Source organism: Dyella humi (assembly GCF_044904605.1).
Taxonomy (GTDB): Bacteria; Pseudomonadota; Gammaproteobacteria; order Xanthomonadales; family Rhodanobacteraceae; genus Dyella_B; species Dyella_B humi.
In genome coordinates this window covers 734,863-850,205 of the sequence record NZ_JADIKI010000023.1, presented here as the reverse complement: position 1 = coordinate 850,205, position 115,343 = coordinate 734,863, and the positions used below count along the sequence as shown (strand labels likewise).

At 59.4% G+C, this 115,343-nt stretch carries 85 protein-coding genes and 1 pseudogene (2 of these 86 only partly in view); 49 read left to right on the top strand and 37 right to left on the bottom strand.

Annotated features, from left to right (window positions below):
* The 10 genes and pseudogenes from ISP18_RS15055 to ISP18_RS15010 form a co-directional block, all read left to right on the top strand.
* On the top strand, positions 1-679 hold the end of the coding sequence (locus ISP18_RS15055) for a sensor histidine kinase (RefSeq protein WP_380013602.1). Its footprint begins 707 nt before the window's first position; only the last 679 of its 1,386 coding nucleotides appear in the window; the start codon falls outside the window, past its left edge; it ends in the stop codon at positions 677-679.
* 202 nt (positions 680-881) lie between these two features.
* Entirely contained in the window at positions 882-4,118 is a 3,237-nt protein-coding gene (locus ISP18_RS15050; protein ID WP_380013599.1) for an efflux RND transporter permease subunit, read from the top strand.
* Positions 4,108-5,319: an efflux RND transporter periplasmic adaptor subunit gene (locus ISP18_RS15045; RefSeq protein ID WP_380013596.1), complete on the top strand. Its 1,212-nt coding sequence runs from the start codon at positions 4,108-4,110 to the stop codon at positions 5,317-5,319. Before ISP18_RS15050 ends, ISP18_RS15045 begins: the two co-directional genes overlap by 11 nt.
* Positions 5,300-6,787 carry an efflux transporter outer membrane subunit gene (locus tag ISP18_RS15040; protein ID WP_380013593.1) on the top strand — a complete coding sequence of 496 codons (1,488 nt, stop codon included), beginning with the start codon at positions 5,300-5,302 and terminating at the stop codon, positions 6,785-6,787. The genes ISP18_RS15045 and ISP18_RS15040 overlap by 20 nt, the downstream gene beginning before the upstream one ends.
* Positions 6,788-6,995: 208 nt before the next feature.
* The gene (locus tag ISP18_RS15035) at positions 6,996-10,232 is read left to right on the top strand and encodes an efflux RND transporter permease subunit (RefSeq protein ID WP_380013590.1); all 3,237 of its coding nucleotides are present in this window, start codon (positions 6,996-6,998) and stop codon (positions 10,230-10,232) included.
* A 217-nt stretch (positions 10,233-10,449) separates the two neighbouring features.
* On the top strand, positions 10,450-11,070 hold the full coding sequence (gene lexA / locus ISP18_RS15030; RefSeq protein ID WP_380013587.1) for a transcriptional repressor LexA: 621 nt from the start codon (positions 10,450-10,452) through the stop codon (positions 11,068-11,070).
* Positions 11,070-11,669 (top strand): annotated as a pseudogene (gene imuA, locus ISP18_RS15025) (translesion DNA synthesis-associated protein ImuA); the annotation flags it as partial. The gene lexA and the pseudogene imuA, both read left to right, overlap by 1 nt.
* A 225-nt stretch (positions 11,670-11,894) precedes the next feature.
* Positions 11,895-13,310: a Y-family DNA polymerase gene (locus tag ISP18_RS15020; protein WP_380013584.1), complete on the top strand. Its 1,416-nt coding sequence runs from the start codon at positions 11,895-11,897 to the stop codon at positions 13,308-13,310.
* Positions 13,307-16,384 carry an error-prone DNA polymerase gene (locus ISP18_RS15015; RefSeq protein ID WP_380013581.1) on the top strand — a complete coding sequence of 1,026 codons (3,078 nt, stop codon included), beginning with the start codon at positions 13,307-13,309 and terminating at the stop codon, positions 16,382-16,384. The genes ISP18_RS15020 and ISP18_RS15015 overlap by 4 nt, the downstream gene beginning before the upstream one ends.
* A 21-nt stretch (positions 16,385-16,405) precedes the next feature.
* A complete protein-coding gene (locus tag ISP18_RS15010) occupies positions 16,406-16,999 on the top strand; it encodes an alpha-ketoglutarate-dependent dioxygenase AlkB (protein WP_380013578.1) in 594 nt (197 codons plus the stop codon).
* 112 nt (positions 17,000-17,111) lie between these two features.
* Here the strand turns inward: ISP18_RS15010 and ISP18_RS15005 are convergent, their stop codons facing one another.
* Complete coding sequence (locus tag ISP18_RS15005; protein WP_380013575.1) at positions 17,112-18,290, bottom strand: phosphoglycerate kinase; 1,179 nt, start codon at positions 18,288-18,290, stop codon at positions 17,112-17,114.
* Between the two features lie 126 nt (positions 18,291-18,416).
* On the opposite strand from ISP18_RS15005, the gene maiA reads away from it, so the two are divergent.
* Positions 18,417-19,076 carry a maleylacetoacetate isomerase gene (gene maiA, locus ISP18_RS15000; protein ID WP_380013572.1) on the top strand — a complete coding sequence of 220 codons (660 nt, stop codon included), beginning with the start codon at positions 18,417-18,419 and terminating at the stop codon, positions 19,074-19,076.
* Between the two features lie 193 nt (positions 19,077-19,269).
* Here maiA and ISP18_RS14995 read toward each other — a convergent pair whose 3' ends face one another.
* Positions 19,270-20,388, bottom strand: a complete 1,119-nt coding sequence (locus ISP18_RS14995; RefSeq protein WP_380013569.1) for a PilT/PilU family type 4a pilus ATPase — start codon at positions 20,386-20,388, stop codon at positions 19,270-19,272.
* A gap of 84 nt (positions 20,389-20,472) precedes the next feature.
* On the opposite strand from ISP18_RS14995, the gene ISP18_RS14990 reads away from it, so the two are divergent.
* The 5 genes from ISP18_RS14990 to glmS all read left to right on the top strand — a co-directional run bounded on the left by ISP18_RS14990 (position 20,473) and on the right by glmS (position 26,027).
* Positions 20,473-21,165, top strand: a complete 693-nt coding sequence (locus tag ISP18_RS14990; RefSeq protein ID WP_380013566.1) for a DUF4398 domain-containing protein — start codon at positions 20,473-20,475, stop codon at positions 21,163-21,165.
* A gap of 11 nt (positions 21,166-21,176) precedes the next feature.
* Complete coding sequence (locus ISP18_RS14985; RefSeq protein WP_380013563.1) at positions 21,177-21,800, top strand: hypothetical protein; 624 nt, start codon at positions 21,177-21,179, stop codon at positions 21,798-21,800.
* Positions 21,801-22,240: 440 nt separating this feature from the next.
* Positions 22,241-22,471 carry a YdcH family protein gene (locus ISP18_RS14980; RefSeq protein ID WP_380013560.1) on the top strand — a complete coding sequence of 77 codons (231 nt, stop codon included), beginning with the start codon at positions 22,241-22,243 and terminating at the stop codon, positions 22,469-22,471.
* Between the two features lie 154 nt (positions 22,472-22,625).
* On the top strand, positions 22,626-23,996 hold the full coding sequence (locus tag ISP18_RS14975) for a pyridoxal-phosphate dependent enzyme (protein WP_380013557.1): 1,371 nt from the start codon (positions 22,626-22,628) through the stop codon (positions 23,994-23,996).
* A gap of 201 nt (positions 23,997-24,197) precedes the next feature.
* Positions 24,198-26,027, top strand: coding sequence for a glutamine--fructose-6-phosphate transaminase (isomerizing) (glmS, locus tag ISP18_RS14970; protein ID WP_380013554.1), 1,830 nt, complete (start codon positions 24,198-24,200; stop codon positions 26,025-26,027).
* Between the two features lie 96 nt (positions 26,028-26,123).
* Here glmS and ISP18_RS14965 read toward each other — a convergent pair whose 3' ends face one another.
* The 4 genes from ISP18_RS14965 to ISP18_RS14950 form a co-directional block, all read right to left on the bottom strand.
* Complete coding sequence (locus tag ISP18_RS14965; RefSeq protein ID WP_380013551.1) at positions 26,124-27,122, bottom strand: YncE family protein; 999 nt, start codon at positions 27,120-27,122, stop codon at positions 26,124-26,126.
* A 76-nt stretch (positions 27,123-27,198) separates the two neighbouring features.
* Complete coding sequence (locus ISP18_RS14960; protein ID WP_380013548.1) at positions 27,199-28,509, bottom strand: sensor histidine kinase; 1,311 nt, start codon at positions 28,507-28,509, stop codon at positions 27,199-27,201.
* A gap of 65 nt (positions 28,510-28,574) precedes the next feature.
* A complete protein-coding gene (locus ISP18_RS14955; protein ID WP_380013545.1) occupies positions 28,575-29,261 on the bottom strand; it encodes a response regulator transcription factor in 687 nt (228 codons plus the stop codon).
* Positions 29,262-29,301: 40 nt separating this feature from the next.
* Entirely contained in the window at positions 29,302-31,914 is a 2,613-nt protein-coding gene (locus ISP18_RS14950; RefSeq protein WP_380013542.1) for a TonB-dependent receptor, read from the bottom strand.
* Positions 31,915-32,659: 745 nt separating this feature from the next.
* On the opposite strand from ISP18_RS14950, the gene ISP18_RS14945 reads away from it, so the two are divergent.
* The 3 genes from ISP18_RS14945 (at position 32,660) to ISP18_RS14935 (ending at position 37,456) form a co-directional block, all read left to right on the top strand.
* Positions 32,660-33,670 carry an efflux RND transporter periplasmic adaptor subunit gene (locus ISP18_RS14945; protein ID WP_380013539.1) on the top strand — a complete coding sequence of 337 codons (1,011 nt, stop codon included), beginning with the start codon at positions 32,660-32,662 and terminating at the stop codon, positions 33,668-33,670.
* 12 nt (positions 33,671-33,682) lie between these two features.
* Complete coding sequence (locus ISP18_RS14940; protein ID WP_380013536.1) at positions 33,683-36,775, top strand: efflux RND transporter permease subunit; 3,093 nt, start codon at positions 33,683-33,685, stop codon at positions 36,773-36,775.
* A gap of 315 nt (positions 36,776-37,090) precedes the next feature.
* A complete protein-coding gene (locus tag ISP18_RS14935) occupies positions 37,091-37,456 on the top strand; it encodes a YciI family protein (protein ID WP_380013533.1) in 366 nt (121 codons plus the stop codon).
* Positions 37,457-37,572: 116 nt separating this feature from the next.
* Here the strand turns inward: ISP18_RS14935 and ISP18_RS14930 are convergent, their stop codons facing one another.
* From ISP18_RS14930 to ISP18_RS14920, 3 genes are read right to left on the bottom strand one after another with little or no spacing between them, the layout of a single operon-like run.
* On the bottom strand, positions 37,573-38,184 hold the full coding sequence (locus ISP18_RS14930; RefSeq protein ID WP_380013530.1) for a glutathione S-transferase N-terminal domain-containing protein: 612 nt from the start codon (positions 38,182-38,184) through the stop codon (positions 37,573-37,575).
* Between the two features lie 40 nt (positions 38,185-38,224).
* Positions 38,225-38,965 carry an SDR family NAD(P)-dependent oxidoreductase gene (locus ISP18_RS14925; protein ID WP_380013527.1) on the bottom strand — a complete coding sequence of 247 codons (741 nt, stop codon included), beginning with the start codon at positions 38,963-38,965 and terminating at the stop codon, positions 38,225-38,227.
* A 14-nt stretch (positions 38,966-38,979) separates the two neighbouring features.
* Positions 38,980-39,258: a DUF1330 domain-containing protein gene (locus ISP18_RS14920; RefSeq protein ID WP_380013524.1), complete on the bottom strand. Its 279-nt coding sequence runs from the start codon at positions 39,256-39,258 to the stop codon at positions 38,980-38,982.
* 106 nt (positions 39,259-39,364) lie between these two features.
* Here ISP18_RS14920 and ISP18_RS14915 point away from each other — a divergent pair, with 106 nt between their 5' ends.
* Entirely contained in the window at positions 39,365-39,919 is a 555-nt protein-coding gene (locus ISP18_RS14915; RefSeq protein ID WP_380013521.1) for a TetR/AcrR family transcriptional regulator, read from the top strand.
* Positions 39,920-39,946: 27 nt separating this feature from the next.
* Here ISP18_RS14915 and ISP18_RS14910 read toward each other — a convergent pair whose 3' ends face one another.
* The 3 genes from ISP18_RS14910 to ISP18_RS14900 are packed head-to-tail and all read right to left on the bottom strand — an operon-like array spanning position 39,947 to position 41,497.
* A complete protein-coding gene (locus tag ISP18_RS14910) occupies positions 39,947-40,402 on the bottom strand; it encodes a GNAT family N-acetyltransferase (protein WP_380013518.1) in 456 nt (151 codons plus the stop codon).
* 8 nt (positions 40,403-40,410) lie between these two features.
* Positions 40,411-40,974 (bottom strand): helix-turn-helix domain-containing protein, encoded by a 564-nt coding sequence (locus ISP18_RS14905; RefSeq protein WP_380013515.1) that lies wholly within the window; start codon positions 40,972-40,974, stop codon positions 40,411-40,413.
* Positions 40,967-41,497: a GNAT family N-acetyltransferase gene (locus ISP18_RS14900; RefSeq protein WP_380013512.1), complete on the bottom strand. Its 531-nt coding sequence runs from the start codon at positions 41,495-41,497 to the stop codon at positions 40,967-40,969. Before ISP18_RS14900 ends, ISP18_RS14905 begins: the two co-directional genes overlap by 8 nt.
* A gap of 366 nt (positions 41,498-41,863) precedes the next feature.
* Here ISP18_RS14900 and ISP18_RS14895 point away from each other — a divergent pair, with 366 nt between their 5' ends.
* From ISP18_RS14895 to ISP18_RS14875, 5 genes are all read left to right on the top strand, one after another.
* Positions 41,864-43,195 carry an MFS transporter gene (locus ISP18_RS14895; protein WP_380013509.1) on the top strand — a complete coding sequence of 444 codons (1,332 nt, stop codon included), beginning with the start codon at positions 41,864-41,866 and terminating at the stop codon, positions 43,193-43,195.
* A gap of 39 nt (positions 43,196-43,234) precedes the next feature.
* Positions 43,235-45,793 carry a nitrite reductase large subunit NirB gene (nirB, locus tag ISP18_RS14890; protein ID WP_380013506.1) on the top strand — a complete coding sequence of 853 codons (2,559 nt, stop codon included), beginning with the start codon at positions 43,235-43,237 and terminating at the stop codon, positions 45,791-45,793.
* A 4-nt stretch (positions 45,794-45,797) separates the two neighbouring features.
* On the top strand, positions 45,798-46,148 hold the full coding sequence (gene nirD, locus ISP18_RS14885; protein ID WP_380013503.1) for a nitrite reductase small subunit NirD: 351 nt from the start codon (positions 45,798-45,800) through the stop codon (positions 46,146-46,148).
* Positions 46,145-47,377, top strand: coding sequence for an NAD(P)/FAD-dependent oxidoreductase (locus ISP18_RS14880; protein ID WP_380013500.1), 1,233 nt, complete (start codon positions 46,145-46,147; stop codon positions 47,375-47,377). Before nirD ends, ISP18_RS14880 begins: the two co-directional genes overlap by 4 nt.
* A gap of 201 nt (positions 47,378-47,578) precedes the next feature.
* The gene (locus ISP18_RS14875; protein WP_380013497.1) at positions 47,579-50,284 is read left to right on the top strand and encodes a molybdopterin-dependent oxidoreductase; all 2,706 of its coding nucleotides are present in this window, start codon (positions 47,579-47,581) and stop codon (positions 50,282-50,284) included.
* Between the two features lie 168 nt (positions 50,285-50,452).
* On the opposite strand, the gene ISP18_RS14870 is transcribed toward ISP18_RS14875, so the two are convergent.
* From ISP18_RS14870 to ISP18_RS14840, 7 genes are all read right to left on the bottom strand, one after another.
* Positions 50,453-51,286: a uroporphyrinogen-III synthase gene (locus ISP18_RS14870; protein ID WP_380013494.1), complete on the bottom strand. Its 834-nt coding sequence runs from the start codon at positions 51,284-51,286 to the stop codon at positions 50,453-50,455.
* Complete coding sequence (gene cysG, locus ISP18_RS14865) at positions 51,283-52,674, bottom strand: siroheme synthase CysG (protein ID WP_380013491.1); 1,392 nt, start codon at positions 52,672-52,674, stop codon at positions 51,283-51,285. The genes ISP18_RS14870 and cysG overlap by 4 nt, the downstream gene beginning before the upstream one ends.
* Before the next feature lie 289 nt (positions 52,675-52,963).
* Positions 52,964-53,461, bottom strand: a complete 498-nt coding sequence (locus ISP18_RS14860) for a RidA family protein (RefSeq protein WP_380013488.1) — start codon at positions 53,459-53,461, stop codon at positions 52,964-52,966.
* Between the two features lie 16 nt (positions 53,462-53,477).
* Positions 53,478-53,921, bottom strand: a complete 444-nt coding sequence (locus tag ISP18_RS14855) for a c-type cytochrome (protein ID WP_380013485.1) — start codon at positions 53,919-53,921, stop codon at positions 53,478-53,480.
* Positions 53,918-55,498: a flavin monoamine oxidase family protein gene (locus tag ISP18_RS14850; protein ID WP_380013482.1), complete on the bottom strand. Its 1,581-nt coding sequence runs from the start codon at positions 55,496-55,498 to the stop codon at positions 53,918-53,920. The genes ISP18_RS14855 and ISP18_RS14850 overlap by 4 nt, the downstream gene beginning before the upstream one ends.
* Positions 55,499-55,743: 245 nt before the next feature.
* The gene (locus tag ISP18_RS14845; RefSeq protein WP_380015863.1) at positions 55,744-58,134 is read right to left on the bottom strand and encodes a TonB-dependent receptor plug domain-containing protein; all 2,391 of its coding nucleotides are present in this window, start codon (positions 58,132-58,134) and stop codon (positions 55,744-55,746) included.
* A gap of 398 nt (positions 58,135-58,532) precedes the next feature.
* Positions 58,533-59,927, bottom strand: a complete 1,395-nt coding sequence (locus ISP18_RS14840) for an aminotransferase-like domain-containing protein (RefSeq protein WP_380015861.1) — start codon at positions 59,925-59,927, stop codon at positions 58,533-58,535.
* Between the two features lie 280 nt (positions 59,928-60,207).
* Between ISP18_RS14840 and ISP18_RS14835 the strand changes: the two genes are divergently transcribed.
* On the top strand, positions 60,208-61,116 hold the full coding sequence (locus tag ISP18_RS14835; RefSeq protein ID WP_380013479.1) for a DMT family transporter: 909 nt from the start codon (positions 60,208-60,210) through the stop codon (positions 61,114-61,116).
* A 51-nt stretch (positions 61,117-61,167) separates the two neighbouring features.
* Here ISP18_RS14835 and ISP18_RS14830 read toward each other — a convergent pair whose 3' ends face one another.
* The 3 genes from ISP18_RS14830 to ahpC all read right to left on the bottom strand — a co-directional run bounded on the left by ISP18_RS14830 (position 61,168) and on the right by ahpC (position 64,082).
* Positions 61,168-61,677, bottom strand: coding sequence for a gluconokinase (locus ISP18_RS14830; protein WP_380013476.1), 510 nt, complete (start codon positions 61,675-61,677; stop codon positions 61,168-61,170).
* A 92-nt stretch (positions 61,678-61,769) separates the two neighbouring features.
* A complete protein-coding gene (gene ahpF, locus ISP18_RS14825) occupies positions 61,770-63,359 on the bottom strand; it encodes an alkyl hydroperoxide reductase subunit F (RefSeq protein ID WP_380013473.1) in 1,590 nt (529 codons plus the stop codon).
* A 159-nt stretch (positions 63,360-63,518) separates the two neighbouring features.
* A complete protein-coding gene (ahpC, locus tag ISP18_RS14820; protein ID WP_380013470.1) occupies positions 63,519-64,082 on the bottom strand; it encodes an alkyl hydroperoxide reductase subunit C in 564 nt (187 codons plus the stop codon).
* 496 nt (positions 64,083-64,578) lie between these two features.
* On the opposite strand from ahpC, the gene ISP18_RS14815 reads away from it, so the two are divergent.
* Together ISP18_RS14815 and ISP18_RS14810 are read left to right on the top strand one after the other, a co-directional pair.
* On the top strand, positions 64,579-64,716 hold the full coding sequence (locus tag ISP18_RS14815) for a hypothetical protein (RefSeq protein WP_380013467.1): 138 nt from the start codon (positions 64,579-64,581) through the stop codon (positions 64,714-64,716).
* A 95-nt stretch (positions 64,717-64,811) separates the two neighbouring features.
* Positions 64,812-65,828 (top strand): terpene synthase family protein, encoded by a 1,017-nt coding sequence (locus ISP18_RS14810; protein WP_380013464.1) that lies wholly within the window; start codon positions 64,812-64,814, stop codon positions 65,826-65,828.
* Positions 65,829-65,998: 170 nt separating this feature from the next.
* Here the strand turns inward: ISP18_RS14810 and ISP18_RS14805 are convergent, their stop codons facing one another.
* Complete coding sequence (locus tag ISP18_RS14805; RefSeq protein WP_380013461.1) at positions 65,999-67,330, bottom strand: MFS transporter; 1,332 nt, start codon at positions 67,328-67,330, stop codon at positions 65,999-66,001.
* A gap of 390 nt (positions 67,331-67,720) precedes the next feature.
* On the opposite strand from ISP18_RS14805, the gene cyoA reads away from it, so the two are divergent.
* From cyoA to ISP18_RS14780, 5 genes are all read left to right on the top strand, one after another.
* Positions 67,721-68,692 carry a ubiquinol oxidase subunit II gene (cyoA, locus tag ISP18_RS14800; protein WP_380013458.1) on the top strand — a complete coding sequence of 324 codons (972 nt, stop codon included), beginning with the start codon at positions 67,721-67,723 and terminating at the stop codon, positions 68,690-68,692.
* A gap of 20 nt (positions 68,693-68,712) precedes the next feature.
* Positions 68,713-70,704 (top strand): cytochrome o ubiquinol oxidase subunit I, encoded by a 1,992-nt coding sequence (gene cyoB / locus ISP18_RS14795; RefSeq protein ID WP_380013455.1) that lies wholly within the window; start codon positions 68,713-68,715, stop codon positions 70,702-70,704.
* A gap of 2 nt (positions 70,705-70,706) precedes the next feature.
* Positions 70,707-71,345, top strand: a complete 639-nt coding sequence (gene cyoC / locus ISP18_RS14790; protein WP_380013452.1) for a cytochrome o ubiquinol oxidase subunit III — start codon at positions 70,707-70,709, stop codon at positions 71,343-71,345.
* Entirely contained in the window at positions 71,342-71,740 is a 399-nt protein-coding gene (cyoD, locus tag ISP18_RS14785; RefSeq protein ID WP_380013449.1) for a cytochrome o ubiquinol oxidase subunit IV, read from the top strand. Before cyoC ends, cyoD begins: the two co-directional genes overlap by 4 nt.
* 134 nt (positions 71,741-71,874) lie before the next feature.
* The gene (locus tag ISP18_RS14780) at positions 71,875-72,642 is read left to right on the top strand and encodes an SURF1 family protein (RefSeq protein WP_380013446.1); all 768 of its coding nucleotides are present in this window, start codon (positions 71,875-71,877) and stop codon (positions 72,640-72,642) included.
* 53 nt (positions 72,643-72,695) lie between these two features.
* Here the strand turns inward: ISP18_RS14780 and ISP18_RS14775 are convergent, their stop codons facing one another.
* Entirely contained in the window at positions 72,696-73,313 is a 618-nt protein-coding gene (locus tag ISP18_RS14775; RefSeq protein ID WP_380013443.1) for a TetR/AcrR family transcriptional regulator, read from the bottom strand.
* A gap of 117 nt (positions 73,314-73,430) precedes the next feature.
* On the opposite strand from ISP18_RS14775, the gene ISP18_RS14770 reads away from it, so the two are divergent.
* The 8 genes from ISP18_RS14770 (at position 73,431) to ISP18_RS14735 (ending at position 87,432) form a co-directional block, all read left to right on the top strand.
* On the top strand, positions 73,431-74,558 hold the full coding sequence (locus tag ISP18_RS14770; protein WP_380013440.1) for an efflux RND transporter periplasmic adaptor subunit: 1,128 nt from the start codon (positions 73,431-73,433) through the stop codon (positions 74,556-74,558).
* A complete protein-coding gene (locus ISP18_RS14765; protein WP_380013437.1) occupies positions 74,555-77,731 on the top strand; it encodes an efflux RND transporter permease subunit in 3,177 nt (1,058 codons plus the stop codon). The genes ISP18_RS14770 and ISP18_RS14765 overlap by 4 nt, the downstream gene beginning before the upstream one ends.
* Positions 77,728-79,203, top strand: coding sequence for an efflux transporter outer membrane subunit (locus ISP18_RS14760; protein WP_380013434.1), 1,476 nt, complete (start codon positions 77,728-77,730; stop codon positions 79,201-79,203). The genes ISP18_RS14765 and ISP18_RS14760 overlap by 4 nt, the downstream gene beginning before the upstream one ends.
* Positions 79,204-79,452: 249 nt before the next feature.
* A complete protein-coding gene (locus ISP18_RS14755) occupies positions 79,453-80,532 on the top strand; it encodes a VirK/YbjX family protein (RefSeq protein ID WP_380013431.1) in 1,080 nt (359 codons plus the stop codon).
* A gap of 3 nt (positions 80,533-80,535) precedes the next feature.
* Positions 80,536-81,060, top strand: coding sequence for an RNA polymerase sigma factor (locus ISP18_RS14750; RefSeq protein ID WP_380013428.1), 525 nt, complete (start codon positions 80,536-80,538; stop codon positions 81,058-81,060).
* The gene (locus ISP18_RS14745) at positions 81,060-82,049 is read left to right on the top strand and encodes a FecR family protein (RefSeq protein WP_380013425.1); all 990 of its coding nucleotides are present in this window, start codon (positions 81,060-81,062) and stop codon (positions 82,047-82,049) included. The genes ISP18_RS14750 and ISP18_RS14745 overlap by 1 nt, the downstream gene beginning before the upstream one ends.
* Before the next feature lie 389 nt (positions 82,050-82,438).
* The gene (locus ISP18_RS14740; protein ID WP_380013422.1) at positions 82,439-84,736 is read left to right on the top strand and encodes a TonB-dependent siderophore receptor; all 2,298 of its coding nucleotides are present in this window, start codon (positions 82,439-82,441) and stop codon (positions 84,734-84,736) included.
* Between the two features lie 548 nt (positions 84,737-85,284).
* Positions 85,285-87,432, top strand: a complete 2,148-nt coding sequence (locus ISP18_RS14735) for a S53 family peptidase (RefSeq protein WP_380013419.1) — start codon at positions 85,285-85,287, stop codon at positions 87,430-87,432.
* Positions 87,433-87,510: 78 nt separating this feature from the next.
* Here ISP18_RS14735 and ISP18_RS14730 read toward each other — a convergent pair whose 3' ends face one another.
* The 6 genes from ISP18_RS14730 to rfbB form a co-directional block, all read right to left on the bottom strand.
* Positions 87,511-88,665, bottom strand: a complete 1,155-nt coding sequence (locus tag ISP18_RS14730; RefSeq protein ID WP_380013416.1) for an alkaline phosphatase family protein — start codon at positions 88,663-88,665, stop codon at positions 87,511-87,513.
* Between the two features lie 123 nt (positions 88,666-88,788).
* On the bottom strand, positions 88,789-90,201 hold the full coding sequence (locus ISP18_RS14725; protein ID WP_380013413.1) for a mannose-1-phosphate guanylyltransferase/mannose-6-phosphate isomerase: 1,413 nt from the start codon (positions 90,199-90,201) through the stop codon (positions 88,789-88,791).
* 3 nt (positions 90,202-90,204) lie between these two features.
* Entirely contained in the window at positions 90,205-91,131 is a 927-nt protein-coding gene (gene rfbD / locus ISP18_RS14720) for a dTDP-4-dehydrorhamnose reductase (protein WP_380013410.1), read from the bottom strand.
* The gene (gene rfbC, locus ISP18_RS14715; RefSeq protein ID WP_380013407.1) at positions 91,128-91,685 is read right to left on the bottom strand and encodes a dTDP-4-dehydrorhamnose 3,5-epimerase; all 558 of its coding nucleotides are present in this window, start codon (positions 91,683-91,685) and stop codon (positions 91,128-91,130) included. The genes rfbD and rfbC overlap by 4 nt, the downstream gene beginning before the upstream one ends.
* Positions 91,682-92,569 carry a glucose-1-phosphate thymidylyltransferase RfbA gene (gene rfbA / locus ISP18_RS14710; protein WP_380013404.1) on the bottom strand — a complete coding sequence of 296 codons (888 nt, stop codon included), beginning with the start codon at positions 92,567-92,569 and terminating at the stop codon, positions 91,682-91,684. Before rfbA ends, rfbC begins: the two co-directional genes overlap by 4 nt.
* Complete coding sequence (gene rfbB / locus ISP18_RS14705) at positions 92,566-93,636, bottom strand: dTDP-glucose 4,6-dehydratase (protein WP_380013401.1); 1,071 nt, start codon at positions 93,634-93,636, stop codon at positions 92,566-92,568. The genes rfbA and rfbB overlap by 4 nt, the downstream gene beginning before the upstream one ends.
* A gap of 384 nt (positions 93,637-94,020) precedes the next feature.
* Here rfbB and ISP18_RS14700 point away from each other — a divergent pair, with 384 nt between their 5' ends.
* The 8 genes from ISP18_RS14700 (at position 94,021) to ISP18_RS14665 (ending at position 105,746) form a co-directional block, all read left to right on the top strand.
* Positions 94,021-95,196: a trans-sulfuration enzyme family protein gene (locus ISP18_RS14700; RefSeq protein WP_380013398.1), complete on the top strand. Its 1,176-nt coding sequence runs from the start codon at positions 94,021-94,023 to the stop codon at positions 95,194-95,196.
* A 214-nt stretch (positions 95,197-95,410) separates the two neighbouring features.
* Positions 95,411-96,205: an ABC transporter permease gene (locus ISP18_RS14695; protein ID WP_380013395.1), complete on the top strand. Its 795-nt coding sequence runs from the start codon at positions 95,411-95,413 to the stop codon at positions 96,203-96,205.
* Positions 96,202-97,428 (top strand): ABC transporter ATP-binding protein, encoded by a 1,227-nt coding sequence (locus tag ISP18_RS14690; RefSeq protein ID WP_380013392.1) that lies wholly within the window; start codon positions 96,202-96,204, stop codon positions 97,426-97,428. Before ISP18_RS14695 ends, ISP18_RS14690 begins: the two co-directional genes overlap by 4 nt.
* Complete coding sequence (locus ISP18_RS14685; protein ID WP_380013389.1) at positions 97,425-98,867, top strand: FkbM family methyltransferase; 1,443 nt, start codon at positions 97,425-97,427, stop codon at positions 98,865-98,867. The genes ISP18_RS14690 and ISP18_RS14685 overlap by 4 nt, the downstream gene beginning before the upstream one ends.
* Positions 98,868-99,020: 153 nt before the next feature.
* Positions 99,021-102,350 carry a glycosyltransferase family 4 protein gene (locus ISP18_RS14680; RefSeq protein ID WP_380013386.1) on the top strand — a complete coding sequence of 1,110 codons (3,330 nt, stop codon included), beginning with the start codon at positions 99,021-99,023 and terminating at the stop codon, positions 102,348-102,350.
* A gap of 98 nt (positions 102,351-102,448) precedes the next feature.
* The gene (gene gmd, locus ISP18_RS14675; protein ID WP_380013383.1) at positions 102,449-103,483 is read left to right on the top strand and encodes a GDP-mannose 4,6-dehydratase; all 1,035 of its coding nucleotides are present in this window, start codon (positions 102,449-102,451) and stop codon (positions 103,481-103,483) included.
* Positions 103,467-104,384, top strand: a complete 918-nt coding sequence (locus ISP18_RS14670; RefSeq protein WP_380013380.1) for an NAD-dependent epimerase/dehydratase family protein — start codon at positions 103,467-103,469, stop codon at positions 104,382-104,384. Before gmd ends, ISP18_RS14670 begins: the two co-directional genes overlap by 17 nt.
* Before the next feature lie 18 nt (positions 104,385-104,402).
* The gene (locus ISP18_RS14665; protein ID WP_380013377.1) at positions 104,403-105,746 is read left to right on the top strand and encodes a phosphohexomutase domain-containing protein; all 1,344 of its coding nucleotides are present in this window, start codon (positions 104,403-104,405) and stop codon (positions 105,744-105,746) included.
* Positions 105,747-105,811: 65 nt separating this feature from the next.
* Here the strand turns inward: ISP18_RS14665 and ISP18_RS14660 are convergent, their stop codons facing one another.
* The 7 genes from ISP18_RS14660 to ISP18_RS14630 all read right to left on the bottom strand — a co-directional run.
* On the bottom strand, positions 105,812-107,479 hold the full coding sequence (locus ISP18_RS14660; protein WP_380013374.1) for a Wzt carbohydrate-binding domain-containing protein: 1,668 nt from the start codon (positions 107,477-107,479) through the stop codon (positions 105,812-105,814).
* A gap of 661 nt (positions 107,480-108,140) precedes the next feature.
* Positions 108,141-109,025 carry a class I SAM-dependent methyltransferase gene (locus ISP18_RS14655; RefSeq protein ID WP_380013371.1) on the bottom strand — a complete coding sequence of 295 codons (885 nt, stop codon included), beginning with the start codon at positions 109,023-109,025 and terminating at the stop codon, positions 108,141-108,143.
* 121 nt (positions 109,026-109,146) lie between these two features.
* Positions 109,147-111,204 carry a hypothetical protein gene (locus tag ISP18_RS14650; protein WP_380013368.1) on the bottom strand — a complete coding sequence of 686 codons (2,058 nt, stop codon included), beginning with the start codon at positions 111,202-111,204 and terminating at the stop codon, positions 109,147-109,149.
* A gap of 169 nt (positions 111,205-111,373) precedes the next feature.
* Positions 111,374-112,705, bottom strand: a complete 1,332-nt coding sequence (locus ISP18_RS14645) for an NAD(P)/FAD-dependent oxidoreductase (protein ID WP_380013365.1) — start codon at positions 112,703-112,705, stop codon at positions 111,374-111,376.
* A 1-nt stretch (position 112,706) separates the two neighbouring features.
* The gene (locus ISP18_RS14640; protein WP_380013362.1) at positions 112,707-113,759 is read right to left on the bottom strand and encodes a lysylphosphatidylglycerol synthase transmembrane domain-containing protein; all 1,053 of its coding nucleotides are present in this window, start codon (positions 113,757-113,759) and stop codon (positions 112,707-112,709) included.
* A 2-nt stretch (positions 113,760-113,761) separates the two neighbouring features.
* Complete coding sequence (rfbF, locus tag ISP18_RS14635) at positions 113,762-114,529, bottom strand: glucose-1-phosphate cytidylyltransferase (RefSeq protein WP_380013359.1); 768 nt, start codon at positions 114,527-114,529, stop codon at positions 113,762-113,764.
* Between the two features lie 9 nt (positions 114,530-114,538).
* On the bottom strand, positions 114,539-115,343 hold the 3' portion of the coding sequence (locus ISP18_RS14630) for a glycosyltransferase family 2 protein (protein WP_380013356.1). Its footprint extends 155 nt past the window's final position; only the last 805 of its 960 coding nucleotides appear in the window; its start codon lies off the right edge, out of view; its stop codon occupies positions 114,539-114,541.

The following is a 115,343-nucleotide window of genomic DNA, read 5'->3' as shown; positions in this document are numbered from 1 at the left end:
CCTGATGGGTGAAGTGAAAGGCGTCTGCGACAACATCGCACACGATCTGCGCACACCGCTGACTCGGTTGCGTTCGCAGCTTTATCGCGTACAGCAGCAATTGCAGGACAATGATCCGCACGAAGGAATGATCGAGCAATGCGTCAGCGACATCGACGAGGTGCTTGCACGCTTCCGGGCCTTGCTGCGTATTTCCGAGCTGGAAGACCGGCGGCGTCGCGAAGGGTTTGTCGCTGTCGATCTTGGACAGACGTTGCAGCACGTGCACGAACTGTATGCGCCGCTGGCCGAAGACCAGCAACTGCAGTTCACATTGCAGATCGAGCCAGAATTGCTTGCACAAGCGGATCCGGATCTGTTGTTCGAGGCTGTGGGCAACCTGGTCGGCAACGCCATCAAGTTTACGCCGCCAGGCGGTCACGTGACGCTGAGCGCGAGGCGTGCTGAGCCGAACCATGCGCATATCGAAGTGGCCGACAACGGGCCTGGCATTCCGCAAGAACAGCGCCATGCGGTGTGGCAGCGTTTCTACCGCGGAGAAGGTGGGCGTGATGCGGCCACCGGGCACGGCCTGGGGCTGAGCATCGTTGCCGCCATTGCGAAGCTTCATGACTTCGATCTGCGCATCGAGGGTGATCACACCGGTACGCGGATGGTGATGGTGTGTCGCCTGCTTTGACTCAGGCAGACTTCGCGTAAAAAATCAAAGATTCCGTCATTCCCGCTTTCGCGGGAATGACGGCAACGATCTACAGCGCCCCCCCGTTGTGCTTCATGAAATTTTTTTCATGAATGAAACAATCTTCATGCCCACGAAAGGCGCTTCCTCGCAGCAATCCCGATAATGAGCGGCATCGTTCTAGCCCGTGGGAAGCTCTGGCATGTTGGGTCTGGTCCGCATCGCACTTGCGCGCCCTTACACGTTCGTCATCCTCGCGCTGTTCATTCTGATCGTTGGTCCGCTGGCGGCGTTACGAACGCCCACCGACATCTTCCCGAATATCGGCATTCCGGTGATCAGCGTGGTGTGGACCTACAACGGCTTGTCGCCCGATGCGATGTCCGGCCGCGTGATCTACTACTACGAGCGCTCGCTTACTTCGACGGTCAGCGACATCGAACACATCGAATCGCAGTCGCTACCCGGTATCGGCGTGGTGAAGATTTTTTTCCAGCCGGGCGTAGACATTCGCACCGCCACCGCGCAGGTCACCTCGATCTCGCAGACCGTGCTCAAGCAGATGCCACCGGGCATCACGCCGCCGCAGATCATCAACTACAACGCCTCCACAGTGCCGATCCTGCAGATGGCGTTGTCCAGCAGCAAACTTTCTGAGCAGAAGATTCTCGACGTCGCACAGAACTTCCTGCGCCCGATGTTGGTATCGGTGCCTGGTGTGGCGATTCCCACGCCCTACGGCGGCAAGAACCGCGAGGTGATGCTCGATCTTGACCCGCAAGCGCTAGCGGCCAAGGGACTATCGGCGCAAGACGTCAGTAATGCGCTGGCGGCGCAGAACCAAATCATACCGGTAGGCACCATCAAGATTGGGCACAACGAATACACCGTCAATCTAAATGACAGCCCTGACGCCATCGAACAGTTGAACAATCTGCCGATCAAGACCGTCAACGGCGCCACCATTACCATCGGCCAGGTCGCGCATGTACGCGACGGTTCGCCGCCGCAGCAGAACGTCGTGCGCGTGGACGGTCACCGCGCAGTACTGATGTCGTTCCTCAAGGGTGGCAACGTGTCGACGCTATCCGTCGTGGCCGGCATCAAGAAGCTGCTGCCTCTGGCGGAAGAAACACTGCCGCCGTCACTGAAGCTCAAGCTGATGGGCGATCAGTCAGTGTTTGTGCGCAGCGCAATCACTTCAGTGGCGCGCGAAGGCATCATCGCCGCGCTGCTGACGTCGGTCATGATCCTGGTGTTCCTTGGCAGCTGGCGCTCTACGGTCATCATCGCGGTGTCCATTCCGCTCGCCGTGCTCTCGGCTATTGCGCTACTGGCGGCGTTCGGGCAAACGCTCAACGTGATGACGCTCGGCGGTCTGGCACTCGCAGTGGGTATTCTGGTGGACGATGCCACCGTGACGATCGAAAACGTCAACTGGCACCTTGAGCAGGGCAAGGACGTGCACGCAGCGATCATGGATGGCGCCAAGCAGATCGTCACGCCGGCTTTCGTGTCGCTGCTGTGCATCTGCATCGTATTCGTGCCGATGTTCATGCTGCAGGGCATTGCAGGCTTCCTGTTTCGGCCGATGGCGCTGGCGGTGATCTTTGCGATGATGTCCTCGTTCGTGCTGTCGCGCACCCTGGTGCCCACGATGGCGATGTACCTGCTCAAGCCGCACGTCATGGAAACGGGGCCGGGCGATCATCCGGAAGATTCCTTCATCAATCATCACGAAGGCGACCAGCATCCGCCGATGAAGCGTGGCGGTCTGCGTCAGGCGCTGGTTTCTTTCCAACAGGGATTCGAGCACCGCTTCTCGAACGTCCGCGACATGTACTACGGCGTGCTCTCGCTGGCGCTGGATAAACGGCGGCCGTTCGTACTCGGGTTTCTCGGCGTGGTGCTCGTGTCGTTCGTGCTGGTGCCATTCCTGGGGCGTGATTTCTTTCCGGCCACGGAAGCGGGTGCTATCGCCATCCACGTGCGTGCGCCAGTGGGCACGCGCATCGAGGACACAGCGGCGGAGTTCGATCGCGTCGAAGCCGCTATTCGCAATGTCGTCCCTCCCGATCAGCTCGACAACATCATCGACAATATCGGCCTGCCGATGAGTGGCACCAACATGGTGTATAGCAACACCGGCACGATCGGGCCGCAGGACGGTGATATCCAGGTGCTTCTCAAACCGGATCATGCGTCTGCCGACGAATACGTGAGGAAGCTGCGCGAAGTGTTGCCGCGCGAATTCCCCGGTACCACGTTTGCTTTCCTGCCGGCGGACATGGCTAGTCAGATTCTCAACTTTGGCGCACCGGCACCGCTGGATGTGAAGATATCGGGCCGCAATTTCGCTGCCAACGAAGCCTACGCCGTTCAGCTGATGCGCAAATTGCGCAGCGTTCCCGGTATCGCTGACGTACGCCTGCAGCAATCCACGGGTGCACCGCAGTTGAATGTTGGCGTGGACCGCGTGCGCGCGGACGAACTGGGGGTAACCGAGCGTGACGTCACCAACAGCATGGTCAGCTCGTTGGCCGGTAGTTCGCAGGTGGCGCCCACCTTCTGGCTCAATCCGACCAATGGTGTGTCGTACGCCATCGTCGCGCAGACGCCGCAATACCGCGTGGATTCGATAGCCGAACTGAATAGCTTGCCGATCACGGCATCGGGCGCCGGTGTGCGGCAGATTCTGGGAGCGCTGGCCACGGTGCAGCGCAGCTCCACGCCGGCGGTGGTTACGCACTACAACATCGCGCCGTCGTTCGACATCTATGCCTCGATGCAGGGGCGCGATCTCGGCTCGGTCGCCAACGCTATCCAGCGTGTGCTGGATGATGCGGCCAAGGATCGCCCGAAAGGATCCACCGTAGGCCTCTATGGCCAGGTCACGGCCATGAATACCGCATTCTCCGGTTTACTGTTCGGTCTGCTGGGCGCGATTGTGTTGATCTACATGCTGATCGTGGTGAACTTCCAATCGTGGCTGGACCCCTTCGTGATCATCACGGCCTTGCCGGCGGCATTGGCGGGCATCGTATGGATGCTGTTCATCACACACACGACGTTGTCCGTACCGGCACTGACGGGCGCGATCATGTGCATGGGTGTGGCGACGGCGAACTCGATTCTGGTGGTGAGCTTTGCGCGCGAGCGTCTGGCTGAGCATGGCGATGCGATGAAGGCGGCGCTGGAAGCGGGCTTCACGCGCTTCCGTCCGGTATGCATGACGGCGCTGGCCATGATCATCGGCATGCTGCCGATGGCGCTAGCGCATGAGCAGAACTCGCCGCTGGGCCGCGCGGTAATCGGCGGTCTCTTGTTCGCCACCTGCGCCACGCTGCTGTTCGTGCCGGTGGTTTTCAGCATCGTGCATGGCCGCGAGCAGCAGGCCATGAATTTGGATTCCATTACGGGACTTCCCCATGTCGCATAATCCTGCCCCTGTACAAGTTGCGCAGAAACCGCCGCATCTGAAGGCCGTCGGCATTGGCGGTGCGGTGCTCGCGGTGTTTGCAGTCGTGCTCGGTTTGGGCATCCGCTATCACCAACAGCACGAACTGGTGCAATGGACGAATGCCCAGCTCATCCCCAGCGTAAGGCTTGCGCCTGCGGGGGATCCCGCCAGTCAGCAAGCGATCACCTTGCCGGGTCATATGGAAGCCTGGAATAGCGCGCCTATCCATGCGCGCGTCAGCGGCTATGTGAAGGCCTGGTACAAGGACATCGGCGATAAAGTGAAAGCGGGTGATGTGCTCGCCACGATCGATACGCCCGAACTAGACCAACAACTGGAACAAGCCAAGGCCGTGCTGGTCAAGGCGCAGGCCGATGCCAACCTCGCCAACATCACGTCGAGGCGCTGGGAGCATTTGCTGAAGTCCGATTCTGTATCCAAACAGGAAGCCGACGAAAAGAGCGGAGAGGCCGCCGCCTCGCAGGCGACCGTGCTCGCGGCGAAAGCTGACGTCGATCGCCTGGACGCGCTGGAGTCGTTCAAGAAAATCGTGGCGCCGTTCGACGGGGTGGTCACCGCACGCCGTACTGACGTGGGTGATCTGATCACCGCCAACAACGAGAGCGGCCCAGAACTATTCACCGTAGCCGACACCAGCCGCATGCGCCTGTACGTGGCAGTGCCGGAAGTGGATGCGGACAGCATCAAGCCAGGCATGAAGGTGACACTCAACGTGCCTGAAATGCCAGGCCGTACGTTCGAGGCCACACTGATCGGCAACTCCAATGCGATCAATCAGAACTCCGGCAGCATGCTCGCGCAATTCGTCGCGGACAATGGTGCTGGTGCACTCAAGCCCGGCGATTACGCCGACGTGAAACTCGATCTGCCGGTGGACCCACACCTGGTCAATGTGCCGGCGAGTGCGTTGATCTTCCGCGATCACGGCCCGCAAGTCGCCGTGCTTGGTCCGGATGGCCGCGCGCATTTGCACGATGTGCACATCGCGGTCGATCTGGGCACCACCTTGCAGATCGGTCAGGGCCTGAGCCCCACTGACCGAGTGATCGAGAATCCGCCTGATTCGTTGATGGACGGCGACAAAGTGCGCGTGGATGCCGATACGGATCAGAACCTGGCTGCACAGGACACGGAGAATCATGGTGAATCGGCACGCTAATCGCTTGGTGTTAGCGCTCGGTATCGTCCTGATGCTGGGCGGCTGCTCGCTCGCGCCCACCTATCACACCCCGACACTGCCTCCGATGCCCGCGAGTTTCAAGGAAGGCGACACCGCGTGGAAAGCCGCTGCACCAGCGGATCAGGCGCCGCGTGGCTATTGGTGGACGGTTTACGGCGACGAAACGTTGAATCGACTGGAAACCAAGCTCGACGCCGATAATCCTAGCCTCGCCGCTGCGTTGGCCAGATATGACGAGGCGAGTGCGTTCGAAAGCCAGCTCAATGCCGGCTTGTTCCCGCAGCTTGGCGCAATGGCGAGTCCGTTGCGCGCGCGCCAGTCGAACAATCGCCCGTTGCGTGGCAGCAACCAGCCGAACGAATACGACAGCCATACAGTCGGCATCGAAGCCGATTACGATTTGGATCTGTGGGGCCGCATTCGCAATGAAGTTGGACAGGGCCATGCCTTGGCGCAGGCCTCGCAGGCCGATCTCGCTTCGGCGAAGCTAAGCCTGGAAGCGCGACTCGCCGACGACTACGTGCGCTTGCGTGGCTACGACATCCAGGTAGGTATTCTGCAGAATGCCTTGGAGGCGTATCAGCGTGCATTGAACCTCACCGAAAACCGTCACGGCGGTGGCGTGGCCTCAGGCCTGGATGTTTCGCGTGCACAAACCCAGCTCGACGATGCTCAGGCGCAGGTGACCGACGTGCTCGCGCAGCGCGCACTGACCGAACATGCCATTGCGGCGCTGGTCGGCGAACCGGCGTCGAGCTTTGCCATCGCGGTGGCGCAGAACCAGCCGCAGGTGCCGGTAACGCCGGTAGGCGTGCCTTCCACACTGCTCGAACGCCGCCCGGATATCGCTGCGGCGGAACGGCGCGTGTTCGCTGCCAATGCAGGCATCGGCGTGGCGCGCGCGGCCTTCTTCCCAGACCTGAGTCTCTCGGGCAGTTTTGGTTTCCAGAATACCGGCATGGACAATCTGCTAGCCGTCGGCAACCGCTTCTGGGCGCTGGGGCCGTTGGCTACGCTGAATATCTTCGATGCCGGCCTGCGCCGTGCGCAGCTACGTGAGGCGCATGCACAGTTCGACGAAGCCTCCGCCGGTTATCGCTTCACCGTGCTCGGCGCCTTCCGAGATGTGGAAGACGATCTCGCGTTGTTGCATCAGCTTGGCATCGAAGCTCAGCAGGAGGATGCGGCTTTTGTGGCCGCCCAGCAAACCTTGAACATCGCCACCAACCGCTACCGCGAAGGGATCGTGAACTATCTCGACGTGGTGACGGCGCAGACGGCTGCGCTGTCGACGCAGCGCAATGCCGAAACCATTCGTACGCGCCGGCTGCAGGCCAGCGTGGATCTGATCCGTGCGCTCGGCGGCGGTTGGACGCGCGATGCCGCAGGTATCGATACCGTCACCACCGCCGAGACGAATACATCCAACAAGACCGTTGCGCAGTAGGTTGGAGTGAGCGTGAGCGAGCCCCGAGTGCCATGAAACTTCAACGTTGCGATAATCAGCTTCGCAAGGCTGGGGTTCGCCTGTGGTCACTCCAATCTGCGAACGCTACGGTTTCCTTGAATGATTCGATACATAGCTGCGTCATAGCGTTACCACGTCACGCGGGTTGCGCGATACTCGCCGCCACGATGTCGTTGGAGGTATCGTCATGTTAGGGCTGGTTCGCATTGCGCTAGCGCGTCCTTATACCTTTATCGTCCTCGCACTCTTCATCTTGATCGTGGGGCCGCTGGCGGCGTTGCGCACACCGACGGACATCTTCCCCAACATCGGCATTCCGGTGATCAGCGTGGTGTGGACCTACAACGGCCTATCGCCCGATGCGATGTCCGGCCGCGTGATCTACTACTACGAGCGGCAGCTCACCTCCACCGTTAGCGACATCGAACACATCGAATCGCAGTCGCTGCCGGGCATCGGCGTAGTAAAGATCTTCTTCCAGCCGGGCGTAGATATCCGTACCGCTACCGCGCAGGTCACGTCGATCTCGCAGACCGTGCTCAAACAGATGCCACCGGGCATCACGCCGCCGCAGATCATCAACTACAACGCCTCGACCGTGCCGATATTGCAGATGGCTTTGTCGGGCACGCAATTGTCCGAGCAGAAAATCCGCGACGTCGCGCAGAACTTCCTGCGTCCGATGCTGGTGTCGGTGGCTGGTGTGGCGATCCCCACGCCTTACGGCGGCAAGCAGCGGCAGGTGATGCTCGATCTTGATCCGCAAGCACTGGCAGCCAAGGGGCTCTCGGCGCAGGACATCGGCAATGCGTTGGCCGCGCAGAACCAGATCGTACCGGTGGGTACGATGAAGATCGGCCAGTACGAATACACCGTGAATCTCAACGACAGCCCGCTGGCGATCGACGAGCTAAACAGACTACCGATCAAGACCGTCGACGGTGCCACCATCACTATGGGTGAAGTGGCGCATGTGCGCGATGGTTCGCCGCCGCAGAACAACGTGGTGCGCGTGGATGGTCATCGCGCCGTGCTGATGCCCTTCCTGAAAGGCGGTAATGTCTCCACGCTGGATGTGGTGGCGGGCATCAAAAAACTCCTGCCGCTGGCCAAGGAGACGTTGCCGCGCAACCTGCACATGAAGCTGATGGGTGACCAGTCGATCTTCGTGCGTGGCGCCATTGCTTCGGTGGCGCGCGAAGGCATCATCGCCGCGCTGCTGACATCGGTCATGATTCTGGTGTTTCTCGGCAGCTGGCGTTCCACCGTTATTATCGCCGTATCGATTCCGCTCGCCGTGCTCTCGGCCATTGCGCTACTGGCGGTGTTTGGACAGACACTCAACGTGATGACCCTGGGCGGCTTGGCACTGGCCGTCGGCATCCTGGTCGACGATGCCACCGTCACCATCGAAAATATCAACTGGCATCTGGAACGCGGCAAGGACGTCGAGACGGCGATCATGGATGGCGCCAAGCAGATCGTCACGCCGGCTTTCGTGTCGCTGCTGTGCATCTGCATCGTGTTCGTGCCGATGTTCATGCTCAACGGCATTCCCGGCTTTTTGTTCCGGCCGATGGCGCTGGCGGTGATCTTTGCGATGGCATCGTCGTTCGTGCTGTCGCGCACTCTAGTGCCTACGATGGCGATGTACCTGCTCAAGCCTCACATTACGGAAACGGGGCAGGGCGATCATCCGGAAGATCCCTTCATCAACCATCATGAAGGCGACCAGCATCCGCCGATCCGGCGCGGACGGTTGCGGCAGGCGTTGGTGCTGTTCCAACAGCGCTTCGAGCAAGGGTTCACTAAGGTGCGCGACGCTTACTACGGCACGCTGGCGCTGGCGTTAGGCACGCGGCGCAAATTCGTGCTCGGCTTTCTCGGAGCGGTGGTCGCGTCGTTCGTGCTGGTGCCATTCCTTGGGCGCGACTTCTTTCCGTCGACGGAAGCGGGCGCCATCGCCATCCACGTGCGTGCACCGGTGGGTACGCGCATTGAAGATACCGCGGCGGAATTCGATCGCATCGAAACCGCGATACGTCGCGTGGTCCCACCCGATCAGCTCGATGGCATCATCGACAACATCGGCCTGCCGTTGAGCGGCATCAATATGGTCTACAACAATAGTGGCACGATCGGTCCGCAGGATGGCGACATCCAGATCCTGTTGCAGCCGGATCACGCTTCGAGCGCCGACTTCGTGAAAACCTTGCGCGAGGTGCTGCCACGCGAATTTCCTGGCACCAGCTTCGCATTTCTGCCGGCCGACATGGTGAGCCAGATTCTCAACTTCGGCGCACCGGCGCCGCTGGATGTGAAGATTTCCGGCGCGAATAAGGCGGCCAATCAGGTTTACGCGATTCACCTGCTACGCGCCATGCGCGCGATCCCCGGCATTGCCGACGTACGTCTGCAGCAATCAACGGGCGCGCCGCAGTTGAATGTCGACGTGGACCGCGTGCGCGCGGACGAACTGGGCATTACCGAGCACGACGTCACCACCAGCATGGTTGCCTCGTTGGCGGGCAGCCTGCAGGTGGCGCCGACGTTCTGGCTCAATCACGCCAATGGCGTTTCCTACGCAGTGGTGGCGCAGACACCGCAATACCGCATGGACACGCTGGCGGATCTACAGAGCTTGCCGATTACTTCTTCGACCAATGGCGCCAAGCAGGTGCTGGGTGCGCTGGCCACCATTCGACGCACGTCGAGCCCCGCCGTCGTCTCTCATTACAACATCGCACCGTCGTTTGATGTGTATGCCTCAGTGCAAGGGCGCGATCTCGGCGCCGTATCCGACGACATCCAGCACGTGCTCGATCAAGCGGCGAAGGATCGGCCACGCGGCTCGATCGTGCGTCTGCTTGGTCAGGTGACGGCGATGAACGCGGCATTTTCCGGTTTACTGTTCGGCTTGCTGGGTGCGATTGTGTTGATCTACATGCTGATCGTGGTGAACTTCCAATCGTGGCTGGATCCCTTCGTGATCATCACGGCCTTGCCGGCGGCATTGGCGGGCATCGTGTGGATGCTTTTCATCACACACACGACCTTGTCCGTGCCGGCACTGACGGGTGCGATCATGTGCATGGGTGTGGCGACGGCGAACTCGATTCTGGTAGTGAGCTTTGCGCGCGAGCGTCTGGCTGAGCATGGCGATGCGATGAAGGCGGCGCTGGAAGCGGGCTTCACGCGCTTTCGCCCGGTATGCATGACGGCGCTGGCCATGATCATCGGCATGCTACCGATGGCGCTGGCGCATGAGCAGAACTCACCGCTGGGCCGCGCGGTAATTGGCGGTCTCCTATTTGCCACCTGCGCCACGTTGCTGTTCGTGCCGGTGGTTTTCAGCATCGTGCACGGCCGCGAGCAGCGCGCCACGCATTTGAACTCCGCTCCAGGATTTCCCCATGTCGCGTAACTACAGGTCTTGCAGAAGCCGCAGCGTTTGAAAGCGACCGCGTCCGCAACGAAGCGGGCACGCTAATGCCTGGCGCGCTGTGTAGATTGAAAGCGAACTCCAATACCGGCGCTAAGCGGGGCTGAAAGCTCATGAAATACGCGTGCAAGCCGTCCGTTGCGTCCTAGAAAGGGCAGGGCACTTCATTTTCACCAAAAAAGGTGAAAAGATGCGCCCCATGACCCTCCAGCTCACCAGTCGCCAATCCAACATCCTCGCCTTCATTCGCGAGCGGGTAGAGCGCGACGGCGAGGCGCCCACGCTGGAGGAAATCGGGCAGGCGATGGGCATCCCGAACGTGAGTGCGGTGCTCAAGCACGTGCGCTCGCTGGAGGCGAAAGGGCGGCTGGTGGTCGAGCCCAACCGCGCGCGCGGTATCCGGCTGGTGCAGGAGCAAGACCCGCTTGCCGCCGATACGCTGGATCTGCCCCTGATCGGTCGCATTGCAGCGGGCGAGCCGATCTTTTCCGAGTCCCGCGTGGAACGCAGCCTGCGCGTATCGCGCTGGCTGTTCCGCCTGCAGCCGGATTACCTGGTGCGGGTGATCGGCGATTCCATGTGCGATGAAGGCATCCTGGATGGCGACCTGGTTGCTGTGCATGCCACGCCAGTGGCGCGACACGGCCAGGTGGTGGCGGCGCGCGTGGCGGGCGAGCGCTTCACCATCAAGCGGCTGTACTGGAAAGGCGAGGTGATCCGCCTGCTGCCGAACAGCCCCGGCTATCAGCCCATCGATCCCGATCCCACTGAAGACTTTGCCATCGAAGGACTGTTCGCAGGTCTGGTAAGGGGCACCTGATGGGCACCGTCGTTGCCTTGTCGAACCTGCTGGAGGCACGGCAGGTTTGGCGCGGTCGGGCATTGCCGCCGGCGGAGGGTGGGCAGCCCACTGGCTGGCCGCTGCTCGATGCTGCCTTACCCACGCTCGGCTGGCCGGAAGCATCGCTCACGGAAATCCTGCTGCCGGCCGACGGCATCGGCGAGCTACGCCTGGTGTTGCCGACATTGGCGCGCCTCACACAAGGCCAGCGTCCGGTCGTGTTGATTGCGCCGCCATATGCGCCATGCGCGATGGGCTGGCGGCAGCAAGGCGTGAATCTGCAGCGCGTGGAAATCGTCGATGCGGACGAAAAGCACGTGCTGTGGGCCGCAGAACAATGCCTGCGTTCCGGCAGTTGCGCGGCCGTGCTGGCGTGGCCGCAACAGGCGGACGATCGCAGCTTGCGCCGTTTGCAAGTCGCCGCGGATACCGGGCGTGCATTGGCATTCGTGTTTCGCGACAGCCGATACCTGGCGAATGCTTCGCCGGCGGCGTTGCGGTTGGAACTCACTGCGCAACCGCAGCCGTCGATCTGGGTGCGCAAATGTCGTGGTGGCAACGTGCCGCTGCATCCCATTCCTTTTGAGCAGCACGCAGCAAACCGTCCTCTCTCCGTGCGTAGCTATCTACACCCATGCGAGGAGCCGCTCCCTCCCCTGCTTGCAGGGGAGGGTTGGGGTGGGGTCAGACACTTGCCGGAGACTTTCCCGCAAGAACTCACCCCCTCCCAACCTCCCCCTGCAAGCAGGGGGAGGGGCTTGTTCGCCGCTTTGGGTGGAGAAGAGGGGTAATGGTGATTGTTTATGCTGTGGGCCTGCATAGCATTGCCGCACTTGGCACTGGATGGTGTCCTCCGCCGTCGCGCCGATGACAGCCCGCTGGTGCTGGTGGATGGTCCCGCGAATGCGCGCTGCGTCGTAGCCGCGAATGCTTCAGCGCATGCCGCAGGCCTGCACGTTGGCCAGCGTCTGACTGCCGCGCAAGCCTTGCTGGCGCAATTCGAAGCGATCCCTTACGACCCTGCAGAAGCGGATCGCTGGCAATGTTTCCTCGCCGGCGTGGCCTATCGCTACAGCTCGCAAGTGGCGTTGCTGCCGCACGCCATCGTGTTGGAAATCAGTCGCAGCCGCAGTCTGCTTGGCGATTGGGCAGAGATCGAACGCAACCTGCGCAGTGATCTCACTAAGCTTAGCTTTCGCCATCGCATCGCCGCCGCACCAACACCACATGCCGCGCACGTGCTCGCAGGTATGAATGATGGGCAGGCCGTGCTTGCGCAGGAAGCCATGCAGCGTGCACTCGATGTAGTGCCGTTGCAGCAAAGCCATTTGCCCGGCCAGGCGGTGGATGCGCTGCCACGTATGGGCATCCGTCGCCTGGGCCAGCTGCTACGCATGCCGCGCGATGGACTGCAGCGGCGTTTCGGCGCTGAACTGCTGCAGGCCATCGATCGTCTGCTGGGCGATGCGCCGGCAGGCCTGGAACTGTATGTGCCGCCCGATGCGGTGGATTGGCGCATCGAGCTATCGCACGAAGTGGAGAACATCGCCGCATTGGTGTTTCCGCTGAAACGCATGACGAGTGATCTTGCGGCCTATCTCTCCGGTCGCGATGGCGGCGTGCAGCGCTTTGCATTGAAACTGGAACATCGCGAAGGCAAGGCGACCGACGTGCCGGTAGGCATGCTCTCGCCCGAACGCGATGCCAACGTGCTGTTCGAAGCCGCACGCGGACGCCTCGAACAGGTGCAACTGCCGGCGCCCGTGTTGTCGCTGCGCTTGATCGCCGACGATCTTCCCGGCTTCGTCCCCACCGGCCGCGATCTGTTCGACGAACGTCCCGCCAATGCGCTGCCGTTCGAGCAGTTGCGCGAACGCCTGCGTGCGCGGCTGGGTGATCGCGCGGTGTATCACTGGGGCACCACGATCGATCCGCGTCCCGAACACTCGCAACGCGTCACCACGCAGGATGAGCGTTTCATCGAACCGCGCCCACGTCCCACTTGGCTGCTGGATAAGCCCATTCCATTGCGTGGCGCGCTGCGTATCCTCGCCGGCCCTGAGCGCATGGAAACCGGCTGGTGGGATGGTGGCGAGATGCGTCGCGACTACTACATTGTGGAAACGGTGCAAGGGCAGCGTGCCTGGGTCTATTGTGTGCCGGGCGAGCATGCGCCAGACGAACGAACGGGCTGGATGCTGCACGGGTGGTTCGCATGAGCGATTACGCGGAACTCCACTGCCTGTCGGATTTCTCGTTTCAGCGCGGCGCATCCAGCGCGCGCGAATTGTTCGAGCGCGCCAACGATTGCGGCTACATCGCGCTGGCGATCACCGACGAATGCTCGCTCGCTGGCATCGTGCGCGCCTGGGAGGCTTCGCGCGATACGAAAGTGCCGTTGATCGTCGGCACGGAAATCCAACTGGCCGACGGCCCCAAGTTGGTGCTGTTGGCGGAAAACAAACAAGGTTATGTCTCGCTATGCCGCCTGATCACGCAAGGGCGTAGGGGTTCCGAAAAAGGCGAATATCGCTTGACCAGGGCGAACATGGCCAGCGGTGCGCCGGGCACGTTGGTGCTTTGGATTCCCGAGCGCGAACCCAGCCGCGAGCATGGCGCATGGGTGAAACACATCTTCGGTGACCGCGCCTGGCTGGCGGTGGAACTGCATCGCGATAGCGACGACGATGCGCGCTTGGCCGAACTCGAAGCACTGGGCGAATCGCTGCAGTTGCCGCGCGTCGCGAGCGGTGACGTGCACATGCACGTGCGCAGATGCTTGCCGTTGCAGCACACGATGACGGCGATTCGTTATCGCATGACTATTGCTGAAGCGGGCTCCGTACTGTTTCGTAACGGTGAACGGCATCTGCGGCGACGCTCCATGTTGGAGCAGATATATCCAAAGGCCATGTTGGATGAGAGTGTGCGCATTGCCAAGCGCTGCACGTTCTCGCTGAAAGAAGACTTGCATTACCAATACCCCAAGGAGCTGGTTCCGGAGGGTTACACAGCCATGCAGTGGTTGCGTCACCTTGTAGCCAAAGGTGCCGCCTGGCGCTGGCCGCAAGGTGTGCCGGAAGAGATTCAGGCCGATATCGAGCATGAGCTGAAACTGATCGAGAAGAAGGAATACGAAGCCTTTTTTCTTACCGTGGACGATATTGTGCGCTATGCGCGAAGCCAGGGCATTCTCTGCCAGGGACGCGGTTCGGCGGCCAATTCCATCGTGTGTTTTGCGCTGGGCGTGACGGATGCCGATCCAGCGAAGGTGAAGCTGCTGGTGGAACGTTTCATTTCCGTGGAGCGCGACGAGCCACCCGATATCGACGTCGACTTCGAACACGAACGGCGCGAGGAAGTCATCCAGTATGTCTACAACAAATACGGTCGCGAACGCGCCGCGATCGCCGCCACAGTCATCACTTACCGCACCAAAAGTGCGGTGCGCGACGTGGTCAAGGCCTTAGGCTTGCCCGAGGATCAGATCGACAAGCTCAGTCGCTGTTTCTTCCGCCTGGGCGATGCTTCTTTGCACGCCCGTCTGCGCGAACAGGGCTTCGATCCCGATGCGCCCGTAATGCGCAAGCTCCTGGCATTGACCGCGCAATTGCTCGACAAGCCACGCCATCTGAGCCAGCACGTTGGTGGCTTCGTGATCCACGACGCGCCGTTGCACGAACTGGTACCGGTGGAAAACGCGGCCATGCCCAACCGCACCATCATCCAGTGGGACAAGGATGATCTGGACACTATGGGCTTGCTCAAGGTCGATTGCCTGGCGCTGGGCATGCTGACTTGCTTGCGCAAATGTTTCGGTCTGGTGGAGCACCATCGCGACAAAACGCTGGATATCGCGACGATCGAACCAAACGATAAAAAGACATACAAAATGATCCAGCGCGCCGACACCATCGGCATATTCCAGATCGAAAGCCGCGCGCAGATGGCGATGCTGCCGCGACTCAAGCCCGCCAATTACTACGATCTGGTGATCCAGATCGCGATCGTGCGGCCCGGCCCGATTCAAGGCGACATGGTGCATCCGTATCTACGGCGCCGGCGTAAGGAGGAGGGCATTACATACCCCTCCGAGGCAGTACGTCCGGTGCTCGAACGCACGTTGGGTGTTCCGCTATTCCAGGAACAGGTGATGAAACTGGCGATGGTGGCGGCCGGTTACTCAGCGGGTGAGGCAGATGAATTGCGTCGTGCCATGGGCGCATGGAAACGCCATGGTGACATGGAGAAACATCACGAAAAGCTTGTTACCGGCATGTTGGCGAGAGGCTACACACAGGAATTCGCCGAGCAGATCTTCAATCAGATAAAAGGCTTCGGCAGCTACGGTTTTCCCGAAAGCCACGCCGCCAGCTTCGCCAATCTCGCCTATACCAGCAGTTGGCTGAAATGCCACGAGCCTGCTGCCTACGCCTGCGCACTGCTCAATGCGCAGCCCATGGGCTTCTATGGCCCCAGCCAGATCGTGCAGGATGCGCAGCGCCACAACGTTCGCGTGCGACCGATGGATGTGCGCTACAGCGAATGGGATTGCACGCTGGAACCAGACGCAGATAGCGAGGGCGGGTTGGCTCTGCGTCTGGGATTGCGCCAGCTGCGTGGCTGCAGCGAGAAAGCGGCGGAGCGCATTGCTGTCGCGCGCAACATGGCCGCTTTTCGTGATGTGGTCGATCTTTGCACACGCGCCGAACTGGATGCACGCCACCAGGGTCTACTCGCCGATGCCGGCGCTTTGCGCGGTTTGGCTGGTCATCGTCACCGAGCGCTATGGCTTACTTCCGGCGTGGAATCTCAACTGCCGCTGTTCGGTCGCGCCAGTCCGCGCGAGCAGGACATCGTGCTGCCGCTGCCCACACCGATCGAAAACATGACGGCCGATTACGCGCACAGCGGATTGAGCCTTGGACCGCACCCGCTGAAGTTGCTGCGCAGTCGCTTGCGTGCGGAACGATATATGGATTCGCGCAGCCTGCAGAAACTGCCGCATGCTTCGCGTGTGCGCACCGTGGGGCTGGTCACACAACGTCAGCAGCCGCAGACGGCAAGCGGCGTCACCTTCATCACCCTCGAAGACGAATTCGGTCACGTGAACGTGGTGGTGTGGAACCACATCGCACAAACCCAGCGTCGCCCCTATCTGGAGGCGCGCCTGCTGGCGATCGAGGGGCGTTGGGAGGCGGTCGATGGCGTAAGTCATCTCATCGCACGGCGTCTGCACGATCTCAGCGGTCTGCTGGCGGAGCTGGACGCGCGCTCGCGCGATTTTCATTAAAACACTTATGTTGAGGCACTTATGCAAACGCTACTTTTCGAACAGGGCGTGCAAAGGATTGCCGACGACATCACAGGACCGATCACTTATTACCCCGATGTCATCGCGCCTGCATTGGCCGCCACCTGGTTCGACGCCTTGCGCGAACAGGGTGATTGGCACGAAAGCTCGCGCATGATGTATGAGCGCCTGGTGGGCGTCCCACGTCTGCACTGCCATTACGACATCGCTCATCCCGCATTGCCGAAGGTGCTGCGTGATGCATTGGTAGTGGTGAAGCAGCATGTCGATGCGCCGTTCAACAGCATCGGCCTTAACTGCTATCGCGACGAACACGACAGCGTGGCGCCGCATAACGACAAATTGCACGAACTGGTGCCGCATCAACCGATCGTGCTTCTATCGCTGGGCGCGTCGCGCACCATGGTGATCCAGCGCAAAAAGCCGCCGCGCCTGAAGACTGAGCTGGAACTGGAAGCCGGCAGCTTGTTGTTGATGGGATGGAATGCGCAGTTGCATTACGACCACAGCATTCCGAAGTTACGGCAGCCGGTGGGGATGAGGATCAGCGTGGCGTTTCGCGTGCGGCCGGGGAGAGTCGATAAAATTTGGTAACCAAACGGCCGTCATTCCCGCGAAAGCGGGAATCCATTTTGTTCTTGGACGAAAGGCGACAATGGATTCCCGCTTTCGCGGGAATGACGGCCATGTGGGTTGCGTAGTGATGTTACTTCGCTGCCCGCGCCCTCAAAGCTGCCACTGCCGGCAACTCCTTACCTTCCAGGAATTCCAAAAACGCACCACCACCGGTGGAGATATAGGAAACCTTGTCCGCAATGCCGTACTTGTCCACGGCCGCCAGCGTGTCGCCGCCGCCGGCAATGGAGAACGCCTTAGAATCGGCCACCGCGTGCGCCAGCACTTCCGTGCCCCTGCCGAACGCATCGAATTCGAACACGCCCACCGGACCGTTCCACACCACCGTACCGGCCTTGGCGATCAGCGCGGCGTACTGCTTCGCAGTTTCCGGGCCGATATCGAGAATCATCTCGTCGTCCTTCACCTGGTCCACGGCTTTTACCGAGGCCGGTGCGTGCGCGGAGAATTCCGGCGCTACCACCACGTCCACCGGCATCGGCACTTCGGCGCCGCGACGCTTGGCGTCGGCCAGTACTTTCTTGGCGGCTTGCAACAGATCGGGTTCGTACAGCGAGTTGCCTACCGTATAACCGGCGGCGGCAATGAAGGTGTTGGCAATGCCGCCACCCACGATAAGTTGATCCACCTTGCCGATCAGGTTTTCCAACAGCGTGAGCTTGGTGGATACCTTGGAGCCGGCCACGATGGCGAGCAGCGGATGCGCGGGGTGCTCCAGCGCCTTGCCGAGTGCATCGAGCTCATCGCACAGCAGCGGGCCCGCTGCGGCGATAGGTGCAAATTTGATCACGCCATGCGTGGAAGCCTGCGCGCGATGTGCGGTGCCGAAGGCATCCATCACGAACACGTCGCACAGCGCGGCATATTTCTTGGCCAGCGTTTCATCGTCCTTGCCTTCGCCGACATTCATGCGGCAGTTTTCCAGTACCACCACTTCGCCGTCGGCAACATCGACGCCGTCGAGGTAATCGGCCACCAGGCGCACTGGCTTGCCGAGGTGTTCGCCCAGCCACTGTGCCACCGGCGCGAGCGAGGATTCGGCATCGAACTGACCTTCCTTCGGGCGACCCAGGTGCGACATCACCAGCACCTTGGCGCCGGCATCGCGTGCGGCCTTGATGGTGGGCAGCGAAGCATCCAGGCGCTGTGTGGAGGTGATGCGACCGTTTTCGATCGGCACGTTCAAGTCTTCGCGGATCAGCACGCGCTTGCCGCGTAGGTCGAGATCGCTCATGCGGGTGATGGTCACGGGAAAACTCCTGGCAGCTTGATGAAAGTCGGCACCGAGGCCGGAACCGCGTATTGTCCCGCCCACCTTGCGGCGATGCAAACGGCGCGGGTTTAAACTGAAAAGGTCATTTCCAGGGAAAGGCCCATGTCTTCCGATCTCGTTCTTTACAGCTACTGGCGATCCAGCGCGGCCTTCCGCGTGCGCATTGCGTTGAATCTAAAGGGCTTGCGTTACGAAACGCGGGCAGTGCACCTGGTGCGCGACGGCGGCGGGCAGCATGCGCCGGATTACGTGGCACTCAATCCGCAGGAACTGGTGCCGACGCTGGTCGATAGTGACAAGGTGATGACGCAGTCGATGGCGATCGTCGAATACCTGGACGAAACCCATTCGCATCCGCCCTTGCTACCAACCGATGCGGCAGGGCGGGCTCGTGTGCGCGCCTTGGCGCAAATCGTCGGCTGCGACATCCATCCGATCGGCAACTTGCGTGTGCTACAGCGGATCGGCGCGCAGTTCAGCGCGGACGACGAACAGAAAGGCATCTGGATGCGACACTGGATCGCCATGGGTTTCCAGGCCATGGAAACGATGTTGGCAAACAGCAGGGACACTGGTCGCTATTGCCATGGCGATACGCCGGGCCTGGCCGATCTATGCCTGGTTCCGCAGGTGTACAACGCGCGGCGTTGGAAGATGTCGTTGGATGAGTATCCGACGATTGTGCGTATCGATGCTGCGTGCGCGGAGTTGGATGCGTTCCATGCCGCGATGCCGGAGCAGCAACCGGACGCACCCAAATAACCCCATGGCCGTCATTCCCGCGGAAGCGGAGGCGCTTTTCAACAGCGAAGCTGGTCAATCCATTTCACCTTTGACCTAAGAGCAACATGGATGATTCGCTTCGCTCACCCCTACGGGGCCGTCCTCCGGACGTTCTCCGCGCTTCGCGCTACGTCCCGCTTTCGCGGGGATGACGACCGGTGAGACTACGGTTTTAGAACCCCAGCCCGTACGGATCGTTACCGGCAAGCTCCGCCGTCTCCGCATTGCCGCCGCCTTCTGCCAAGCGGATCTTCAACGCCAGACCATCGCGCGAATCGGCCTTTGCCAGTGCTTCTTCCAGCTCGATGCGGCCGCTCTTGTACAACTTGTAGAGCGACTGGTCGAACGTCTGCATGCCTTCCTGCAGGCTGCGGTCCATGGCTTCCTTTACTTCGTGGATCTGCCCGCGGCGAATCATGTCGCGGATCAGCGGCGTATTGAGCAGCACTTCCACCGCCGGCAAGCGACGGCCGTCCTTGCCGCTGACCAGGCGCTGGCTGATCACCGCGCGCAGGTTCAGCGCGAGGTTCATCAGCACGTTCTTGTGTGCCGATTCGGGGAAGAAGTTGAGGATGCGTTCCAGCGTCTGGTCGGCGTTGTTAGAGTGCAGCGTCGCCAAGCACAGGTGACCGGTTTCGGAGAAGGAGATCGCCGCTTCCATCGTGTCGGTATCGCGGATCTCGCCGATCATGATCACATCCGGCGCTTCGCGCATCGCATTGCGCAGGGCCTCGTGATAAGTGTGCGTATCCAGGCCCACTTCGCGCTGATTGACGATCGACTTCTTGTGACGGTGCAGGTATTCGATCGGATCCTCGATGGTGAGGATGTGGCCGGACGAATGGCTGTTGCGTTGGTCGAGCATGGCCGCCAGCGTGGTCGACTTACCCGAACCCGTCGCGCCCACCACCAGGATCAGGCCGCGCGGTTCCATGATCAGGTCACGGAAAATCGGCGGCAACTGCAACTGGTCGATGCTGGGAATCTCGCTTTTGATCGCGCGGATCACCATGCCCACTTCGCCGCGCTGCTTGAACACGTTGATGCGGAAGCGGCCGGCCTCTTTCACCGCCAGCGCCATGTTGAGCTCCAGGTCACGTTCGAACTGTGGTACCTGTCCCTCATCCATCAGCGAATAGGCGATCTTTTTCACCATGCCGCTGGGTAGTCCGGTGTTGCCGAGCGGGTAGAGCTTGCCCTCGACCTTGATGTTCACCGGGGCGCCCGTTGTCAGGAACATGTCCGATGCGCCCTTGTCCACCATCAGTTTCAGGAAATAACCGATATCCACCTTAAAGTTCCCAAATTTTTATACGTTGCATTCAAGGATTATGCCTGCCCACAATACGCCTTGACGCTCCGAGAGGAATGAGTGATGGTCCACATATTTTCCCCGTTGGCGGTGCGTAAAACGCGCATCCCTGCGGTGGTGCCGGCAGTATTCCTGGCCGTGTTGCTGAGTCTGGGTGGCTGCGCAAGCGTACCTCCACCCGACAACCTGATGAACCAGGCACAAGCGCAGTTGCAAAGTGCGCGCGATGCGGGTGCCGCCGACTACGATCCCGTCGACTTCGGCTTCGCGCAGGACAAATTCCAGCAGGCCCAAATGGCCATGGCCAACCGCAAGTACGACCAAGCGGCCGACCTGGCCGACGAGTCGCGCGCGGTTGCGACGTTGGCGCGCACCAAGGCGCAGCTCGCGGCGGCACGCGCCCAAATTCAGTCCAAAATGGACGCAAACCGTCGCTTGCGAGCGCAGAACGCTGAGGCGCAGTCGGAAAACGATCAGCATTACCAGCAGCAGAAGGCCCAACTGGCCGCGCAGATGGCTGCCACGCAGCAGCAGGCCGATGGTCAGGACAACGGCGGGAATGGCGAGAACGGCGGCAATCCGGCCTCTTCGTCCAGCGCCCCCATGCCAGACGGCAGTTCGCCGCTGCCGCAGCAGGCGCCCATGCAGCAGGACATGCCGGCGCCGTCGTCCTCGGTGCTGGGCAATCCGCAGAAGGGCCAAGGTTTCCAGACCTTGCCTGACGCTGGCCAGCAGCAGAATCCGGGAGGCCAGTAATGAAAAACGTCATGCTTAAGAAATCCCGTTTGACCGCCATCGCCGTGTCGCTGTTGGCCCTGTTCGTCAGTGCGGCCGTTCAGGCACGTAAGGACGATATGGATGTCGACCGACTTACCAATACCTTGAATCAGCTGGCGGCCGATCCGGACCTCGGCACCTACGCCCAGGCCGACCAGGCGCTGGCGCGCGACGCCATCAGCCAGCTTACCCAGGCCGGTTCGCGCGAACGGCCGCATGCGCTGTACATAGCCGAGCGTCGCGTCGATCAGGCCAAGGCCGAGGCGCAGTTGCAGGCCGCCCAGCGTCAGTTCAACCAGCTCGACCAGGAAAACGCCCAGTTGCAGCTTGAGCGCAGCCGCATCGACGCCACTTCCGCGCAACAGCAGTTGGACATCCAGCGCATGCAGTACCAGCTCTCGCAGCAGGAAACCGTCCGCCTGCAGGCGCAAGGCCAGGCCGCTGCCGATCAGGCCGCCCAGGCCAAGGCCGAGGCCGATCAGGCCCGTAAGCTGGCCGCGGCGCAGAGCAAGGTGGCCGCAGCCGCTAGGCGACAAGCCGAGGCGGCGGCCAAAGCGGCCAAGGCGTTGCGGTCGCAGATGCAGGATCAGCCCCCGTCCGGTGGCGGCAAGTAGAAGTAGAGGACTCCCTCTCCCCTCCGGGGAGAGGGCTGGGGTGAGGGGCCAACCTCGCCCGATGTGTATGCCTCATGGCAAGAGCCTGAAGCACTTTGCGCATTACCAAATGGGCCTTCCTGCAAGCCTTGTCCTTCACCCAATTCTCATCCCCAGAATGAAGGGGGAGAGTTCGGGTTTTACAGGTTTTTGACTACTCCCCGCGCTCCCATGCGCCTTCCCGAGGGGTTCTTGCGCCTCCGTCGAGTGGGGAGTAGGGTCGAAGTTGCCGCGACCCTTCAGCCGTCGCGGCCTACCGACTGAACCATGCGCATACCTGCCCACGCCCTCTCATCCGTTCCCTGCATCAGGGCGGCGGGTTTTGGTCGTGCGCGTGATTTGCATTTGTTCGCGGACGCCTTGCCTGGGCGCCTGCTGTCTTACCGCGAGGAGGTTGGATCATGTTCGAAGATCAGCAGCGTGACGCTGTCGAAGCCCTGATGAAAGCCGACGCCGAGTTTCGTCGGCTCTACCAAAAACACAAAGAGCTCAACAGCAAGGTGGACAATGCCGAGATCGGCGTTCTCCCTGTTGACGACATGACCCTTACTTCGATGAAGAAAGAGAAGTTACATATCAAGGAGCGACTGCAAAGCATGTGGGATCACCGCCAAGGGCAGCCGCTCCACTGAACATCAAAACCAAAAAGCCCCGGAACGGAAACGTTCCGGGGCTTTTTTTGTTTGGATGAAGCACGACATGCGGTCTTCGCGCTCGCTCCTTCCACGCCGCGCCCGTTATGATTGCCCTTCATATCCCATCGAATACCACTCCCACGGAGCCTTCATGAAGGTCCAGCCAAGCGTCCTCGAGCTGATCGGAAACACCCCCATGGTGCGCGCTCAGCGCCTGGATACCGGGCGTTGCGAGCTGTTCCTGAAACTGGAAAGTGCGAACCCGGGTGGCTCGATCAAGGATCGCATTGGCTTGTCGATGATCGAAGGCGCGGAAAAGGCCGGCAAGATCAAGCCCGGCGCCACGCTGGTGGAAGGCACCGCCGGCAACACCGGTCTGGGGCTGGCATTAGTGGCGCAGGCGAAAGGCTATCGCCTCGTGCTGGTAGTGCCCGACAAGATGAGCCGCGAGAAGATTTTCAACCTCAAGGCGATGGGCGCCGAAGTGGTGCTTACCCGCTCGGATGTCGCTAAGGGGCATCCGGAGTACTACCAGGACATGGCCGAGCGCATCGCGCGCGAAACGCCGGGCGCGTACTTCATCAACCAGTTCGGCAACCCGGACAATCCGCGCGCGCACATCGAAACCACCGGCCCGGAAATTCTCGAACAGATGGACGGCAAGGTGGACGCTGTCGTGGTGGGCTGCGGTTCCTCTGGCACCATGACGGGGCTTTCGCAGTATTTCGACAAGACTTCGCCGAATACGGAAATCGTGCTGGCCGATCCGGTTGGCTCCATCCTTGCGCAATACATCAACGAGGGTGTGCTTTCCACCAAGTCCGGCAGTTGGATGGTGGAAGGCATTGGCGAAGATTTCCTGCCGACCATCAGTGATTTCTCGCGCGTGAAAAAAGCCTATGCCATCTCCGACAAAGAGAGCTTCCTCGCTGCGCGCGAACTGCTCGCGAAGGAAGGCATATTGGGTGGCTCATCCACCGGCACGCTGCTATCCGCGGCGTTGAAGTACTGCCGCGAGCAAACTGAGCCCAAGCGCGTGGTGACGCTGGTGTGCGACACCGGCAACAAGTATTTGTCGAAGATGTACAACGACTACTGGATGCTCGACAACGGCTTTATTGAGCGCGAGCAGCACGGTGATCTGCGCGATCTGCTGCTGCGTCCGTTCTCGCGACGCGACACCGTAGTGGTCGGCCCGAACGAACTTCTGATGACCGCATATACGCGCATGAAGTTGTACGACATCTCGCAACTTCCCGTGATGGAAGGCAGTCGCCTCGTCGGTATCCTCGACGAATCCGACGTCTTGATGCATGTACATACCGATGAAGCGCGCTTCCGCGACTCCGTGGCCACGGCGATGATCAGCGATTTGCAGATGCTCGACGTGCGTTCGCCGTTCCAGGCCCTGCTGCCCGTGTTCGAGCGCGGCCACGTCGCCATCGTGATGGATGGCGAGCAGTTTCTCGGCCTCATCACGCGTATCGACTTGCTGAATTATCTGCGCCGCAAGGTGCATTGACGATTTTCTCACTCCCCTTCCGGCAAGGATGGCGGAGGTGATGTTGGTCAAGTTTGCCTCGATGCAAATGCAGACAACGCTTTCCGTCGATAGAAGGCGGGAAGTAGTCTTGCCAACAGGAACCTAAGTGACCGAAAGCCTGTCGAAACGGCTGCTCGTCAAAGTCGCCGTCTTCACGTTGCCTGCAATAGGAAATCGACCATGTGTGGAATCGTTGCCGCCACTGCCCAGCGCGACGTCGCGCCGCTCCTGATCGCCGGCCTCAAGGCGCTGGAATATCGCGGTTACGATTCGGCCGGCCTGGCCGTGCTGGAAGGCGGCGAGCTACACCGCGTGCGCGCCAAGGGCAAAGTGCGCGAGATGGAATCGCTGTATCTCGCCGAGCCGTTCCCCGGCGGCACGGGCATCGCTCACACGCGCTGGGCCACGCACGGCGTACCCAATGAAGTGAACGCGCACCCACACATCATCGGCCGCGTCACGCTCGTGCACAACGGCATCATCGAAAACTACGCGCAGCTGCGCGAAGAACTGCAAGCAAAAGGCTACGTGTTCGCTTCCGAAACCGATACGGAAGTCATGGCAGCACTGATCGATCGGCACATCGTCGAGGGCATGAAGCTACGCGAAGCCGTGCTCGCCACCGTGCGCGAACTCGAAGGTGCCTATGCTATCGCCGTGATGAGCCGCGACGAACCCGGTCGCGTGGTTGGTGCGCGACGTGGCGCACCGCTGCTGGTGGGCGTGGGCATCGGCGAAAACTTCTTAGGTTCCGATGCGCAAGCACTGGTGCAGGTCACCAACAAGATCATCTACCTCGAAGAAGACGACGTCGTCGAGATCACCCGCGAAGGCGCGCAGGTCTATACCCTCGATGGCAAGCCGGCACAGCGCGGCATCCAGGAAAGCGAATTGTCCGCCGACGCCGTGGAGCGCGGCGAATATCGCCACTACATGCAAAAAGAAATCTTCGAGCAGCCGCACGCCGTGGCCAACACGCTCGAAGCCCGTATCGGCGCACACGGCGTACTGCCCAATATCTTCGGCATCAATGGCGATGAAATGCTGGCCAAGGTGAAAGGTCTGCACATCGTCGCCTGCGGCACCAGCTATCACGCCGGCCTGGTCGCGAAATACTGGATCGAAGATTACGCACGCCTGCCCGTCAACGTGGAAGTAGCCAGCGAATACCGCTATCGCGAAACCGTGGTGCCGGAAGGCACCTTGTTCGTCGCCATCTCGCAATCGGGCGAAACCGCCGACACGCTCGCCGCCATGCGCGAATCGCGCCGCCGCGGTTACCTCGGGACACTCGCCATCTGCAACGTGCCCGAGTCATCGGTGGTGCGCGAGGCCGATCTAAAACTGATGACGCGCGCCGGTCCTGAAATCGGCGTTGCTTCCACCAAGGCCTTCACCACCCAGCTCGCTGCGCTGGCCTTGCTGACCTTGCAGCTTGCCAAGCAACAAGGTCTGGATGATGTGCGTTATGCCGACCTCACCCAGCAACTACTCCGCCTGCCACGCACCCTCGACGAAGCGCTGAAGCTTGAACCGCAAGTGATCGAGCTCGCCGAACGTTTCGTCCACCGCCATCACGCACTGTTCCTCGGTCGCGGCGCGCATTACCCCGTAGCGCTGGAAGGCTCGCTCAAGCTCAAGGAAATCTCCTATATCCACGCCGAAGCCTATCCCGCCGGCGAACTGAAACACGGCCCGCTAGCCCTAGTCGACGAAGACATGCCCGTAGTCGCCGTCGCCCCCAACGGCCCGCTACTCGACAAACTCAAATCCAACCTGCAAGAAGTCCGCGCTCGCGGTGGTGAACTGATCGTGTTCGCGGATACCAAAGCGCAATTCGATGGCCATCCCACACGCGGCGCGGTCCTTCGCATCGATGCAGGCGGCGATTTCATCGCGCCGGCGGTATTCACCGTGCCATTGCAATTGCTCGCTTATCACGTTGCGGTGCTGCGAGGCACTGACGTGGATCAGCCGCGTAATTTGGCGAAGTCGGTGACGGTGGAATGATCCGGATGCATAGAACAGAATGCACCAGCGCATAGGCTGGCGCAGTCTGAGAGGATTGCTGCAGTGGAGCTACGCTTCCTCTCTATGCAGAAAGCGTTACTTCCCGCTAACCACAAGTAGCGTGAACCCGCTAACCGGCTTGCCTCTCTCAGCGACCTTCGCACCTACGAGATAGATCGTATTCGATGCGGAATCGAGCGCCATGGTGCGAGCACTCTTCATGGTCGGCACGTCCGCGAGCTTGGAATACTTATCTGCGGAGTCTTGATGGATGATGTTCAGCACACCGGTGCGGCTGGAGCTGAAGACTTCGTGCCGTTGTGCATCGTAGCCGGCTGCATCGGGCTGCTTGTCGACTGGGATTTTTGCCACTTGATGCCCATCGTTGGCGTCGGTAACGATCATCCAACCGTTTGCGCACACGGAGAATAGCCGCTTGTTCGCGGCATCCAGCGCGAGTCCCGTGGGGCCTTCGCAGGGTGCGAGCGACCAGGTCTGCAGTACTTTGCCGGCCTTGATGTCGACGTGCGCCAGTTCGCCTTTGTCTTCGATGTTGAGGTAGACGTTACCTTGGCCGTCGCTCACGGCGAATTCGGGGTTGCCGTCCAGTGGGATAGTTGCCAGCTCTTTCCCCTGTGCGGGATCGATAATGCTGATGTTGTTGCTGTCACCATTCATGGTGAGCACATGCTGTGTCGCGGGCTCGTAGATGATGGCATCGGGGTCTTTCCCGCTGACAGGAATACTGCTAAGTACCTTGAGCGTGTTCAGGTCGACTACGCTGACGTCGTTGCCATGACCGTTGCTGACGTAGGCGCGATGCAGATCGTTCACTAGCGCAACGCCGTGCACATGCTTCATGCCCGGGATTTCCTGCAGAAGCTTTCCGCTGGCCGCATCGACGACCATCACGCGGTCGTCGCGTGCAATGAAAAGGCGATGCGTCGGCGCGTCCAGGCTCAGGTAATCCCAGCCTCCCGTTCCACCGAGTGCATGTTGCTGGGTGAGTTTGTAGGTGCTCGATGCCTGCTCGGCACCCAGGGCGGATGCGCTCAGCAAGCCGGCTACGATCAGAGTCCATGCGAGTTTTTTCATCTTGTTACCCCTTGACGGTCTTAAGTTGTTTTCAAGCTGTCAACATCGAAACAGTTATAGCGATGCGTGAGCACGACTATTCGTTTCGCCCTTCTATAAAATCCAATTGCACACGCAATCCCGGTTTGGCGTCGTCGAGTGTCAGCGCGATCCCATGCAGGTCGGCGATCGCCGCGACCAGCGCCAAGCCCAAGCCGCTTCCTGGCGAAGTGCGTGAAGCTTCCAGACGTACGAATCGTTTCAAAACCCTGGTCCGATCTTCGACCGGAATGCCGGGTCCTGCATCTTCGATGACAACCCGGTAGCCATGATCCGCCATGCTCAGTTTCAACGCTACGGGTGTTCCTCGTGGCGTGTGGTGCAGTGCGTTTTCCAATACATTGACGAACATCTGGGTAAGCAACAGAGCGTCGCCGTGGACATGCGCGTCGGGAGCGATCTCTGCGTTGAGCACACGATGCTCGTTCTCCAGCACTGGGCGGTAGTCGTCGACGAGACTTTCCAGCAGACGGGATAGCCCAACGTACGTGAAGCCAGCGCGTCGCTGGCGGCTTTCGATCTTGGCGATACGCAGCAGCGCGGCGAATGTCTCGAGCACTCTGTCAGCATCTGCCAAGGCCCGCTCGCAGGCCTTGCCGTAATCTTCCATGCTCTTGGCTTCACTCGTCGCCGCCTCCAACCGCTGTCGCATATGCGTCAGCGGCGTGCGTAGGTCGTGAGCGATGTCGTTGGAGACTTGGCGCAAGCCTTCCACCAAGCTCTGGATCCGCTCCAGCATGCTGTTCAGCGCAAACGCCAGGCGATCGAATTCGTCGCTGCGGCCCGTCACCGGAACGCGCGTGCCGAGATCGCCCGCCGCGATGCGCGCCGCAGCCACGGCAATCGCTTCGACACGGCGCAAATAGCCGCCCGCCGTCACCATGCCGCCAGCCAAGGCGAGCAGCACAGCAGCCAGGCCTGCCCAGGTGAAAGCGCTCTTGAATAGGGTGTCCAGGTCATCGACGCTCGCCAGGTCGCGCCCCACCACCAGCATGCTGCCGTCTTCCAGCACCGTCCCTAGTACCAGAATGCGGCGTACGGCATCCGTGTCTTTGCGCGGCTCACGCTGTTCGAGCGTGGTCCAGCCCGCAGCAGGCTCGTTGAGAAGATCCCCGGCAATCAGGTCTCGATGGGCACTGAACAAGCTGTAATCGAAGGGGTTTTTCGGCACCTGATGCAGCGCGCGCTGCACCGATGCCGGGCGCCTGCTTGCAGGGAGGGAGGCCATTTCTCCGGTCTCGTCGGTAATCGCTTGCCGCAGTTGGTTCTCGATGTAGTGGCGAGCCGCCAGCCAGGAAACGAGAAAAAGCATCAGCGCAATCAGTGCAAACAACAGCGCCTGCAGCATCGCTAGGCGAAACGCCGCGCTACGAAGAAGTTGCGCGCTACCGTAAATGCGCAAGCCCGATGGCATCAGCGGCTCTGCTTCGTGGATAACACGTACCCTTCGCCTCTTACCGTGCGGAGCATTTGCGGCCCGAGGAAATCTCTCTCGATTTTGCTGCGGAGTCTACAGACATGGGTATCGACCAGATTTGTGTGAGGCGACGATTGAAAGCCCCAGACATGTTCGAGCAGCATCGCACGCGTCACCACTTCGTCAGCGTGTAGCGCGAGATATTTCAGCAAATCCCATTCGCGTGGTTGCAAATGGATCACCCGCCCAGCCCGGGAGACGCGCTGGGCGATGAGATCAAGCTCCAGATTCCCCACACGAAGGAACGTCGTTGCATTCGTATGCGCGGTGCGGCGCGATATCGCGTTGAGCCGCGCGATCAGCTCGCTCAACGCAAACGGTTTGCCGAGATAATCGTCGGCGCCGGCCTCCATACCTTCGATGCGAGCATCCACGTCGCCCAGGGCGGTAAGCAAGAGCACTCTTGCATGCGTACCCCCCACGCGAAGGCTTCTCAGCACGCTCATGCCATCCAGTACGGGCAGCATCCGGTCGAGCACGATCACGTCGTAATCGTGCTCGCTGGCGCGCAACAGTCCTTCGTTGCCGTCGCCGCTCTCGTCTACCGAATGCCCCCGAACCTTCAGGCCGGCGGAAACATACGATCGGGTGTCAACATCGTCTTCAACCAACAGTATTTTCATACCAGCGTGCTCGACTGCGGCGGGGCTTGTCTGCGTCCGGTCAGAATTGGAAGCGGATCCCTGCCAGATAGGTTACATCGTAAAACTCACGCTGGATGGGGCGATCGGGGGTTCCTTGGTAAAACGCATGCGGCGTATTCAGCAGATTCTTGACGGAAAAGTAAATCGACCAGTTTTCCGGAAATTCATAGCTGGCGCTGAAGTCCATGGAGGTACGGGAGGCGTTGAAGATATCGCTGCTGCGATCGGTACCGATGGCGAACAGGTCCGACGAGACTGAATAAGCGGCCAGATTCACCGAAAAGCCCGCGCGCTTGTAGAACAGCGAGGCGTTCCAGGTGTTCTTGGACGTGGAAGGCAGCAGCGAGTACTCGCCCGGACGGATTTCGAAGCGCGAATCCACCCAAGTGTAGTTGGCGCCTGCGCCCAGGCCCTGCAGCCAATCCGGCAGGCCCTGGAACTGCTGATTCCAGTTGAGCTCTAGGCCGCGCACAAAGGACGAACCAGCGTTCTTGTACGTGAATACGCGCAGAGGCTGCGAGTTGCCCGGGAACAGGCTGTTGTCGAACGCCTGAGTGGTCTGGACCGGAACGATGTAGTTGGAGATTTCCTTGTCGAACACGCCCACTGACACGATGCCTGCGCCCGGCAAGTACTTCTCGAAATCCGCATCGATGCTGTTGGCGGTCGCCGGCTTCAGGTTGGCGTTGCCCGTCTGGACGATGCCTGAGCCCAGGTCGACCGTCAGCGACGGATTAGCCTGGTTGAAGCCGGGGCGCGCGATGGTCGAGGAGTAGGCCACGCGCACCTGCATATCGTCGCCCAAGGCGTAGCGGAACTGCAGGCTGGGGAAGATATTGTGATAGTTGTGCCGAGTGCTGATCGGGTTGGCGAAATTGTTGCCCGCCGCATCCACGCCGGCCGAGAACGCATTGCTCCTGTCGCGCGTCTCTTCGTAGCGCACGCCGCCGAGGATGCCGAGGTTGCCGTAAGTGCCCAAGTATTCGCCGTAGCCGGCGTAGATGTCCTCGTGCGCGTCCAGGAACTGCTCCTCGGCGCTCAGTACTTGATTCGGCCCGATCGTGCCGTAGCCGAAGATCTGCTGCAGCACGCTCGGGGCGATGTCTACGCCGTTCTGGTAAAGGCCACCGTAATACGTCTCGTTCGGTCCGCCCGCCACCTGCGACAGCGGGATCGGCGTGGTGTTGACGTTGTACGGCTGCGCGGTGGTCTGCTTGTGGCGCTGGCGGATGCTGATGCCGAAATTGAGCGACTCGTCCGTCAGGCTGCCCCAGTTGACCGCCGTCTTGGAGTTGACGGCGTAGCTCCACTCACGGTCGAAGTTGTAGGCCGTGCTGTTGTTGATGGACGACAGCGTGTAATTGGCTGGATCCAGGTAACCGGGCAGGCCGGTGATGGTGTACGCCGGCACGTGGCCCGGCCCGGTGTTGTTGTAGGTGATCAGGCCTTGCGATCCGGCCGGCGCATTGTAGGTAAAGGTGGAGTTGTAGTCGTACGGCTTCTTGTAGGTGCCTTCCACGTACGCCACGTGATAGTCGATGTTCGTATCGCCCACCTCGTCCTGGCCGCCCAGCATGTAGAAATGCTCTTTGGAGGTTTCCTGCTCATCGCGCAGCGACTTGGTGATGGCCGTCGAGGAGTTCAGCGTATCTTGCAGCTGGCCATTCGGCAGCACGGTGGTGTTGCCGTCCGGGAATATGTCAGTGAACTGGCGTACGTAGTATTCCGTATAGCCCGCCTCGAACGCGCGGAAGTACCACTGGTTCTCATCGTCGAGCTTGTAGCCCATGTCCACCGCATAGCCGTGGCGCTGGCGATGCAGCTCATAGTCGCGCTGTTCGATGTCGTTCACCGCTTGATACGGGTGGGCGCTGTCGTTGAAGTACGCCGGCTCCACGTCATCGATGCCGCGTCCATCGTTGTGCTTGGAAGCGGTTACGCTGATCCAGAAGTTATTGAAACGGCCGCCGCCGGTGAGCGAAAAGTTGGTTACGCCTGTGCCCCTGAGCGGCTCATAGCCGCCGCCGATATCGCCTTCGAGGAAGCTGCCCTGTTCATCGGGGGCCGTCTTGGGCAGCACTTCGATCGTTCCGCCCAGCGCTTCGGCATCCTGGCTCGGCAGGTTGGACTTGGTGACGTTGATCGCACCGATGAAACCGGTGGGAATGGAATCGAGCGCCACGCCGCGATAGCCGCCGAATGGCGATGCATTGTTGGTGGGCAGCAAGCGCACACCGGCGTACGTGGTGCTGTTCAAGTCGGCATCGAGGCCGCGGATGTTGACATAACGGCCCTCGCCCTCATCCGTTTCCAATGAAATACCCGGAATGCGTCGCACCGCTTCGGCCGTGTTCACATCTGGTAGCGCGTGGATCTCGTCGCCGGTGCGAATGTTGATCAGGTTCGGCGCGTTTTCCTGGGTCAAGCGAGCCATTTCTTCGGTGGTGCGAGGCGCAACCACATGGACGCCCTGCAAGTCTTTGACCTTCTTCTTGCCATCCTTGCTGGGTTCGTCTTCCTTATCGGGCTGCGCCGGGGTGGAGGCGCTATTGTTCGTCGGTCCATGATCGCCTGCTGCTACCGTGCTTTGGGCCCATACACAAGTCGGCACACACAGTGCGCCAAGACTCATCGAAATTGCGTAGTTGAGCAGGGTCTTACGTAACGCTGACGATTGCATTGAAGCGAGCCTCGATTTTGAAAAAAAGCCTCTCGCGACGCATGCAAAGGCATGCGTCGAAGCGGAAGTTCCTAGACTCGTTCAAACTAGGCGTCGGATATGACGTTTTTGTTGCTTACGATTGACGATGCAGTAAGGCTTGTCTCGGAAGACCACGCAGATCACGACATCGTCACGTTTCGGCAGCGGCGGTATCACTCGCATCCCTAGGAGTTTCAGGCATGCGCGCGCTCGGGCTCAGATGCTGTATGGCCTTCCGAATCGGGTAACGCTTTCCTCGCGGCTTGATTAGCGTCGAGTCTCAGCTATGCCTTGTCGTCATTCCGGCGAAGGCCGGAATCCAGTGCAAATATGCGTCCGAAGGACACAAAAGCGGTTTTGAGTGCTTCGCACGTCGTATTCAGACTGGATTCCGGCCTTCGCCGGAATGACGAGCGGCAAGCTTGGAACCCAGCCGAGACTCAACGCTAATCAGGCCGTCGCAGAGGGGCCGGTACTTCTTGCCGACCTAACCTAACGGTAAGTTTTTGCCAGTAGGCTTGATGTCTTAGGTCTGCCTTACTGGGGATGGCGTATTGTGAGAAAACCGTGGGTACTGGTAGCGGTCTGCATCCTGCTATGCATCGGGTGGTACTTCTATCGGTCCAGATCGCCTTCATCATCCGCGTCTGCAACGGCAACGCTCTCAGCGGTACCCGTGATCGTCGCCCCAGTCGAACGGCGAGATGCACCCAGGGTGTTACCCGCCATCGGAACCGTTCAGGCCTTCAACACGGTTTTGGTGCGGCCTCGCGTGGACGGCACGCTCGATCAGGTGGCGTTTGTGGAAGGCCAGCGGGTTCATCGCGGTGATCTCTTGGCGCAAATCGATCCCCGGCCATTCGAGACGCAGTTGCACGCTGCCGTGGCGCAGAAGGCGCACGATGCCGCGCAGCTCGCTAACGTCGAGCGCGACCTCACACGCTTTTCATATCTGGCTAGCCAGAAAATCTATCCGCAGCAGCAGCTCGATAGCGCCCGTGCCCAGGCTGAAGAGCTTAAGGCCACTGTGGCCTTGGATCAGGCAAATATCGACAACGCAAGCGTTCAACTCGGCTACGCCACCATCCGAGCACCGCTGGACGGCCTCACCGGTGCGCGTCTGGTCGATGCGGGCAACATGGTCCACGCTACCGACACGACCGGCCTGGTGATGATCACGCAGATCCATCCTATATTCGTGAGCTTCACCTTGCCGCAGGACGCGTTGCCGGCGCTGCTGGCAGGGCGCAGCCAGGCACCGGTCGAAGTGATCGCGCAAAACCGCGATGGGAGCCAGACGCTGGATAAAGGCGTGTTGAGCCTGATCGACAATCAGATCGATGCGACAACGGGCACGATTCATTGCAAGGCGACCTTCGACAATGCTCATGAGACCTTGTGGCCCGGTCAATTTGTGGCTTTGCGTGTCGTGCTAGGTATAGATCACGGAGCCTTGACGGTCCCGTCCACGGCCGTGCAGCAAGGGTCGAACGGCAACTACGTCTTCGTGCTCATGCCGGACGATACGGTGGCGCTGCGCAATGTCGAGGTCGCATCCACCGCCGACAATCAAAGCGTGATCGCGCGAGGCATCGCCCAAGGCGATCGTGTCGTGGTCGAAGGCCAGTTCAAGCTCGAGGATGGGACGCACGTTCATGTTGTCGACGCCCCCTCTCATGGCCATTGACCGGACCGAGCCATGAGATCGCTCAACATCTCGTCGATCTTCATCCGCCGCCCCGTCGCTACCTCGCTCCTGATGATCGGCATCCTGTTTCTGGGGGCCATCAGCTACACCCAGCTCCCGATTGCCGGCGTGCCGCAGGTAGACATACCCACCATCAGCATCAGTACGGACTTGCCAGGAGCGAGCGCCGAGACGATGGCCACGGCGGTCACTGCACCGCTGGAGCGGGCGCTGTCGATCATGCCAGGCGTCACTGAAATGACGTCGACCAGTTCGCTGGGATCGAGCTCGATCGACGTCCAGTTCGATCTGTCGCGCAGCGTGGATAGTGCGGCTCTGGATGTGCAATCGGCGATCAATGCCGCTGCTGGCGACCTTCCCAAAACCCTGCCTCATCCACCCACCTTCGAGAAGGCCAATCCTGCCGATGCACTGCTGATGACGATCGCGGTGTACTCGGACCTCATCCCCATCGCCAAGGTGGACGACTATGTAGAGAACTATCTGGCGCCCGAGATCGCCCGCGTCCATGGCGTCGGAGTAGTGGACTATCACGGGCAGCAAAAACCAGCGGTGCGGGTGCGGGTTAATCCCGACGCCATCGCAGCGCTTGGCCTGAGCTTGGAGGATGTTCGCGCAGCGATTGGCACGGCTACGTCGAACTCTCCAAAAGGCACCTTGAACGGTGCGCATCAAGCTGTGACGCTCGATGCGAGCGACCAGATCGTCGATGCAGCCAGCTATGCCACGCTCATCGTGGCGTATCGAAACGGTGCCCCGGTTCGTCTGCGCGATATTGCCAGTGTGGTCCCGAGCGTCGAGGACATCCGGCAAAGCGCGTGGTTCAAAGGGCATCAGGCGGTCATGGTCGATGTGCACAAGCAGATCGGCTTCAACATCAACCAGACGGTCGACGCGATCAAGGCGGAACTGCCGCGCCTGACACATGACTTGCCGGCATCGGTCCATCTGCAGGTGCTTGGTGACCGCACGCAAACGATCCGTGCCTCCGTCACCGATCTCCAGTTCACCTTGTTTCTGAGTATTTTTCTGGTTGTCGCCGTGGTGTACGCGTTCTTGCGCGACCTGCGGGCCACGCTCATTCCTGCCATCACCATACCGTTGTCCTTGCTAGGCACCATCGCTGTGATGAATGTGCTCGGCTACAGCCTGGACAACGTCTCGCTAATGGCCTTGACCGTGGTGATTGGCTTCGTCGTCGACGATGCCATCGTCATGCTGGAAAACATTCTCAGGCATATCGAAAACGGTGAGGAGCCGCTGGATGCAGCGCTGAAAGGATCCGGTGAAATTGCCTTCACCATCATGTCCATGACGCTTTCGCTGGTCGCCGTCTTCATCCCGCTGCTGTTCATGGGCGGTCTGGTGGGGCGGCTATTTCGCGAATTCTCGGTCACCGCGGGCGTCGCGATCCTTATCTCGGGAGCGATATCGCTCACCCTCACGCCAACGCTATGCGCGCGCTTCCTCAATCGCCAGACGGCGCACGGACGCGGCCACTTTCATCACGTCGCGGAAGTCTTCTTCAATCACCTGCAGGACATCTACGCCAAGGGCCTCCGACGCGCCCTCGCGCACCCAAGGCTGATGCTCGCGGTTGCCGTCGCGACCATGGCCGGTACCGTCTTCATGTACGTCGTCATTCCGAAGGGCTTCTTTCCGCAGCAGGACAATGGGTTGATTGCGGGCGTCACAGAGGCGTCGCAAGACATCTCCTATCCGGCGATGGTCGAGCGGATGCATGCGCTTGCCGCGGTGGTCGAACGTGATCCGGCGATCGAGCATGTCTACTACTGGGTGGAAGGCGACCCGTCGATCAACATCGGCCGCCTGATGATTGATTTGAAGCCTTTCGGCGAGCGTTCGATCTCGGTGTACGACGTTATCAATCGCCTCCGTCCGCAAGTTGCCAAGGTGCCGGGTATTTCCCTCTCGCTGCAGGCACGCCAGGACCTGCAAATTGGCGCGCGTGTGAGCAAATCGCAGTTTCAGTACACCCTGCGCGACGTCAATCTGGTCGAGTTGCGACAATGGGCACCGATCATGCTCAAGGCACTGCGCGAGGTACCGGTCATTCAAGATGTCGAGGCCGACCTCGAACCGGTCGCCCCTCAACTGAAGGCGGTGTTTGACCGCGACACCATGAGCCGGCTCGGCGTGACGCCGCAGTTGATCGATGACACCTTGAACGACGCCTTCGGTCAGCGCCAGGTTGCTAACTATTACACGCAGCTCAACGTATACCGCGTCGTGCTCGAGGTCGATCCGCGATACCAGCTGGACGAAAACGCCCTGCGTCGACTTTACCTAACCGGGGACGACGCAAAGCAGGTGCCGTTATCGTCATTCATCAGCTTGGAGCACACGTCGGCACCGCTCACGGTCAATCACGACGGCCAGTTTCCTGCTGTGACGCTTTCATTCAACCTCGCAGCGGGGCATTCGTTGAGCGAGGCGGTGGACGCCATTGACGCGAAAGGAACAGAGATTGGAAAGCCTCCCGGCCTCACCGCGACGTTCCAGGGTTCTGCGCAAGCATTCAAAGCATCGCTCGCGAATCAACCGCTGCTCATTGCGGCAGCCATCCTTGCGATCTACATCATTCTTGGCATGCTCTACGAAAGCTATGTGCATCCATTGACGATCTTGTCCACGCTGCCGTCGGCAGGTATCGGCGCGCTCGGAGCGTTGATGCTGTTGCACGACGACTTCTCGCTGATTGCCTTGATTGGCGTGATTCTCTTGATCGGTATCGTCAAGAAGAACGGCATCATGATGGTCGACTTTGCCATCGCCGCAGAGACGGAACGCGGCTTGACGCCCGAGCAGGCAATCTACGAGGCATCGCTGCTGCGTTTTCGGCCCATTATGATGACGACGATGGCCGCCCTGTTGGGTGCGCTGCCACTTGCGTTCGGATCAGGCGCTGGCGCGGAGCTGCGGCGCCCATTGGGCGTCGCCATTGTCGGTGGCTTGCTTATTTCGCAGATACTCACGCTTTACACCACGCCAGTGATCTATCTCTTTCTTGACCGCATACGCATGTACGGGTTACGCCACCGAGATCAGCTCAGGGAAGCCTGAACAAATCGCTTCCTGATTAGTGCCGAACCTCAGCTATCCCGCTTTTTGCTCGTCATCCCAGCGAAAGCTGGGATCCAGCGCCTTTCAAACGACTTACAGTCACTGGATCCCAGCTTTCGCTGGGATGACGGCGAGGCGTAGCTGAGGTTCGACACTAATCAGGAATCACTTTGCACGGCCTTCCACAGCACAACTGTCTAACGGCCCAGGTGTCGATTCGCGCAAACCTGGTTCGTCGTAGGGGCAGGAGTGGGATTTTGACAGCTCGGCATATTGCGGCATCCCAGCTCCGCCACCCACTACGGAGATACGACGATGCGCTTTCTATCGATGGTACGGATCAACGAAAACTCGGGCCAAATGCCGAGTGCACAGCTGATGGCCGACATGGGCAAGCTGATGGAGGAAATGACCAGGGAAGGGAAGTTGATCGACACCGCCGGCCTCACGCCCACCGCCTCCGGCGTACGCGTCCGGTTGGCTGGCGGCAAATTAAGCGTGATCGATGGCCCGTTCGCTGAGGCCAAAGAGGTGATCGGCGGCTATGCCTTGCTGGAAGCGGCATCGAAGGAAGAAGCCATCGAGCTCACAAAGCGCTTCCTGCGCGTGCATGGCGACGAATGGAGTCTCGAATGCGAGGTGCGCCAGCTCATGGTTCCTGGAGAGTCGTGCACGGAGTGATGCCATAGGTCAGTCGATTCGCGGCGGTGGCGGTGGATGGATGGTGCGCAGTCCCCGCCGCTGGCGTAGTCGCATAGGCATATTCGCGCCGTGCGGTCTCTTGATCGGCAGTGACGTCAGAGCAGCGGTACGGTGGATGCGAAGGCCTCGATCTTCATGGCGCGCTCGGTCAACGCGGCCAGGCGAGGAAAGTTCTTCGCGGTGACGTGATCGCGAAGAACAATCATGGACGCCCCTTGGTAGCTGACGACGGTCATGATGTCGGCTTGGCTGAGCGTGTCGTTCACGAGCCAGCCGTCTCCGGCTTCCGCCTCGAGCTGCTTGAGCCCGATGATCGCCTGCTCGGCCAATCGCTCGAACACGGATTGAAGTTGATAGCTTTGCGGGCGGAGGCTTTCTTCGTACAGGGCGGTGAGCTTCGGGTAAATATTGAGGCCGATTCCGATGAGCTGCAACGCCTTCAGACGCGCCGCACCTGAAGGCGGAACGAGCGCCTTGTCTGGTCCAGCCAACTCATACAGCACATCGATGATGCCGGCGCTATCGATCAAGACTTCACCGGTGTCCAGAACGAGCGCTGGTACTTTGCCCATCGGGCTGTAGCGGCGAATCTCCTCTCTGTCGACATAGGCGTCGAGGCTGAGATGCTCGAATGGCATGCCGAGCAATTTCATCGTGATTCCGGTTCGGCGTGTAAATCCAGAAATCCACGGGCCAACGAGTTTCATCGTTTTCTCCATGTTAGTGTCAGAGTTGATGTCAGAAGTCTCAGAACTTTTCTTTGAACGGTCGAACATCCAACTCCTGCGTCCAGGCGGACGGATGCTGGAGATGAAGCTGCCAGTAAGTCTCAGCGATCGCTTTGGTGTTGAGCATGCCGCTCTCGCCGAGCTGCTCGGAAACACCGGGGAACAGCGACTTCACCCGCTCGCCATCGATCGCGCCGTCGACGATGACGTGCGCGACGTGAATGCCCTGCGGTCCAAATTCGCGCGCCATGCTCTGCGAGATCATGCGCATCCCTGCCTTGCTCGCAGCGAAGTGGGCAAAACCAGGCATGCCGCGAAGCGAACCCGAGGCGCCCGTGAAGAAGACAGAGCCTCGACCGAGTGGTACAAAACGTCGTACCGCTTCGCGACCTACCAAGAATCCGCCGAGTGTGTTCAAGCGCCAGAATTCCTCGAAAGTCGAGGCTTCCATCTGTCGGAAATCGATCTTCTGGTTGAGCCCGGCATTGTAGGTAACAAGGTCGGCAGGACTGCCCAGCTCGTCGCTGGTCATTGCAGCATCGAATAGCCTGATGACGTCCTCTTCCCGCGTCGCGTCGACAGCATAGGCAGTCGCGCTGCCACCGTCGCGTCGGATCGAGGCTGCGACCCTTTCCACCTTTGCGAGTGTGCGTCCTGCGACCAGTACGTGACGGTCATTAGAAGCATAGCAACGGCTCAGCGCCGCCCCGAGACCATCCTCGGCTCCGACGCCCACGACAACAGCCTTGGCGAGTGACATAAAATTCTCCTTAGCTAGCCGACGAGTCGGAAGCGACAGTCGAGAGCGGCTTCGCGGATATCAAGCAGCGCTTGATAGCTCGGCGAGTTGTACCAAGCCAATGCCGTTTCCTTATCTGGAAAACGGACGATCATGCCGTTCTGATACGCGCCCTCTCCAAAAAGCAATTCCCACGGCCCAAACGCGAGGACTTCGCCTCCGAATTCCTTGATTAATGCCGTGGCCGGAGAGCCGTAGCGACCAAGAGCCTCTTTGTCGCGAGGAGTGCCTTCAACAACGATGTATGCGCTCATATTCACCTGACTCGCCGATTACGAACCGTTCGGTTCATAATCTGCCGCATGGGTATAGATGTCAAGCGATGTTGAACCGATCGGTTCTTTAAAGTAAGCTAAGCCTATGGCCCGTACTAGAAATTTCAGTCGCGAAGGAGTGCTTGAAAAAGCACTTCCTGTGTTTTGGAAACACGGCTTTGCCGACGCCAGCCTGCAGGATCTGGAAAAAGCGACCGGGGTGAACAAATCCGGCCTTTACTCGGAGTTTTCGGGCAAGGAGGAGCTGTTTCTCGAGAGCCTGCGGTTCTACCTCGATCGACTACCGTCACTCGAATTTCTCATAGCCGAGCCGTTTGGCTGGGACAATATTGAGAAGTTTTTGAAACTCGGCCCGCGCACTACCGAGGGGCAGAAAGGGTGTTTCGCCATCAGTTCGATGCGGGAGCTTGCCATCCTGCCACCCGGTGCGATCGAGATGCTGGGACACGGCCGAATGCAATTGAAGCGGCTCATTGCCAAGAATATTGAGGCGGAAAAGCCGAAGGCCGACGTAAACGACTTAGCGAGTATGATCCTGACTTTCTTTACGGGTCTGAGTGTGGAGCAGAACCTCAAAGCGAGTCGGGCCGCGACCGGTCGCAAGGTTGACACTCTGATGCAGGTCCTGCGCAGCTTCTAGTGGAGCTCTCTGCTGGTGGAGCCCAGGTCAAAGCTCCAGATGCAAAAATTGATTGAAGCTGCTCTGCCGATAGTCGGAAAACGCTTCGCCATTGACGAAGCCGCGTTGTCGATACAGCGCGAGGGCAGGTTCGAATGCTGGCCCGCTGCCGGTTTCCAAACTTAGCCGTTGCAGGCCGCGCATTTGGGCTTCTTTGATGATGCGCTCAAGCAGTGCCGACGCCACGCCTTGCCTGAGATAGTTCGGGTGCGTGCGCATCGATTTGATTTCGCCGGATCTGGTATCGAGTTGTTTCAGCGCGCCGATACCGCAGATGTCGTCCTCGTTCCATGCGCTCCACACCGTTACACCGGGGGATGTGAGGCCGGAAAGATCAAGCGAGAAAACGTGTCCCGCTGGCGAATGGGAGTGCATGCCTGCTAGGTGCAAGCTCAGCAGCGATCGGGTCGCGGGGCTCGAAAGATCGTCGATGCGAATATCCATGCTTTTCTCTACTGTCGGTACAGCGCTACCACGTAGCGACACGGTTGGCCGGTTTCGTTGGCGAAGGTCACGTCGGAAGGGGCGCCGAAGGCGAGGCAATCTCCAGCACGAAGCACATGCCGTTCTCCGCCTTCAACGATGGTGAGCGAGCCGGACCGCGCCCACACCGCCTGACGGATAAGCGCAAAGCTGTGCGCGGGAAAATTCACGCTGCGACCGGCAGGCAATTCGATGTCCGCCAGTTCGATCGGGTGGTTGGGCAGGGCAAGAATCTGCCGGCGGATGTAGCCGGTTTCCGGATCGGTCCAGAGTGGTTGATGCTTGGCGCGTGAAAGGCGCCCGTCCTGCTCTTCGGCGCGCACCAGCAGGCCGGCAAGAGTGAGACCGAAGGCGGATGAGAGACGAACAAGCAAGGCGGCCGTCGCGCTCACCTCCGCGCGTTCGATCTTGCTGATCATCGCTTTGGAGACACCCGAGCGTTCCGCCACATCGGCCAGCGACCAGCCGCGCGCTTCACGTTCAAGGCGAAGCCGGCGCGCCAGGCTTGCATCGATGTCTGCTATCTCAGCCATGCGATATGTCTCTTTCCGGCGTGCTGCGGGTATCGAGAATTCTTTGGAGGAAAACAAGATCGAGCCACTGACCGAACTTGGCGCCTACCTGCTTTAAATGCCCAACGTGTTCGAAGCCGAGTTTTTGGTGAAGGCTGATCGATGCCTGGTTGTTCGCCTCGATGCCGGCAACGAGTACATGCTTGCCAATGCGTTGCGCGTGCTGGATCAACGCGCGCAGCAGCGCTTCGCCGATGCCGATGCCGCGCCGGTCAGTATGTACATAAACCGAATGCTCTGCCGTGTGACGGTAGCCGTCCCATGCGCGCCAATCGCCGAACGATGCATATCCGAGCACGCCGCCGTCGTCATCCACGGCAACCAGTACGGGGTAACCGGACTTTTGTCGATCGGCCAGCCATGACAGCCGATTGGCGACGTCCACGACCTGGTCGTTCCAGATCGCAGTGGTATGGACCACGGCATCGTTATAGATCGCGGTGATGCCTTCGGCATCGCGCGTGTTCGCTTCTCGGATAAGCATGGCTCGCTCGAGCGTCTACTATAGAAGACATATATATACTATAATGGATAGTCGAGCAATACCTTCGTATGCTTTGTCTGCGCACACAGTGATGGCGCTATTCGGGAACAACTTGGCCGGCAAGGCTCTAATAGTCCGACTAAATTTGTGCACTGCGGCGGTGCAAAGGAGCGTCATTTAGCCCCTGCTTGGTGCGCTTTCGCGGCCTAAGCGTAGTGGTCTTAGCGCAAAAATCCCTGGAAATTGGCGCTTAAAGTGCCATGGCACAAATGATGCAACGCATCAATGCAAAGAGGTCCGCCGATCAGCCTGCTTGGGTGACGGACGGGCCGCGGTGCCAGGCAAGTCTTCAGCGCGGGGTAGGGCATGTCGAGCAAAGCGACGCGGATCGAATTATTTCGGCTGCGCACGCCACAGATGCGTGCGTTTCATCTGAGCTGGCTGGCGTTTTTTGTCTGCTTCTTCGCCTGGTTCGCGGTAGCGCCGCTGATGCCCCTGATCAAGGGCGAGTTTCATCTCAACAAGGATCAGCTCGCCAACATCAGCATCGCCGCAGTGGCCGTGACGGTGTTTGGACGGCTGATCGTCGGGCCGCTATGTGATCGCTTCGGGCCGAGGCGCACTTACACATGGTTGCTGGCGCTCGGTGCGGTACCGGTGTTCGGCATTGCGTTCGCGCACAGCTATGCCTCCTTCCTGTTCTTTCGCCTCGCCATCGGTATTGCCGGCGCGGGTTTCGTGATCACGCAGTACCACACCTCGGTGATGTTCGCGCCGAATGTGGTGGGTACGGCGAACGCGGCGGCGGCAGGTTGGGGCAATGCGGGCGGCGGCGTGGCGCAGTCGGCGATGCCGTGGGTGCTGGCTGCGGTGATCGCCTTGGGCGTGCAGCACGATTTAGGCTGGCGCGCGGCGATGGTCGTGCCGGGTGTGTTGATGCTGATCGTCGCCGTGCTGTATTGGCGTTATGCGCAGGATTGTCCGCAAGGCAATTATCGCGAGTTGCGCGCACAAGGCGTGTTGCCTGATAGCGGCAAAGCGGGCGGCTGGGGCGTGTTTCGTGCAGCAGCAGGCAATTACCGCGTGTGGATGCTGTTCGTGACGTACGCCGGATGCTTCGGCATCGAGCTGTTCGTGCACGGCGTGGCGGCCAGCTATTACGTCGATCGCTTCGGTATGGATCTCGCGCATGCAGGCTTCGCCGCCGGTAGCTTCGGCCTGCTGGCTCTGTTCGCGCGTGCGCTGGGCGGTATCGCATCCGATCGTCTGGCGCACCGTCACGGATTGGTCGCGCGCAGCTGGCTACTGGGCGCGTTGATGCTGGGCGAAGGGCTCGGATTGCTGTGGTTTTCCAATGCGCAGGCGGCCGGCCTGGCGGTGTTCACGATGATCACCTTCGGCTTGTTCACACACATGGCTTGCGGCGCTACGTATGCGCTGGTGCCGTTCGTCGATCGCAAGGCATTGGGCGGCGTGGCGGGCATTGTCGGCGCGGGCGGCAACGTCGGCGCAGTAGCGGCCGGTTTTCTGCTGAAAAGCACCGGTTCGGTGCAGCACACGTTCGCGCTGCTCGGCGGTTTCGTGATCGCCGGTTCGCTGTGTGCGCTGGCGGTGCGCTTCAGCGCCGAGCACACGGCGCGCGAAGAACAGCTTTATCGGGAAGCGCTGGGTCAGGACCAGGCGCTGGCTGTTGAATGAGCCACCAGCAATGAGCAAGCAGAGGTACGGCATATGACGGTGAAACTGCTCGTAATCGGCAACGGCATGGTCGGGCACAAGCTGCTGGAAGAATTGTCAGCGCGGCAGCTGCCCGGCCTGGACATCACCGTGCTGTGCGAGGAAGGCAGACCCGCCTACGACCGCGTGCATCTGTCCGATTTCTTCAGCGGCAAGAGCGCGGAAGATCTCTCGCTGGTTGCACCGGGTTTCTTCGAGCAGCCGGGTTTTCACTTGCGCCTTGCCGCACCCGCCGCGCATATTGATCGTCAGCACAAGCGCGTCACCACTGCCGATGGCGAAGTGATCGCCTACGACAAGCTGGTGCTCGCCACCGGCTCAAAGCCGTTCGTGCCGCCGATTCCGGGTAACGATCGCTCCGGCTGCTTCGTCTATCGCACCATCGACGATCTGCTGGCGATGCAGGCGTGGGGCGCGCGCGCCAAGACCGGCGTAGTGGTGGGCGGCGGCCTGCTCGGTCTGGAATGCGCGAAAGCGCTGCGCGACTTAGGGCTGGAAACGCACGTGGTGGAATTTGCGCCGCGCCTGATGGCGGTGCAGGTGGACGACATCGGCGGCCAGATGTTGCGCCGAAAGATCGAAGAACTCGGCGTCACCGTGCATACCGGCAAGAGCACGCTGGAAATCGTCGATGGCGAAAGCGGCATCCATCGCATGAAGTTTGCCGACGGCAGCCATCTCGATACCGACATGATCGTGTTCTCCGCCGGCGTCCGCCCGCGCGATGAACTGGCGCGGCAGTGCGAGTTGGGCGTGGGCGAACGCGGGGGCATCCACGTCGACAATTACTGCCGCACGCGCGACTGGGATGTGTACGCCATCGGCGAATGCGCCTACTGGGGTGGCAAGACCTTCGGCCTGGTCGCACCCGGCTACGACATGGCGCGCGTGGTGGCCGCACACTTGAGCGCACTGCTGGAACGCAAGCACGTGCTGGAGTTGCCGGAGTTCGTCGGCGCCGACATGTCCACCAAGCTCAAGCTGATGGGCGTGGACGTGGCCAGCATCGGCGATGCGCACGGCGCTACGCCGGGCAGCCGCAGCTATCAGTTCAGCGACGAGCGTCGCCAGATCTACAAGAAGCTGGTGGTGTCAGGCGACGGCAAGCGTCTGCTAGGCGGCGTGCTGATAGGCGATGCCAGCGAGTACGGCACGCTGCTGCAGATGATGCTCAACAACATCGAGCTGCCCGAAGAGCCGGAATTTCTGATCCTGCCCTCGGCCGACGGCAAGGCCAAGCCTGCGTTGGGTGCGGATGCATTGCCGGCTGCTGCGCAGATCTGCTCGTGCAACAACGTCTCCAAGGGTCAGCTTTGCCAGGCGGTGGCGGAGGGCGCCACCTCCATCGGCGCATTGAAGGCCGCGACCAAGGCCGGCACCACTTGCGGCGGTTGCGTGCCGCTGGTCACGCAGATCATGAAGGCGGAGATGAAGCGCCAAGGCATGGCGGTGAACAACCATCTGTGCGAGCACTTCGCTTATTCGCGCCAGGAGCTGTATCACCTGGTACGCGTGGAACGCATCAAACACTTCGATGAATTGCTCGAACGCCACGGCAACGGTTTGGGTTGCGACATTTGCAAGCCGACAGTGGCCAGCATCCTCGCCTCGTGCTGGAACGAATTCGTACTGCAGAAGGAACACGCCTCGCTGCAGGATTCCAACGACTACTTCCTCGCCAACATCCAGAAAGACGGCACCTATTCGGTAGTGCCACGCATGCCCGGCGGCGAAGTAACGCCGGACGGTCTGATCGCGGTAGGTGCGATCGCCAAGAAATACAGCCTCTACACGAAGATTACCGGCGGCCAGCGTGTGGACATGTTCGGCGCGCGGCTGGAGCAGTTGCCGTTGATCTGGGAAGAACTGATCGCCGCCGGTTTCGAATCCGGCCATGCGTATGGCAAGGCGCTACGCACGGTGAAATCCTGCGTGGGCTCCACTTGGTGCCGCTACGGCGTACAGGATTCGGTGGGCACGGCGATCGATCTGGAAAATCGCTACAAGGGCCTGCGTTCGCCGCACAAATTGAAATTCGCGGTGTCCGGCTGCACGCGCGAATGCGCCGAAGCGCAGAGCAAGGACGTAGGTGTGATCGCCACCGAGAAAGGCTGGAACCTCTACGTGTGCGGCAACGGTGGCATGAAACCCCGTCACGCCGAACTGCTTGCGGGCGACTTGGATACGCCTACGCTGATCAAGTACATCGACCGCTTCTTGATGTTCTACATCCGCACCGCTGACCGACTGCAACGCACCAGTGTGTGGCGCGACAACCTGGAAGGCGGCCTGGATTATCTCAAGGACGTGATCATCCACGACAAGCTGGGGCTGGCCGCCGAACTCGAAGCGGAAATGCAACAAGTCGTGAGCACCTACGAATGCGAGTGGAAGAAAGCCGTTACCGATCCGCAGACGCGCAAGCGCTTCCAGCATTTCGTCAACAGCAGCAGCACCGACGGCAACGTGGTGTTCGTGCCCGAACGCGGACAGATTCGCCCGGCCCGGCCTGAAGAAAAGCGCAGTCGGCGTATTCCCGTCAGCGTCGTTACGGAGTGAAGCGATGGATGATGTCGTGACGATGCAAGGCTGGACCGAAGTGTGCGAGCTGGAGGACATCGTGCCGAACACCGGCGTGTGCGCGCTGGTGGACGATGAGCAGGTAGCGGTGTTTCGCGTCGGCGAACACGAGCTTTATGCGATCGACAACTTCGATCCTAACGCCGACGCCTTTGTGCTTTCACGCGGCCTGGTCGGCAGCCTCGGCGGGCGCATCGTAGTGGCCTCGCCGATCTACAAGCAGCATTTTGATCTACGTACTGGCGAATGCCTGGAAGCGCCGGAACACTCAGTACGTGCCTGGCAGGTGAAGCTGCAGAGCGATCACGTTCTGCTGGGGGCTCCTTTGCGATGAGCGAGCCGCGGCCCAGGCTGGTCGTCATCGGCAACGGCATGGCCGGCATGCGCACGGTGGAGGAGCTGCTGCAGCTCGCGCCCGGCCTGTACGACATCACCGTGTTCGGCGCCGAGCCTTATGGCAATTACAACCGCATTCTGCTTTCGCTGTTGTTGAGCGGCGAAAAGAACACTGACGAGATCATGCTCAACACGCGGGAATGGTATACGGAGAACGGCATCACGCTGCACGCGGGCGATCCGGTAGTGGCAATCGACCGGCGGCGCCGACGCGTGCGTTCGCACAAGGGTGTGGATGTTCCATACGACCGCCTGCTGATCGCCACGGGCTCGAAGCCGTTCATGCTGCCGCTGCCGGGCGGCGATCTGCCGGGCGTGATCGGCTTTCGGGGCATCGATGACGTCGAGCAGATGTTGCAGGCCGCCAGCACTTACAAGCACGCCGCGGTGATTGGTGGCGGCCTGCTTGGCATCGAGGCCGCCAACGGACTTTTGCGTCGCGGTATGCAGGTGACGTTGCTCCATCGCATCGAAGTGCTGATGGAGCAGCAACTCAATGCCGATGCATCGAGACTGCTTTCGCACAATCTGAAGGCACGTGGTTTGAACGTGCTTTTGAATGCACAGACGGAGGCGTTGTACGGCGATGGACGCGTCGAGGGCATCGCGCTGGCCGACGGCAGCCGCATTGAGGCCGACCTGGTGGTGATGGCAGTAGGCGTGCGCCCGGACATCGCGCTGGCGAAATCCTGTAGCCTGCATTGCGAACGTGGCATCGTGGTCGACGATACCTTGCAGACCTACGATCCGCACATCTATGCCGTGGGCGAATGCGTGCAGCATCGCCGTCTCACGTTCGGACTGGTGGCGCCAGTGTGGGAGCAGGCGCGCGTCTGTGCATCGCACCTGGCGCGCGTCGGGCATCGCCGTTATCGCTCCACGAAGACGGCCACCAAGCTCAAGGTCAGCGGTATTGATCTTTATTCCGCAGGCGATTTCATTGGCGGTGACGGCACGGAGGATCTGGTGCTGCGTGATCCGCGCCGCGGCATTTACAAGCGACTGGTGCTGAAGGATAACCAGATCATCGGTGCCGTGCTGTATGGGGATGTGAAAGATGGCGGCTGGTATTTCGAGCTGATCCAGAGTGGCACAGACATCACGCCGATTCGCGATCGGTTGTTGTTTGGCAAGCATTATTGCCAACCGGCGGAGGTGGCGGCGTGAGTGTGGCCGGAAAGCAACACGCTGCTGAGATGACTCCCTCCCCTGCTTGCAGGGGAGGGTTGGGGTGGGGTGAGTACTTGCCATGAACTTTCCCGCAAGTGTTCACCCCCTCCCAACCTCCCCCTGCAAGCAGGGGGAGGAGCTTGCTGCGCGCCTCGTCCTGTTATTCGACGATGCTTCGGGCATCTGGAGCCTGGGCCCATGACCGTAGCCACCACCTGCCCCTATTGCGGCGTAGGTTGCGGCGTACTGGCACACGCCAACGCCGATGGCTCCGTGCATGTGGAAGGCGACACGCAGCACCAGGCCAATCACGGCCGCCTGTGCGTAAAGGGTTCCGCGCTGGGCGAAACAGTCGACCTGCGTGGTCGTTTGCTGCATCCGATGCTGCGCGCGCCCGATGGTCGCTTGCAGCGCACGAACTGGGACGATGCCCTAGACCGCGTGGCCGAAAGCTTTCGTCGCGTCATCGACCAGCATGGTCCGGATGCGGTGGCGTTCTATGTTTCCGGCCAGCTACTCACCGAGGACTACTACGTCGTCAACAAGCTCGCCAAGGGTTACATCGGCACCGCCAACATCGACACCAACTCACGCCTGTGCATGTCCTCCGCGGTGGCGGGGCACAAGCGTGCATTCGGTGAGGACATCGTTCCAGGCTGCTACGAAGACCTGGAGCAGGCGGAGCTGATTGTGCTGGTGGGCTCGAACACCGCGTGGTGCCATCCCATCGTGTACCAGCGCATCGCCAAGGCGAAGGAAAGCGGCACGCCGCCGCGGATGGTGGTGATCGATCCGCGGCATACGGCGACCTGCGAATCGGCCGATCTGCATCTGCCGGTGAAACCCGGCACGGATGTGTGGCTGTTCAACGGTCTGCTCGCGTTCCTGTTTCAGCACGGCGCGATGGATGCGCGTTTCGTGGAAGCGCACACGCAGGGTTTCGCGCAGGCATTGGCGTCGGCGCAGGCGGATGCCGGCGATCCGGCCGAAGTGGCGCGCGTGTGCGGCGTACAGCTTGCGGATCTGCTGAATTTCTATCGCTGGTTCGCGCGCTGCGAACGTACGGTCACGCTGTTCTCGCAAGGCGTGAATCAATCGTCCAGCGGTACCGACAAGGTCAACAGCATCATCAACTGCCATCTGCTCACCGGGCGCATCGGCAAGCCGGGCATGGGGCCGTTCTCGCTCACCGGCCAGCCCAATGCGATGGGCGGACGCGAAGTAGGTGGCCTGGCGAACATGTTGGCGGCGCACATGGAATTGGACAATCCAGTGCATCGCCAGATCGTGCAATCGTTCTGGCAGTCGCCGCGCATCGCCGATCGGCCCGGCTTGAAAGCGATGGACTTGTTCGAAGCGATCGGCGAGGGCAGGGTGAAAGCGGTGTGGATCATGGCCACCAATCCGGTGGTGAGCCTGCCCGATGCTGATCGCGTGAAGCAGGCGCTGGCGCGCTGTGAGTGGGTGGTGAGCTCCGACATCGTGGCTCAGACCGACACCAACGCCTACGCGCACGCGTTGCTCCCTGCGCTGGGTTGGGGCGAGAAAGATGGCACGGTCACTAATTCCGAGCGGCGCATCTCCCGCCAACGCACGTTTTTGCCGGCGCCGAGCGAGGCGCGTGCGGATTGGCAAATCGTGTGCGAGGTGGCACAGCGCCTTGGCTTTGCGGAAGGTTTCCAATTCGATGATGCGCATGCGGTATTCGCCGAGCATGCACGGCTAACCGCGTATCGCAATCATGATCCAGGCACGAACGGTGAACCTGCCGCACGTCGGCTGCTCAATCTGGAGGGCCTGGCGAAGCTGGATCGCGAAGGCTACGACGCGATCCAGCCGGTGCAATGGCCGGTTACGGCGAATGGCGAAGGCACCCCGCGTTTGCTCGCTGATGGCCGCTATTCGCATGCCGATGGCCGCGCGCGCTTCATTGCGACGCCAGCGCGCATGCCGGTCAACGCCACGGATCTCGAATATCCCTTGGTGCTCAACACCGGTCGCGTGCGCGACCAGTGGCATACCATGACGCGCACCGGCAAGGCGCCGCGGCTCACCGGACATATCCCCGAACCCTTCGTCGACATGCATCCGCACGATGCTTTGCGCTGTGGCGTACGCGAAGGCGAACTGGCGCGTGTGCAATCGCGCTGGGGCGGCATGGTGGGGCGCGTGAAGCACAGCGGCGGCATTCTTGCCGGTAACGTGTTTGTGCCGATCCACTGGAACGACCAGTTCGCTTCCGACGCCCGTGTAGGCAGCGTGGTCAATCCGGTGGCCGATCCGATCTCCGGCGAGCCAGAGTTCAAGCACACGCCGGTGAGCGTTGAGCCGTTTCCCGTGCGCTGGTATGGCTTCGCGCTCAGCCGTCAGCTGCTGGCGCCGGATGGCTTGAGCTATTGGACGTCCATACAAGGCGACCGTTTCCGCCGCTACGAGATCGCGCATCGCGAACGGCCATCGGAATGCAGTGCCTGGGCGCGTGCGTGGCTGGGTGTCAACGATCCCGATGCGGACTGGCTGGAGTACGAGGATCGCAGCACCGGTATATATCGCGCGGCGCACATGATCGACGATCGCATCGAGTCCTGCGCGTTCCTTTCCTCGCGCCCCGATTTGCCCGCACGACACTGGCTGGCGAGCCTATTCGTGCGCGATCAGCTCGAAGAGGCCGACCGCATCGCCTTGCTGATCGGCGAACCGGCGAGCCCCGGTGCGGCGACGGGGCCGATGGTGTGCTCTTGCTTCGGTGTAGGGCGCAACACCATTTGCGAGGTGATCCGTAAACAGGGCCTGGAAACGCCGGCGCAAATCACCGCGGCCTTGCGTGCGGGCGGCAATTGCGGTTCGTGCGTGCCGGAGTTGAAGCAGTTGATTGCGGAGGTCAGAGCGGAGGTGAATGCCTAACTTCAGCTCCCTCTCCCCTCTGGGGAGAGGGTTGGGGTGAGGGAGCATTCTTGCGGGGAACTCTCATCGTCGATGTAGGCTGGGATGAGCGTTTGCGAATCCCAGCATCGCCATGTTTGGCGGTATCCGATGCTGGGGTTCGGTGCGCTCAGCCCAGCCTACCTGTGCTTACGGCGAGGTCGAACCGAGTCGCTCAATCAGCGCCTGCGTCAACGGCTTCAGGTAATAACTTTCTTCTGGCACTACTTGCGGTTCCACACCGTGTACGCGCAGCGCATCGGCGACCACGGGACCGATAGCCGCCACCACCGTGCGACCCAGCGCTTGCCTCAGCCGATCGGGTTCGGTGAGACGGAACAGCCGCTCCACCTGCTGCAAACTGGTAAAGGCGATCGCATCGACCTGATCGTTGTGCATGGCTTCGATCAGCGCCAGCACTTCGGCATCTGCCGCGGCATCGGCGTACACGTAAGGCCACACGGGCAGCGCTTGTGCACCGGCGCCGGCCAGGTAATCCATCATCAGTGTGTTGGGCTCGGTGCCGTAAAGCTGCACGCCCACGCGTCGTCCGTTGAGATCAAAGGTCTGCAGCAAGGCAATCATGCCCGCTGTCGTCGCAGGATCAGCCACGAGCGTTGGCTTCAGACCAAGTTCGCGCAACACACGTCCCGGCTTGGGGCCACGCGCGATGATGCGTACGGTGGAAAGTTGCGCGACGAAGTTCTCGTGGAGCTCGGGCGCGTGGTGTTCGATCACGCTCAGCAGGCGACGCAAGCCTTCACCCGTAAACAACAGCAGATCATCGCAGCCGCCCGCGCAGAACGTGCGCAGCCATTCGAGCACCGGTCCGGAATCCGGCGCGTCGCGAATATCGACGAGCGGGCAGCGCAGCACCGAAGCGCCACGGCGTTCCAGCAGCGTGGCGAATACGTCCAGTTCGCGCGATTCGGGCACCGCGATGCGGCGGTTTTGCAGGGGACGGTCCGAGTCGATCTCAGTCATGCGTGAAGGCTACCAAACCATGCATGTTCATGCGCCAATGCCGCAACTTCTCCAATGATCAACAGTGCCGGTGGATGGATCGCCTGTTCCCTGGCGCGCGCTGGCAGTTCATGCAACACGCCACTCACCACGCGCTGCTGCGGCAGCGTGCCATTCTCGATGATAACGAACGGTGTATCAGGCCGCCGGCCATTCTGTAGCAGGCGTTGCGTGAACTCGTCGAGTCGCGCCACGCCCATGTAGACCGCGAGGGTTTGATGATCTTGCGCCAACGCCGGCCAGTCCATCGCATCGAGCGATTCCTTGCCATGGCCGGTAAGCAGATGCACCGAGCGGGCGTGGTCGCGATGGGTCAACGGAACGCCCGCGTACGCGGCACATGCAACGGCGGCGGTGATGCCGGGGACGATCTCGCAAGGAATGCCATGCTGACGTAGAAATTCCATCTCTTCGCCGCCGCGCCCGAACACGAACGGATCGCCGCCTTTCAAACGCACGACGCGACGGCCGGCTTGCGCGAGATCGAGCAGCAGCTGATGAATCTGTTCCTGTTGCGTATGACGTCCGCCACAACGCTTGCCGACGTCGATGCGCTCGGCGTCGCGGCGCGCCAGCACGAGTACGGCCTCGCTGACTAGTGAATCATGCAGGATTACGTCGGCCTGGTTGAGTGCACGCAATCCACGCAACGTGAGCAGCCCCGGATCGCCAGGGCCTGCGCCGACCAGCAGCACCGAACCCTTCGAGGCGGGGGCTTCCGTTGCGCTCAATGCATCAAGAAAAACCTGTTCGGCTTCGTCGGAACGCGCGTTGCGCAACAGCGCCATCACCGGACCATCATGCAACCAGTCGTAGAACGCACGGCGCTCCGGCAGATCCGGCCAGCGTTGCGTGATGCGTGCACGATGCCGCTGCGCGAGAGCGGTGAGCGGGCCGAGTGCGTGATCGAGTTCGGTTTCCAGTGTTTCGCGCACGCGCCGTGCGATGACGGGCGCGGCGCCACCGGTGGAGATGGCCACCGTCAACGGCGCGCGATCCACCACGGCCGGCACCTGGAAACGCGACAGGGCAGGGTCGTCCACCACGTTCGCGAATATGCGTCGTTCGCTCGCCGCGGCGGCAACCTGGGCGTTGAGGTCCCGATCGTCGGTGGCGGCAATGACCAGCCACATGCCGTTTAACCATGTTGGCTGGAAGGGGCCGGCATGATGTTCGAGCTTTCCTTCTTCGACCTGCTGCATCAGGACTGGTGTGAGCGTAGGTGCGCCGACGCGTACCTGCGCGCCAGCTGCGAGCAGCGCGGCAATCTTGCGTTCCGCGACGTGACCGCCACCCACTACCAGCACGGGTAGTCCGGTCAAATCTGCGAACAGTGGATAGAGCCCCATGATGTTTCCCGACGCCACAACTTTGTGTGTCTAGATTAATGCTGAAGTGTGGGTGTGGCTTTCGACGATGGGGAATAACGATGCTTTTAGCTTCGGGGCCTGATTAGCATCGAATCTCAACTTGCCAGAATTTTCTCCCTCCCCTGCTTGCAGGGGAGGGCTGGGGTGGGGTGAGTACTTGCCGTGAACTTTCCCGCAAGTGTTCACCCCCTCCCAACCTCCCCCTGCAAGCAGGGGGAGGAGGAAAAGCGAGACTCTCTGTACGCAGCGGAGAGAGGCTTGATCAAGCTTACGGCCGCACCGCCGTCACCTCGATCTCCACCCGAAACCCCGGATTGGCCAGCCCCGCCACCTGAAACGCCGAACGCGCCGGCAGCTTAGGCTGCTCCTTGGTACCGAAGAACTGCGTATAGCCAGCCATGAAGCCAGCGAAATCCATACGCCCGCCGTGCGCTTCGTCGCCCACCAGGAACACCTGCATCTTCACGACGTCGCCCATATCCATATGCATGCTCTGCAATTGTTTCTGGATGGAGGTGAGCACGCCGATGGCCTGGGTCTTGGTGTCGCCATAGGCGGCGGCTGAATCCTTTGGCGCTTTCGGATCGACCACCGGCGGCACCATGCCGCTGAGGAAGATGATGGATTTGCCCGCGGGCACTTCCACCGCGGCGGAGATGGGGAAGTTGCTGTTGGGCAGCTTATAGCGAGTTACGTCCTGCGCGTGCACGAAGGCGGGCGCGGCAAGCAGCAGGGCGATAGCGGCAACGAACTTGGATGTCTGCATGATGGGTGTTCTCCGGTCAGGGATGCATGCCGGCAACCTCTTGAGCGGTGATGCGATCCGCATAGTGATTGCCGAAGTGGGTGCGCACGTAGTTGACCACATCGGCGATCTGCGTGTCGCTAAGCTTGGCGTCCTCCAGTGGCCCGGCTTCGCCCGTCTGGATGAACGACGGCATGTCGCGGCGTCCGTGCAGGATCACCGCCGCCATGTATTGCGGCGAAACCAGGCGCGGGTTGCCGCTGAGCGCGGGGTAAGTGCCTGCGCCGGTGGCGCCTTTGGCGTCGGGCATGTGGCAGCTCTGGCAGATGTGCTCGAAGATCGTCTTGCCGTCGGCGGAACCGAGTGCTGAATGCGCGTGTGCGGCGTTGTCGGAAGATTGCGCGTGCAAGGCATTCGCGTACGCCAGAAAACCAAGGCACAGGCACGCCACGGAAAGATGTTTGCGTGGGAAAGATTTCATGAGCGTGCCTCCGCCACGGCGCGCTGATGGATGCGCTCCACCACGTCCAGGGCGGAGGTCACCGCGCCTTCCTGCCAGGCCGGCAGGTAGGAAGCGTGCTCGCCGGCCAGCGCAATGCGGCCGTCGATCTGGCAGAGATTGTCGTAGTGTTTCGCGCGCGACTCGTCCGACCACAGGCCAAAGCAGCCCATGGTGAAAGGCGAACGATGCCAGCCCACTGCCACACCGGTTTCGAATTCCTGCTTGTATTGCGGATGGATCTGGCTGCCGTATTCCAGCGCTTTTTGTACGCGCTGCTGCGGTGTCATCGCGGTGAATTCGAAAGCATGCAGCCCCCAGATATAGGCGCCCAGCAGCACGCCCTTGCCGCTGCTGTGAAAGCCGGCACTGGGATAACCGATGTTGACGATCGGCAGGTCCGTGTACGTAATGCCACCGTAGATGTGCTCGTCTTCTTCCCAGAAACGCCGCTTGAATTGCAGGCCCACCTTCACCGAGGCGGCATACGGTACCGCGCTGATCGCCTCCGTCATCAGTGCGCTCACATTCATCGGAATCTGGCTGAGCACAGACAGCGGAATCGTGCAGATGCACCAATCGCCGTGCGCTTTCAATGCAGTACCTGGCTTGGCGGCGTCTTCGTAGGTGGCGGTAACGCCGTGCTCGTCCTGCTGGATCGCCGTCACCTTTGCGCCGTAACGGATCACCCCGTCCAGCGCTTTGCCGAACGCTTCGCCGACGCGCCCCATGCCGCCGACTGGTTGGAACAGCGTGGTCTGGAATTCATAGATTTCGCCTTGGCTGAGCGCACCCCATAAGCGCGAGTCGAGCAGTTCATCGAGCGCGATGGGTTTCGATGGAACCGGCCTTGCCGAAAGCCCGCCGCCCGGATCTTTGTCGAAGCCGCGGCGATTGCTGCTCTCCATATTGGTGGCGTACGCAAGGTTCTTGTCGAGCGCGCCCCAGTCGCGCAGGGATTCGAGCAGGATTTCCTGATCCTCCTTGCTCACCTGCGCATCAAGCTTGCCTTGTTGCGTGCTCTTGGCGAGCAATTCCGCGACGTGGCCGCGGTAGTCGGCGTTAACGGTGCGATAGCGCTGCGGCTTGCCGCCGAATGCCTTGGCGCTGTGCACGTAGGCGTTGTGGTTCACTTGTACAAACGGTTCGAGCGGTATGCCGAGTTTCCTGCAGTAACTCAAAATGCCGTGATGGTGATGGGGCAGACGCCACGGGCCTGGATTGAGGTAAAGCCCCTCGTCGAACTGGCAGTGTTGCGTAAAGCCGCCCAGTTCCGTGTAGCGATCGCCGCCGCGCAGCGACCAGTTGCGCCCGCCGGGACGATGGTTGTATTCCAGCACCTGCACCTTGTAGCCGGCTTGGCGCAATTCGTAGGCGGCCACCATGCCGGCGATGCCGGCGCCGAGAATCAGCACCGTTGTGTTCTTCGGTGCGCCTTGCAGTTGCGGATGGCCTTTGAAGTTGGATTCGGCGGCCATGCCAAGGCTGCTCATGGCCTGGTACATCGCCGCCGCGCCGGCGCTCATGCCGATCATGCGCAGCAGGTCGCGGCGTTTCATTGAAAACGTACAGCCGTCGTCTTGCATCGGATACCTCGCGAGAGTGCTGGGACTCCTTCCTCCAACGGAAGAGGAGCCGATGAGAGGCCAAAACTCGCGACAGGCTAGATACAACCTCAAGGCCGTCATTCCCGCTTTCGCGGGAATGACGGCCTCAAGGAGTACAAATTTCTCCCGCAAACCATGACCACTCACAACCCTCTCCCCCGCCATTGATTAACGATGGGGGAGAGGGAGAAGGAGCGTTAGAACCGATACGTCACCTTCCCGTACCAATACCGCCCGTTGAAACCGAACGGCGACAACGCCGAGTACTGCAGACCGTCCGCGCGGTCTTCGTACACGTTGTTGAGCGCCGCCTTGGTCGGATACTGATTGGTGACGTTGTCGGCGCCGACCGTGAACGTCCAGGCTTGCCAGTTGTAGCTGGCGGCCAAGTCGAGGATCCAACGCGCGGCGAAGGTTTGGTCTTCGTCGCCGTTGGCATCGTCACCCAGGCGCGTGACTGCGCCGTAGCGGGTGACATTGGCGTGGAAGTCGAAGTTGTGGACCAGCCAGTCGCCGGCGAACACATACTTGGTGCGTGGCGTGGCATCAGTGAGCAGGCCCTGGCTGGCGCGGCCGAAGGCTGTCGTGGAGACGTGCAGGATGGTGGTGCCGTTGTAGTTGGCGCTACCGCTGAGGTTGAGTGCTCCCCAGGTATCCAGGTCAAGGTGATAGCTCGCAATCACGTCAGCGCCGCGTGTGCGCGAAGTGGCGCCGTTGACGAAGAACTGCGCGCCGGTGACCTGGCTGTTGGGAATGCTCACCGCGATCTGATCGGAATACAGGATCTGGTCCCAGATACGGATCTGGTAAAGGTCCATCGTCGCGTTGAAGTTGCTAGTCGGCTGCCATATGCCGCCGATGCTGTAGTTGACCGATTTTTCCGGTACCAGCGGTTTCGCCCCCAATGCGATGGCAGCAGGGTCGGAGGTGCGGTAGGTGCCGATCTGCGCGAGTGCGCCGTTCTGAATCAGCGTCACCACCGACTCGTAGTTCTGCTGTGCGAGCGATGGCGCGCGGAAGCCGTTCGACACCGTGCCGCGCAGGGCAAAGGTATCGGTGAGCTGGTAACGCGTGGAGATCTTGCCGGAACGGGTAGAGCCGGCATCGCTGTAATCCTCGTAGCGTGCCGCGACGCCTGCGGACCACTTGTCGGTGATATCGGTTTCCAGGTCCACGTAAGCGGCTTTGCTGTGACGCGTGAAGTCGCCTGCTACTTGTGGCGTAAGGCCCGGATATACCTGCGAGCCGCCGGCATATGGCGTAGTGGTGCCGGGAATGAGCGTGGTCGGGTCGAAGAAATAGGAATCCGCGTCGCCTGCGCCGATGTCATAGCTTTCGTTGCGATATTCCGCGCCGAACGCGACGGTAACCGGATTGGGCAGGAAGCCCCAATTGAATTCTTTGCTCAAGTCGACGTTGAACACGCCCTGCTTGTTGGCGAAGGTGCCTGCGTGGAAGTAGGTCGGCGAATAGCCCTTGGTGTAATACAGGTTAGTGTTGACGCTGTTCGCGATGTCGAACACCAGGTTGTTCTCGCCATAGTCGGCTGAAACATCCCAATGCCAGCCGCCGGCAGTGTGGCCTCTCACGCCGAAGACGAAAGCGGTGTCGTTGGTGTGATTGACGATCTCCGGAAGAAAACCGTTCGGATAGATCTCCGGTACGTTGCGCGCCGAATTGTAGGCACGGTAGTAACCGTTGGAAGTCACGTCGCGCTTGCTGCCGCTGAGGTAGCCGTACAGCTCGATGTTCGGCGCGATGTCATAGGCGAAGTTGAGCAGCAGCTGATAGGTTTTCTCGGCAGGATCGCCGTAGCGCTCGTAGGGATAACCGGTGGTGTTGGTGGCGCCGGCGATCGTGGTGGAACGATCCGTGTTTTCGGCGCGGTTGGTGTTCATCTGGTTCTGGTAGTTCCACGCCACCCGCATCCAGCCCGGCGCTTTGCCGTCCTCGCCGCCTAGCGGAATTCCGACCGAACCCTGCACGCCGTTATTCGCACCATCGCCCTTGTCCATGATGCCGCCATTGGCGGTAATGCTGTTGCCGCCTGCCGCGCCGCCGTGCTTGAGCACGATGTTGACCACGCCCGCGATGGCATCGGAGCCGTACTGCGCGGCCGCGCCATCGCGCAACACTTCGATGTGGTCGATGGCGGAAATCGGAATGGAGTTCAGGTCCACCGGTGCTGCACCGCGGCCTACCGAGGAGTTGTAATTGACCAGTGCGGATGTGTGATACCGCTTGCCATCCACCAGTACCAGTACGTCATCGGGTGAAAGGCCGCGCAGCGAGGCAGGTCGGAGCGCATCGTTGCCATCGTTGATGGCGGGGCGGGGGAAATCCAGCGAAGGAAGTACGGTGTTGAGAGCGCTGGCTAGATCGGTGGCGCCGCTGGAGGTGAGATCGGCGGGCGAGATGATGTCGATCGGGGAAAGCGATTCGGCAGCGGTGCGATCGGTGGCACGGGTGCCGGTAACGACTACTTGTTGGAGCTGTTTGGCGTTCTGGGGCGCGGGCGTATCGGCGGGTGTGTCATCGGCCCAGGCGGTAGTGTTGAAAACGATACCTACAGAAAACAAGGACAGCATGGCAGCTGCCAACGGACGTCGAGCAAGTCGTTTCATTTGAATTCCCCACAAAGATTTAAGGCAAAAGGCGTCCCTCCAAGGGAACTTGGATGTGTGTTAAATCGCAGATTTGCGCCGCAGCAAAAAAAACTCCCCGGTTGCGGCAATTTGAGGCTATGACACGTGCTGCGGTGCGTCAATAGACAGTCATCTATTTGAGACGCTGTTGACACACTTTTTTTGGCGGGGTGCGCGGAGTTGGCCCGATGTCGCTTGTCAGGAAGAGGACAGAAGAGAGGGAATTTTGCGAAAAATCCGCAGGTTGGCGACACGTAGTCTGGGATGAGCGCATGCGAATCCCAGCGTTGCCATGTACGTCTTAGCTGGGATTCGGCGACGCCTCATCCCCGCCTACGCGTCTAATGCGACGCGAGTTGCCCCAATCGCCACAACGCGCGATCGAGTTGCTCGCTCCACGGCAGGCCACAACTCAATCGCAGGCAATCGGTATATTCATCATGGCTTGAAAACAGCGCTCCTGGCGAAGTGCCGATGCCTTCGTGCAGTGCCGTTTCGAACAGCGCCTGCGTGTTCATACCTGGCAACTGCAGCCACAACGACAAGCCACCACGCGGTGTGCAAGCGCGTGTCGATGCCGGCCAGTAACGTGCGATGGCTTCGTGCATGCGTTGTGCGTTGTCCGCTAGCGCGCGGCGCAGCTGGCGCAAATGCCGCTCTAGATCGTGGCGTTGCAGATAATCGGCCAGCGCCAACTGCGGCAGGCTGGCGCTACCCACGGTGGAGAAGTACTTGGTACGCAGCAGCGCCTCGGTCCAGTCCCCGCCAACCATCCAGCCCACACGCAGACCCGGTGCCAGGATCTTGGAAAACGAATCGCAGGTGATCACCGTGCCATGCTTGTCCCAGCGCCGCAGCGGTGACGGGCGCTGCCCGGACCAAGCCAACTCGCCGTAGATATCGTCTTCGATCACGATCGTCTTGTGGCGCGCACAGCTTTTCAGCAGCGCCTGCTTGGCGGTATCGTCGGTCACGCTACCGAGCGGATTGTTGAAGTTGGGCACCAGCACGGCTGCGCGTACCTTGTTCTGCTGCAGCAGTTGTTCGAGCCGCGCGACGTCGATGCCGCGATCCGGCAGATTGGGCACAGCCAACACTTTCAGCTTCAACGCCGCCACCGCCTGCAGAATGCCGTGATAGGTGGGCGACTCCACCAGCACCACGTCACCGGGTTGGGTCAATGTGCGCAGCGCTAGGCTGATCGCCTCCATCGCGCCGGCGGTGATGACGACCTCCTCCGGCGATACCGTGACGCCCACTTGCGCGTAGCGCTGCGCGATATGCCGGCGCAGCGCGAGATGTCCTTGCGGTGGGGCGTAATCCAGCGCAGATGCTGGCGCGTGACGCAGACAGCGCGACAGCGATGCGGTCAGTGCCGTTTGTGGCAGCAAGGCAGGCGATGGCGTCGCACTGTGCAGCGGTAGAAGATCGCTACGCGCGAGCATGTCCAGCACATCCTGCAACATCGGGTTGCTGACCGTGCCTGGTGTGCGACGGCGCGATGGACGCGTTTCGGGCGGCAGCGGCGCGGCTGCGCGCACGAAGTAGCCTGAGCGCGGACGCGCCTGGGCGAGACCTTCGCGCTCCAACTGCAAACAGGCTTGCACGGCAGTGGCGATGCTCACGTCGTGACTGCGTGCCAGTTGCCGAATGGAGGGCAGGCGCTCGCCGGCGCGCAGCGCGCCTTGGGCGATTTGCGTGCGCAATTGGTTGGCGAGTTGTTCGTAGAGCAGCATTGATGCGGCCAACTGTACTGGTCGAAATCGATCGTATCTGAATCTGTATTGGTTGGAGAAGGCGGCCTAGGCTGGACTTGCCTGAAGCTGCTTTTGCTCGTCATTCCGGCGAAGGCCGGAATCCAGTGCAAATACGCGTCCGAAGGACTCAACAGATGGATTTTGAGTGCTCCGCACACCGCATTGAAACTGGATTCCGGCCTTCGCCGGAATGACGGTGGGGCACGGACCGGGCTGCAATAAACCAAAGTGCCAAAGACAGCACTATTCCTGGAAAGCAATGACATCTATTTCCAACCATAGCGACACCCGTTCTGCGGTAGCCCAACTGCTCTTCGCCGAAATCCTCATCGGCTCGGTCGGCGTCTTCGTCCACGAAAGCGGCCAGGACGCGGTCACCGCTGTGTTCTACCGCGCTCTGTTCGGCGGCATCTTCCTGCTCGTGTGGGGCCTGGCGCGCGGCCATCTGCATGGCGTATGGCAAGACCGCACACTGATCCGCGGCGCCATTCTCAGCGGTGCGCTGCTGGTGTTGAATTGGGTGTGCCTGTTCGCCGGCATGGCTCGTTCGTCCATCGGTGTGGCGACGATGGTGTATCACTTCTTTCCGTTCGTGATGCTGATTCTGGCGGCGGTGGTGCAGGGCGAACGCACTCGGCCCGTGGACTTGATGTGGACGCTGATCGGTTTCGTCGGCGTGGCGTGTTCGGCCGATCCGTTGCGGATGTGGCGCAGTGCCGATACGTCCTATTTCATCGGTATCGGCCTTACTTTCCTGGGAGCATTGCTATGCGGCGCGTCGTTGCTGATGTCGCGGCAGGTCGGCAAGCAGCGGCCGTTCGCGCTGGTGATGATCCAGTGCTGGGTCGGCGTCGTCATGCTGGGCTGGTTCTCCAGTTCCACCGCGTTGCACTGGGGAATGCATTGGCTATGGCTGGTGGGCCTGGGCGTAATCCACAGCGGTATCGTGTACGTACTGTTCTATTCTTCGTATTCACGCCTGCCGGTGGTGACGATCGCAGTGATGGCGTTCGTGTATCCGCTGGTGACGTTGTTGCTGGATTACGTGTTGTACGGTCACCGCCTTGTGCCGGTGCAACTGGCCGGCCTCGCCTTGATCGTGCTGGGCACGCTGGGCGTCAATCTGAAATGGAGGCTGGGTGTGCGCGTAGGTTGGGGCGAGGCGTAGCCGAATCCCAACGCAAGAATGTGGATGGCGATGTTGGGGTTCGGCTACGCCTCACCGCCAACCTACGTGCGACCACCATGCCGCGGCTTGGTCGGCAAGCGCTTCGACGGGCTCGATGGCTGAGAGCTTCAACACCAGCGGCTCGTCGAGAGGCGGCTCTAGATCACGGAACTGGCTTGCGATCAGCGAAGTTGGCATGAAATGCCCGCTGCGATGCGCCACGCGTTCGGCTGCCTGTTCGGGCGTTAGCTCCAGAAATACGAAACCAAGGTCCGGCACTGTGTCGCGCAAGGTGTCGCGATAACGACGCTTGAGTGCGGAGCAGGTGAGCACCACACGTTCGGATACATGCAGTTGATCGGCGGCTTCCTGCGCGAGCCGTTCGAGCCAGCCTTGCCGGTCGGCATCGGTGAGCGGAAGGCCGGCGCTCATCTTGCGAATGTTTTCAGGCGGATGAAAGGCGTCGCCTTCGATCAGGTATGTGCTTGTGCGTTGGCAGATGGCTTCGGCCACGGTGGACTTACCGCAGCCGGATACTCCCATGATGACAATGGCGCGCACGGCTTGTTCCAATCGAGAATGACGACTCTAAAGCATGAGGGCCGGAGCAATTGCCCGGCCCTCATGTTGACGGCAATCTTGCTGCAAGCCAATCAGGCGGCCATATCTTCCTTCTCCGCTTCAACCACCGGCAAGCGAATCAGATAATCGAACGCACTCAGCGCTGCCTTCGCGCCACCGCCCATCGCAATCACGATCTGCTTGTACGGCGTAGTGGTGACGTCACCCGCCGCGAACACACCCGGCACCGAGGTTTCGCCGCGAGCATCCACTTCGATCTCACCACGCGGCGACAGCTTCACTGTGCCCTTCAGCCAGTCGGTGTTTGGTAGCAGGCCGATCTGCACGAACACGCCTTCCAGCGCCACCTGCTGATTCTGGCCGCTGGTGCGGTCGGTGTAAGCCAAACCGGTGACCTTGTTCCCGTCGCCGAGTACTTCGGTGGTCTGCGCGCTCATGATTACCTTCACGTTCGGAAGGCTACGCAGTTTGCGTTGCAGCACTTCATCCGCACGCAGCTTGCTGTCGAATTCCAACAAGGTGACGTGATCCACGATGCCGGCCAGGTCGATCGCCGCTTCCACGCCGGAGTTGCCGCCGCCGATCACCGCCACGCGCTTGCCCTTGAACAGCGGGCCATCGCAGTGTGGGCAGTAGGTGACACCCTTGTTGCGATATTCCTGCTCACCCGGCACGTTCATGTTGCGCCAGCGCGCGCCGGTGGACAGCACCACGGTCTTCGCCTTCAGCGAGGCGCCGTTGGCGAGGCGCACTTCGATCAGGCCGCCTTCTTCCTGCGCGGGAATCAGCTGCTCGGCGCGCTGCAGGTTCATTATGTCCACGTCGTATTCGCGTACGTGTTGTTCCAGTGATGCGACCAGCTTCGGGCCTTCGGTGTAGGCCACCGAGATGAAGTTTTCGATCGCCATCGTATCCAGCACCTGGCCGCCGAAGCGTTCGGCTGCGACGCCTGTGCGGATGCCCTTGCGTGCGGAGTAGATCGCCGCCGCGGCGCCGGCCGGGCCGCCGCCCACCACCAGCACTTCGAACGGGGCCTTGGCCTTGAGCTTTTCCGCATCGCGCTGCGCGGCGTTGCTATCCAGGCGCGCGGTGATCTGCTCGATCGTCATGCGGCCCTGGTCGAACGGCTGGCCATTGAGGAACACAGTGGGCACGGCCATCACCTGGCGCTCGTTCACTTCATCCTGAAACAGCGAGCCGTCGATGGCGATGTGCTTGATGTTGGGATTGAGCACGCTCATCAGGTTCAGCGCCTGCACCGTATCCGGGCAGCTATGGCAACTGAGCGACATGAAGGTTTCGAACACGTACTCGCCTTCCAGGTTGCGCACCTGCTCGATCACTTCGGGTGCCGCCTTGGACGGATGGCCGCCCACTTGCAGCAGCGCCAGCACCAGCGAGGTGAACTCGTGGCCGAGCGGAATGCCGGCAAAGCGCACGCTCACATCCGTGCCGATGCGGTTGATGGCGAACGAGGGCTTGCGCGCTTCGTGGCCGTTCGTGCGCAGCGATACCTTGGGCGAAAGCGGTTCGATATCGCGCAGCAGTCCCAGCAGTTCCTGCGAGGCAGCGCTGTCATCGACGGAAGCGACCAGCTCGATCGGATGGGTCACTCTTTCGAGATAGGCCCTGAGTTGTTCTTTCAGATCGTTGTCCAGCATGGTGCATCTCCATCAATGGCTTGATTTGGAGCAGACGCCGCCGACATCCGGTAGAACATGGATGGACGGCATCTGCTTCGGGGTATAGGTGCGGGCCCGGCGGGAGGGGGATGTCGGGCCCGCGGCGGTTCCCGTTGCGGGAACCGCCAAGCTTGAAACTTAGATCTTGCCGACCAGGTCGAGCGACGGCTTCAGCGTGGCAGCGCCTTCCTTCCACTTGGCCGGGCACACTTCACCCGGATGGGAAGCCACGTACTGTGCAGCGCGCACCTTGCGCAGCAGTTCTTCCGCGTCGCGGCCGATGCCGTTGTCGTGGATTTCGCACAGCTTGATCTGGCCTTCCGGATTGATCACGAAGGTACCGCGCAGCGCCAGACCTTCTTCCTCGATCATCACGTCGAAGTTACGGGTGATGGCGCCCGTCGGGTCGCCCACCAGCGGGTACTTCACCTTGCTGATGGCGTCGGAGGTGTCGTGCCACGCCTTGTGCGAGAAATGCGTGTCGGTGGATACACCGTAGATCTCCACGCCCAGCGTCTGGAATTCATTGTAGTGATCGGCCAAGTCTTCCAGCTCGGTCGGGCAGACGAAGGTGAAGTCGGCCGGGTAGAACACGACCACGGACCACTTGCCCTTCAGCGAGGCGTCGGTCACTTCAACGAACTTGCCATCTTTGTAAGCGGTGGCCTTGAAAGGTTTGACGGAGGTGTTGATCAACGACATCTGCTATTTCCCGGTGTGTTGTTGGTAAGGGTTTCAAAGATACGGGAGATCGATTGAAAGGGCCAATTGATTGTTGGGATTACATTGATTCATGGCGTCTATCGGCATCCATTGACTCCCGCGATCGTTCCGGACTTGCCTCGGCGCTTCAAATTTTTTGGCGCAAATTAACGTAACCCGGTCCCGTTTCATTCCGGGCGAAATCTCTCGACGAATGGGAAACACCGCTTTAAGACGCGGCCCCCTAGCATGTCGCCCATACAGCACTTGTCTAAGGGCTCGCTCGCATCGTGGCAATGTGCGCGATGCGAGCAAGGAAGTGTGCACCGGTGCGGAGAAGCAGGGAAAGCAAAAAGCCATGTAGTTACACGATTGATCGTTTGCGCGCCCCATTCACTATGGGGCGCGTTGGGCCGGTGTTTGCACGCGTAAGAGGACGGGCTCATGGAACAGGGCTTCATCATGCAAACCATCGAAGCGGCGCACGCACCGCATCGTGAATATTGCCGTGGCCTACAGCGGACGGCAGGAGGTGCTGCACGCCGTGCAATTGTGCTGGCCGGAATTCGGTTTGGTGGATTTTCAAGACGCCATCGCCACGTATCAGCGCCGACAGCGGCGCTTCGGTACGTAACCACTTAGGCCGTCGGTGCTTGCAGATCGTTCCGAGCAACTGCTTTTGATGCTCGTGTAAGTGAGGCAACGAAGCCATCCTGGAGGGTAGGAGTCATGCATGTCGAAACTATAGAAGCGAGTTCCGAATTGCATCGCTCGATGGAACACGGCACAGTGCAAGTGAATCTCCTAGAACAGGGGCTTGCCTCACTGCAGTTTCCGTTTTTGGCCGGTAAGAACAATGAGGAGCTGAGCGACGTCGTATGGCGAAGCCGTGCATTTCTGCAGCGTTACCGCCTTTTGCAAAACGATGCGCTGGCGAGCTTCGACCTGCCGGATATCGTCCGATACGCTACTCTGCTTTACCCCATCGCCGAAGATACTGCTTTGGATATCGCAGTAGATGCGATCACGTGGTCGAACGTGTGGCGCGGCGAATACCAACGGCTATGCCAGACGGATGCTCCGGCCGCCAACATGGTTATATGGCAGCTTGTCGACCTCACATTGCATCGCGTGGGCATTCAGCCGGCCGATGATGCACCGCCGCTGGTATGGGCCTTTGCTAACCTTTGGAAGCGCGAGGCGGCTGGCATGAGTCTCTCATGGCAGCAACGTGCCGCCACCAACTGGCGCAGATGGTTCCTTTGCTTTGCCGGCGACAACGTGCTTGCCGAGCTCCAGGGCGAAACGAATCTGAGCACGCATCTACCGGATCGTCATAGCACCGAATGCGCCGTGCTTGGCGATCTGATCGAAGGCAGTCTCAAGTACGAATTGCCACGCGGTGCCTATGAAAGCCTGGAAATCGAAGGGCTGCGGGACATTCAAGCGGACTCGATGCGGTGGGTGAGCGACATCGCTGCGGCGCGTGCGGGCAATCCGCCGGAAGACAACGTGGTGCGCGCTGTGCAGCGGCAATGGGGCATAAGCCCAGATCAGGCGATCAGCAAGGTCGTCTCCATGCACGAGAAACTCATGCAGCGTTGGTGCGGATTGCGAAGTCGCCTCCCGCAGCTCTACGTCACGTTGCGCCTGAGTGAGGAAGCGCGAATCCACTTGCAGCGCTATGTGATCGGAATCGAGTTGCTGATTGCCGGTCATCATGCGTGGTATGCGAGAGCTGTTTAGCTCGTAGCCTGGGATGATAATCCCAGCTATCTAGCGGTGTTCCTAACGCTGGGATTGTCATCCCAGCCTACCCGGGCTGGGGCGCGCTGGCGGAATGTTTGGTTCGCAACCACTCGCCACCACTCTTGCGAAGCAACGGATACTCTCGGTCAGAAAGAAGCCGCAGAGCATCACTCCCGCTCTGCAAGCGCCTTATTCACCCGCAATGCAATTAACGTACACGCTACGCCAGAGAGTAAATACAAACTCACCGCCACCAACCCAAATCGCGCCGACAATCCCAGCGCCACCAGCGGCGCAAACGCGGCGCCGATTAGCCAGGCGAAATCGGATGTCAGCGCCGCGCCTGTGTAACGCAGGTGGATTTCGAAGTTGGACGTCACGCTGCCGGCCGCCTGTCCGTATGACAGGCCAAGCAGGGCGAAGCCGATGATGATGAAGGCGTCCTGCGCGATCTGGCTACCGCCCAGCAGCCAAGGTGCGAACAGGGCGAAGATGCCGATGAGCACGGCCGCCGTACCTAGCGTGGTGCGCCGGCCGATGCGGTCGGCGATGATGCCCGAGGCGATGGTGCCGCCGATGCCGGCCAGTGCGCCGACGATCTGGATCGTCAGCACTGCGTTGACTGATTGCGTGGTGCCCAGCGTGATCCAAGACAACGGGAAAATTGATACAAGGTGGAATAGCGCATAGCTCGCCAGCGCAGCGAAGGCGCCGACGAAGATGTTGTAGCCCTGGCGGCGCAGCATGTCGATGATGCCGATGGGCTGCAGCTCGCGCTCTTCCATGGCGCGGGTGTATTCCTCGGTCACCACCAGGCGCAGGCGCGCGAACAGCGCCACGACGTTGATGGTGAAGGCGACGTAGAAGGGATAGCGCCACCCGAATTCCAGAAAATCGTCGCTGGCCAGTTGGGTGTGTAGAAACAGGAACAGGCTGCAGGCGATCAGGAAGCCCATTGGGGCGCTGAGCTGGCCGAGCATGGCGTACCAGCCGCGCCGTTCGGGCGGCGTGTTGAGGGCGAGGAGGGACGGCAGGCCATCCCATGAACCACCCAGCGCAATGCCTTGCAGGAACCGGAAGAAGGTCAGCAGGCCAATCGCCCAGCCGCCGATGATGTTGTAGCCGGGCAGGAACGCCATGCCGGCGGTGGTGCTGCCCAGCAGGAACATGGCGATGGTGAGCTTGGTGCCGCGGCTCCAGCGCCGCTGGAAGGCCATGAACAGCGTGGTGCCGAGCGGGCGCGCGATGAAGGCCAGCGAGAAAATCGCGAACGACAGCAGCATGCCGTCCAGCCGGCTTTCGAACGGAAAGAACACCGACGGAAACACCAGCACGCAAGCGATGCCGAAGACGAAGAAATCGAAGTATTCGGCGGTTCGCCCGACGATGACGCCGACGGCGATTTCGCCTGGGGCCAATCGGGCATGGGCGTGAATGCGCCCGAGGTCTTCCGGGGAGAGGCCGGCTGGTTCGCGCTGATCCTCAAACGTACTGGACATAGTCGTTGCTCGGATAGGGAGTTGCAGCGGTGACAGCATGGCACCGTTGCGCGGTCAAGGCTAGGGACCCTCTGATCTATTTTTTGCACACGGCCTTCTTCTGCCGGCGTGCGTAAAACTCAACCATGCGAAATCTCGCTCCCCCATACGGGGGAGGGAACGGATCGTCGCAAACATGCGCACCCAATTCTTGCCGAGACGTTACGAACACAAAGCATTCATGCCACGTCCCGGCATGATTTCAACATCATGTCCTTGTTTCCGATCCACTTCGAGCACGGCGAAACGCCGCAGCATGTCGCGGTGGATGCCCAAACCATTTGCGTGCGGCCCATCGATCGGCGTACCTTTCGACCCAGCAGTACCCCTTCTCATTCGGTTGCGTCTGTCATGTCTATGAAGGCTCTCCGCGGACTGCTACTGCTGGCCTTTGCCCTGGCGCTGACGGGCTGTCATACCGTGCTGATGTCGCCGTCCGGGGACGTTGCGCGTCAGCAACGCGATTTGATCATCATTTCGCTCATCCTGATGCTGCTGATCGTGGTGCCGGTGATCGTGGCCACGCTGGTGTTCGCGTGGCGTTACCGCGCATCCAATCACAAGGCGGCATACGATCCGGATTGGGATCACTCCACCATCGTGGAGCTGATGATCTGGTCGGCGCCATTGCTGATCATCATCGCGCTCGGCGCGGTGACCTGGGTAAGCACACACAAGCTCGACCCGTATCGACCGCTCGATCGCCTTTCGGCCGGGCGGGTAGTGCCGGTGGATGCCAAACCGCTCGAAGTGGATGTCGTCGCGCTCGACTGGAAATGGTTGTTCATCTATCCCGAGCAGAATCTTGCGGTGGTAAACGAAATGGCCGCGCCGGTGGATCGACCGATTCATTTCAACCTCACGGCTTCAACCGTGATGAATTCCTTCTTCATCCCTGCCTTGGCAGGCCAAATCTACGCGATGCCGGGCATGCAGACCACGCTGCAGGCGGTGATCAACAAACCTGGCGATTACTGGGGTTTTTCCGCCAATTACAGCGGGGCAGGCTTCTCGTACATGAACTTCACCTTCCACGGCGTGAGCGAGGATGATTTCGCCAAGTGGGTGGCCAAGGCCAAAGCTCAAGGCAGCGGCACGCTCGATCACGATACTTATGCCAAGTTGGAAGCGCCAAGCCAGCAAGAGCCGGTGCGTTATTACGGCAGTGTGGCGCCCGGCCTTTACCAATCCATTCTCAATCGCTGCGTCCAACCCGGTCCTACGTGCATGAACATGCTTCGGATGTCCGAACCCAGCGGGGGCAGCGAAGCGTCTGCGACATCCGAAAGCCACGCGGCCATGCCGATGGCTCATCCACAGTGAATTCAAGTGCCGGTGCCGCGATGACTTCTCAACATCCCGATCTTACCAAGCTGCTTTTCGGACGTCTGACGCTGGACGAGATTCCCTATCACGAACCCATCCTGATCTTTACCTTCATCGGTGTGGCGCTGGGCGCTATCGCGGTGCTTGGTCTGATCACGTATTACCGTAAATGGGGCTATCTGTGGCACGAGTGGTTCACCAGCGTGGATCACAAGAAGATCGGCATCATGTATATCGTGCTGGCGCTGGTGATGCTGCTACGCGGCTTCGCCGATGCGCTGATGATGCGCGTGCAACAGGCTGTCGCTTTCGGCCCGCACGAAGGTTATCTGCCGGCTGCGCACTACGATCAGATCTTCACCGCGCACGGCACGATCATGATCTTCTTCGTCGCCATGCCGTTCATCACCGGCTTGATCAATTTCGTCATGCCGCTGCAGATCGGTTCGCGCGACGTAGCCTTTCCTTTCCTCAACAACTTCAGCTATTGGATGACGGTTGCTGGCGCGGTGCTGGTCATGGCGTCGCTATTCATCGGCGCTTTTGCGCGTACCGGCTGGCTGGCGTACCCGCCGCTTTCGGAGCTGTCGTCCAGTCCAGACAGCGGCGTGGATTACTGGATATGGGGGCTGCAGATAGCGGGTGTAGGCACCACCCTCTCCGGCATCAACATGATCGCCACCATCGTGAAGATGCGTGCGCCGGGCATGACGATGATGAAGATGCCGATCTTCACCTGGACGGCACTGTGCGCGAACGTGCTGATCGTGGCGGCGTTTCCGGTGCTCACCGCCACGCTGGCGTTGTTGACGTTGGATCGCTATGCGGGCACGCACTTCTTTACCAACGATCTGGGCGGCAACTACATGATGTACGTCAACCTCATCTGGGTGTGGGGGCACCCGGAGGTGTACATCCTGGTGCTGCCCGCCTTTGGCGTGTTTTCCGAAGTCACCTCCACCTTCTCGCGCAAGCGTCTGTTTGGCTACGCGTCGATGGTGTATGCGACGGTGGTGATCACGGTGCTCTCTTACCTGGTGTGGCTGCATCACTTTTTCACCATGGGCTCAGGCGCCAGCGTCAACTCGTTCTTCGGCATCACCACGATGATCATCTCGATCCCGACGGGAGCGAAGATTTTCAACTGGATGTTCACCATGTACCGCGGACGCATCGTGTTCGATGTGCCGATGCTGTGGGTGGTGGCCTTTATCGTGACCTTCGCTATTGGCGGCATGACCGGCGTATTGCTGGCGGTGCCGCCGGCGGATTTCGCGCTGCATAACAGCTTGTTCCTGATCGCGCACTTCCACAACGTGATCATCGGTGGCGTGTTGTTCGGCATGTTTGCCGGCGTCAATTACTGGTTCCCGAAAGCGTTTGGTTTCAGGCTCGATCCGTTCTGGGGCAAGCTCTCGTTCTGGTTCTGGGTGGTTGGTTTCTATTTTGCGTTCATGCCGCTGTATCTGCTGGGGCTGATGGGCGTGACGCGTCGCCTGCGACATTTCGACGATCCGTCGCTGCAGATCTGGTTCCAGCTGGCGGCGTTCGGCGCGGTGCTGATCCTGTTGGGCATTGCGGCGATGATCGTGCAGTTTGCGGTGAGCATCCTGCGTCGCGACAAGTTGCGTGATACCACGGGTGATCCGTGGCATGGGCGCACGCTGGAATGGTCTACCTCGTCGCCGCCGCCGCCGTACAACTTTGCTTTTACGCCGCAGGTGCATGACATCGACACCTGGTGGCAGATGAAGCAGTATCACTGGCGCCGGCCGTTGGAGGGCTTCGTGCCCATCCACATGCCGAAAAACACAGGCACCGGCGTGTATCTGGCGGTGCTGAGTTTCATCTTCGGCTTCGCCATGGTCTGGTACATGTGGCTGATCGCGGCGCTGTCGTTCGCGGCGCTGCTGGCGGTGGCCATCCATCACACCTTCAACTACGACCGCGACTACTACATCCCTGCAGATGAAGTAAGCCGGGTCGAAGCCGCCCGCGCCGGAGCCTAGCCATGTCCGAAATGACCATGACCGTAGGCGGGGGCAGTGGCGCGGAGGAAACACTGCGCTTCCATGTGACCGAAGGGCATCATCCAGAAAACGCCACGCTGCTGGGTTTCTGGCTGTATCTGATGAGCGATTGCCTGATCTTCGCCTGTCTATTCGCTACCTACGGCGTGTTGGGGCGCCAGTACGCCGGGGGGCCTTCCGCGGCGGAAGTGCTGGAATTGCCGGTCGTTGCAGTGAACACTACGTTGCTGCTGCTTTCTTCCATCACCTATGGCTTCGCCGTGCTGGAAATGCAGCAGAATCGCCGGGGTCCGATGACGGCGTGGTTGATCGTCACGTGGCTGCTCGGTGCGGGTTTTATCTCGCTGGAGTTGACCGAGTTTGCGCACCTGATATCGATCGGTGCGGGGCCGCAGCGCAGCGCGTTTCTCTCTTCGTTCTTCACCCTGGTCGGTACGCACGGCCTGCACGTGACCTGCGGCTTGATCTGGATGATCGTGCTGCTGGTGCAGGTCGGCAAGAAAGGGCTGATTCCCGCCAACAAACGTCGCCTGATGTGCCTGTCGATGTTCTGGCACTTCCTTGACGTCGTGTGGGTGGGCGTCTTCAGTTTCGTTTATCTGATGGGGAAGCTGTCGTGAGCGAACACACTCCACACGCGCATGACGATGGTCACCACGAGCATGGCGACGATGGCGTCGGCGCCATTCATGTCACGCTGAAAGGTTATCTCACGGGTTTTTCGGCTGCTGCGATGCTCACCATCCTTCCATTCTGGTTGGTGATGTCTGGTGCGTTTTCGAAAACAGGCCCCGCGGATGCTTTCATTTTGCTGCTGGCGGCAATCCAGATCGTGGTGCACATGGTGTACTTCCTGCATTTGAATGCGAAGTCCGAAGGCGGCTGGAACATGCTGGCCCTGATCTTCACCATCGTGCTGGTGGTGATCACGCTGAGCGGCTCGATCTGGGTGATGTACCACCTCAACCAGAACATGATGCCCTCGATGATGAAGGATGTGCGGAATTTGCCGTGAAGATGGTTTTCTCTGCCCTTCGGGGAGAGGGCAGGGGTGCGAGGCCAGTTTCGCGGGAATGACGGCCTTATGGTGTTATGCCTACGGTGTCGCAGTGTGGGATATCGGAACGATAAGATGCGATTATTGTTCACATGGCTTCCCAAGACACTTCCTCTTACGACACCCCACGCGCCCCTCGCGGCCCGCTAGGTCTGACGCTGCTCGCCTTGCTTGCCATCGGCCTGTTCGCAGGTTTCGTCTCCCTGGGCAACTGGCAAGTCCACCGTCTTGCTTGGAAGCGCGCACTGATCGCGCGCGTCGATGCACGTGTGCACGCACCGCCCGTCGCGCCGCCGCCGCGTAATCAATGGCCGAGTGTCAGTGCCGAAAAGGACGAGTACCTGCATGTGCGCCTCAGCGGCGTCTTCCTGCACGATCACCAGACGCTGATATGGGCGGCGACGGACGAAGGCAGCGGTTACTGGGTGATGACGCCGCTACGCATGGCGGATGGTTCCATCGTGTTAATCAACCGGGGCTATGCGCCGGCTGATTGGTGCGGCCGTGACGGGCATTGTTCACCGGGGTCGACTGGTGAAACGACGTTGACGGGCTTGTTGCGCATGTCGGAACCGAACGCTTTCATGCGCCATAACGAGCCTGCGCGAAACGACTGGTATACGCGCGATGTACCAGCTATTGCTGCCGCACGCGGGCTGCACGACGTGGCGCCTTACTTCGTGGATGCGGATGCCGCGCCAGACAACGGCACGCAGTGGCCGGAAGGCGGCAAGACGGTGATCAACTTTCCCAACAACCATCTCAGCTACCTGATCACCTGGTATCTGCTTGCCTTGATGGTGTTGGGTGCCAGCATTTACGTGGGTTACGGCGAATACCGCCTGCGCCGCGGCAGGTAATACCACGAGGCCGTCATTCCCGCTTTCGCGGGAATGACGTCCATGGGGCGGTGTTATCCGCGGGAGCCAAAGAACGTCGCCGTAAACATCGTGCTCAGCACGGCTGCCGTGGACGCGTCCGGCATCTCCGCAGGCATGCTCATGTTGAAGTAGAGCATGCCGTCGATCAGCGCCATGCTCCCCAGCGCCAAGTCGGGAGCGGGTAAGGGCGGTTGCATGCCCATTCGTTCGCAGAACTGGGTGATGAAGTAAGCGATCATGTCGCGCTTTTCCAGGCACAGCGCATTTAGCCGTTGGCGGAATTTGGCGTCGCGCACGGCGTGCAGTCGCGCTTCGGCCCACAGCACGTAACTGGTGCTGTCGCGATAGCACTGGCCGTAGAACAGGGCCAGCTGTTTTTGCAGATCTTCGTGGGATAGGTCCGCTTCCAGCAACTGCTGCAGATCCTCCTGGATGTTGGAGTGATCGAGCCTGAGCAGTTCGATGAAGAGATCCGTCTTGCTCTTGAAGTTGGAGTAGAACGCGCCGCGCGTATAGCCGGCATGACCGGCGATGTCTTCTACGCTGCTGGCGGCTAACCCCTTTTTGGTAATGGCGACGGCGCCCGCATCCAGCAGGCGCTGGCGGGTCTGTTCGCGGCTTTCTTCCCGTGTAAGGCGTTTGCGTGGCATGCGCCATCGTACCACGACGATCGGCACATGTATTTAAATACATACTTGTATTTGAATGCGTGTGTGAATTAGAGTCCGTACCCGTATTTGGCATTCCCCTCATCCCTGGAGCGGTCCGTGATCTACCCACTTCCCCCCAAGCTGCGCGGGCTGGCGCGGCGGCATATCCGATTGCCCTTGGTGGCGGCTATGTCTTTGATATGGCTGGCCGGATGCAGCAAAAAGGCACCGGAGGCAGAGGCCGCCGTACCGGTGATCGCCCTGCCCGTGCAGGCGGTCGATGGCGCCGTTGCGGGCCGCTACTCCGGCGACGTGCATGCGCGCTACGAGATGCCGCTGTCGTTCCGCATGGCTGGGCGACTGACCGCACGCTACGTCGATCCGGGCGAGCAAGTGAAACAAGGTCAGCCCCTGGCCCAGCTCGATCCCGCCGACCCCAGCTTGCAACTGGCTTATGCCAAGGCGGCCTTGGATGCGGCGGAGCATCGCCTGCTGTTCGCCACCCAGCAGCGCGACCGGGACGAGGCGCAGTTCAAGCAGAACCTGATTAGCCAACTGCAACTGCAGCAGACGCAGGACAACTACGCCTCTGCGCTGGCCGGCCGCGACCAGGCCCGGCAGCAATACAAGCTGGCGCAGAGCACCACCCTGGTGGCTGATCACGACGGCATCATCACCAGTCGCCAAGCTGAAGTAGGGCAGGTGCTGGCCGCGGGGCAGGCGGTGTTCGGCTTTGCCCAGTCGGGCGAACGTGAGGTCTACGTCGACGTGCCCGAAAGCCGCGTCGGCGGCATCACCATCGGCCAAGCGGCAATGATGAACCTGCCGGCCTCGCCAGGGCACAGTTATACGGCGCGCGTGCGTGAAATCGCACCTGCTGCTGATGCGCAATCGCGCACTTATTTGGTGAAGCTGGCGATCGATCACGCCGATGCATCACTGCAGCTCGGCATGACGGCCGACGTCGCTCTGCAAGGCAGCAAGCCTGCCGACGCCATGGTCACGATTCCGGCCACGGCCTTGTTCCATCAGGGCGAGCATCCGGCCGTGTGGGTGGTGACTCCCGGTGATTCCAAGCTCGACCTGCGCCCGGTCACCGTGGAGCGCTACGGTGAGCGCGATGTGCTGATTGCCGCTGGCCTGAAGGTCGGCGAGCGCATCGTGATGCAAGGCGTGCATGCCGTATCCGCGGGCGAAAAAGTCACGCCCATCGCGCCGCCGCATGCCGAGGACGCGCCGCAATGAGTCACGAGGACCGCTTCAATCTTTCCGCGTGGACCTTGCGCCATCAGTCGCTGGTGTTTTTCCTGATGGCACTGATCGCGCTGGCCGGCGTGCTGTCGTACAAGAATCTTTCCCAGTCGGAAGATCCACCGTTCACATTCAAGGTGATGGTGATTCAAACCTACTGGCCCGGCGCCACCGCCAAGCAGGTGCAGGAAGAAGTGACCGACCGTATCGCGCGCAAGCTGCAGGAAACGCCGGCTATCGACTTCCTGCGCAGCTATTCGCGTCCCGGCGAATCGCTGATCTTCTTCAACATCCAGGATTCGGCGCCGGCTGCCGCAGTGCCCGAAACCTGGTACCAGGTGCGCAAGAAAGTGGGCGACATCGCGGCGCAATTGCCGCAGGGCGTGCAGGGACCGTTCTTCAATGACGAATTCGGCGACGTCTACACCAACATCTACGCGCTAGAAGGCGACGGTTACACACCGGCGCAGTTGCATGACTATGCCGACCAGCTGCGCGTGGAATTGCTGCGCGTGCCGGGCATTGCTAAGGTCGATTATTTCGGCGACCAGAATCAGCACATCTACATCGATGTGGCGAATGCAAAGCTGGCCAAGCTCGGCATCAGCCCGCAGCAGATCGGGCAGGCGATCAACGAACAGAACGCGGTGGCGTCCACCGGCGTGCTCACCACGGCGGACGATCGCGTCTTCGTGCGCCCCAGCGGCCAGCTCGAAGACCTCGACGCGCTGGCCAACACGCTGCTGCACATCAACGACAAAAGCTTCCGCCTGGGCGACATCGCTACCATCCGGCGCGGCTACGACGATCCACCCAGCCAGACCGTGCGCTTCATGGGCAAGCAGGTGCTGGGCATCGGCGTCACCATGCAGCCGGGCGGTGATGTGATCCATCTCGGCACGGCGTTGGACGAAAAGGTAAGCGTGCTGCAGAAGCGTCTGCCGGCGGGCCTGAAGTTGTCGGAAGTCACCAGCATGCCGCACGCGGTGTCGCGCTCGGTGGACGACTTCCTGGAATCAGTGGCCGAGGCAGTGGGGATCGTGCTGTTCGTCAGTCTGCTCAGCTTGGGGTTCCGCACCGGCATGGTGGTGGTGATCTCCATTCCGTTTGTGCTGGCTGCCACCGCGTTGTGCATGGACATGCTCGGCATCGGCCTGCACAAGGTGTCGCTGGGTACGCTGGTGCTGGCGCTGGGCCTGTTGGTGGATGACGCGATCATCGCGGTAGAGATGATGTCGGTGAAGCTGGAGCAGGGCTGGGGCCGCGTGCGCGCCGCCGCGTATGCGTATACCAGCACCGCGTTCCCGATGCTGACCGGCACGCTGGTGACCGTGTCGGGCTTTCTGCCGATCGCGCTGGCCAAGTCGAGCACCGGCGAATACACGCGCTCGATCTTCGAAGTCTCGGCGATCGCGTTGCTGGTGTCATGGCTGGCGGCGGTGATCGTGATTCCGCTGCTCGGTTATCACCTGCTGCCGGAGCACCACGAACGCGCGAAGCCTGGGCAGGAGTGGTGGGCACGCTTTCTGCCGCAGCGTTGGAACGAAGCACGTGCTGCAAAAGCCGTGCAGCCGGTGCACAACGGCGACGAGATCGAAATCTACGACACCACGTTCTACCGCCGTTTCCGTGGCTGGCTGGATATGTGTCTGCGTCATCGCTGGCTGGTGCTGGCCTCGACGGTGCTGCTGTTCGCGATCGCGCTCGGCGGTTTTGCGGTGGTGCCCAAGCAGTTCTTCCCCAGCTCGGACCGTCCGGAATTGATGGTGGACTTGCGCTTGCCGGAAGGTGCCTCGTACGCCGCAACGCTGCGCGAGACCAAACGCCTCGAAGCGGTCATCAAAGATCGCAAGGAAATCGCCAGCTACGTCAGCTTCGTCGGCAGCGGCGCGCCGCGCTTCTACTTGCCGCTGGATCAGCAGCTGGCACAGCCCAACTTCGCGCAGTTCGTGATTACCGCCAAGGACCTGGACCAACGCGAGCAGTTGGCTACCTATCTGGACGGCGAATTGAAACGTGACTTCAGCGCCGTACGCACACGCGTCAGCCGATTGGAGAACGGTCCGCCCGTAGGCTTCCCCGTGCAGTTCCGTGTGGAAGGCGACGACATCGCCACTGTGCGCGGCATTGCCGAACAAGTGGCCTCCGTAATGCGCAATAACACTGATACCACCAACGTGCAGTTCGACTGGGACGAGCCGGCCGAGCGTTCCGTGCGCTTCGAAGTGGATCAGTACAAGGCGCGGCAGCTGGGGCTCACTTCGCAGGACATCGCCAACTTCCTGGCGATGAATCTGTCCGGCACCACGGTGACGCAGTTCCGCGAGCGCGACAAGCTGATCTCGGTGGATTTACGCAGCGAGCAGGGCGATCGCATTCATCCGGATCAGATCGAGCGGCTGGCGATACCCACGTCCAGCGGCACCGCGATTCCGTTGGCGCAGCTCGGCCATGTCGCCTATGGGCTTGAATACGGTGTGATCTGGGAGCGTGATCGCCAGCCCTCGATCATCGTGCAGTCCGACACGCGTAACGGCGCGCAAGGCCTGGATGTCACCAATGCTGTCGACAAAAAGCTTGCCGATATCCGCAGCCATCTGCCGGTGGGCTATCGCATCGAAGTCGGCGGCACGGTGGAGCAGAACGAGAAAGGCCAGAGCTCGATCAATGTGCAGATGCCGGTGCTGTTGGTCGCCGTGCTCACGTTGCTGATGATCCAGCTGCAAAGCATCGGCCGCACCTTCATGGTGGTGCTGACCGCGCCGCTGGGTTTGATCGGCGTGATCCTCGCATTGCTTATGTTCCATAAACCGTACGGCTTCGTGGCAATGCTCGGCACGATCGCGATGTTCGGCATCATCATGCGCAACTCAGTGATTCTGGTGGATCAGATCGAGCAGGATATTCGTGCCGGTCATCCGCGTTGGGAGGCGATTGTCGGCGCGACAGTGCGGCGTTTCCGACCCATCACGCTCACGGCGGCGGCGGCGGTGTTGGCGCTGATTCCGCTGTTGCGCAGCAACTTCTTCGGGCCGATGGCTACAGCCCTAATGGGTGGCATCACTGTCGCGACCGTGCTCACGCTGTTCTATCTGCCGGCGCTGTACGCGGCATGGTTCCGCGTGCGCGCCGATGAACCCGCTAGCGAACCGGAGGCTGCCACATGATGCCTGCAAACATGATGATCCCCGCGTTGCGGACCACAGCATTGGCCGCCGCGATGACTCTGGCTGGATGCGCCTTCGCACCGCCCGCCAAGCCGCCTGCCTCGCCTTCGCCAGCGCATTACACGGCCGAGCCAACGCCAGCCGAAAGCGCCAAGGTTGACGGTGTGGCGCAGCGATTCAGCCTTGGTGAGCGCGCCGTACCGGAATGGTGGCGCGCATACGGCAGCGATACGCTCAACGCGTGGGTGGAGGAAGGCTTGCGCAATAGCCCTTCGCTGGCGTCGACCCGGCATACGCTGGAATCTGCGCGTCAACTGCTGCGCGCGCAGGTCGGCGCCACCATGCTGCCCTCGCTGGATGGGCAGGCGCAAAGCAGCCGGCAGCGCGCGCTGGGCTTTCCGAGCTTCGGGCCGCCCACCAATCTGTACGACGTCTACGCCGGGCAGCTTTCGCTGAGTTACGACTTCGACGTGTTCGGCGCAAATCGGCATGGTATCGAACAGACGGCCGCGCAGGTCGATCAGCAATCCTACGAGTTCGACGCGGCCAAGCGCGCGTTGGCGGCGAATATCGTGACGGCCGCGATTAATGCCGCCTCGCTGGAGGAACAGGTGCGCACCAGCGAGCAGCTGTCCAAACTGGCGCACGAGCAGACCGATCTCACCGAGCACGCGCACGGCCTTGGCGCGGCGTCGCAAGACGATGTGCTGAGCCTACGTCAGCAAGCTGCAAGCATCGATACCTCGCTGCCGCCGTTACGCGCCCAGGCGCAAAAAGCACGGCATACCTTGGCGGTGTTGATGGGCCGCACGCCCGATCAGGCGCCTGCGAACCTCACGTTGGCGGACCTGCATCTGCCGGAAAACGTGCCAGTGAGCGTACCTTCCGAACTGCTGCAGCAGCGGCCGGACGTGCTGGCCGCAGAAGCATCGGTGCATGCGGCGTCCGCGCAGGTGGGCGTAGCGACGGCGAATCTGTTTCCGCACATTTCGCTGTCGGCGTCGCTGGGTACGGAAGCCTTCAAACCGTCGAGCCTGTTCACCAGCGCGGGTTCGGTGTGGAGCGCAGGGCTCTCGCTAACCCAGCCAATCTTTCACGGCGGCGAGCTGATCGCCAAGCGCAAGGCAGCCATCGCCAGTTACAACGCCGCGATTTCCAACTATCAGCAGACAGTGCTCAACGCGTTCCAGAACGTCGCCGACACGATGGTTGCATTGGATCAGGATGCCTTGACACTGCAGGCGGCGCAGGAGGAGGCCAAGGCGGCGGAACAGTCGTTCGCTAACGCCGATAGTCGCTATCGCCTGGGTGCGGTGTCCTATCCTTCGATGGTGCTCACCGAACAGCATTGGCAGAACGCGAAGCTGACGGAGATACAGGCCCGCGCGTCGCGGCTGGCGGATACGGCGGCCTTGTTCCAGGCGATGGGGACGCCGCAGGGCACGGTGTTGGCGGACAATTCGCGTCGCTGATGGTGATCAGTTCCCTCTCCCCTCTGGGGAGATGGTTAGGGTGAGGGGTCAAGACTTGCGGGAAAACAGGGCTGCACACGCCAGCGTGCAGGTGGTTGTTCCGCACGAATAACAATCAGGCGAGGTTGGCCCCTCACCCCAGCCCTCTCCCCGGAGGGGAGAGGGAGCTAGTTTTGAGCTCATTTCAAAATCCCCAGGCTGAAACGTCTATCAGGAAAGCCGCAATTGTTTTCCGATGGAACGAACGCCTTGAACAAGCCAAACCGCCCCCCTGCAGGTGTCCTGGGTATCGGCCTGGAAGCTTTCCTGCCCCCAGGCGTCTATGCGCCCAATCCGCGTCGACCCGCGCGTACGCCTTCGGTCGTCGTCGCGGCCCGTACCTCCACCGCCGGCGCGCTGGAGAATCTGTTCGACTCGCTGCGTCATCGCCAGGATTGGACCGGCCCTTGGTACAAGCGAAGCGTGACGGCGCTGAAGTACCTCGTGCGCAGCGTATGCATGTCGGCGCAGCATCGGCGCTTTCTTGCGTTCATTGCCGTCCATCCGGTGATGCGTGCCTATCGACGACGCGATCCGCGTCTGTTGGAGCGACACATGCATCGCTACATCAATGCGCATTGGCATCGGCGCGATCGCCTGGACTATCTGCAGCAACATTATCGCTTCGCGACGGCGCACTTGCCGCGCGGCTTGTTCGAGCTGGTCTATGCCATGGGCCATGCGAGTTTAGGGAGCCTGATCGCCAAGGATGGCTCCCTGCTGACGCTGTGCATGCGTCCGCCGATCTACAAAGGGTGCGAGGGCGAGCTCTGCCTGCAGCTGTGCGATGTGAATGAGGACCCGCTGTACAGCATCGTCTTCAGCGTGGCCGACTCGCAGCCGACACTGATGATCGGCTGCCTGCAAGGGCCGCGCGGCGACAACGCCAGGGACGTGGTGCGCGAGCTCACGCGCAACCTGCATGGCATGCGCCCGAAGCAGCTGATGCTATCGCTGGCGTACACCTTCGCGCGGCACTACGGCATCGAGCGGCTGGTGGCAATCAGCAACGAGGCGCATCCGCTACGCCGCAGCGGCCGCCCGCTTTATTCCGACTACGACGCGTTCTGGGAAGAGCAGCACGGCCGGCGCATCGGTGGCGGTTGGTACGCGCTGCCGGCCACGCTCGTGCACAAGACGGAGGCGGAGGTATCGAGCAACCATCGCGCTGCTTTTCGCCGCCGCGAAGCCCTGCGGCGCCAGGCGGAGCAGCTGCTGATCAATGCCTTGGGGCCATTGCCATTACGCATGCCGTCCGCCGTTGTGGCAGGCTCATGCAACGGTTCATAAGGTATGAGCACCGTGACGCTATCCGTGCACGTGAGCGACATCGAAAATCTGTTTCGCGAGCACAACCGCGCGCTGATCGCATTTCTGCAATGCCGCCTCAATTCGTTGTCGGATGCGCAGGAAGTGGCGCAGGAAGCGTACTTGCGGATGCTGACCATGGATAACCGCGAGGAAGTCGATTCCCTGCGCGGCTATCTGTTCAAGGTGGCCGGCAATTTGGCTATCGACCGCCTGCGCAAGCGGAAAGTGCGCAGCGATTTTGCGATCGTGCAGGCGCAGGACGAACCCGTGGACGAGCAAAGCCCTGACCGGCACGCCGTGGCGGTGGAGCAAGTGGCTGGCCTTCGTCACGCCTTGCATGAGCTGCCTCCCAAGGCAGCTCAGGCGTTCGTGATGCACGTGATCGAGGGGCGCGACTTTAGCAGCGTCGCGCAAACCATGAAACTCAGTGAGCGCATGGTGCGCTACCACGTCACTAACGCGCTGGCCCATTGCCGCGCGCGTGTCGATGAAAAGGAGGTGCCGTGATGACCGACAAGCAGCAGGACAAGATCGTTCGGGCCGCTGCCGACTGGTGGGTGCGGCTACGCGCACCTGATGCAGACAGCGACACGGTGGAGCAGTGGCTGACGTGGACGAGCGAGGACCAGCGTCACCTGGAAACGTTCGAGCGGATGAATGCGCTGGCAGAACGACTGGGCAAGCTCGACCAGATATCGCGCAAGGTGCTGATTCATGCCTTCGCGCGACCCGCGCAACTGCGGCGGCACAGATTTCCGCTGGCGGCGGCCGCTTCGATCGCCGCGGTCGCGTTGTCTGGCGCGGTCTATTTTGGTTGGACGCACTTTGCCTTCGGCGATACGGCGCAGGTCTATCAGAGCGCGCTTGCGCAGAACCGCGATTTCATCTTGCCAGACGGCACGAAGGTAGCGCTCGGTGCGGCATCCACACTGACCATGCACTACGGTCGTGATCGGCGCAGCGTGGAGCTGCGCGGCGGTGAAGCCTTCTTCGACGTCGTGCACGACAACAGCCGTCCGTTCGTGGTGACGGCGGGCGACGTATCCGTGCATGACATCGGCACCGCATTCGATGTGCGCCGCACCGGCGACCGGGTGACGATCGCGGTGACGCAAGGACGCGTGTCGATCGCCGATCTGCGTGCCACCGCCAATCGGAACACCATGCTGGAAGCCAGCGCGGGTCAGCGCGTATCTTTCGATCCGAACGCAGCGGGTATGACCGTCGGTGCTATCGGAGCTCAGCAGGCGGCGGCCTGGCGCGATGATCGGCTGGAGTTCATCGACGAACCGCTGAGCGTGGTGATCGCGAATCTGAATCGCTATGCCGGCAAGCCGATGCATATCGCCGATGCAGACCTAAATGCGCTGAGCTATACCGGCACCATCCGTACCGATGCCATCGACAGTTGGGTGGATGCATTGCCGCAAGTGTTTCCGCTGCAGGTGAGCAAAGAACCGGATCGGGTGATCCTTTCCGATGCAAGTCGGCGTTGAAGGAAATGTAGGTTGGGGTGCAACCTCAACAGCGATGCGGTTGCAGGACACCCGCCATGATGAAAGCCATCCAGGGGCCGTCATTCCCCCGAAAGCCGGAATGACGGCTATGAGGGAATGGTAACTTTCATAGCAGACCTACACGTCTGCAGATCGAAATTCCGCAAGCTTGCAGCAAGCTAAAGCACTTTAACGCTCGTGGCCTGTCTCTTTCGGCCGCAGGGTTGTGCGAACGACAGTGGCACATGTCAAACTCGTGATTTCACGCGGGGTCGACGCATGTCATGAGGTTGTTTGCCTGGCTGCCAACTTACGGCTGCCTGACGTTGGGGATAGTCGCAGGGGTGGGGTGCATCGCACCTGTCCGCGCGGCGGAGCAAACGGCCGGCATGCGTTTTGTGATACCTGCTCAGCCGCTTGCCACGGCGTTGATCGCCTTCGGCAAGCAGGCAAACGTGCAGGTGCTTACCGCCGGGCAAACGGTCGCTGCGTTGCGCTCGCATGCGGTGAGCGGCACGTTCACACCCGAAGCGGCGCTGACGCATTTGCTTGAAGGGGCGAACATGAGCTTTACGTTCGTCGATGCGCGCACGGTGGTGGTGAAGCCGCGGGCGGGAGCGGTCACTCAGCCGTCCAGCCGTCCATCGGCTCCGATCTCGGTGACGCCGCTGCCTCCCATTCAAGCGATCGGGCTGGTAGGGCGCGACGAGGGCTTTATGGCCGATGTCAGCAGCGGGCCTGAGCGCACGATGGCAGATCCTCTCGACGTGCCGCAATCGGTAAGCATCGTTACCCAGGATCTACTGCTGTCCGAACAGGTGCAAAGCATTGCCGATGCCATCCGGAACGTGGCGGGTGCGCAATACATCGACGGCTCGGGCGGCTTGCCGATTTTCAACGTGCGAGGATTCATCGCCGGCAACGGCATGACCGACGGCATGCCGAACAACGTGCTTGGCGTGGGCGATTATCCGTCAATGATCGGCGTGGAACGCGTTGAAGTCCTCAAAGGGCCGCAGGCCATTCTTGGCGACACGTCCAACAACAACAATTTCGGTGGTCTGATCGACGTGGTCCTGAAAAAGCCGCAAGCCGATCCCATCCATCGGTTGGTGTTTTCCTTCGGGGACCATGGCGAAAAGCAGCTTGGCGTGGATCTGGCCGGCGCCTTGAATGCCAGCAAGACGCTGACCTATCGCCTGATCGCGAATGGCGACATGGCGGACCGCACGCCGCAAGGCATGCGCGGCCAGCGCAATCGCTACGTCGCGCCATCGATCGGCTGGTCGACGCCGGACACTACGTTTATCGCCGGCTTGTCGTGGATGATGAATCACGCACCGATTCCCGATCACACCGTTTTGTTGGGCAATACGGTCGGGTCTTCGTCGCCGCCGGGTCTGCTGCTGGACAATCCGAACGATCACACCGCAGTGGAAACGCGGCGGTTGTTCTACATGCTGGAGCATCGCTTCAACGACACCTGGTCGTTCCGCAGCAGGGCGCAATACGTGCGCGAGTCGATCGACCTGCAGGAGTGGACAGTAGGGAGTGTCCAGCCATCCGGCGATATCTTTGCCGTCGGCCGGGACTATCGTTCGTCTGATGCGTATTACACGCTGCAGAACGACGTAGCGGCCACGTTCGGACATGGCTGGATGCAGCACTCGTTGGTACTGGGTTTCGATTTCTCGCGCATCCAGATCGGCAGCAATGTCGATGCGACCGATACAGGCAACATAGGTGCGTCGTACAACCTCTTCACCGGAGGGCCGCTTCCACCGCCGACTTCGGTACTTACGCAGGACGATTACGCCCTCAGCTATTTACCGGGGCAGCCTTGGACGACGGAGAGCGGGTTGTTCTTGCAGGACCGGATCAGCCTTAGCACGCATCTGGAAGCGCTGCTGGCTTGGCGGCGCACCAGTTACGAACTGGAAACGATCCATCTCGACGGTACGCCTTGGAACATGCGCAAAGTGCGCTGGGTGCCCAACTTCGGGCTGGTTTACAAGCTAGCGCCTGACGTGTCGCTCTACGCCAATACGTCGAACGGCTTTCAGCCGGACACGTATCTTGGCAAGGATGGAAGGCCGCTGCCGCCGTCGCTGTCGCGGCAGATTGAAGCCGGCGCGAAGTTCAGCCTGTTCCAGGATCGTGCTCGCCTTACGGTGGCGGCCTATCGCATCATGCTCGATCACAGCAGCGATCTGGTGTCGCTGCAGCCTCCGTATAACTTCGTCAGCGGTCCAGGTCAGTCGAACCAGGGTTTCGAGATCGAGTTCAACGGCCGAGTTGCGCCGGGCTTGGATCTCAGTTCCGCCTACACGCGTGCGTCGGTGCACAACAATGACGGCACGTCGGCCACGGGACAATCGCAGCAGCGTTTCAACCTATGGCTGAGCTACAGCTTCCAGCACGGTACGTTGCGTGGTTTTGGTGTCGCCGGCGGTGTGCTGGCGCGCAGCACCAGTCTGGGACAGATGTCTGATGGCAGCGCGTATATCAAGATTCCCGGGCAGGCCAATGTGGCAATGAACGTGTTCTATCGCACGTCGCGCTGGAGTGTGACGTTGGGCGTGAAGAACCTGCTTGGCCGGAATCTGTACAGCCCGACATTCGATGAGACGTTCGTGCCGCTGCAGAATCATCGGACGTACTTGTTGAGTAGCGTGGTGGATTTTTAGCGTTATGCGCACAAGCGACATGGCGCAGTAAATTACGAGCGTCATGGCAGCGCGATGCGTCGTACATGCGAGCGTGCGACGAACGTTACGATGATTTTGCCTGTAGGAAAGCGATGCCACGCGTATTGGCTCGATACAAAACGAGCAAAAGCGAAGATAGCCATGTATTGAATCGATGCAGATGCCGCAAATAACGCGCGCCGCACACGCGTGCTTGCATAAGACTGAGTGACATGCCGTAGCGAAGCATTTTGCGCCTACAAAATTATGTGACGTGCTTCATGTAAGTGTCATCTATCGATCACGCAAATGACATGCTAGAAATGCTCCCGGGGGAAAGAGCCACGGATGGCGCCGATTGAGGTTGCAACAACTTCACCGTCACTGAGGGGGCATCGAAAAAGAACCATTCGTCGCACACAGCGTTATTGCGTAATTTTGGTTTTGCATTGGATACAACGTGGCTTTGCCATGTCGCCGCCGTAATGGGGATGCAACGCGGACGCCACGAAACATCCTTTCTTGAGTCATTCTTGGGGAGATTCCACGTGAGATCTGGTTCCGTACGTTCTGGCGGCCGTCGCGCCGCCAAGCTTGTGCTGTCCGTTTTAGCCATGGGCCTTGCTTCGGCCTATTCGGCCAATAGCCACGCCACCATTGGTCTGCTGTCCGCGCCGCAGATCACCCAGGCACCGAACAACAACAGTCGCGTTGCCCTTGAAGGCAATGTTCATCCGTTCGCGACCGCCGCCAATGATCGCGGTCGTGTGAATGATTCCACGCAGCTGGATCACATGCTTCTGCAATTGAAGCGTCCCGCCGATCGGGAGACGGCGCTGGAATCTTTCATGCAGGAACAGACCACCAAGGGCTCGCCGAACTACCATCACTGGCTGACTGCCGCCGAGTTCGGCCAGCAGTACGGACCGTCGCAACTGGATATCGATACGCTCACCAGTTGGCTGAAGTCGCAGGGCTTCGCCGTGAATCGCGTGTACGAAAGCGGCATGACGATCGATTTCTCCGGCACGGCTGCGCAGGTGCGCAATGCGTTCGCCACCGAGATCCACCATCTGAACGTGAACGGCGAAGATCACATCGCCAACATGAGCAATCCGCAGATTCCGGCCGCGTTCGCCGGCGTGGTCCAGGGCGTGGTGTCGCTGCATGACTTCCGTCCGCACAGCAACTACAAGCAACACGTGGACTACACCTTCACCAGCGGCACCAGCACGTATCAGGCGGTGACGCCGGCGGATCTTGCCACCATCTATAACCTCAACTCGCTGTTCAGCGCGGGCGTGAACGGCACTGGCCAGACCGTCGTGCTGATCGAAGACACCAACGTGTATTCGACCAGCGACATCACCACCTTCCGTTCCACCTTCGGTCTGCCCACGGCCAACTTCACGCAGGTGCATCCGGGCAGCTGTACCAACCCGGGCGACATCGCCGGCAACGATGGCGAAGCTGAGCTGGACGTGGAATACGCCGGTGCAGCAGCACCGTATGCAGCGCTGGAGCTGGCGTCATGCGCCGACACGTCGACCACCTTCGGCGGCCTGATCGCGGTGCAAAACCTGATCAACGGCAGCTCGGTGCCGAAGATCATGAGCGTCAGCTACGGTGAGTGCGAGGCGTACAACGGCGCCACCGCGAACGCTGCGTACATCTCCACCTATCAGCAGGCGGCGTCGGAAGGCGTGTCAGTGTTCGTATCTTCCGGTGATGAAGGCGCGGCGAGCTGCGATGCCAACCAGAGCAACGCCACGCATGGCATCGGCGTGAGCGGTTTCGCATCCACGCCGTACAACGTGGCGGTGGGCGGTACAGACTTCGGCGATACCTATGCGGGTACCAACGGCACGTACTGGAATTCCACCAATACGTCGACTTATGGTTCGGCCAAGTCGTACATCCCGGAAATTCCGTGGAACGACTCGTGCGCCAGCGTGTTGATCAGCACCAAGTCCGGCTACAGCACACCCTATGGTCGGACCGGCTTCTGCAATAGCACCACTGGCAAGCAGTACTACTTGACCACGGCTTCTGGCAGCGGCGGTCCCAGCGGCTGCGCAAGCGGCAGCGCCAGTACTTCGGGGGTGGTGAGTGGTACCTGCAAGGGCACGGCCAAGCCATCGTGGCAGTCGATCGTAGGCAACCCGGCGGACGGCGTGCGTGATATTCCGGACGTATCGCTGTTCGCCGCCAATGGCGTGTGGGGCCACTACTACGTGTACTGCTACAGCAACACCGCGGGTCAGGGCGTAGCTTGCACGGGTGCACCGAGCGGCTGGGCGGGCGCAGGTGGTACGTCGTTCGCGGCACCGATCATGGCGGGTATCCAGGCGCTGGTGAACGAGCACAACAACCTCACCAGCGGCGCAGGCAACCCGAATCCGGTGTACTACTCGCTGGCCAACACGGAGTACGGTTCGTCGGGTAGCGCTACGTGCAATTCCAGCAACGGCAACACCGTGGGCAGCTCGTGCATCTTCTACGACGTCACACAAGGCGATATGGACGTGAACTGCACGGGCACGCACAGCTGCTACAAGCCGTCGGGCACGTATGGTGTGCTGTCCACCTCTACCTCGTCCTACGCGAAGGCGTACGGCACGACCACCGGCTGGGATTTCGCCACCGGTATCGGTTCGGTGAACGCGTATAACCTGGTGTACGCATCGGGCTGGTAACGGTTGCTGTGATGCGCTGAAACGACGACGCCCCTGGTTTTCCAGGGGCGTCTTTGTTTGGGGCAGGGTGTGGTGGCTTTACTTCGATGCTGCCGGATGCGCTGTGAATACGTCGCTACCCAATGTGCGGAGTTGGGCGTCTGTCGCATAGCCCAAGTACGACAGCCCGAAGATATCTTCGAGGCTGCGCAGCAGACTGTAGTGGTTGTATTCCACATCCGACTGCGTGCCCGGCGCGATGAAGGGCGAAAGCATCACGGCACCAATCCGGCCGCCGCCGGGACCGATCTTGCCGCCCGGTTGCGGGCCGCCTGGGAGCGGTTTCTCGTTACAGCATGCTGCGCCGTCATTGCCTTCGTCGAACGTCACGATCAGCAGGCCGTCCTGCTTGAAGGCGGGGGAATCGACGATGCGTGGTACCCAAGTGCGCAGGAATGCATCGGCGGAAATCAGGCCGCCGGGTTCGCCATTCTTGCAAGGTGCGTCGTGACCATCGTGGCAGAGATTCGGCGTGATGTAGACGAAGTTCGCCGTGGTTTCGAGCTTGGCCAGATCGTCGGTGAGATGATCGAGATTCACCACGCGGCTGTCGCAGTATTTCTTGTTATCGATGACCGAATGGAAATACACGAACGGGTTGTGCTTGGCAGCGTACTGGTCGTTCGGTGTGGCGTGCTCGGTGTTGTCGATCGTGCCGATGGCCGGATGCGCGCAGGTGGCCGATTCGCGTGTGGGATCCTTGCCCATGTCTTCCATGTACGCCTTCCAGGTGAAGCCGGCCGAGGTGAGCTGGTTGGCAAGTGTGTGTACGCTCTTCGGGTAAACGCAGCCCGTGCCAGGCAACTGCCCGTTGCTGTCGGGCTTCTTCGCCGTCGGTGCGAATTCGCTGAAGGTTGCGCAGTCGGCCTGCGTGGCCACGTTGGGCGCCTGTCCGCTGATCATCGCGATGTAGTTGTCCAGGCTGTAATGGCCGATGCCGTAGTAGTTGGACAGCAGCGCGCCTTGCTTAGGCAGCTCGCGGGCGAGATAAGGTGCGATCGACTGCGGACCGAACGTGACCGGATAGGACTCGTTCTCCAGCATGATGATGAAGACGTGCCGAATCGGCGGCGCCGACGATGAAGCGGCTAGGCACGTCGTAGACATGCACAGCGCTGCGATCAGCGCGACAAGGACGAAGCGGGTGCGCGTGAACATGCGACGCACACCGAAACAGCTGGGTAGGTAAGACATCCGCGGGTTCCTTGAGCCGTTGCGCCCGGCGCGATGCGGGGCGCAACGGCTATTGCAGCGATGTTGCGCGTCAGGATCAAGTCGCGCGGATGTCAGTGTGCTTCAGAGACCGTAGACAGGCTCTCAGGCACGCCCGTAGACGTCGTCGAAGCGCACGATATCGTCTTCGCCGAGGTAGCTGCCGGACTGCACTTCGATCAGCTCCAGCGGCACCTTGCCCGGGTTGCGCAAGCGATGCACGCTGCCGAGCGGGATGTAGGTGCTCTGGTTTTCTGCGAGCAGGAACACCTTTTCGTCGCAGGTGACTTCGGCCGTGCCCGAGACCACGATCCAGTGTTCAGCGCGGTGATGATGCTTTTGCAGGCTGAGACTGGCGCCAGGCTTCACCACGATGCGTTTCACCTGGAAGCGCCCGCCCGCTTCGAGCGAGTCGTAGCTGCCCCACGGGCGATGCACCACGCGATGGAAGGAATGCTCAGTGCGGCCGGAGGCTTTCAGCTGATCGACCACTTTCTTCACGTCCTGCGCGGCATCGCGATGCGCGACCAGCGTGGCATCAGGCGTGCTGACGACGATGATGTCTTCCACGCCGACGGTGGCGATCATGTGGCGATCATGTGAGCGCAGCAGCGAATTGCGCGTGTTCACCGTGAGCGTATCGCCCTCGCGCTGATTGCCCTGCTCGTCGTGCTGACCCGACAGCCACAGCGCGGACCACGAGCCGATATCGCTCCATGCGCAGCTCACCGGGATCACTGCGGCGCGCGAAGTCTTTTCCATCACCGCGTAGTCGATGGAATTGTCCGGCACCTTTGCGAACGCCTCGGCATCAACGCGCACGAAATCAAGGTCGCCGTGCCCGGTGGCATAGGCCTTGCGCACCGCCTCAAGCATCTCCGGCGCATGCTGGCTCAGTTCTTCCAGGTAGCGGGCAGCCTTGAACAGAAACATGCCCGAATTCCAATCGTAGCTGCCGTCGGTCACGTAGCCTTGGGCGGTGGCCAGATCCGGCTTCTCCACGAACCGCTCCACCCGGAACGCGTTCTCGCCGATCGACTCGGCACGGCGGATATAGCCGAAGCCAGTTTCCGGGCGATCCGGGCGGATGCCGAAGGTGACCAGCCAGCCATCCCGCGCTGCAGGCAGGGCTTGCTGCACTGCAGCGACGAAGCTTTCTGTATCGCCGATCAGATGGTCGGCGGGCAACACCAGCAGCAGAGCCTGCGGGTCGCGCTCTACGGCTTTGAGGGCGCCGAGGGCGATGGCCGGGGCGGTGTTGCGGGCAATGGGCTCCAAAACGATGGTGGCCCCATGCACATTGGCGTCCAGTAGTTGGTCGGCTGCCAGGAAACGGTGGTCTTCGCTGGCGACCACGATCGGTGCGGCGGTTTCCGGCAGCTTCTGCGTGCGGGTTACGGCTTGCTGGAAAAGCGTGCCGTCGCCACTCAGGGAGAGAAACTGTTTGGGAAGGTTTCTACGCGAAACCGGCCAAAGACGGGTGCCGCTGCCACCGCTAAGAATGAGAGGAATCAACATGTTCTAAGGGACCAGTGCTTTGATGATGTGGTTCAAACGCTGCCGCCAATCCGGCAAAGGATAACTGAACTGCCGCTGGAACCTTGTATTGTCCAGCACCGACCAGGCGGGACGGCGAGCGGGCGTGGGAAATTCTGCTGTGGTGATGGGGATCAACCTCGGCGCGCGGGCAAGTAATCCTTGCTCGCTGGCCTCTTGCATGATCGCTTCGGCGAAGCCATGCCAAGTCGTGCTGCCGCTGGCGACCAAGTGGTGCGTTCCATTTATGTGGTCACGCTGCATCGGTTTGGCTTCCAGCCACGTATCGAGGGCGGCAAGGGTAGCCTGCACGATCAACATCGTGTCGGTGGGGCTGCCATGTTGGTCAGCCACGATTCGGATTTCTTCGCGCTCCGCCGCCAGGCGCAACATTGTGCGAAGAAAATTGTGCCCGTGCGACGCGTAGACCCATGCGGTGCGCAGCAGCAGATGCTGCGCACCGCTCATCTGCAAGGCGAGTTCGCCGGCGAGCTTGCTACGACCATAGGCACCAATGGGAGCGGTAGTTGCGTCGGTCGGATATGGCGCCGTGGCGTTGCCGCTGAAAACGTAATCTGTGGAGTAGTGAATGACCAGTGCGTCGTTTGCTGTGGCCCATGTCCCAAGCATGCTCACCGCTTCGCCGTTTATGCGCGTCGCGAGCGCTTCTTCGCTCTCGGCTCGATCTACCGCGGTATAGGCGGCCGCATTGACGATCACGCGCGGCTGCAGCCGGTCCAGCAGACCGGGCAGCGTCTCGGGCTGCGATAAATCGGCTACTTCGGCCGGGCCGCCGTCAAAACGTTGCCCGTCGCGAGTTGCGGCCGTGAGCAGCCCTCTCACCGCCAGCTCGCCATGTTCAAGAAAGCTGCGGCCAAGCTGCCCATTCGCGCCAAGCAGCAGGATGTTCATGTTTCGAACGATGGCAGGCGGTCAGCCGGTACATCGGCCAGCAGCGGTGCTTTGGCGTCCTTGGAGGAAATCAGTGGCTCGCCGACGGGCCAATCGACGCCGATGGCTGCATCGTTCCAGCAAATTGACGCATCCGCTGTAGGGTCATACAGGGTCGTGCACTGGTAGGTAAAGGTCGCCTGCTCGGAAAGTACGCAGAAGCCATGGGCGAAGCCGGCAGGAATCCACATATGCCGACGATTGTCGGCGGTTAGCATCGCGCTGGTCCATTGCCCGAAAGTGGGTGAGCCTAGGCGGATATCCACGGCCACATCGTAAACCTCGCCTTCCAGCACGCTGACCAGCTTGCCCTGCGGGTTCGGCCATTGATAGTGAAGGCCGCGCAGTACGCCTTTGGACGAGCGTGAGACATTGGTTTGCACGAAGCTGGCATAGATGCCGAGCTTGGCGTACTTCGCCTCGTGGTAGCTTTCGTAGAAGAAGCCGCGTGGATCCTCGAAAACCTGGGGTTCCACGACCAACACGCCTGGCAGGGAAGTTGTTATGGCTTTCATCGCGCAGGACCCTGCTTTACCAATTGCACAAGGTACTGGCCGTAGCCGGTCTTGATCAGAGGTGCGGCCAAGCGCATGACCTGTTCCTCATCGATCCAGCCATTGAGGTAGGCGATTTCCTCCGGGCAGCAGACCTTCAGCCCCTGCCGATTTTCGATGGTCTGGATGTAGTTGCCGGCTTCCATCATCGATTCGTGGGTACCCGTGTCCAGCCATGCGTAACCGCGGCCGAGTTGTTCCAGGTGGAGCGAGTCGTCTTCTAAGTAGCAGCGGTTGAGGTCGGTGATCTCAAGCTCGCCGCGGGAAGAGGGCTGAAGTTTGGCGGCGTAGTCGCATACGCGTTGATCGTAGAAATACAAGCCAGTGACAGCGTATTGCGATTTCGGCTGCGCTGGCTTTTCTTCGATGCCTACTACGCGCCCTTCAGCATCGAATTCGGCAACGCCGTAGCGCTGCGGATCCTTGACCCAATAGCCGAAGATGGTGGCGCCGTGTTCCCGTACGGTTGCACGCTTCAGCCGCTCCGTAAGCCCCACACCGTAGAAGATGTTGTCACCTAGTACTAGGCAGCTCGGGTCATTGCCCACGAAATCGCGACCGATGATGAATGCCTGGGCGAGGCCGTCTGGCGATGGCTGCACCGCGTAATGGATATCAATGCCCCATTGCGAACCGTCGCCAAGCAAACGCTGGAACAGCGTCTGCTCGTGCGGCGTATTAATCATCAGGATATCCCGCATACCCGCCAACATCAGCACGGAAAGCGGGTAATAGATCATGGGCTTGTCGTAGACCGGCAGCAACTGCTTGCTGATGGCCTGCGTGATCGGATAGAGCCGGGTGCCGGAGCCGCCAGCCAGGATGATCCCCTTGCGTGTCGTCATACGCCAAGCCGCTCCATGCGGTAGCTGCCATCGAGCACGCGTTGTACCCAGGTCTGGTTGGAAAGGTACCAATCCACGGTATGCGCGATGCCCGTTTCGAAGGTCTGGGAGGGCTGCCAGCCGAGTTCGTTTTGAAGCTTGCTGGCGTCGATGGCGTAGCGGCGGTCGTGGCCCGGACGGTCCTTGACGAAGGTGATCAGGCTCTCATGAGGCTGACCGCTGGACAACGGATGCACTGCATCGAGCAGTGAGCAAATGGCGCGCACGACATCGATGTTCGTGCGTTCGGCATTGCCGCCGACGTTATAAGTTTCCCCCATTCGCCCGGCCTCCAGCACTCGACGGATCGCCACGCAGTGATCGCCGACATAGAGCCAGTCGCGGATGTTCATGCCATCGCCGTAGACGGGCAACGATTCGCCAGCGAGTGCCTTTTGAATGACCAGCGGGATCAGCTTTTCGGGAAACTGATAGGGCCCGTAGTTGTTCGAGCAATTGGTAGTGAGCGTGGGTAGGCCGTAGGTGTGATGAAAGGCGCGCACCAGGTGATCGGAAGCCGCCTTCGATGCTGAGTAGGGAGAGTTGGGCGCGTATGCCGTGGCCTCGGTGAACTTGCCCTCGGCGCCAAGTGTGCCGTAGACCTCGTCGGTGGAGACGTGCAGAAAGCGGAAGTGGTCGCGTGCCGTGCCTTCCAGCGAGCGCCAGTAATCTCGGGCGGATTCGAGCAGGCCCAAGGTACCCACGACATTGGTTTCGATGAAGGCGGCCGGTCCGTCAATTGAGCGATCGACGTGCGATTCGGCCGCGAAATTGATGATGGCCTCGGGTCTATGCTCGGCGAGCAACTGCGCGAACAGTTTGCGGTCCTTGATATCGCCCTGGACGAATCGGTGACGGTCGTTATCGGCTATGGGTGCCAGCGTATCCAGGTTGCCTGCGTAGGTCAGCTTGTCGACGTTGACGACGCATATCCCGCCGACGACCGTCTGCAGTACGAAGTTGGCGCCTATGAAACCTGCGCCGCCGGTGACTAGCCATGTTCTGACATCAAGGGATATCGGATTCATCAAGCCCTGCTTTGAGATGCAGCCAAGGGATAGTTTGCCATTGATCAGCTGAGGAAAGAGGGCTGCCACAGGGTCCGGAAACGCCCTGCGTGCGAACAATATGTCCAACATCACTGGTCTAAGGTTGCCGGGGACGGCACTGGATGGCCGACTAGGAGATTGCTTCTTGAGCGTTAGCTTGGGGGTTAGACCTGCTCGTAAGGGGTACTCCGAAAAAGCTTGCGACTCAACGGGAGGCTGAAGGGCTGGTTAGTGCTGGACTAACCCCGGGCCTTACGAAGACACCCAGGAGTAGGATTACTGAACGAAATCTTCAGGTGCCCGTTCGGCCATATTCCGCCTGTCGGGTTAAGATTACCGTTTTATCTCGGACCAAGCCCCATCATGGCCACGAAGAGTCGCAACAAGACGAAGGTACTGGGATTAGGCACGCGCGCCATCCACGCAGGCCAGGCTCCCGATCCGAGCACTGGGGCCATCATGACGCCCATTTACGCCACATCGACATATGTGCAAAAAAGCCCTGGCAAGCACAAGGGGTTTGAATACTCACGGACGCAAAACCCCACCCGCATGGCCTACGAACGCTGCGTGGCGGACCTGGAGGGTGGTGTGGCCGGTTTCGCGTTCGCCTCAGGGCTGGCTGCGGCCGCAACAGTCCTGGATCTGCTGGATTCCGGCAGCCATGTCATCGCCATGGACGATCTTTACGGCGGCAGCTACCGGTTGTTCGAGCGGGTCCGCCGCCGTTCCGCCGGGCTGGATTTCAGCTTCATCGACCTGAACGATAGCGACGCCCTGAAAGCCGCTCTGAAGCCCAACACTCGGATGATCTGGGCGGAAACCCCCACCAATCCCATGCTGAAGCTTGTCGACCTACGCAAGGTTGCGGCCTTCGCTAAGAAGCATGGCCTCATCCTGGTCGTCGACAACACCTTCTGCTCACCCATTGTGCAGCGTCCGCTGGAACTGGGGGCGGATCTGGTACTCCATTCGGCCACCAAGTATCTCAACGGCCATTCGGATATCGTGGGTGGTGTTGTCGTGGCAGGCAGTAAAGATCTGGCGGAGCAGATGGGGTTCTTGCAGAACTCCGTTGGCGCCATCGCGGGACCGTTCGATGCGTTCCTGGCTATGCGTGGTCTTAAGACGTTACATTTACGTATGCGTACCCATTGCGATTCGGCGCTTGAACTGGCGCATTGGCTGGAAACTCATCCAGCTGTCAATCGAGTCATTTATCCAGGTTTGAAATCACATCCACAGCACGCCTTGGCGAAGCGCCAAATGAATGGCTTCGGTGGCATCATTTCAGCGGAATTGAAGGGTGGTCTTAAGCGCGCTAGACACATGCTTGAAAAGTGTGAACTGTTTGCGCTCGCCGAGTCGCTGGGCGGTGTCGAAAGCTTAATCGAACATCCCGCTATTATGACACATGCTTCGGTTCCCAAAGCGAATCGGCAGCGCTTGGGTATTAGCGACAGCCTAATTCGTCTGTCGGTTGGCGTTGAGGACGTGCGAGATCTCAAGGACGAGCTTGCGATGGCTATAGCGCGTTGAGCAAGCAAGATTCAGCGGACGTGAAGGACGCTAGAACTCTTAATGTCTTTGGTTTTAGGTCATGTCATATGAGTGGTGCCATCACAGAGATTCTCGCCTTTGCCGGGTGATTCTATTGGCGCGCTCAGTAGTAGTGGTGGCATTCGATCAAAAAGCGGGTGCTTAAAGATGATCTGTGGCAGTCGCGGTTCGCACTTTACGGAATGAAATAACCATGAGTGAAATGATGCGTTCGGTATGGCGATACCGACACTTCATCTTGTCTTCGGTGAAGAATGAACTGAAATCTCGTTTTGCTCGAAGCAAGCTGGGTGCCGCCTGGATGGTGCTACAGCCCCTGGCGCAGGTGGCGATTTACTCGGTGGTGTTGTCTCGTGTCATGGAGGCAAAACTCCCTGGCGCCACTAGTAAGTATGCGTATTCGATCTATCTGCTGGCAGGCATGCTCGCGTGGTCACTGTTTGTGGAGGTCGTACAACGATCATTGACGTTGTTCGTTGATAGCGGGAACTTGATGAAGAAAATTTTCTTTCCGCGGGTATGCTTGCCGTTCATCACGGTTGGCACGGCGTTGGTGGGAAATCTATTCCTCTTCGTCGCCACAGTTTTCATCTTCGCCATTGTAGGACACCCGCCCACCATTTCCCTTCTTTGGCTGCCTTTGCTGTTCGCGATCAATGTCACCTTTTCTCTCGGTCTGGGGTTATTGCTTGGGGTGCTCAATGTTTTTGTCAGGGACATTGGGCAAGTCATGGCCGTTGTCCTACAGTTGTGGTTTTGGATGACGCCTGTGGTCTATATGGCAAACATCTTGGGCGATACCTTTCGCCATATCATAGTGTTCAACCCAATGTATTACATCGTCAGCAGTTACCAGGACGTTCTACTGTACGGTCAAGCCCCTCATCTGGTTCCACTCGGATGGATGCTCGCGGGCTCCTTCGTACTGCTTGCGTTGTCACTACTCGTATTTCGCCGTGCGGCTCCCGAAATGGTGGATGTACTATGAGCGCCGATGTTCTTCGGGTGACGGAGCTTGGCAAGGCGTTTCGCGACTACGGCAGCGAATTCAAGCGATTCGCCAGTTGGTTCGGTGCGAAAGTTAAGGTTCGAGAAGAGCACTGGGTCGTTCGAGATATATCGTTCTCAGTAGGGTGTGGCGAGGCTATCGGCATTGTGGGCCAAAACGGTGCCGGCAAGAGCACATTGCTGAAGCTGGTGACAAGGACCTTGATGCCAACCAAGGGCTCGGTTGAGGTGAATGGTCGTGTCGCAGCGATCCTGGAACTCGGGATGGGATTCAGTCCTGACCTTACTGGTCGTCAGAATGTGTATCACGCCGCCGGATTAATGGGATTTTCTCGCGAACAAATTGACGCGGCAATGTCTGAGATAGAGCGCTTTGCTGAGATTGGGAACTATTTCGATGAGCATGTCAGAACGTATTCCAGCGGTATGCAAATGCGTGTTGCCTTTAGCGTTGCCACGGCATTCCGCCCGGATATTTTGATCGTAGACGAGGCGTTATCCGTAGGTGACGCGTATTTTCAGCACAAGTGCTTCAAGCGGATTCGAGAGTTCAGGGAGCAAGGAACGAGCTTGATGATCGTTTCGCATGACAGTTCCGCAATCCAGAGTCTGTGTGATCGGGCGATCCTGCTGCAGGCGGGGCGAGTCCTCAAGGACGGCGAACCGGTGGAGGTCATGGATGCTTATAACGCGCTTATCGCGGAGAGAGAGAACAGCACGGTAAAGACGGAGCGCCTCAGAGATGGTCAGCTACAAACGATCTCTGGCACGCTCGAGGCTGTTGTTGAAAGCATTCATCTTTATACGGAGAGCGGCCAGTCCGTCGAATTCGTAGATGTGGGTCAAGCGGTCGAGCTACGCATCGGCGTCATCCTTAAGGCTGATATTCCTAGACTTGTCTTTGGTTATTTGATCAAGGATCGCCTTGGCCAAGCGATCTTCGGAACTAATACACACCACACGAAGCAGGTGCTTGCGGAGGTGAAGGCAGGGCAGCGCGTGACTTATCGTGTTCGCTTTCCGATGAATCTCGGTCCAGGTACTTACTCCATATCGACCGCCTTAGTGAGTACGGATACGCACTTGGTCGACAATTACGAATGGCGTGATCTGGCATTCGTGTTTACGGTAGCCAACCATTCGCATCCGCATTTTGTGGGTAATGCGTGGATTCCGCCGGAGTTTGAGGTGACGGCGATATGACGTTCGTTAGCTACGCGCAGAATTACGAAGACGTGATGCTGCACAGGGCACTGAAGCATGTCGTCAAGGGCTTCTACGTGGACGTGGGGGCCCAACATCCTGTCAATGAGTCGGTGACAAAGGCTTTTTATGAGTGCGGCTGGCATGGCATCAATATCGAGCCGATGACCACATGGTTCACCTTGCTGGAGAGTGACCGTCCCCACGATATCAATCTCAATGTGGCGGCGACCGATCAGTCCGGAGATCTCGTCATGTTCGAAGTGGAGGAGACTGGGCTGTCGACAACGAATAGAGAGTTCGCTGAGAGTTATCGTGAAGAGGGCAGGGTGATCAATGAACGATGCGTACCTGCACTCTCCTTGGATCAGATCTTTGTTGATCATGGTGTCACCGAAGTCCACTTCATGAAGGTTGACTGCGAGGGTTGTGAGAAGGCCGCATTGTCGTCTGCGTCGCTAACTGCGGTAAGACCGTGGATCATTGTTGTGGAGGCAATGGAGCCAAATAGTCAAGTTCCAACGCACGAACGATGGGAATATCTGTTGACTGGTCGGGGTTACCAGCTCGCCTATAAGGACGGCCTGAATCGGTTTTATGTAGCGGATGAGCGTTCTGAGCTCATTGCTGCCTTTGATTTCCCACCGAATATATTCGACCAGTTCGTGCGCGCGCGCGATCGCGATGCGCATCTGGGTGTTAACGATGCCCATGAGCGCTTGCGTGCTGCGCTTGTTGAATTGGCCCAGTCGAAGACTGTGACGCAGCAACTTTCCGACACATTGCGGCTGCTTTCCGAGGAGCAGGCGCTGTTGCGTGCAACCTTTGAACAGGCGCGTGCGGAGAATGTAAATGAGAGAGAGATACTCAAGACGCAGCTTGAATCGCATAAAGCTGAGATCGTCGCACTGCTGCTAGGTCGTGATGAATTGACATCGCAGTTGCAACAGGCACGTGCGGGTTCATTCAAGCAGGTAAGCGCGGCCAGGGCGGCCGCCGATGGAGAGATCCAGGAATTGCTGCTGCGGCAGCAGGAGTTAATACGGCACATCGAGGCGTTAAGAGTGGAGCGGGACCATCGGGCCCAGGACGTTCATGCTCTTATGCTCAGTACTTCATGGCGAATTACGGCGCCCTTGAGGGCATCGAAGACGTTCATACGGGCGAATTTGGGTAAAGTTTGGCGCTTTATCCGTCCAGCCGTTGCCCGTGCGGGAAGGGCGTCGAGGCCGTCGATTCGCTGGCTATTGCAATTCAAATTACTTCGCGTACTCGCCTCGAAATTGCTTGGCCCCCACACTCGTCTCGGCAGGAGGTTGCGTACCTTCCTGTATCCGCCACAAATAGGTGTGCAAACGACGTTGGCTATGTCGACGGACGCTGCTGCGATCGAAACCATGCTTAGAACCGCCATTGCGCGTGAAGCCGAACGCTACTGATAGGAGGGGGGGATGCGGGTAGTCGTAGATCTGCAAGGGTGCCAGTCTCCGGATGGTCGAATTCGGGGAGTAGGGCGTTATTGTCTTTCACTTTGTCGTGCCATGGCACAGGAAAGCCGCGGGCACGAACTATGGATTGCATTAAATGGAGCAATGCCCGATTCGGTCAACTTGGTTCGTGATCTACTAGCAGATGTTGTACCCGCTGAACGCGTCATGTCGTGGGAAAGTGTAGGCCCCACTGCCTCCATGGTAGAGGACAATCGGTCGCGCAATCTAGCGGCAGAGGCACTGCGAGAGGCCTTCCTGGAAAGCCTCAATGCGGATGTCATATTCACAGCCAGCATGGTCGATGGCTGGGTTGATTCGGTGGTCACTTCCGTGCCTGAGCGCTCCCGGGCGCTGCAGGTAGCCGTTCTGTTCGATTTGATTCCATTGGTCATGCCAGACAGGTATCTGGTCAAGGATGATTTGAAGGCGTGGTACATGCGCAAGCTGGAGCATCTCCAGCGTTGCGATCTGCTGCTTGGGATATCGGAGTCGACGTGTCGTGAGGCGATCCAGCTGTTGAAGCTGGACGAGCGGCGCATTGTAAACATTTCGGCGGCGGTGGGAGACGAGTTTGTCAGGCTGCCTACGCAGGTCACTGCAACCTCGGTCGGCAGAAAGTATGGCGTTCATCGCAATTTCGTCATGTATGCCGGTGGATTTGATCACCGCAAGAATCTAAGTGCGCTCATTGCTGCATATTCAGGACTTTCGGAGAGTGTACGAAAGAGTCATCAGCTAGTTTTTGTTGGCAATATCGACACCAAGGAGCACAACGAGCTCTCCGTCGTTCGCGATAGCGTGGGACTTGCGCGGGACGAGCTGGTGTTTACCGGTTTTGTGTCAAACGCAGAACTGATCAAGCTCTACAACGCTTGCGCTGTTTACATCTTTCCGTCGCTCCACGAAGGGTTTGGGTTGCCTGCGTTGGAGGCCATGTCCTGTGGTGCGATTGTGTTGGGGGCTAATACGACCAGCTTGCCCGAAGTGATCGGTCTGACGGAGGCACTTTTCGATCCGAGCGATATGGCTTCGATTTCGTCAAAACTTCTCCAGGGGCTTACCGACGAAGCGTTTCGCAATAGATTCAGGGAACATGCCGCCGTTCATACCAAGAAATTTTCCTGGGCCTTATCGGCTTCCGCCGCATGGTCAGCCATTGAACAGGCATTACGTGTACAGCAGCTCCAGAAGCCTGCTACGCCGCTGGGGCAAGATGCGGGAGGGCGGCGTGTCGCCGTCTTAACAGCTGGGGAGTTTTCTTCACAGGCGCTCGACGCGCTAGGGTTCGGTCCGCTGGCTACTTTGCAGGTGGATGTCATTCACGATGACGATGGTAGTGCCGAGGCGAAGTTTGTCTGGCAGCCGCGGCCGGCGAATTGGTGCAGGCGCAAGCTGAGCGATTTTAACCAGGTGGCGTATGATGAAGTCGTCGTGCAGATCTGCGATGTCCCGGCGACTGCGTACCTGCTCTCGGCGGTGAAAGATAGAAACGCAACGCTTCTTCTCAAAGACGCATCAGTTGCACAGGCCTTAAATGAACTCCAGTTCGTAGACCGACCCCTGCTCGCTTCGATCATCTACGGTGCCCGCGGTTACCAGGCGCTTGAGCGGCTTGCAGGTCCGGTTTCTGCAGCGAGCTTTGAGGATCTCGATTCGACTGATGTCGCGTACGGTCACGCGGGATGGGTGTCGTTGCCCATAGCTCATCGCGATGAAGTACAAGTCGCACGTTATCGGGAGATGCGCAGCCTTATTCGCCGTCTGGCACAAGTGCCGGGTATACCTCAATGGAATCCCGCCGATATCTCACGTCTTGCCATGGCGGTGGCTCGCAATCGGCCGGTAAATACACGGCAGCGTTCCATGTTCGTTGATATCTCTCATCTAGTGATTGAGGACGCGAAGACCGGTATTCAGCGCGTCGTTAGGCATATCGTCGCCGAACTGTTGAGCGCGCCGCCCTCGGGCTTCAAGGTGGAGCCCGTCTATATCAAAGCGGATGGCGTCTTTCGTTATGCGCGCAATTACTGCAACGGACGGTTTTTCCCAGAACTTTCTTTGCCTGGGGACGCACCTGTAGCTTTCCAGCCTGGCGACGTGTTTGTTGGCTTGGATCTGGCCGCACACCTGGTGCCCTACTTGCGCGAAACCTACGAATGGATGCGCAGCCGGGGAGTGGCAGTCAATTTTGTCGTCTATGACTTGCTACCGCTGCTCCGACCAGATTGCTTCGATGAGGCAGGCCTGCCTACATTCCGGCGCTGGTACGAGGTGATAGCCGAGCTATCCGACGGGATTGTATGCATTTCCCGCACGGTGGCTGACGAGCTTAAGCAATGGCTGCATCAAGCCATGCCGGTACGGGGGCGCCCTTTAAAGGTCGGATATTTTCATCTTGGTGCTGACCTGGCTCCAGGCACTGCAGCGGATGGCTTGGATGAGACGTTGCCGTTTGATCTGGGCAGGCGCCCCACATTTTTGATGGTTGGCACGATTGAGCCTCGAAAAGGACATGCACAGGCGCTTGAGGCTTTTGATGTCCTGTGGGATACCGGCCACGATGTGAATCTCGTGCTAATCGGAAAAGCCGGTTGGCGTGTGGAGGAGTTGGTGTCACGTCTCAGAAACCATCCTAAGAATGGTAGTCGACTTTTCTGGATGGAGACCGCTGATGATACACAGCTGATTGCAATGTATCACCGATCTTCCGCACTCCTGGCTGCCTCCGAAGGTGAGGGGTTTGGTTTGCCCCTGATTGAGGCGGCACAATATCGCTTATCCATTATCGCTCGAGATCTACCTGTCTTCCTCGAGGTGGCGGGTGAACATGCATTCTACTTTTCCGGCATGGAACCTGGTGCTTTGGCAGGCTCGATAAAGCAGTGGCTCGTACTTCAGGCAGGGGACAAAGTTCCTCGCTCAGCGGATATGCCGTGGATAACTTGGAGGCAAAGCGCGCAGCAGCTTGAAGAGGTTGCGGTAATGGAGCATTGGTATTATTCCTGGGTTCCATCCATGCTTCGTCGTTTTGCGGCCTCGGATTACCGCGCGCAGTCTTCAGCGGGGGACTTAATAAAGGGGCGGCGTCGATCCAATGGACTGCCTGGTGTGCTTTATGCGACACCTCCATTTGAGGTTGTCAGTGGGACTTATGAATTGGCTATCACAGGCGAGAGGTCTTCAGAGGTGGGGACTGCCTGGGTAGACGTGGAGGCCCGTGATGGTTCATGGCGACTCGCTTCCGGGCCACTTACGGCCGGTGAGGGAAAAATTGGCTCTCTCCAGATATCGCTCAAGGAGGACGTAGCCGATTTCCGTATCAGGATCATGACTGACGGGGAGGCCAACATGGAATTCTGGAGTCTGGAATTGACTCCGGTGGCGGGTGGGGGGTGTTCATCAGCATCATGCTGGACAATGCCTTCCACATGACCGGGAGCCGGAGACACTAGGGTGGGCTTGAGTGCGGAGGATGGGTTAGGGACAATGCCCGTCCCTGTAGGATCAGAAATTTATAGCAACGGACACTAATGAAAACAGCACTAATTACTGGCATCTCCGGGCAAGACGGTGCATACCTGGCCGAACTCCTTTTGTCAAAGGGCTATCGCGTCTTTGGTACGTATCGGCGGACCAGCTCGGTAAATTTTTGGCGTATCGAAGAGCTCGGGATTCATCAGCACCCGAATCTTACATTGGTTGAATTCGATCTAACCGACATGGGGTCCGCTATCCGCTTGCTTCAGACCACGGGCGCGACCGAGGTCTATAATCTTGCTGCGCAGAGCTTCGTCGGGGTCTCGTTCGATCAGCCAGCGACGACAGCTCATATCACGGGCGTAGGTGCACTTCATTTGCTCGAAGCGATTCGGGTCATTAACCCCAAGATTCGTTTCTATCAGGCCTCGACGTCGGAGATGTTCGGCAAGGTTCAGGCCGTGCCCCAAAAGGAAGACACGCCTTTTTATCCGCGCAGTCCCTATGGCGTTGCGAAATTGTATGCGCATTGGATCACGGTCAACTATCGTGAATCCTACGGTATCTTTGGCTGCAGTGGCATTCTGTTCAATCACGAATCGCCCTTGCGTGGACGCGAATTTGTCACGCGCAAAATTACTGACTCAGTGGCGAAGATCAAGTTAGGGAAGCTCGATGTGCTTGAGCTGGGCAATCTCGATGCAAAGCGCGATTGGGGTTTTGCCAAAGAATACGTCGAAGGCATGTGGCGCATGCTCCAGGTCGACGAGCCTGATACTTATGTGCTGGCGACCAACCGTACCGTTACGGTTCGGGATTTTGTGTCTCTCGCGTTTGCTGCCGCAGATGTGACCATCGAATGGAAAGGCAAGGACGAAGGCGAAACAGGGATCTGTGCTCAGACTGGCCGTACGCTTGTTCGCATTAATCCGAAGTTCTATCGTCCAGCCGAGGTCGATCTGTTGATCGGCGATGCCACAAGAGCGTTCGATAAGCTTGGATGGAAGCCGGAAACCTCGCTTGAGGCGCTCTGCCGAATGATGGTGGAGGCGGACCTACGCCGGAACGAACGTGACGCGTCCTTCTGACTCTACCTCTAAGCGGATATTGGTTACCGGACATCACGGTTTTACCGGTAACTATGTCGTCAAAGCCCTGCAGGTCAAGGGCCACCAAGTCCTTGGTCTCTCCGCAAATCCTGCTGATCTCGATTCAGCGCGAATCGAGTTATTCGATCGGAGTGCGGTAGCTAGGGCCGTGGCTTTGGCGCAGCCCGATGCCGTCGTGCACCTCGCTGCTATCGCATTCGTCGCTCATGGCGATGCAGACGAAATGTACCGTACCAATATCGTAGGCACCCGGCACTTGCTCGAAGCGCTCGCCTCGCTTGATCGTCGCCCTGATGCGGTGCTTCTGGCCAGCAGTGCCAACGTCTATGGGAACAGCGATATTGAATTGCTCGACGAAAGCGTTCCGCCGAGTCCGGTGAACGACTATGCCGTGAGCAAGCTGGCCATGGAGCACATGGCACGACTTTGGATGGATCGTTTGCCCATCACGATCGCACGCCCGTTCAACTATACGGGTGTGGGACAATCGGAAAATTTCCTCCTGCCGAAGATCGTTTCGCATTTCCGTTGCAGTGCTACCGTGATTGAGCTGGGCAACATCGATGTTGCGCGTGATTTTCAGGATGTGCGCTTCGTTGCAGATGCTTATACGCGATTACTATCGGTAGGGGCGGCGGGAGAGACAGTTAACTTGAGTTCTGGTGTTTCCGTTTCGCTCACTGAAGTCATAAGAATGATGGAGCGTATTGCAGGGTACAGCATCGAAGTCAGGGTCAACCCTGCTTTCGTTCGCGGCAACGAGGTTGCCCGTTTGACCGGCAATAACGCCAAGCTCACCCGACTGATAGGGCCGCTCGACATCATCTCACTAGAGAACACCTTACGCTGGATGTACGAGCACGATTCACGCCATTCATGATCTTTGAGGAAGTATGGAATGAAGTGCTTTAAGGCCTACGATATCCGTGGCCGTATTCCTGACGAGTTGAATGCCGATGTCGCATATCGTATCGGTCGCGCGTTAGCACGAACGATTGATATCGGAACCGTTATTGTCGGGTACGACATCAGGCTGGATAGTCCCGCGCTAGCTTCGGCCGTCATCCGTGGCCTGAATGATGAGGGGTGCGATGTTATCAATATCGGTCTATGTGGTACGGAAGAAGTCTATTTCCAGACCGCTCACCGCAAGGTTGAGGGTGGCATCATGGTCACCGCAAGCCACAACCCGATGAACTACAACGGGATGAAGTTGGTGCGCAAAGGGGCCACGCCGATCAGCGGTGACAGCGGTTTGCGGGATATCGAGCGGCTGGTTGAAGCGAATCAATTCGGCGAAGTAAGGGGAGGCGGCAAGCTTGTCATCGACGAGGATAAGTCGGCTTATATCGAGCATCTTCTAAGCTATGTGGATGTGACTGCGTTAAGCGCGCTGAAAGTGGTCGTCAACGCAGGTAACGGTTCCGCTGGTTCTGTCATCGATCTTTTAGCCAAGCATCTGCCACTCGAGTTTATTCGGGTTCACCACCAGCCCGATGGCCGCTTTCCCAATGGCATCCCCAACCCCTTGTTGCCGGAGAATCGCTCGGCGACGGCCGATGCGGTGCGCGAGCACAAGGCTGACCTTGGCTTGGCCTGGGATGGGGATTTTGATCGCTGTTTCTTCTTCGACTCCGAAGGAGAGTTCATTGAGGGGTATTACATTGTTGGCTTGCTGGCTGCACAGTTACTGCAAAAGCATCCTGGAGCGAAGATCATTCACGATCCGCGGCTGACCTGGAATACCGTGGAGCTGGTCGAGCAGGCTGGGGGCGTGCCCGTTCAGAGCAAGACGGGGCATGCCTTCATCAAGGAGCGCATGCGTAGTGAAGACGCGGTGTATGGTGGTGAAATGAGTGCCCATCACTATTTCCGCGAATTTGCCTATTGCGACTCCGGAATGATCCCGTGGCTGCTGCTTGTGGAGCGTATCGCCAAAACCAGGGTGTCGCTTGGGGATATGCTAAAGCAGCAGATGAAAGCGTTTCCCTGCAGTGGCGAGATCAACTTCCGAGTTCGTGACGCAGCTGCGTCGATAGACAGGGTCATGAATCACTTCCAAGGGTCAGCCCCAGCCATTGATTCAACCGACGGCCTCAGCGCGGATTTCGGATCATGGCGATTCAACTTGCGTTCGTCTAACACGGAGCCGTTGCTTCGGCTGAATGTTGAGGCACGAGGGGATGAAGCACTGATGCAAAGGAAGACTGCGGAGATCAGTCAACTCGTAACTGAATCCTGACTCGTCCTGCCATTGGATAGACCTTGTTTCCAAGAAGCCTCTCCCTAAGGCTCTCAGGTGAAGATTTAGGCTAGATTGATCTGGGTGATATGTGCAGTCTGAGGAGCCTTGTCCACAAACCAAGCCACCGACTCTTGAACCAATGAGAGGACTAGCTGAAATTCGCCAGATTTGCTTGGTGGCCGGATTTTCATCGGAACAATGATCGAGCCACCCGCAGGCACGTCTGTTGGAAGACGGGTGCGCAGTCCATCGCTGATGATGACTTCATTGTCCTTTGTCAGCCATCGATAGGACAGTGTGACAGGTTGCTGTCCAAAGGCGTTCCAAGTTTCGCCGCTAATATTACTTATATGCATCGGAACAAATACGTCGAGCCCAAGGTAGAACTGATCCATAGAGCACATCGGCGTGATCTTCGAGGCGAATTCACTAAGAGGCTTGTTGTTCCGCCCCAAGGAGCGCATCACGCTGTTCGAAGGTACGTGGGTGATGGATGACCAGGATGCGCTTGGCGACATGGCAACGAGTTCGACATTCGCATCCATAAGAATCTGCCCCTCGAAGTATGCAGCTGCCGTTTCGTGGACCTGAAAGGAAGCAGCTTTCTCGAGCCAGTGGTAGCAACCCTGATAATGGGTTTCACTACGAACCAAGGCGACGTCGACCACGTATCGGCCAATGGGGGCACGATTGAGCATCTGGAAACTCGCGCAATACTCTCCGGGAATGACCGCGTAGACGTTCCCGAGCAACATGGTATTGGTCCCGAAGATCAATGATCCCTGTTCATCTTTGATGGCAATGCCGATGTTGAGCTCGTCAATCGACTGATCGACCTTGAAACTAATCGAGATATTGCAATGCTCGCCGACCATCACGTGATTGGCGCCCGAGATCTCACCCTCCACGCTGACTTGCAGTACCGAGCAGCGCCTGTCTCCAAAGTCCCGTGCTTGCTCGATTGCCGTGGGGGCGGCAGCGGTTTGACGCCGATGGTCGAGGGGCATGCCTTTGTCCAGCATGCTTACCGAGGTCCTGATGAAATTCCGTCGCAGCTGTTTGAATCGCGCTTTCGCTTGCTGGTATAGCTCCAATTCGCACTCCAGCAGATAATTGAGTTTGCTTTGCTGGCTGGCAGACAGTGCACTCGAGGGAAGGCGCTGCGACGCGACGTTCTTGAATCTAAGGGGTACTGGCTTCCACGAAAATCTCGCATCCAGCATGCTAGAGAAATCGTCCAGCTCATCTTGGATACCTACCAGTTCAAAGAGCTCCAGGGAGCGAACGGCTGCCTCATACTTTTCGTTCGTAGAAAGCTCCGTTCTGGATGACGTGCCCAGAGGGTAGAGCATTCCCATCTGGCATGAGACGGCTTCCGGCTTATCAATCGATAGATTTTCTAAATAGTCGTCTAGATCAAGCGCGTGGACCTTTGCATCGAGAAGGCGATCTGCGTTATCGCTTTTTTCGAAGAAGTACTGCGAGAGAAAGCGGTCTATAGGGTTGCGCAGTACCGTGATGTTGCACCGATCGACAGGCAACTGATCACCTTGATAGAGGGAAAAATGCCCGCTGATGGCACGCATATCGCGCCAACGAAGCAGGGCGTCGCTCAATCGGTTGCCCAAAACACTTGGAGATACGCATTGCTCCCCGAGTTGCTCGATGAGATATTGGCGTATCGCAATGCCACCAGTCTTGGGAATGTGGAAGTGCAAAATCTTCTGCACAGCGTCCTCAGAAATCTGGATTGAAGGTGGGGCGACTGCAAGTGAGGAGATTACGGGAAGCGCCGCGAGTATGTGCAAGAATAACGTAAGCCCTGCGTAAGGTGGCAATTGCATTAAAAATTATTCAGGTTTGTGACAGCAAGGCCTCCAGGTACCACGTGTAGAGGTAGAGGTAGAGGGTGAGGCGTCACCAGTCTGAACTGGGCGATGAGTTCGATTCATGACGCAATACAAAGCGTCGGCAATGCTTCAAAGCGAGGGCAAGATGAGTTGCGATGCAGGCGAAGTATCCAAAAGGTGAAAGGCATGCAGACCTGAGCTGCGAGTCTCTAGCTGCACAGGCGTCAGGGTTCCGTGTCTGTATGGGGGCTCAACATCTTCATGGATGCTGGCTTTCGACGCTCGCGCTGGGGGATAAGGACTTGCCGCGGATGCGTTTCCTGGCTGAGATGGGCTACTCAAAACCGGGGGACGTCGGATGCGCGGCGACTTATGGTCGGTGAGTGTCTGGAGCAGGGGGATGCTCTTCGGAAGACGGTGACAGTGGTAAGCCGCTGTCTTTTCAGATATCCACGCACGACACAGCGCCGATACGTGTCTTAGCATCAATGAAAGTTGATAGCACCGCGGTTGTCAGTATCGGTATTACGGCGCGTCGCGACTAATCGCACAACTCGGCATCAGGATAGCTTCGATAAAGCCAGCGTGGCTTTCCTTCTGCTGCCAGGCGACTGTTTCGGGCGCGCAGGAAAATGTACTGCCCCAAATCGTAGCCCCGATTCGGCGTCGAGTGGATCTGTGCAGCAATGTTTTCGATCGGATAATAGGCACGGGCGTGGTTCTCATGCACGTCGGACGAATAAATCAGGTCGAGATCAAAGCCTAGGTGGCTGAGCATTAGAAATAGCTCGTGCTTGTTGTACTCACGATTGTGCCGGCCGTAGACACCGTAGCCGGAAATTGGGTCGTAAATATTGCCACCGCACATCATCCTGGCGATGTTTTCCAAACGATTCACGTTTGGTGTAGTTAGGATCAGTGCGCCACCAGGGTTTAGTTTGTCCTTGATGCGGCGGAGTGCGCCCAGCGGATCAGCAACCAAGTGCTCAATCACTTCACAAAAGAGAATGATGTCAAATGTCTCTTCGAAGGGGATATCTTCAACGTCAACATTATTGTTAAGGAAGTCAAAATCGAAGACTTCGTTCGTCAGTGTGCTTTTACAACTCTGTCTGCCACCACCACCAGATATGCCGAAATAGTTGGTGCAATAGATTTCGTGTTGGCGAAACTTCTTGAGAAGGATGGTGGTGAAGTAGGGATTCGCACCAATTTCAAGCAGTCTGCCATGTCCTTCCGGAACGATGGAGAGCGTATGGACGAAGCGCCGGAAGTCTGCGCTGAGATAAGTGGACAGCTCTTTGGCTGGCGCACCGTCCAGCTCAAAGCTTTCAAGATAGCTTAGTAGTTCATGTTCAGTATGATTTTCCGGCAAAAGCAGCGGTTGCGAAATATCGGGGAAGAAAGCTTCGATTTGATCGTTCATGTTGCCTTCCTGCATGGTCACTATGAGGCCTATCTTGGCGCGATTGACCGAGCCATGAGCTGCTGGTCAATGCGGATCTCTAGATGGGTATAGATTATTTCTATCGGCGCACTTCGGATAATCAGGATGGATTCTGTGATGTTGGACTTGCATCGGCTGATTGAAGCTTAAAAGCCCTAAGGCCTATGCCAAGCTCACGAGGATCATCGGATATGCCAGCTTGGTTGGGTGACATTGATCCACTGATTGAAATGGTGAGCTCCAACATGCCCTCTTTAATCGCGGTACAAGGGATGGGGAAGATGATGGGGGTAGGTAGCGGTGATGTGAGTTGCTGTCCCCACAACTGCAAGCCTTCTGCACCGATAGCGACCTTCATGACGGGGTTCTTTGGTGTAATAAAGGCCGTGAAATCCATGGACATCACATAGCCTCCGGCTGGGCATTGGTCCACACGGCCTTTGATGAACGCCTTGGGGCTGCTCGACCAGGTGCCCCAGGCTTCTGGGGCTGCCCAGCCGGTACCAAGAAAACCCTTTGCAACTGGGTGAGTCCTGGTTATTTGGTATGTTCGACCAACTTCCAATACAGGCCGTGCTTGACCCAACTGTCCTATTTGAGCCAACTCAGCGTCGCTCAAGATGACATACCGCATGCTGCGCCCATCAGGCAATATCTTGCCCTTATCAACGGGAGCGAGCACTCGAGCCGGTAATACTGCTGGGTCAATTTCGCAAGGGTTCGTGGTCATAGGCACTACGGGGTAGCCCTGACGGACGACGATGAGCACCTTGCGGCAGCCTGGGCCAAGTACTGCGTACGATTTCGGTAGCATGGGGTCTATCACGTCAACATTGCGATCAGCGAAGATTTGCGCCGGTGGATCGTACCAAGAGGGTGCGTGCTCCTGTATCCAGGCGGAGAGTCGAGTCGGTGTTAGATATTTTTCATGCTGACGGGGAAAGAAATGCGCGGCGTTTGCGATAGTCGCCGCGGCAAAAAAAAGAAGCGTTACCAAGGCGATACTCAGTTTTCTCGAAAGGTTCCCTATGAGATAGGCCAGCCCTGGTACAAATAGGCCGATATACCAAGTGGCGTATCGTGCAATATCGATAGTGGCACCAGAATTCAGGTTCTCGGTGGATGATTGCGCATACAAATTCGTCGCTAGAAAAATGGCAACGAATGCGGTAGTCAAAGAAAAGATGGAAATCTTTTTCACTCTGAGAGCAAGCGCCAAGGCCACCAAGATCAAAATGGACAATGGCCAATTGGGAATGAGACCAATATCCGGATCAATGATCCAGATATACATGGTGCCTAGATGTAGACCAATTTTGGCGCCGCCGGCCAGAAGCTGCGGATCAATGACGCCGACTCGAGTAAAGTAATAGATCGGGTGGATGGCCATCAAGGCAAGCGCTAGGGCTCCAAGCATGACGTCCTTGATCCTGATGGTTTGTCCCCACATCTGCCATACCGCTATGGCAAGAGAAAAGAGAGCAGTAGCGGCAATGCTGATATTTTGAGTCGACGCAAGCGCAAGCCAGGCAGCCGCGCCTAGATAGCGGCGCTGTACAAACAGAGTCGTTCCTGCAGCAACGCACGTAAACGTGAGGAATTCTGTGTGCACTTTATCAACGAACCAGAAAATCGGCGAACCGACAATAGCAATACCGACAGCGAGCACCCCAGATTTTCCGTAAAATCTAGCGCTCAGGTAAATCAGCGACGCAGCTAGCAGCGCATGTAGGAAAAGAAATGCCGCGTGTGGATTGCTTTTAATAGCCGCTAGCCAGCCACCTAATGTGGCTGCCATCGCCGGATAAAACCAAAAATGATTGAAGTCAGCACCGCTCCTTTGATTGAGAGCGGGGAATACCGTGCGTAGGCTATCCGTATCTACAAGATAGGCAACTTTTCTTTGGTCGTACAGATGATCGTAGCTGGTCCATGCGGGCTCAGTCATGAAGGTACGATGCCCATCTTGGATCGCGTAATACAGAGCGTAGTACTCGGAGCCATCGCCGACCCGTTGTGCCGGCAGCTTTAGTGTCAACACGGAAAACAGCGTCATGGCAACCAAGGCAAGCCAAATGCTGGCTTTGTGTGAGGCGGCGCGCGACCAAGGCAACGCTTCACTTGGCGAATTTAGTGTTTGATCTTTTGCATTAGACATTGACAGATGAACCTTTCAGCACAGATAGAGCTACAGCCTGCCCTTCGCGCACCATTAATTATGATCTTGTCCTTCAATGGCGCGAGTCATTGAATTCATCTGGCACCAGTCAACTACTTGCGAGCGCTGTACAAAACATCCGGCAACTTAGCCAAGACATCCCTAGACTTCACACACTCTCAAAACGTCTATTAATGAGGGCCGCGATGCGGTCGCCCTCGCGAATAGCGTAATTGGTGCCGCGATCCTCTGGATAAATCTGTGCCATGGTGGAGATCAAGGCGTTTTCATAGGGGGTATCCTGGCCCGGCACGTAACTTGAATAATTGCGTTCAGTGACGGGTTGGGCGTACTCGGCGCGCCAGATGCGAAATTCCTTGATCCAGTTGCGCTTGAATTGAGGGAACATGCGCTCCAGGTGAGGTAGTGCATATTCAAGATATGCTGCGTCACTCATACCCCAGGTTTCGTCGGAGATGGCAAGGTAGCGTGAAAGGAACACGATATGGCGCCCAGCATAATGCGAGCTGTCATCCAGATTTGTGTGCTCAATGACACCGACAAAGGGGAATCCCGGGTCATTGACGTTGAGCCAATATGTATCGGAAAGACTGTGTGTAAGTTCCATTACAAGACAGATATTTCCTAAGTAGTTCACCCGATTTAGCCTGTCGAGCCACGCTTCCGGTGCGTCTTTCAGAATTTGCGCGATGACCTTGAAGGAGGGTGTGAATAGGTAGTTGTGCGCACTAACGTTACCTGAAGATGTCACAAGGGCCTGAATCTTGTTGCCCTCCGTAAGCGATCCGACTACCGGTGTGCCATAGCGAATTTCTCCATTGAGCACCGTGATTCGTTCCGCTAGTGCTTCTGCCAGGCGACCAAAACCACCGCGAAAATAGGCTAGTTGCTCACCACCGCCGGAGTCGCGCGTGCTGCCTCGAAGCACGAGCTTCTTCCAAAACCAGACCGCATTAATGTCCTCCGCAAAAACCGAGAACTTCGAGCGAATCAGCGGTTCCCATACGACCTTGAAAACCTTCTTTCCACACAATGGCTCCAGCCACTCGCGGATCGTAAGATGTTCGATCGACTTCCAGTCCTTAACCTTGCGGACTTGGAAAACAAGCCAGCCAAGGCGCAAGCGGTCAATGAAGGGAAGCGGGCTGAAGCGAAGGACATCAATAGGCGTCGACAGCTTCCACAGCCGTCCGTTGTAATACATGCCAGTATTTGATGGCAGGGTCAGGATCGAATCGCTGAGGCCGAGCTCCTCAACCAGCTTGGGCACGTAAGCGTCGTTATTGAACCAATGATGGTAGAACTTTTCGATGCAGACACCGTCGTCGAATTCAAACGTGCCGGCCAGACCGCCGGGGGTCGCCTCGCTCTCAAGAATAACCACCTTTTTGCCAGTCTGAGCGAGTCGGAGGCCGGCAACGAGACCAGCAAAACCTGCACCGACAATGGCAGTGTCAAACGTGGGCGAAGAATCGTTCATGTTACTCTCCAGCTTCGTCGCGGATTGCTTGCGTTTGCACCGCTTTAAATAGATTTCGGTTGAAGATCATGATGATTGCACCTGCAGTCGTCGTGGGAAGCCATACGCCGAGATGACATAGGACCGCGAGCGTCATGGCCTGCACAGAGGTGCCACCTATGAGGTTCACCGCGGTGAAGGCGGCGAGATGGTATGGGCCCACATACCCAGGGGACGAAGGAATCAGCGTTGCGATGGTAGCCATGGACATCAGAAGAAGCCCTCCGGGGAGCGAGAACACCATTCCTGTGCCCTGCATCAATGCGAGGTAGAGGCCCAGTTCACCCGCCCAGGTTGCAAATGAAATCGTAAATGTTGCGAAGATCGAACGGGGGTGCGAAATGGCTTCCAATGCTCGACCAAGGTTCGTTACGGTCAATACGATTTTTAATAGCTTAGATGGCTTCCTGTTTTCGATTCGAGTGGTGATCCAGCCAAGCAGCCTGACGATGGGTGACGTGAAGAAAATCAGGCAAAGCAAGGTGGCACTTCCGAGCACGGATATGATTACTACGATGTCAGTAACGGTGCTCGGGAGCGCGCCTTTGGGAAAGAAAAAAATGGCTGCAGCCAGGCAAATAAGCAGAGTGAGCAGATCGGCGAGCCGTTCGAGTACGAGTGTTGCCGTCGCCGCGGTGCGTGTTACACCAAGCGAGGCTGGGAACACAAAGGCTCTGACGACGTCGCCTAGGCGAAGTGGTAACACGTTGTTCAATGCAATCGACGCAAGGAAAGGCCCCGCGCAAGCACGCGTGGTCACGTTAGAGCCACAGGTACGTAGAAGTACTTTCCAACGGTAAATGCGAGCAGTGTAACCCACACTCAGCGAGAAGAACCCAAGCAGTAAATATGGCCACCGGAATGTAGCAAGCGCTTGCCTGACTTCCGCGAACTTTATATGTCGAAAGACAAAATATAGGCACACAAGGGATAGCGCGCAGCCGACAAGAAGTCGAAGCAAGTTGCTCTTCGATTTTCTCTCTGCGCTGTTCAGGAATGCGGGTTGGTCAAGCATTGTTATACCTTCCACGGTGCCTTGCCTGCATCCCACAAGCTCTGCAGTTCTCGCTTGTCACGTAGGGTGTCGCATGGCTGCCAGAAACCATAATGTTGGAACGCCATCAGCTGGCCGTCCTTGGCAAGATTTGCAAGGGGTGCGCGCTCGAACGAAGTTTCATCGCCTTCGACATAGTTAATGGCCGAAGGCTCAAGAATGAAAAACCCGCCGTTAATCCAACCCATTTCATCCTGCGGCTTTTCTTCGAAGCTCGAGACGTTCGATTTTTCTCCCATATTCAGTACGCCAAAGCGACCTGGAGGCTGGACTGCGGCCACGGTCGCTAACTTGCCATGTGATCTATGAAATGCCAGTTCCGCCGATATATCGATGTCGGACAAGCCATCACCGTAAGTCAGGCAGAAGGTCTCGTTGTTTAAGTGTTCGCGTATGCGCTTGACGCGTCCGCCAGTCATGGTGTCCTGGCCAGTGTCGATGAGAGTGATTTTCCAGTCCTCTGCTCGCGTATCGAGGACCTTCACGTCGCCGGATCGCAGACTGATTTCCAGGTTGGCTGTGTGACGATGGTAATTGAAGAAGTATTCCTTGATCACATAGCCCTTGTAGCCAAGGCATATCACGAAATCCTTGATGCCATGCTTGGCATAGGATTTCATGATGTGCCAAAGGAGCGGGCGACCACCAATTTCGACCATTGGTTTTGGCCGGTAATCCGATTCTTCAGCGATGCGCGTGCCAAGGCCACCGGCAAGTATGACTGCCTTCATGATTCGCTCTCAAAGTTTGATGTCGTTTGATTTGAGGTTCAGTGTTTCTTGGGCGATGGCAATGGGCTCTCTGCGCAAGATTTTATAAATGCGGAGGAGATATTCACCAAGAATGCCAAGCAAAAGCGATTGGAAGCCAATGCCGAACAAAATCAGAATATGGAGGCTCGCAAGGCCGCGTGGCAGATCGGGATGAAGCAGCTTCAGCCCTACGTAGTAAATAGCACCGATGGCGCTGAGAGAAAGAATGGCGCAGCCAGCCACGGTTGCAAGCCGTAGGGGGACCAGCGAATGATTAAACACGCCAGTGAAGCCGAGCTTGATGAGCTGAGCTACCCCGAACTTACTGGAGCCTGCTACTCGTGCCGAACGATCATAGGGCACGCCGATTTGTCGGAAGCCCATTCCAGCAATCAATCCACGCAGGTATGGCTCTGCGGATCGCTGGCAGGCGAGCGCGTCGACGACTTTGCGGTCGACGAGGCGGAAATCGCCCGCGTTGCGCGGTATTGGGTGCTCGCTGATTCTGTCGATAAGCCAGTAACCTAGCTTGCGAAAACTGTGGATGAGCTTGCCTTCCGGGCGCGAGCGACGGATACCATAGACCACGTGGTAGCCCTGTTTCCACAGGGACAGGAACTCTTTAAGTAGCTCGGGAGGGTCCTGTAAGTCTGCATCAATCTGGAGGACAGCATCCCCACTCGTGTGCAGATAATTTGCCAGAATAGAACGCTGAAAGCCGACGTTCTTCGAAAACCGGATGGCTTTGACGCGTTTGTCCCTGGAGGCAATCTCGCCCAACATGTCCCACGTG

Coding starts and splice junctions, on each gene's coding strand:
- rfbD (WP_380013410.1), bottom strand. CDS start 91,131: ATGAACATCCTGCTGCTTGGCGCGAATGGGCAGCTTGGCCGCAGCTTT.
- cyoC (WP_380013452.1), top strand. CDS start 70,707: ATGTCCGAAATGACCATGACCGTAGGCGGGGGCAGTGGCGCGGAGGAA.
- ISP18_RS14760 (WP_380013434.1), top strand. CDS start 77,728: ATGATGCCTGCAAACATGATGATCCCCGCGTTGCGGACCACAGCATTG.
- maiA (WP_380013572.1), top strand. CDS start 18,417: ATGTCTTCCGATCTCGTTCTTTACAGCTACTGGCGATCCAGCGCGGCC.
- ISP18_RS15010 (WP_380013578.1), top strand. CDS start 16,406: ATGCAAACGCTACTTTTCGAACAGGGCGTGCAAAGGATTGCCGACGAC.
- ISP18_RS14950 (WP_380013542.1), bottom strand. CDS start 31,914: ATGAGTCTTGGCGCACTGTGTGTGCCGACTTGTGTATGGGCCCAAAGC.
- ISP18_RS14895 (WP_380013509.1), top strand. CDS start 41,864: ATGTCGAGCAAAGCGACGCGGATCGAATTATTTCGGCTGCGCACGCCA.
- ISP18_RS14965 (WP_380013551.1), bottom strand. CDS start 27,122: ATGAAAAAACTCGCATGGACTCTGATCGTAGCCGGCTTGCTGAGCGCA.
- ISP18_RS14905 (WP_380013515.1), bottom strand. CDS start 40,974: ATGGCTGAGATAGCAGACATCGATGCAAGCCTGGCGCGCCGGCTTCGC.
- ISP18_RS14855 (WP_380013485.1), bottom strand. CDS start 53,921: ATGAAATCTTTCCCACGCAAACATCTTTCCGTGGCGTGCCTGTGCCTT.
- ISP18_RS14930 (WP_380013530.1), bottom strand. CDS start 38,184: ATGAAACTCGTTGGCCCGTGGATTTCTGGATTTACACGCCGAACCGGA.
- ISP18_RS14990 (WP_380013566.1), top strand. CDS start 20,473: ATGGTCCACATATTTTCCCCGTTGGCGGTGCGTAAAACGCGCATCCCT.
- ISP18_RS15045 (WP_380013596.1), top strand. CDS start 4,108: ATGTCGCATAATCCTGCCCCTGTACAAGTTGCGCAGAAACCGCCGCAT.
- ahpF (WP_380013473.1), bottom strand. CDS start 63,359: ATGCTGGACAACGATCTGAAAGAACAACTCAGGGCCTATCTCGAAAGA.
- ISP18_RS15035 (WP_380013590.1), top strand. CDS start 6,996: ATGTTAGGGCTGGTTCGCATTGCGCTAGCGCGTCCTTATACCTTTATC.
- ISP18_RS14680 (WP_380013386.1), top strand. CDS start 99,021: ATGCCCGATTCGGTCAACTTGGTTCGTGATCTACTAGCAGATGTTGTA.
- ISP18_RS14920 (WP_380013524.1), bottom strand. CDS start 39,258: ATGAGCGCATACATCGTTGTTGAAGGCACTCCTCGCGACAAAGAGGCT.
- rfbB (WP_380013401.1), bottom strand. CDS start 93,636: ATGAATCCGATATCCCTTGATGTCAGAACATGGCTAGTCACCGGCGGC.
- ISP18_RS15040 (WP_380013593.1), top strand. CDS start 5,300: ATGGTGAATCGGCACGCTAATCGCTTGGTGTTAGCGCTCGGTATCGTC.
- ISP18_RS14835 (WP_380013479.1), top strand. CDS start 60,208: ATGACATCTATTTCCAACCATAGCGACACCCGTTCTGCGGTAGCCCAA.
- cysG (WP_380013491.1), bottom strand. CDS start 52,674: ATGGGGCTCTATCCACTGTTCGCAGATTTGACCGGACTACCCGTGCTG.
- ISP18_RS14900 (WP_380013512.1), bottom strand. CDS start 41,497: ATGCTTATCCGAGAAGCGAACACGCGCGATGCCGAAGGCATCACCGCG.
- ISP18_RS14915 (WP_380013521.1), top strand. CDS start 39,365: ATGGCCCGTACTAGAAATTTCAGTCGCGAAGGAGTGCTTGAAAAAGCA.
- ahpC (WP_380013470.1), bottom strand. CDS start 64,082: ATGTCGTTGATCAACACCTCCGTCAAACCTTTCAAGGCCACCGCTTAC.
- ISP18_RS14650 (WP_380013368.1), bottom strand. CDS start 111,204: ATGTCTAATGCAAAAGATCAAACACTAAATTCGCCAAGTGAAGCGTTG.
- ISP18_RS14665 (WP_380013377.1), top strand. CDS start 104,403: ATGAAGTGCTTTAAGGCCTACGATATCCGTGGCCGTATTCCTGACGAG.
- ISP18_RS14940 (WP_380013536.1), top strand. CDS start 33,683: ATGAGATCGCTCAACATCTCGTCGATCTTCATCCGCCGCCCCGTCGCT.
- gmd (WP_380013383.1), top strand. CDS start 102,449: ATGAAAACAGCACTAATTACTGGCATCTCCGGGCAAGACGGTGCATAC.
- ISP18_RS15015 (WP_380013581.1), top strand. CDS start 13,307: ATGAGCGATTACGCGGAACTCCACTGCCTGTCGGATTTCTCGTTTCAG.
- ISP18_RS14850 (WP_380013482.1), bottom strand. CDS start 55,498: ATGAAACGCCGCGACCTGCTGCGCATGATCGGCATGAGCGCCGGCGCG.
- ISP18_RS14975 (WP_380013557.1), top strand. CDS start 22,626: ATGAAGGTCCAGCCAAGCGTCCTCGAGCTGATCGGAAACACCCCCATG.
- ISP18_RS15050 (WP_380013599.1), top strand. CDS start 882: ATGTTGGGTCTGGTCCGCATCGCACTTGCGCGCCCTTACACGTTCGTC.
- ISP18_RS14845 (WP_380015863.1), bottom strand. CDS start 58,134: ATGCTGTCCTTGTTTTCTGTAGGTATCGTTTTCAACACTACCGCCTGG.
- ISP18_RS14730 (WP_380013416.1), bottom strand. CDS start 88,665: ATGTCTTACCTACCCAGCTGTTTCGGTGTGCGTCGCATGTTCACGCGC.
- ISP18_RS14880 (WP_380013500.1), top strand. CDS start 46,145: ATGAGCGAGCCGCGGCCCAGGCTGGTCGTCATCGGCAACGGCATGGCC.
- ISP18_RS14925 (WP_380013527.1), bottom strand. CDS start 38,965: ATGTCACTCGCCAAGGCTGTTGTCGTGGGCGTCGGAGCCGAGGATGGT.
- ISP18_RS14805 (WP_380013461.1), bottom strand. CDS start 67,330: ATGTCCAGTACGTTTGAGGATCAGCGCGAACCAGCCGGCCTCTCCCCG.
- nirD (WP_380013503.1), top strand. CDS start 45,798: ATGGATGATGTCGTGACGATGCAAGGCTGGACCGAAGTGTGCGAGCTG.
- ISP18_RS14935 (WP_380013533.1), top strand. CDS start 37,091: ATGCGCTTTCTATCGATGGTACGGATCAACGAAAACTCGGGCCAAATG.
- ISP18_RS14750 (WP_380013428.1), top strand. CDS start 80,536: ATGAGCACCGTGACGCTATCCGTGCACGTGAGCGACATCGAAAATCTG.
- ISP18_RS14695 (WP_380013395.1), top strand. CDS start 95,411: ATGAGTGAAATGATGCGTTCGGTATGGCGATACCGACACTTCATCTTG.
- ISP18_RS14960 (WP_380013548.1), bottom strand. CDS start 28,509: ATGCTGCAGGCGCTGTTGTTTGCACTGATTGCGCTGATGCTTTTTCTC.
- ISP18_RS14655 (WP_380013371.1), bottom strand. CDS start 109,025: ATGAACGATCAAATCGAAGCTTTCTTCCCCGATATTTCGCAACCGCTG.
- ISP18_RS14870 (WP_380013494.1), bottom strand. CDS start 51,286: ATGACTGAGATCGACTCGGACCGTCCCCTGCAAAACCGCCGCATCGCG.
- ISP18_RS14840 (WP_380015861.1), bottom strand. CDS start 59,927: ATGCTGCTCTACGAACAACTCGCCAACCAATTGCGCACGCAAATCGCC.
- ISP18_RS14955 (WP_380013545.1), bottom strand. CDS start 29,261: ATGAAAATACTGTTGGTTGAAGACGATGTTGACACCCGATCGTATGTT.
- ISP18_RS14725 (WP_380013413.1), bottom strand. CDS start 90,201: ATGTTGATTCCTCTCATTCTTAGCGGTGGCAGCGGCACCCGTCTTTGG.
- ISP18_RS14860 (WP_380013488.1), bottom strand. CDS start 53,461: ATGCAGACATCCAAGTTCGTTGCCGCTATCGCCCTGCTGCTTGCCGCG.
- ISP18_RS14640 (WP_380013362.1), bottom strand. CDS start 113,759: ATGCTTGACCAACCCGCATTCCTGAACAGCGCAGAGAGAAAATCGAAG.
- cyoB (WP_380013455.1), top strand. CDS start 68,713: ATGACTTCTCAACATCCCGATCTTACCAAGCTGCTTTTCGGACGTCTG.
- rfbC (WP_380013407.1), bottom strand. CDS start 91,685: ATGAAAGCCATAACAACTTCCCTGCCAGGCGTGTTGGTCGTGGAACCC.
- lexA (WP_380013587.1), top strand. CDS start 10,450: ATGACCCTCCAGCTCACCAGTCGCCAATCCAACATCCTCGCCTTCATT.
- ISP18_RS14685 (WP_380013389.1), top strand. CDS start 97,425: ATGACGTTCGTTAGCTACGCGCAGAATTACGAAGACGTGATGCTGCAC.
- ISP18_RS14690 (WP_380013392.1), top strand. CDS start 96,202: ATGAGCGCCGATGTTCTTCGGGTGACGGAGCTTGGCAAGGCGTTTCGC.
- ISP18_RS14775 (WP_380013443.1), bottom strand. CDS start 73,313: ATGCCACGCAAACGCCTTACACGGGAAGAAAGCCGCGAACAGACCCGC.
- ISP18_RS14810 (WP_380013464.1), top strand. CDS start 64,812: ATGCATGTCGAAACTATAGAAGCGAGTTCCGAATTGCATCGCTCGATG.
- ISP18_RS14740 (WP_380013422.1), top strand. CDS start 82,439: ATGCGTTTTGTGATACCTGCTCAGCCGCTTGCCACGGCGTTGATCGCC.
- cyoA (WP_380013458.1), top strand. CDS start 67,721: ATGTCTATGAAGGCTCTCCGCGGACTGCTACTGCTGGCCTTTGCCCTG.
- ISP18_RS14645 (WP_380013365.1), bottom strand. CDS start 112,705: ATGAACGATTCTTCGCCCACGTTTGACACTGCCATTGTCGGTGCAGGT.
- ISP18_RS14700 (WP_380013398.1), top strand. CDS start 94,021: ATGGCCACGAAGAGTCGCAACAAGACGAAGGTACTGGGATTAGGCACG.
- rfbA (WP_380013404.1), bottom strand. CDS start 92,569: ATGACGACACGCAAGGGGATCATCCTGGCTGGCGGCTCCGGCACCCGG.
- ISP18_RS14910 (WP_380013518.1), bottom strand. CDS start 40,402: ATGGATATTCGCATCGACGATCTTTCGAGCCCCGCGACCCGATCGCTG.
- ISP18_RS14875 (WP_380013497.1), top strand. CDS start 47,579: ATGACCGTAGCCACCACCTGCCCCTATTGCGGCGTAGGTTGCGGCGTA.
- ISP18_RS14745 (WP_380013425.1), top strand. CDS start 81,060: ATGACCGACAAGCAGCAGGACAAGATCGTTCGGGCCGCTGCCGACTGG.
- ISP18_RS14985 (WP_380013563.1), top strand. CDS start 21,177: ATGCTTAAGAAATCCCGTTTGACCGCCATCGCCGTGTCGCTGTTGGCC.
- rfbF (WP_380013359.1), bottom strand. CDS start 114,529: ATGAAGGCAGTCATACTTGCCGGTGGCCTTGGCACGCGCATCGCTGAA.
- glmS (WP_380013554.1), top strand. CDS start 24,198: ATGTGTGGAATCGTTGCCGCCACTGCCCAGCGCGACGTCGCGCCGCTC.
- ISP18_RS15020 (WP_380013584.1), top strand. CDS start 11,895: ATGCTGTGGGCCTGCATAGCATTGCCGCACTTGGCACTGGATGGTGTC.
- ISP18_RS14780 (WP_380013446.1), top strand. CDS start 71,875: ATGGCTTCCCAAGACACTTCCTCTTACGACACCCCACGCGCCCCTCGC.
- ISP18_RS14765 (WP_380013437.1), top strand. CDS start 74,555: ATGAGTCACGAGGACCGCTTCAATCTTTCCGCGTGGACCTTGCGCCAT.
- ISP18_RS14980 (WP_380013560.1), top strand. CDS start 22,241: ATGTTCGAAGATCAGCAGCGTGACGCTGTCGAAGCCCTGATGAAAGCC.